Below are 109,274 nucleotides of genomic sequence, written 5' to 3'. Positions count from 1 at the left end.
CTGGCGAGATAGCGCGATGGCTTCGCGCTTGAATTCAGGGCTGTATTTTCTGCGTTTGGACATGAACACTCCTTTGGCACATTGTGCCTCTTTTCAAGAGTGTCCGCAGTAACGGGGTAGAACCCGATCCTTTTGCCTCAACTTAAGGCCCAGCCTCATTCGACAGAATAGAGATGCCCCGCTTGATCTGCGTTTAGGGAAGCGGTAGGTACAAACTTCAGCGCACACGCAACCCGAACGACAGGGGGACCCATGCAATCAGCGGTTAAATGTGGGGGGGAAACCTACCTTTGACGCCTGGCGCTATCCCACCGTCAAAGCATGTCGCTCGCCCATCAATGGCGATTTACTCAAAAAACAAAACCTTGTCGGAAATCAAGCGGAGAACAGCAGGGAGTAGAAACAACAAAGCCCCGATTTACGGGGCTTTGAGTACAGATAGTGGCGGAGGGACAGGGATTCGAACCCTGGGTAGGCTATTAACCTACGCCGGTTTTCAAGACCGGTGCATTCAACCGCTCTGCCATCCCTCCACGGCCGGCAATACTACCGGAAAATGCTGATGAGTCAATGGGGTACAGCATAAAAGAGACCAACTTATTGCATCTTTTGCTGTCCATTTAGTTGGTCCCGGCAGGCTTTGCACATGAATAGAAATAGTTCGATATCAGCCTTACCTTGATTTGACATCGATTACCCGTATTATCTGGAAGTAACTAATGGATCACTTGATTTACCTTCACAGGAGCTGTGCATGAACATGCAAGAACGCCATACGACGATGCAACACAGCGGTGTGAACGAAGCGGAAGTCAGCAAACTCTTCCGTAATACGTACACATTGCTGGCCATGACCTTGGCTTTCTCGGCCCTGGTCGCTTTCGTTTCCATGAGCCTCAACCTTCCCTATCCCGGCATCATTGTGACGCTGGTAGGTTTTTACGGCCTGCTGTTTTTGACCACCAAGCTGCGTAACTCTGGCTGGGGTCTGGTCAGCACCTTTGCTTTCACCGGCTTCCTTGGCTACACCCTTGGCCCTATCCTCAATGCCTACCTCAACATGCCTAACGGCGGCTCGGTAGTCACGCTGGCTCTGGGCATGACGGCTCTGGTCTTTTTCAGTCTTTCAGCCTACGCCATCATCTCGCGCAAGGACTTCAGTTTCCTGTCCGGCTTCATCATGGCGGGATTTGTCGTACTGCTGGTAGCCGTTGTTGCCAGTTTCTTCGTGCAGATCAGCGGTCTTCAGTTGGCCATTTCTGCCGGCTTCGTGCTGTTTTCTTCTGCCGTCATTCTCTATCAGACCAGCTCGATCATTCACGGTGGTGAAGACAACTACATCATGGCGACCATTACGTTGTTCGTCTCGATCTACAACCTGTTCCTCAGCCTGCTGAGCCTGATTGGCGCCTTCAACGACGACTGATATCAGCGAGTAGGATATAATCAATGGCTCGCCAGAATTGGCGAGCCATTTTTGTTTGAGAGTCGCTTAAACGTCATGAAATTTGCTATTGCCCTGCTTGCCGGGCCACAGGACCCAGCTGCCCGCAGCGCCCTGAGCTTTGCCCAGGCGGCGCTTGATGGCGGTCACCAGATAAGTCGATTGTTTTTCTATCGCGATGCAGTGCACCTTGCATCAGACTTGGCAGTGCAACCGCAGGACGAATCAGATATTGCCCGCGAGTGGCGTGAGTTCATCAGTAGCAACGAGCTGGACGCCGTAGTCTGTATTGCCGCAGCGCTGCGTCGCGGTGTGCTTAACGAGGCAGAGGCCTCTCGCTGGGAGCGCCCCGTGGCCAACAGTGGTCAGCCGTGGGTGCTATCGGGACTGGGCCAGTGGGTAGACGCCATGCAATCGGCTGATCGGGCGGTGACTTTTGGCAGCTGATTTGAAAAGCCTACTGGTGATAAGTCGACATCCGCCAGCAGCACAAGCAGCACGTGAGGCATTGGACCTTGCTCTCGCCGCGGCCGCTTTTGGTGTGCCGGTCAGTCTGCTGTTCCTTGATAGCGGTGTAATGCAACTGCTTAAAGGCCAGGAATCTGCCCTGATCAAACAAAAATCACTGACTGCCAACCTCAAAGCGCTGCCTATCTTTGGGGTTGAAGATCTTTTCGTTTGCCAGCATTCACTTAGCGAACGTGGCTTGCAGTCCAATCAACTGCTTCTCCCGGCAAAACCGGTTGAGGGGGCTGAAATTGCCGCACTGCTTGAACAATACGATCAGGTGGTCACGCTATGAATGTCCGGTTTGAGGGAGTTTGAGCATGTTGCATGTTCTACGCCATGCGCCCCAGGATAGCAGTCGTTTCGCTAGCACCTTGCGATCAATGGGACCTGAACAGGGGTTACTAATGATTGAGGATGGCGTTTATAGCCTACTGCCAGACACCAGTTCAAATAGCGCACTGCAACTACTGCCCGCCAGCGTGCGTCTATATGTCATGGAAGCCGACGTTAGCGCACGTGGCCTGGCAATTGATGATCTGCCCAAGCGAGTCAAATTGATTGATTATCCGACCTTTGTTCAACTGTGTACCCAGTACGACAAGGTGCTCAGCTGGTGAGCCATATACTGCTGGTTGATGGCGAGGCCATAAAAGTCGACAAGGAAGGCTTTTTGCTGGATTTGCAGGATTGGTCTGAGCCGGTTGCTGCCGCATTGGCTGAACAGGAAGGGATCATCCTGACACCAGCTCATCTTGAGATTATTCAAGTGCTGCGTGATTTCTATCACACCTATCAGCTGTCGCCCGCCATGCGCCCATTGGTCAAGTATGTTGGCCAGCAACTAGGTAAGGACAAAGGCAACAGCCTTTACTTACTAGGCCTGTTTCCGGGTAGCCCGGCCAAGTTTGCGGCCAAAGTAGCAGGGCTGCCCAAGCCTGACAATTGCCTCTAGCCGGTCGTCAACAACCAGACACTCAGCCTTCAGGCAGGGTCGTCAGCACCACTAGCTGATCGCCTTGCTGCAACCTCAAGGGTTGATCACGTGGCGGATTCAACTGCAGCCTGCGGCCCTGCTCGTCCGGTTTATTGCGATAAATCCCCAGGGCGGTTTCGCCCTGCAACGCGATCACGGCTTCCAGGTCAGCAAAGGTAGTAACACTTTGCATTGAGTAGTCGCTGCTTTTACAAAAGACAATCTGCGCGCCACCCGTGGTAAAGAGTTCTTCCAGCATCAGCCCCAGCTCTCGCCGCTGGGCTATCTGCGCCATTAAATGGCTGAGGATCATAGGACTTACAATACTTTCTCCGCGCTTACGCACGACTAATGCATCGTTAGCCGGGTCACTGAGTTCAAGTAGTATCTGCGGCTTGTGGCTGCTCTCGAGCAACAGCTCGTCGACCACCAAGTAACCCACCATGGCCCGCGCATCCGCCTCTTCACCCGAGTCCATGCGATCAGACGAGAGCAGCAAGACGCTGTCAAAGCGCTGCTGCAAGAGGCCCCGCAGCGCGCCCTCTACCATGTAGTCGGCTTGAGTATGTTGGCAGCTAACGCCCGCGGTGAGTTCGCTATAGGCGCTTATCTCTTTGGTTCGCTCGAGCGGATCGATCACCGCAACCACATGCACTTCAAAATGATACCCGGTATAACCGGCTAACTCGTGAATAAGCGCGGGTACCCGTCGGTTCCAGCCCAATATCAGCATACGTCGCAAACCGCCCGACTCGGCTTTCGGCTGGCGCTGCGGTCGCTGCAACGCACGCAGCGGCTGTTCCGTGTTGTTCTGTGGTTCGGCGTGGGTGTAATCACGCGCCAACATGACTATCTTGTCACCCTGACGTATGACCTCATCACTCGGTGCGTTCAGCCAGGTCCGCCAGCTGTCGCCGTGCGGTCGCATCAAACCACACAGAATAGCCTGCGGGGCATGTCTGCCGATCTCGCCAAGAGACTGGCCCACGCAGTTGTCAGTGGAGCGAATATAGAATTCATTACCCTCGTGGACGGTCATCACCTCGCCGAATAACTCTGACATACCGGGATGAACCAGAGATTGGGCGAATAGCCGGCTAACCATGGCGTCACTGGCAACCACTTCAAGCGGACCTGAATAAGCTCTGCGCAATACATTCAGTTTGCGCATATCGTCGATCTCGGCCACCACATAGGGCGGCGCGGTGCCCCGCAGATGCGCCTGCGCCTGTAACGTCAGCAAGGCCTTGATGGTTTCCACATCACCGGTCAGCAGCTCATTGGCACTCTGGTTACGCCCCGGTATCAGCACCACGGCGGCCTGCAGGCAGGCGACGCGATCCAGGTCTTCAGGTTGCAGTGACGTGCCCGAGCGCAAAATAATGTTACTCATGGAGCGCCGAATAAGAGGGATTTCTCTCAGCTCCTGCACGCGATCAGCATTGATCTCATCAGCCAGAATCACCAGCCGCAGGCGCTTGGTATCGCGTGCACGCAGGAGGCGTTGAATACCACCACTTACGTCCAGAATTTCCTGCACCAAAGGTATAGTACGGTTAGTCCAGCCCAGAATCACAATGTGATCAGTTACCGTGACCGGTGTCAGCCCCTGCTCCAGCTTGACCATGATATCAATCAACCAGCGGGTCATGATCGCAACCAGAGCGCCGAGAAACACCACATAGCCACTGACCGTCAGCGCGGTAGAGACAATACGCCGCCAGGTGCCCTCATCATCGCCCAGATATCCGGGGTCTGTCAGGCGCAAAAACGCCCACCAGACAGAGTCTGCCAAGTTGCTACCCTCAGGCGCAGAGGGCCAGGCCAGCCAGCCCCCGATCAATGAAATCAGAGCGATAAAAGCAGCAACGACCAACAGTTGATAATGCGCTCCCTTGATGAACTGCCGTTCCACCAGGTAACGCAAACGATCAACGAAGGAAAATGGCAGCATTCAGGGAGCCTCTTTGCTCTGGGGGTGTCTGATTCTTAACGGAGCAGGTAAATCCTGCTAGATTGATCGCACATCAACCGAGTACTCATCCAGCAAATACTATGGCAAACGTTGAACACATTATCGGCTTGGCGCTGGTCGTACTCTACTGGCTTTTTACTGCGGCCGTCACGCTGCGCGTCGTAGCCAAGCGTAACCCTGTCAGCGTTACGCTTTCCTGGCTATTGGTGATTTATATACTGCCGATTTTCGGCGCGGCACTCTATTTGATGCTTGGCGAGCTAAATCTGGGTAAGCAGCGAGCGCAGCGGGCCGAGTCGATGGTTGAGCCTTTTTTACAGAGCATCGCTACTGATTTCTCTGCCACCAAAGCGCCTATCAGTGGTGGCTCGCTAACCCAGGGCATTTATCAATTGCTATCAACCCGCATGGGCATAGGCGCACTCGGGTATCGGCAGATGCAGTTACTGGATACCCCCGAGCTGATTTTCTCGCAACTCTGTGCCGACATTCGCGCTGCGCGTAACCGAATTCATATCGAGACCTACATCTGGTTCCCTGGTGGTCGTGTTGACGAGCTCGCCGAGGAGCTGATCAGCGCCAGCGTGCGTGGCGTTAAAGTGTCGCTATTGATAGACCACGCCGGCAGCCGTCCGTTCTTTCGCTCCAGTTGGCGCAAGCGGCTGATTGATGCGGGCATTGAAGTGGTACCCGCCCTGCCCGTTCGTCTCTTGCGCGCACTGGTCCAGCGAATCGACCTAAGGCTGCACCGCAAGTTGATCGTCATCGACGGCGAGATTGCCTACAGCGGCTCAATGAATATTGCCGACCCGTTATATTTCAAGAAGGAAGCCAAGGTCGGCGCCTGGGTGGATATCATGTTGCGCCTGGATGGACCGGCTGCTCGCGGGCTGGATAAGGTTTTTGCCTGGGACTGGGAGGTGGAAACAGGACTTCGCCGCCTCGAACCCGCCCCGCCTAGCGCGCCTGCTTGCTACAAGTGGCTGTCCATATTGCCATCCGGACCGGGCGTGGGTGACGATCTGATCGGCCAAGCGGTGCTATCGAGCATCTATCGCGCCAATGACAGTATTACCATCAGCACACCCTACTTTGTTCCATCTGAAGCGATATTCAACGCTCTGTGCCAAGCGGCAGAACGCGGCGTTCGGGTAAAAGTATTGCTGCCGGCGCGCAATGATTCAAAACTGGTGGGTTGGGCCAGCCGCGCGTTTTACCAGCGTTTTCTGGAAGCGGGCGGCGAAATCTATCGATTCGCCGGCGGGCTGCTGCATACCAAGGCGATGCTGATGGATGATCAGCTGGCGCTTGTTGGCAGTGTTAATCTGGATATCCGAAGCTTGCAGCTGAACTTCGAGCTAACCGTCGCCCTCTTCTCGCCAGAAGGCTGTGCCAGTATTCGAACACTACTCGATGGATACGAAGCGGCCAGTGAGCGGCTGCTGCTGGCAGACTGGCAGCAGCGCTCTCGCGCCTCGCGCGTGGTTGAGCGAGGCGTATTCTTCCTTAGCCCGCTGCTGTAGAAAACCCGCAGAAAAATCATAAAGCGCATTAGCACGCAGCCTGAAATAAAACCTGAAAATCAGGTTGCTTTCCGGGCGGGGAAGATTACAATTCTTAATGAGTTTGATTATCATTATGGATAAGCCCATGAAAGTATACCTGCTGCCCGTTAGCTTCACTGTTGCCATGATGAGCCCAATCATGGCCACTGCAAGCCCAGCCAACAGTACATCAGCCAGTTCTCGTCACGCCGCCGTAAGCCAGCTTAGCGCCCATAACCAATCGCTGCAGCAGCTGGTAAGCGCACCGCTGGACGTTGCGGCCTTAGGCTTGATTGACGAGTTGAGTTACCAACTGGAAAGTGATTTGCTGCTATTGGGCACCCCTTCTGCGCCCATCGCAGCACCCCTGGAACAGCTGCACCAGGCGGTAGAACACCAGGACAGTAACGCCGTGCTTGTGCACGCTGCTGCCTATTTAAGCGCAGCACAGCATTGGCTGGGACACTCCACCGCGTAAGCGAATCCGGCGGTCCAGGTTTTAGAGCTGACCTTCTATCGGCAGCCACCCCAGCGTCCAGCTCATAAAACGCCTGAAGGCACCTGCCTCAGGCTCCTTGCTCCATGTCTTACCGTCCGCCTGCCACTGAAGATCATGGTTTTCATTCAAGGAGACTTGATACGCGAAGTCATCGGACGTCCAGCGGTTAAACAGATCAACCATTTCCTCGGCAATAGCCTGCTGCTCAATATAAACACCCGCCTCGGTATTGAGCTTTACTGAACGCGCGTCCAGATTAACCGAGCCAATAAAAACGGCTTTGCGGTCAAAGACAAAGGTCTTCGCGTGCAAGCTGGCCAAGGACTCACCAAGAAACGGACTGGCACGCTCCTGCTGGCCTGCGATCGGCCGCAACTCCCATATATTCAACCCGCCTTTGAGTAATGAAACGCGGGACTTAGCGTAGCCGCTATGTACAGCCAAGACGTCAGTAGTGGCCAACGAGTTGGTCAACACCGAGATACTCACTCCCTGCGAATGAATATCCAGCAGCATGTCTTCGCCCGTCTCAAGTGGAACAAAATAAGCCGATGTGAGCAGTAGCTCGCTGCGCGATGCCCGTAACTTTTCCAGCAACCTGCGCCCGAGAAAGGCCGTTTCGTTGCCGTCGCCATGCGGATCGGATTTGGATGGGTCGTCGTAAAACCATTCGGCATGCCCCCAGCGCCAGTTCAGAGTGCCGTTGCTCATATCGGTTATGAAGGGTGATCGGGCAGCGGCCTTGAGATAGGGATCATGCTGAAGCTGAAGGTTACGCGACCCTAATGTGGCACGCATCGATGCCAGCGCCTCGGCGTCTGACTGCTTGGCCAGGGTGGCGATCGGGATAGCAATACCGCTATTCCAGAAGTTATCGAAGCTGTCAGAGGCGGCGTCAGCTATCGAACCGATGCCCAAAACATCTACATCCTGAAAATCAACATCGCTGAGGGTAAAGTACTCATCACCGATATTGCGGCCGCCGGTAATCAGCGCACGATTATCCGCGACCATCAGTTTGTTATGCATGCGATAGTTGATACGACCAAATTCGCCCAGCGTGCTTAACGACTTGAGCCATTCATTACGCAGGCTCAGCGGATTATACAAACGCACTTCAACGTTCGGATGCTGGTCAACCACCGCCACCTTCATATCTTCCAGGCTACTGCCGATATCATCCAACAATATCCGCACTCTAACGCCACGATCGGCAGCTTTAAGCAGGTGTTCGGCTATCAACCCGCCGGTAATATCCGTGTTAAAAATGTAATACTGGATATCCAGACTTTGATCGGCCATGTCGATCAATTTGAGCCGCGCAGCCAGCGCATCATTACCCTTATACAACAAGGTAAATCCCGACAGCGATTCATCTGCTGGCTGCTCTTTGGCGACATACTGGCTGAGGCGCGTTTGGGGGTCGGCTGCCATGTAATACGAGGGCAATTCGGTGTGGCTGACGCCCTGTGTAGCGCAGCCCAGCAGAACACTGGAAAGTGCCATCAACCCCAGTACGCGCATATCAGCATCCTTTGTCGTTTGCCCGATCTTACTGACTGCGATCGGGCAATATTGGTTCCAATGGCTATCTAGGCTCCTCGTAGGTATCGGTTACCACCAATTGATAGTCAAAGCGGCGCCCGCCTCTATTATCGATGATGACATAACCGGCTCCGGTCGGCTTCAAGCCCTGAGTATAGGCTGCACTGTAAAGTGCGCGCCAAGCCCCCTCGGCTGTCTGGGACTGCGGCTGATAATGCAGGCTGAGCACTAATTGTTCCGGCTTCTGGTTGATACGATAACCAGCGATATTGGCGAGCGCACCTTCAACAGGAAAGCTAATCTGAGGCTTGAGCAACTCGGGCGTATTGTCGGCGAGATTATCGAATACCAGGTTCAGAGGTCCTGTTATTCTCCCGCCAGCTTTGCGCTGCGCCGCCATGGCGACACTGATAGCCAGTGGGCCCACTTCATCCTTCATATCTTCCGGCGCTATCTCCGCTGGCCGTCCAAACAAGGTCATGGGTGCCCGAGTCAACAAGCGTATTGCATACTCGGTACCATCATCGCGGATGGTAAGTTCATCGCCACCGCGAATATCCACTACACTCTGCGACCCCGCAGGCAACGGCGCATAAGTTGCCTTACACAGATCAGAGGCGCGATAGCGCTCCTGGTCACTTCGCGTCAGCAGCGCGTTCTTTTCCAACTGCTCACAAACCTGCTTGTCGTAGCCGCTCCAGGCCTGGCGCGCTGCGCCAGCATCCACCAGGAGATCGATCATTGCGCTGCCCGCCTCCCCAGCCGCAATCAGCAATGCGGTCTGCGGTGACGACTCAGCTGCGCGCCGATCAGGACCACCTACGCCCACGCCTGGCTTGCGCTGGGTTTGCGCATGAATATTGGCACCTGCGTCCAGCAACAATCGGGCACTCTGGGGCTGATCAACCTGTGCTGCAGACATCAATGCGGTCTTGCCCCAGGCATTACTCTCATTCACAGCAAATCCTCGCTGCAAGAGCAATGTCACAGCTTGCGGATCTGCTACAGCAGCCATCAAGGCGGTATCACCGTCTGCGCCAACACCCCGTTGTGCGCCCAACACGCGGGTTTCATAGTCGACAAAATCGCTGACTACTGGCAATGGTGCGCCGTTGAGTAGCACACTATGCAAAGTGGCAAACTGACGCCCCTGCTCCAGAGCTCCGGCCTCCGGTGCTATCGCATAGCGCGGGCGGTATTCGGCAAAGGGCGCAGCAGGCGCACTCGGCGGCGCTGACGGCGCGTAGAGATTCTCCATAGCGCGGGCAAAAGTTTCGTGGAATAACAAATCTGCGGCAGTCACTGCCTCCTGTGATTTCAAGCCCTGGTCGGTAAATATGGATACCAGCTCCTGATGCGCAGGCCGTAGCATCGGCATAACCCGGCGATACAATCGCTTGGTGGCTACATTGCGTTCTGACCACTCAAAGAACTGATCCATTGCCATATCGTGACGGGCGCGAATGGCGGCCTCGCGACCGTTACGTTCAAGCTGGTCAACGCCCAGTAACGGCAGATTGAGCAGTGTCCATTGACGTTCTTTCCAACGCTGTGAGAGGTCGCGTCGTTCTTGCTGCGAATAGCCGAGCAATGGATCGCCAGCGAGCAGGGTCAGCGCCTCATCCAGCGCGCTGTAGCTGGGTAAGCCCCGCAGCGTATTGGACCTGGGTGGTGTCAGGTAGGTTTGAAACAGGCACTGCGGGGTGACAGTCCCCTGCAAGCCGTAAAGACCAGCATAGGCTGACTCGCCTCGGGCCGCAGGCGAATAGAAGCCCCAGGTTTCATTGACCAGAGCCCAGTTTTCACCCTGGTAAGTGAATACGTCAATACTGCCGTAATCGCCCGTTTGCGATGAGGAAGCATAGGCCCGCCCGCCATAATTGGGTTGTTGGGCGACCCAGCGCGGTAACAAGCGATCATCCATCACCACCTGACCATTAATACGCAAGCCTCGCGCCCGTTGCTGATACCCGGCATACAAACCGGCATCATACAATTCAACACTGACCTGCTGCCCGTTCAGGTCGACAGCCGTCACAGCTGCGCTACTACCGGCCCTGAGCTGGGCACCCGGCAAGGCCGCAAGATCGATTCGGCCATCAGCCGCCAACGACTGGTTCAACGCATTTGCGACTGTTGTGCAAAGACCATTACTACGGTCCTCAGCAACCCTGAACTCGGCGTAGCTGGCCCAGGCATGACGTTCATGCTGCGGCTGAGGCTGCGGTATCGGCCATGCCTTGAGTTGGGCATCGCGCTGGCGGTACATCGCCTGCAGACACGCAATGGCATTGCTGTCAGCGCTCACATCGGTACGGGTCGCATTACCCAAACCGCACTGAGCGGCACGACTCAGCAGCCATTGACGCTGATTTGCCTCCAGCACCAGCGCACCCGGCAGGTCAAGCCGGTCGGTTAGCGTGTGCAAATAAACAGCAAGGTCTTTATCCTGCAGCGCCAAGGCATCACTGGCGCAGATCTGGCGATGAACATCTGGCAGCGCCCCTGCACACTCAAAACTGGCCTTGGTATCAGGGTTCAGCGGCGTCAGCTTAGGTGTGAGATCGGGTTTTGGCGGCGGTGGGGGCGCGCTGACGCAAGCACTCAGTGCCGCCAGCGTTGCAGCCAACATCAGGCGTTGATTGATCGACATACTTGTCTCCTGACTAATCTATAAAGATAGCGGTGCCATAAATAATGTATTGCCCAGAGCCATCACCCGGTGGTGCCGGGAAAGGTCCTGCGCTACGAATAGCCTGTTCGGCGGCCCGGTTCAGTACCTCGTCAACACAGCGATCAATCTCGTAGGACAGCATGCGGCCATTGCCATCGACGGTGATCTCGTAGGGTATAGAGCACTTGCGCTTCAAGTCGTTTGGGTCACCCTTATAGCCCGGCGGTGGCTCGTATAGAGCGCCCTCCGGACGTTTCAGGTTGGCAATGACTCGATTCTTTACCGTGAGTGCATACCCCGATGGCGCCATACGCCCACGGCTGCTTGTTGCCGCGCTAGTTGGCGGCGCTGGTGGCGCGGCCCACTGCTGATTGGCACCAAAACTGTGTACCGGCGGACCACTCGGCTTGGGTGGTGGCGCAGGTGCTGGCGTGGGGCGCTGAACGACTCGAGGCTTGGGTGGTGGCTCAGGTTGTGGTTGTGGCTCTGGTTCGGGCTCCGGTTCCGGCTCGGGTTCTGGTTCAGGCTCTGGCGGCGGAATCTCAACCAACTCAATCGCAACCACCTGTGGCGTCTGCGGCGCGGCGTGTCGAAACTGGCTGCCAAACAGCCACACCAGCAAAGCGGCATGTAAGCCAAGCGAGACCAGCACCACCAGCAGACGCATCGCCCACTGGCTGCTATCTGTCATACGGCTCATCAGGGCTCCAGCTCTTCCGAGGCGACCAGGCTGATACGGGTATAACCGGCCTTTTGCAGCGTGTTCATAACGCGCATCAAGGTGCCGTAGTCCACGGCTTGATCACCACGTAAAAACAATCGCGTAGCTTTGTCGCCCTTGGTTACTGCGATGATCTGCGTTGCCAATGCTGACAGGCTGATGGGCTGTTCCTGCACAAAGAGCTTGCCGTCGGCCTGCACACTTACATAGATCGGTTCGTCTGGCGGCGGGCTCGGTGTGGCCGCATTACTTGGCAGGTCAACCGGCACATCCACCGTGGCCAAAGGTGCAGCCACCATGAAAATAATGAGTAGCACCAACATCACGTCAACAAAGGGCGTGATATTCATCTCGGCGTTTTGTTGATAGTTATGGCGTTTTACCAGCGGCCCGGAGCCAAGTTGAATGCCCATATCAACGTCCTTCGTCAAGCTGGCGCGATGTACTGGCAATCATCTCCGCAGAGAAATTATCCAGCGCACCAACGAAGCCGTTGATATCACGCGCGAACTTATTGAAGATCATCACCGCTGGAATAGCGGCAAACAGGCCAAGAGCCGTGGCCAAAAGCGCTTCCGCGATACCCGGCGCCACCACAGCAAGGCTGGCCGATTTGAGTGTGGCAATGCTGGCAAAGCTATTGAGGATGCCCCATACCGTCCCGAACAAGCCAATGAAGGGAGCGGTAGCACCTATGGTTGCCAGCACCCCCATCATGCTACCCATACGAGCCAAGTCACGCTCCTGCACAATACCGGCGGTTAACGCCATGCGTTGCAGTAAGCGGTTAACCCGGTCGGTTTCGGTTGTTTGTGCCGGCAGGCTCTTGAAGTGCTTCAGTTCTGCCTGCCCCACTTGCCACATCCGGCCCATAGCGCTGTTGTCTGCAGTATCAGCGAGCACGTCCAGCTGTCCCGCGCGGAACGCCTTGAGGAACTGTTGATTGCCGCGGCGCGCACGAGTGAATACAAAGATCTTTTCAAACAGCACCGCCCAGGTCAGCAGCGAGCAAAAGACCAGCAGGAGCATGACCGCCTTAACCAAGGGATCAGCCTGCTCAAACATATCGCGCACACCAAAGGACACCGCATCGTCACTCGGTTGCACGGCGATCTCTTGCGCTATGGTCTGCACCCCGCTCTGAGTTCCCTGCACTTCCAACTCGGCTTGTGGTTGAGCCGTGCTGTCCTCTGTTTGCGCCCATACCCAGGACGCTGATAACCCGCCGGCCGCCAACAGCAAGCATAATGAAATCGCCCGCAAGCGGCCGTGCCAGCGACTGGCGAAGAGTGTAAAGGTATGAGTCTGCATGTTGCCCCCGATTGTGATTTTTATGTTGAGGTATTGAGTAAGGCTGTTTAGCTATCAATATTCTGCGGCGTGAGAATCGCGTGAAGGTTGGCCACGTAGTGGGCAAATGCTTCTCTGCCCTTGGCACTGAGGCTCACCCGTGTACGCGGCTTCTTGCCGACGAAATCCTTTTTGATTCGCACATATTCCGCACCTTCCAGCGTGCCCAAATGCGCACCCAGGTTGCCATCGGTGGTATCCACAATGGCGCGCAAAGAAACAAACTCAAGCCATTGGTTGCTCGCCAACGTATTCAGGGCGGCCATGATTTTCAGGCGAACCGGCTGGTGAATAAGGTCGTCTGGTGTCTCCATCAGGTGCGCCTCAACCAGAGACTGGACACGATAAAGGTGCCGCCCCAGGCGAGGGCCAGCCACCACCAATAGTGCACGGTGGCAAAAAGGAAACAGCAGAAACAAAGGATGGCCAGAGAGGTGCCAATAATCAGATAGCGCGGGCGTGACTGAGCACCGCGAATGGCATAAAGCGTGGCAACAAATAGCGGCACGACCATGCTGCCCTGCTGCGGCGTAAGTGGCCACATGACAACGTGTATCAATGCGGCGAACAGCAGCACGGACCCCACTAACACCAGGTAGCGCCAAACGATACCGGGCATGGATTCCTGCGCAACGCGCGCCAAGCGAACGCCAGCCAACAGACCAACGATCACCACTACCAGCCAGATTAGTAACAAAAGCGAAGGGAAAAGTGCGGTAAAAATACAGCCAAGCAGATTGACTACGCCCCACAGCATTAACTGTCGTGACTCGGCGCGGTAGTCCTGGAAACCGGCAGCGCGCGCCTGCACGCTATTGATCGCGCGCAAGGCTGCCGCTGCTTCTTCGGGGGATGGAGACATTGCTCATCTCTATTTTTGTTTTATGCAAAGTACTCTATTGAACAGAGTAGACAAAAACAAGATGTGTCTTGAAATTTTTATTTTTTGATTGTGATAGCTAGCGAGGCCTTGCTAGCGCTGAAGCAAAACAGGCGGAACATACCAAAAGCCAGCACTCAATAAAGAAGCGTTGGGGGCAACAAAGCAGGCGTAGTTTCCGCAGGGAGCTCTGCACCTGCCAGTTAATCCAGCATCATAAAAGCCTGTATTTCAGCCAATGATGTTGTACTCACCGCCACGCTCCAGCGCTTTTTTATAGGCAGGACGTGCGTGAATACGCTGCAAAAATTCGATAAGGTTTGGCCACTTCTGATCGAGCCCACCGCGGGCGGCAGCCGCTTCTAATGGAAAGCTCAGCTGCACATCTGCAGCACTGAAGTCATCTCCCACAAACCACCCGGTCGCAGCCAACTCCGAATTCATGTAGTTCAAGTGCTGGATAATTTGCGGCTCAATAAAGTTACCTTTTACTTTGCCGGCAATGCCCTTGGCGAAAGGTTTGGCAAAAAAGGGCATGGGCGCGGACTCGACCCGATTGAATACCAGCTTGAGCAGCAGTGGCGTCATCGCCGATCCCTCGGCATAGTGCAACCAGTAGTTGAAACGTAGTCGCTCAGCGGTGCCAGTAGCGGGTGCCAGGCGTCCTTGGCCGTATGTATCAACCAGATATTCAACGATCGCGCCAGACTCTGCCAGGGTCAATTCGCCATCAGTGATCACCGGCGATTTTCCCAACGGATGTATCGCCTTAAGCGCTGCCGGAGCCTGCATAGTCTCAGGGTCCCGCTCGTAGCGCTTCACTTCATACTCCAACCCCAACTCCTCAAGTAACCAGAGGATGCGTTGCGAGCGCGAATTATTCAGATGATGAACAACAATCATAGGTATACAACCTTGTCTGTATTGGAAGTTAGTTGCACGTGCTATCGCGATAGGATCTTTGCCGCTATGCCGACCTTACGAAGGAACTGGCGTCAGTATTGGCTCAGGCTGCCAGCATCTCACACAATTACGTCCGTCCTGCTTCGCCCGATAAAGCGCCTTATCAGCCCGATCGATCAGACTATACAGGCCCTGCCTCTCGACATCAGCGCTAGAAATATAGCCGATTGAAACGGTCGCGCTCAGCTCGCCTTGGGCAACTGTGAACGTCTGAGTTTGCCATAGTGTGCGTATACGCTCAGCCAATGCATCGATACTCTGACTATTACCCCCTGGTATCAATAAAACAAATTCCTCGCCACCAAAGCGGCACAGCAAATCCTGCGCCCGCACTTGTTGCGACAAATGCCTGGCAAATGCCTTCAGCACCTCGTCTCCGGCGCCGTGGCCATGCGTATCGTTGATACACTTAAACTTATCGAGATCCATCAATAGAAGCGCCACCTCCTCCCGTTCACGCTGGCTGATCGCAAGCTGACGCAAGGCAGACTCTTCAAAGGCACGGCGATTGAGCAAATTGGTGAGTGGATCGCGGGTTGCCTGTAGCTTGAGTTCATCCTGAAGGCTACGGGTAGCCAGAATGACACAGAGCAACGAAAAGCAGTAAACAAATACAATACCTTCAAGGTAGTTGAGCGCCTCTACTGATTCTGCGGCGTCGAGGGTGTCTGCAGCCATATAAACAGGATCAAATTGATACAGTAAAAAGCGGCGCAGATAGATCACAGAGTGAACGCCCCACAAACTACTCCATACCCAAATCAGCGCGCGTTGAGGTATGCGCATGCGCCACAGTTCGACGATATTGAGCAGGCTGACCAGCACCACAATCAAACTGTACAACACTACGCTGTAACGCCATGAGTCACGCAAAACAAAAAACAAACCACCTTGCACCAACAGCGTGAGGCACATTGTCAGCCAGAAGCCATTAATATGCCCGTTGAGGCGGTAGCAGCGCGTCCCCCACAGCCACACGAAGTAACCTTGTGTGATCACAGCGGCGCTAAGCCATAGCGGCACTTGATGTCTCATGCTTTGCAACACCACACCGACGATGATCACGCCAATGCCCAGCGCCCAGTAGCGAATGGCAACAACCTGACGATTCAAAAAGCTGGCTACCAGCAGCCCCAATGCAGAGGTAATCGTGGTTAACGCAAGAACGACCATCAAGGTAGTGATATCAAGCATGGGCAGTCTGTTACCAGGCGTCTATTTTGATTTACAGACTAGCCCCAAGCCTAGATAAACACCACGCGATATAATGGCAAATCGCCTTTTTCTGCTTTAATTTCAACTCTGCTCAGGGTTGTCACAGCCGTCCGCCGGGTGCTCTACCCAAATCAAATCGTCAGTCGCAAAACCTAGCTCCGAGGCTTGTTGCAAAAAGTCGCTCTTAACCGAGTCAGCAACCTCCGGCTCACGCGAGAGGAGCCACAAATAGTCAGTATCCGGACCCGCTACAAAGGAGTACTCGTAATCCTCATTGTCGAGACCGAAGACCGCGTAAGTGCCGTAGAAAGGACCAAAGAAAGAGACTTTCAGGAAACCCTCGTCTTTTTCCCGCACAAAATAGGCCTTGCCTTCAGCTTCAGACCACTCGCCTTTTTCCGCATCGCAACCACGGTTTACAACCTTGATACCGCCATCATCACGCAGGCTGTAGTTGGCGGTCACGCCAGTCAGGCCCCGCTCAAAGGAGTGATCCAGGCGCGCAACTTCGTACCATGTACCCAGATAGCGCTTAGCCTCAAACGGCTGCACAGGCTCTACACCCTCAGGTAACTGCACGCATGCACTCAGAGTGACTGCGCCAAATATAAGGCCAGCCTGACGATAGACATTCATACCTTTTTCTCCGTATTGGTGAGGTATTCGAGCAACGAGGTCAGCAGTTTATTACTGGCCTGCAATACCTGATCTTCAATATTCAAAATCGCGGTAGACGTCTGCACGAACTCTGTCTCAGGCAGCGCTCGCCCTTCCGCTTCGACAAAACCGGCAACCAAGGCGGGGGTAGCCTCCAGGTGGAACTGCAGCCCTATTACGGAACGACCCAGCTGAAATGCCTGGTTCTGACAGGCGACACTCGACGCCAGCGGCACAGCGCCATGGGGCAAGTCAAAGGTCTCCCCGTGCCAATGCAACACGGTGATGTGCTCGGGAATATGAAATGCCGCTCCGTTATAATGCGTATTTCCCTGAACCGGAAACCAGCCTATTTCCTGCTGCGCATTCGCGTATACCCGCTGCCCCAACGCACTGGCAATAAGCTGAGCACCAAGACAGATACCCAGTATCTGCTTGTCTCTGGTCAACGCCTCGCGAATAAAAGCCTTTTCCTCCCTCAACCAGGGCAACTGCTCTTCATCATTGACGCTCATCGGCCCGCCCATGACGACCAACAAGTCGATCTCCGCCAGGTCAGGCAGAGATTCATTACGGTAAAGGTGCGTCGAGGAAACTACGTAGTCGTGCGACTCTAGCCAATCCTCGATTTTACCCAACCCTTCAAAGGGCGCGTGTTGCAGATAATGAGCGCGCATGTGCGGCTGGTTCCTGATCATGACTGGTTAACGGCGACAGCTTGCCAGCTGAACTTGATTCTGTGAGTTGACTTTGCCCTTGAAGGTTCCCAGGCAACAGACAATCCAAGGCCGGCACTTTAAAGCAGTGACATACGAACAGCGAGGTGAACGCCATGCAAAGACACGGGTCCATGTATTACCAATACTGACTGCTCGCGCTTATGACAGCTCAGCGTGCCACAATAACGATTCATAGTATCGATTACAGAGGAGACGTCATGCTAATAGACCTGACAGACAAAACCGCCATCGTCACAGGCTCAACCGGCGGCATCGGCTTCGCCATCGCCCAGGGCCTGGCTGCGTCCGGTGCTACCGTCATCATCAACGGCCGCACGCAAACCAGTGTCGACAATGCGCTAAAGCAACTCAAAACCGCACTACCAGAGGCCAGCGTACGCGGCGTTGCGGCTGACCTGAGCACAGCAGAGGGCCTGGCAACACTGCAGGCAGCGGAACCAAAAGCTGACATCCTGGTTAATAATCTGGGTATCTACGGTCAACAAGACTTCTTCGAGACCTCAGACGAGGTATGGCAGCAGTTCTTCGATGTGAACGTCCTGTCCGGCGTGCGCGTCGCCAGAGCCTATACCCCGGCAATGGTTGAAAAAGGCTGGGGGCGAGTCGTGTTTATTTCGTCCGAGTCCGGTCTGAATATCCCGGCTGACATGATTCACTACGGCTTTACCAAATCAGCCAACCTGTCGATCGCTCGAGGCCTGGCCAAGCGTCTGGCTGGAACCGGCGTCACCGTCAACGCGGTATTGCCAGGGCCGACATTGTCTGCTGGTGTGGGCGAAATGCTCAAACCAATCGCCGACAAAAAGAATATCTCACTGCAGCAAGCCGGTGATGAATTTGTGCGCGCCAAGCGCCCTTCGTCCATCATCCAACGCATTGCCAGCAGCGAAGAAGTCGCCAATATGGTGGTCTACACCTGCTCCCATCAAGCTTCAGCGACTACCGGCGCAGCACTGCGTGTAGAAGGTGGAATAGTCGACAGCATTGGCTAACGGTCACTGCGTAACGCCAAAACCCCGTCATATTTTTTGCCTTTTGGCCTACAAAGACAAAGGCATGGCGGGGTTTGCCGCTCTCTAACGGCAGCAGCCCCCCTATACTCCTTGCACAAAAAAAGCCCAGACGACAAAAGCAAGGACTGCCCATGCGCTCTCGCTCGGGTCTGCTCGTCAGACTCCGCCGTACACTAATCATCTCAGCCTTGGCCGCTATGGCCTTGCCCGCTGTTGCCGAGCCTCGACCCAATATTCTGCTGATTGTTGCCGACGATATGGGGTTTAGTGATCCTGGCGCTTACGGTGGCGAGATAAGTACACCCAACATAGATACCCTGGCCGCTGCCGGCATGCAGTTTACCAACTTTCATGTATCGGCCACCTGCTCTCCTACCCGTGGAATGCTCATGACGGGCGTTACCAACCACCTTGTTGGTATGGGTAACATGAAGGAAATAATGGCCGACAATCAGAAAGGCCAACCGGGCTATGAGACCTGGCTGAACGATAGCGTCGTCACCCTTCCTACGCTGCTGCAGGACGCCGGCTACAACACTTATATGGCGGGCAAATGGCACCTTGGCATGCGCCCGGAAAGCCAACCTATTGCACGTGGTTTCAAGCATTCCTTTGCGCTGATGGAAAGCGGTGCTGACAACTGGGAAGAGAAGCACTACCTGCCTGGCGGCAGCGCAACCTGGATTGAAGACGGCGAGCAGGTATCGCTACCCGACGATTTCTACTCGTCGTTTACCTACGCCGACCAACTCATTAGCTATATCGATCAGGGCCAGCGCGAGGGCAAGCCGTTCTTTGGCTATCTCGCCTTCCAGGCAGTGCATGCGCCACATCAGGTTCCCGAGGAGTACATAGCGCACTATAACGACCAATATGATGCAGGCTGGGATGCGATCCGCGCGCAGCGCTATGCGCGACAACTAAAAACAGGGTTGCTGCCGGATAGCGCAGAACAGGCGGTAACGGATGACTGGGGCACTTTTTACACTACTGCCTATATCGACTGGGATGCGCTTAGCGCTGAAGAGAAAGCCTACCGTTCGCGACAGATGGCGGTGTTCGCTGGCATGGCCGAGGCCATGGATCAAAGCATCGGCAAGGTCATTCAATATCTCAAGGACAGCGGTCAGTACGACAACACGCTGATTGTCTTCATGAGTGATAACGGCGGCGAGTCCACCGTACTCCGTGACGTTGCACCGCTATTCTATCGCCTGAACTTCAACACCGAGCAAGACGTGCTCGGCGCAAAAGGCAGCTTTAGCGAATACGGCCCAGGCTGGGCTTACGCATCCAATACGCCCTTCTACTCCTACAAGGGCTCGCCTTTCAGCGGCGGTATGCGTGTCCCCTTCATCATCAGCCAGCCTGGTCACATCAAGCCGGGCTCGCGCAGCAATAGCTTTGGCTACGTGACCGATATCACCCCTACTCTGCTCGATGCAGCCGGCGTGGAAGCACCTGCTGGCGAATATCGCGGCCGCAAGGTGTATGAGATTATGGGCACCAGCATGTTGCCTTTATTGCATGGTGAGAGTGAGCAGATTCACGATCCGGACCACACTACCGTGTACGAACTGGCCGGCGGCATTGCCGTCTGGCAGGGCGATTTCAAGCTGGTCACGTCAAAAACGGGGGCGGTGCCGGCGCGCCAGGGCATGCAGCTTTTCAATACTCTGAACGACCCGCTCGAACGTCATAATCTGGCGCCGCAGATGCCAGAGAAAACAGCTCAGCTGTATGCCGCCTATGAGGATTACGTCGCACGCTACAACGTGATTGAGGTACCCGATGACTACCAGGCGTGGGAGCAGCTGAAGGCCAATGGTCGGTATAACTTTATCGCCCAGTACCGCAGTGCAATGTTAGCCATCGCTCTGATCATTCTGGTCATTTTAGGTCTGTTGGTGCGAGTATGGGTAAGACGTTACCAGAGCTGAACACTCTGGTAACCCCCGGCTCAGGAGCGACTGACGTACATGGTTATCGCGGCTCGAAATACCGCCTTCTCGCCAACATAGGCAGTGACCGGCACAACAATGTCGCCGGTATTCTGCCAATCAATTTCACTGCCGTCAGCAATGGCCACCACATCATCTTCGGCCTTAGCCAGATATTCGACGGTCATACCCTTGGGAATCCAGCGGCAACCCTCAGCAATGGAAACATCGGTCATGGTGCCAGCCGCTAACTCAGCCGCATTGCACAACGCAATAGCATGCACTGTGCCCAAGTGGTTCAACACCTCTCGGCGCTTGGCAAAGGTCACTTCAGCGTAACCTGGACGTAATTCGATAAAGCGCGGTGCGATACTGGCGAAATACGGTGCAGTCTGACCAATCAACTTACTGAACTGCTCGGGACCTGCCTGTGTGTACATCTGCAACATCTGACTCATAGGTGATTCCTCGTTAAACTGATTTGCTGTAACTGTGATCACCCCGTTAGTATATCCAGACTAGAATTATTTTCTAGAACATTATTCTAATTCGAGCCAGCATGACCAAACAAAGCCGTAAAGACACCATTCTTACCGCCGCTCTCGCCTGTATCACCGACGTGGGAGCCGACGCCACGACCATCGAAATGATCCGCGAGCGATCAGGTGCCAGTATCGGCAGCCTGTACCACCACTTTGGCAACAAGGAACGGATTCTGGCATCCCTCTATCTCGAGGGGCTATGCCGTTATGCCGAACGCTTGGATGGCAACCTCGTGGCCGCCGCAGACGCAGCGGCGTGCATCGGCGCTCTGGTCACCAGTTACATTGACTGGGTCGTCGAAAACCCTGACTGGGCGCGTTTCATCCTGCACAGCCGAGGGCGCATCGAGGCGGGTGAAATGGGTGAGCAATTAAAAAACAGTAATCGCGAGCATTACGTCCACCTGCAGGCGCGTCTTAACACATTCATCGATGAGGGCTGTTTTCGCGACCTGCCGCCTGAATGCTTCGCCTCCATTATCGTCGGCCCCGCGCATGACATGGCCCGGAACTGGCTGGCTGGCCGCCTCAACAAACACCTGGCGGATTACCGCGAGTTGCTCGCCGAAACGGCCTGGATTGCGGTTCGCGCAACACCTGATCAGTCACCGCAATAACCCATCATTCCGCGTTCGGCTGGCACTGTCAGCGGAGTGCCTCACCGGTTAAGGTGTGGTTTTCCTGCTAGCGGAGCCTCACATGCAACTGGCCAAACCCTTTTACGACGTCGGCGTATTCAGCAACCAGTCAGAGGCGCAGCTGCAGTTCTGGCAGCAACGGGTGGGGCTCGCTTTCGATCACAGCCTCAAGCTGGGTGGTGGCGTACTGCAACATCGCCACAACGCCGACGGCGCGGTGCTCAAACTGAATGATGCCCGCGACCCATTGCCCACAGCATTGCAAAGCCCGATCGACGAGCTGTTGATAGCGAGTACCAAGGTTACAGCGCCGCAACTGCTAAATGATCCCGATGGCAACCAGGTTCGCCTGGTGCCGCCCGGCTATCGTGGCATCCGTGGTCTAGCGGTGCAGCTGAAGGTGCAGGATGTCGCCCGCAGCGAGCAGTTCTATTCTCAGGTGCTGGGCCTACAAACAGAGCAGCCGGGGCTGCTAGCCTGCGGCGATACTCGGCTGCTGCTCAAGGCAGGCGCCACAAGCGCTGACCTTGAAGCGCCGTTGGCGGCCATCGGGCTGCGTTACATCACCCTGCAGGTATTTGATTGCGACGCGACCTACGCCAATGCCCTGGCGGCCGGCGCCACCTCGGGCCGCGAGCCGATAACCTTGGGCAGCACTGCACGCATCGCCTTTATTCGCGATCCCGACGGCACCTGGATCGAACTATCCGAGCGCGCATCGGTAACCGGCAAAGCGGTTTGAATCAACCGCAGAAATAGGTACCGGTACCGACGGCGATCAGGGTGCCGTCGTTGGCATGCAGCTCTGAGCGCACCACTCCCACCTTGTTGCCAGAACGCAGCAGCACTGAAGTACAAACAAAGTGCTCACCACGTCCCGGGCGCAGATAATCCACCCGCAGATCGATAGTCCCCAGCTTGGCCAGACGGATCATGCGCTCCTGCACGCTGAGGTGCGCATGTCTCTCGAATGCACCGATCAACGCCATGGCGCCGCCGCAGACGTCAAGTAACGACGAGATGGCGCCGCCGTGCAATATGCCCTGGGTAAAGTTACCAATCAGTTCAGGTCGCATCGCCAAGCTCATGGCGACGCAGTCGCTGCGCAGCGTATCGATCTCGATACCCAGCAAACGATTGAAAGGGATCCGGTTAAAAAAACCTTCTACCGCCTGTGTCAGCTCTTCAGGCAGTTCGGTAGATGTGGTCTCAGGCGCAATTGAAGCCATATTATTTTTATCTCGTCAGCGTTTACACAGACGACAAACGTTGCCTGATTTGTGCTTTCAGTACCAGCCTGGTTTGCACCGCGTCCGGGATTTGGCCGTTTAGCCCTATCCCGCTCAGAGTACGCCCTGTGCCACCACCTCGGCCTCCGGCGCAAACCACTTTAGCTTGTCATGCAGGTTAACTACTTCACCGACGATAACCAGGGTCGGCGGCTTGATTGGCGTACTGGCGACCAGCTCAGGCATGCTTGCCAGCGTTCCTATCAGCACCTTCTGATTACTGGTTGTGCCTTGTTGGACCAGGGCCACCGGCGTTGTCGCGGCACGGCCGTGTTCTATCAGGCCTTTGCAGATGTCTGGCAAGCCCACCAACCCCATGTAGAACACCAGCGTCTGCCCTGGGGTAACCAGGTCTGCCCAGGCCAGATTGCTTGAGCCGTCTTTCAAATGCCCGGTAACAAAGCGTACCGACTGCGCATAGTCCCGGTGGGTTAGCGGGATACCGGCGTACGCTGAACAGCCGTTGGCAGCCGTGATACCGGGTACCACCTGAAAGGGTATGCCGTGGGCCGCCAGCTCTTCAATTTCTTCACCACCACGACCAAAAATAAAGGGGTCACCGCCCTTCAAGCGCAGCACGCGCTTACCTTCCTTGGCCAGACGCACCAGTAGCTTGTTGATTTCTTCCTGCGGCACAGCATGATTCGCCCGCGCCTTGCCGACATAGATACGATCCGCATCGCGGCGGCACAGGTCGATAATCGCTGGCGCCACCAAACGGTCGTGCAACACCACATCAGCCTGCTGCATCAGGCGCAGGGCACGAAAGGTCAGCAGGTCTGGATCACCAGGGCCTGCGCCAACCAGGTAAACCTCACCCTGATAACGCTTGCCGCTTTGGTCAGCCAGGCGCTGCTGCAATAGCTGAGCGGCTTCTTCGTCACGCCCCGAGAACACGCTTTCCGCGACGTCACCCTGAAAGATATTCTCCCAGAACACCCGGCGTTGATTGATCGACGGGAAGGTACTTTTAACCTGTTGACGAAAGCGTTGGGCCAACTGTGCCAGCCGACCATAGGCACTGGGAAACAGGGTTTCAATGCGCGCCCGCGTCAACCTGGCCAGCACAGGGGCGTGACTGCCGCTGGAGATAGCTATTACCAAGGGGGAGCGATCGACAATAGCCGGAAAAATAACCGTACAGAGGTGAGGAGCATCCACCGCATTGATCGGAATATTGCGCGCCTGGGCATCGGCCGAAACCTGAGCATTCAGCGCCTCATCATCGGTCGCGGCAATAACCAGTACAACATCATTCACATCATCTGCATGATAGCCGCGCAACTCACAGCTGCCGCCGCCCTGCTCCACCAGCGTTTGCAACTCTGGCTCTATCTCCGGCGCCACCAACTTTAGCCGCGCGCCCGCCTCTGACAGCAGGCGTGACTTGCGCAGCGCTATTTCACCGCCGCCAACAACCAGCACCTGACGTTCACGCAGGTTGTGAAACAGGGGCAAATATTCCATACAGCAACCTCATAGGCAGAAAACAAGCGCAGTTACGCAGCTGATAACCGGGCGCATCTGAGTAGCGCCCGGACAGGAAGTACTATCAGGCGATGCGCTCGATACCGCCCATGTAGCCGCGCAGCGCGACCGGAATATCGATACTGCCGTCCGCCTGCTGGTAGTTCTCCAGGATAGCGACCAGCGTACGGCCGACAGCCAAACCTGAGCCATTGAGCGTATGCACCAGCTCGGGTTTGCCGGTTTCCGGGTTACGCCAGCGCGCCTGCATGCGACGCGCCTGGAAGTCCCCACAGTTGGAGCAGGATGATATTTCGCGGTACTTGCCCTGGCTCGGCACCCAGACCTCCAGGTCGTAGGTTTTAACCGCACTAAAGCCCATATCACCGGTACAGAGCGCCAAAGTACGATAAGGCAGCTCAAGCCGCTGCAGCACGTCCTCGGCGTGGCCGGTCAAGGCCTCCAGGGCTGCCTCGGACTCGTCGGGGCGAACCACCTGAACCATCTCGACCTTGTCGAACTGATGCTGACGAATCATGCCGCGGGTATCACGTCCGGCAGAGCCTGCTTCGCTGCGGAAACAAGGCGTGTGTGCGGTGAATTTGATGGGCAGTTGATCCGCCGCAATGATGCTCTGGCTGATGATGTTGGTCAGCGATACCTCGGCAGTCGGGATCAGATACAGGTCGCGCTGGTCTTCACCGCGCACGATCTTGAACAAGTCCTCTTCGAACTTGGGCAGCTGACCCGTGCCCTGCAGCGCATCAGCATGCACCAGATAAGGCGTATACACCTCTTCATAGCCGTGCTCATTGATGTGCAAGTCGAGCATGAACTGCGCCAGCGCACGGTGCAGCCGGGCGATCGGCCCACGCATGATGGCAAAACGCGCGCCTGAGAGTTTGGCCGCGGTCTCGAAATCGAGGTAACCGTGCTGCTCGCCCAGAGCAACGTGATCCTGCACGTCAAAATCGAACTCGCGCGGTGTGCCCCAACGGCGGACCTCAACATTGTCATCTTCACTCGCGCCGACCGGCACATCTTCTGCCGGCAAGTTGGGTATGCCCATCATCAGCGCATCGAGCTCAACCTGAATACTGTCGAGTTGCTGCTTGGCTTCACTCAGCTCAGTGCCCATGCGATCGACATCGGCCAGTAGTGGCTGAATATCTTCGCCACGCGCCTTGGCCTGGCCAATCGACTTGGAGCGACTGTTGCGCTCAGCCTGCAGAGTCTCGGTGCGTGTCTGTACTTCTTTACGACGCGACTCCAGAGCCTCCAGCTGCTGCAGATCAAGGGTATAGCCACGGGTTGCCAGACGTTCGGCAACCTGCTCGGATTGGGTACGAACCAGTTTTGAATCAAGCATGAATAATCATCTTCAACAGTAGTCAGTTAGCAGTCTGTGCTGCACGCTCAGCGCGTCAGCGACAGACCGGCCCAGGTGGCAAGCAGACCAATGCACACGCTGAGCAAAATATAGGTTATAGCCAGCAGCCCTTCGCCGTTTTCCAACAGCCTCAGGGTGTCCAGCGAGAAGGTTGAAAAGGTGGTAAAAGCACCCAAAAAACCGACCATGAGGGTTTGTCGTAGCAGCGGAGATAATTCCGGACGCTGCAACCACAGCCCGTACAGCATACCGATCAACAGGCAACCCAGCAGGTTTACGATCAACGTAGGTAGCGGAAAGGCTTTGGGCCAATGTTGCATGGACCACTGCGCCACGCCAAAGCGACTCAACGCACCCAGCGCGCCGCCAAAGGCTACCGCCAACATTACTTTAATCATCCACCGGCTTCCTTCGCTTCTTAACACTCGCCTCATCAAGCTGCTGCAAATGCTTCATTTTCTGGCCGATTTTTAATTCCAGGCCGCGCGGTACCGGCTGATAGTATGCTCGCGGTTCCAGCGCCTCAGGGAAGTAATCTTCACCCGCTGCATAGGCTTCAGGTTCAGTGTGCGCATAGCGATAACCTTCGCTATAGCCCAGCTCCTTCATCAACTTGGTGGGCGCATTGCGCAAATGCAATGGCACATCGTGCGAAGGTTGACTGGCCACGTCTCGCATAGCTGCATTGTAGGCATTGTACACAGCGTTGCTTTTCGGCGCACAGGCGAGATAGCTGATGGCCTGCGCTACCGCCAACTCACCCTCGGGACTACCCAGGCGTTCCTGCACATCCCAGGCATTGAGAGCCAGCGTAAGCGCACGCGGATCGGCATTACCAATATCTTCACTGGCCATGCGTACCACGCGGCGCGCGATATACAAAGGATCGCAACCACCATCAATCATGCGTGCAAACCAGTACAAAGAGGCATCCGGATTAGAGCCACGCACCGATTTGTGCAGCGCCGATATCTGATCGTAAAACGCTTCACCGCCTTTATCGAAACGGCGACGACTATCGTTCAATAAATCGCTGACCAGCTCGGCTTCGATAGTGCTGCCCGCCTCTGCCAGATCAGCAGCAATTTCCAGCAGGTTAAGCAGGCGCCTTGCGTCGCCGTCAGCAGCATCGAGCAAAATACGCCTAGCCTGCGGCTCAAGACTCAACTGGTGCTGCCCCAGACCCCGCTCAACATCGCTGAGCGCGCGATCCAGCAAGCCATCCAGCGCCTCATTATCCAGTGACTTGAGCACATATACCCGAGCGCGCGAGAGCAATGCATTATTCAGCTCGAACGAGGGGTTTTCCGTGGTAGCGCCAATAAACAGCAGCGTGCCATCTTCCACATAGGGCAAAAAGGCATCCTGCTGCGCTTTATTAAAACGATGGACTTCATCGACAAACAAAATGGTCTGGCGACCATTAAGGCTAAACTGCTGACGCGCCAGATCAACCGCATTGCGGATGTCTTTAACCCCAGCCAGCACCGCCGAGAGAGTTTCAAAATGCGCGTCGGCCAGATTGGCAATCAAGCGGGCCAGTGTGGTTTTACCGACGCCCGGCGGGCCCCAGAAAATCATCGAGTGCAACGCGCCCTGCTCCAACGCCACCCGCAACGGTCTGCCAGCGCCCAGTATGTGAGCCTGGCCGGAGTATTCATCCAGATTCTGGGGCCGCATGCGCGCAGCCAGGGGTTGCTGTGGCGCGGGAGCAGCGAACAGGCCGCCGTTACTCACTGATGACGTCAACCCCTTCCGGGATAGTGAAATTGAACTGGCCAGCGTCCACCGGCTCGTTCAGCTTGACGCCCTGAAACAGAATATTGGTGCGCTGACCGATAGGATCATTCAGCTGCATATCGTTGATGACGCCGTCGCGAAACGACAGACGCAGCGTCTCAAACATAGTGTCACTGGCTTTTGGCGAGAGCACAAAATCATCGACCGTGCTGCCCTCCTGCCAGCTGATACTAAAATTCTCGGATAAGGTGCTGACGTCGCCAGACAACAATAACGCGGGCGTATGCGTCAGGCGCTGATCCAGCGCCTGGATGGTGACCTGCTCCAGATCCGGATCGTACAACCAGATCTTTTTCCCGTTGGAGACCAGCACTTGCTCCAAGGGCGCATCGGTATGCCAGCGGAACATGCCTGGACGCTGCAGCGTCACCTGACCGGTGGTTTCCTGCAGGCTTGAACCATTGGAGCTGAGCGTCATCTGCGAGAAGGTAGCAGACATGGTGTTGGCGGCGGACAACAGCTCATTCAAGCGTTTGGCTGCGCTTTCCTGATCAGTTCCGGCGGCCATTGTTGGCATAGCCAGCACACAGGCGCACAGCAGCAAAACAGGGCCGCGCAGCAAGGATTTCAACATAGTGGATACAATCTCCGTTAATCACGGACCGGCGGAGGTGCAATCACCTCACGCGAGCCGTTGGTACTCATTGAGGTCACGACGCCCGCCATTTCCATGGCTTCAATCATACGGGCGGCGCGGTTATAACCGATCTTCAGCTTGCGCTGTACCGAAGAGATCGAGGCCCGACGACTTTCAGTTACGTAGCGTACAGCCTCGTCATAAAGCGCATCTTCCTCGGTATCACCGCTATCTGCACTGCCTTCATAGCCGCCACTGCCCGCGCCATCATCGGCACCATCAAGAATGTCCTGAATGTAGTTTGGAGCACCGCGTTTCTTCCATTCTTCAACCAGGCGATGCACCTCATCATCCGAGACAAAGGCGCCATGCACACGAACCGGCAAACTGGTCCCCGGCGGCATATACAGCATGTCACCATGGCCCAGCAGCTGCTCAGCGCCACCCTGATCAAGAATGGTGCGCGAGTCGATTTTACTGGATACCTGAAACGCCATACGGGTCGGGATATTAGCCTTGATCAAACCGGTGATGACGTCCACTGAAGGACGCTGCGTTGCCAGAATCAAATGAATGCCCGCCGCACGTGCCTTCTGTGCAATACGGGCAATCAGTTCTTCGACCTTTTTACCAACAATCATCATCATGTCGGCGAATTCGTCGATTACCACTACGATCACTGGCAGAGCTTCAAGTTCCGGAGCCTCATCTTCCATGCTCTCACGGCGATACAATGGATCGCGCAGCGGTGCACCCGCCTTCTCGGCATCCTTCACCTTGCGGTTATAGCCTGCGAGGTTACGCACACCCAGCGCCGCCATCATTTTGTAGCGCCGCTCCATCTCGGCCACACACCAGCGCAACGCGTTGGCGGCTTCTTTCATGTCGGTGACCACGGGCGCCAACAGGTGCGGAATGCCCTCGTAAATAGACAGCTCCAGCATCTTCGGATCGACCATGATCAGTCGTACTTCTTCCGGCGTAGACTTGAACAGAATACTGAGCAGCATAGCGTTAACGCCGACCGACTTGCCGGAGCCAGTGGTACCGGCTACCAGTAGATGCGGCATCTTGGCCAGGTCGGCCATCACCGGATGGCCACCAATGTCATGCCCCAAAGCCAGGGTGACCGGAGATTGCGCGTCATCAAACTCCCGCGTTTCCAGCACCTCAGACAAGCGAACGATTTCGCGATCCTCGTTGGGTATCTCGATACCCACGGTGGTTTTGCCCGGAATCACTTCCACTACCCGCACACTGATCACCGCCAGTGAGCGCGCCAGATCCTTGGCCAGATTGGAGATCTTGCTGACCTTGACGCCCGGTGCTGGCTGAATTTCAAAACGCGTAATAACTGGACCTGGCTGCACCTTCTCGACTTCGGCATCAACGCCGAAATCTTTCAACTTGATTTCCAGCAGGCGCGACATGCCTTCCAGCGACTCAGCTGAAAAGCCCTTGGTCCTTTTACTCGCAGGGTCCAACAGTGAAATCGGCGGCAACGAGCCCGGCTCCACACTGTCGGTAAAGAGCTTGGACTGTTTTTCTTTCTGCAGACGCACACTCGGCTCGGCTGGCTTGGTATCCAGCGGAACAATTTCCGGCGGCACGCGGCTTTCCCGCGCTGCGGTGTATTTGGCTTGAGCCTCCTGACGCTGAGCGCGTGAGGCATCTGCCTTGCGCTGCTCCTCGGCACTGAAGGCAGGCTCCTGGCGTGCCGACGAGGCCTTCACCGGCCTTGGCGCAGCGGTGTCATCGCGCAGGCGATCGTCGGCGCGACGTGAACGCCAGCGGACCCAGGCACGTTTAACCAGGTCGAACAAATCAAGGGTAATGCGCCCCGTCAGATCCATCACCCGGAACCAGGACAGATTGGTGAAGACGGTAATACCGAACAGGAACAGCGTCAGAAACAGCAAGGTACTACCCTGCATGTTGAGTACCGGGCGCGCCAAGTCGCTCAACAGCTGCCCTAGTACACCGCCTGCACCCGCGCCTTCAGGGAAGTGCTCGGGCGCCGTACCATGCAGCGCAGCCAATGCCGTGCCTGCCAGCAGGGTCAATACAAAGCCAATCAGACGCCAGGAAAACAGCCAGCCATTCCAAACGAAAGGCAGGTGGCGACGTTGAAACATCTGCCAGACCTTGACGCCGACAATCAGCGGAAACAAAAAAGCCAGGTAGCCCAGGGTCAGCAATAAAACATCGGCAATCCAGGCACCCATCCGCCCGCCCGCATTCTGCACCGTTACCGGCCCAGCGCTGCGGGTCCAGCCGGGATCAGCGGAACTGTAAGTAAAGAGCGCCATGCACAAGTACAGGCACAGCGCTATCATTGCCAACAGGGCGCCTTCGCGCAATCGCAGTGAGAGTTGCTCTCGCCACGCAATCGGGTTCTTCTGGGCTGCTGTATCCTTCAAAACGGAAGCTTCCATCGTGATTAAGGCGATTATTGTACGACCTCTGCCAGTGCTTTTCACAATCACAGTGCACAATAGCGTTAACCCTGACCATTTATAGGTCGACTGGTTCCCGCTGGCAGGTTGTCTTTCTGTATGAAGGACAATAACTTATAAGGCTATTTTGATAAACCATTTGAACGATGAAACGCACCTGAGGAGCCCATGAGTCAACTGACCTGGCTGGATGCACACAGCACAGACTTCCCGCCGGCGCGTCGCGCGATGCAGTCACCCAATGGCTTGCTGGCCGCCGGCGGTGACCTGTCACCAGAGCGACTACTCTCGGCCTACCGAAACGGCATATTCCCCTGGTACGCGACTGGACAGCCCATTCTCTGGTGGTGCCCCGATCCACGTACCGTGTTAGCCCCCGCCGAACTGCACATCTCACGCAGCATGCGCAAGTTCATGCGCCAAACCACCTTCAAGGTCACCATGGATCAGGACTTCCCTGCCGTGATGGCCGCCTGCGCTGCGCCCAGGCGGGACACCGATGACACCTGGATCACGCCAGCCATGCAGAGTGCCTATACAAAACTGCACACACTGGGCCACGCGCACTCGGTGGAAGTGTGGGACAACGGCGAACTGGTTGGTGGCCTCTATGGCCTGGCACTGGGCCGCGCCTTTTTTGGCGAGTCGATGTTCAGCTTCCGCACCAACGCATCTAAATTGGCCTTCATCAGCCTGGCGCAGCATTTATCAGCATGCGGCTTTATGCTGATTGACTGCCAGATGCCCACCGACCACCTGTTCAGCTTGGGCGCTCGCAGTCTACCCCGGGCAGGTTTTCTGCAGCAGCTAGCAACGCTATGCCCGCAGCAGGCGCCATCCAACTGGCGGCCGCTCAGCCCAGAGTAAACACAATCAGTCTTTGATGGCTCTGCTCGGCGGCCCTATACTGAATCACAAGCCGCCGGGAGCCAGACCATGACCGACTTGTCTCAACTCAAGTTTTACGCGACACATCCCCACCCCTGCAGCTACCTGCCGCGCGAGCAGGCCACCACCCTGTTTCTTGATCCACAGCAGCCGCTGGATGTCGAAACCTACAGCGAGCTCTCGGAAATGGGCTTTCGCCGCAGCGGTGACCATCTCTACCGCCCGCATTGCCGCGCCTGTAACGCCTGCATACCGGCGCGCATACCCGTTGCTGAATTTGAGCCCAACTCGCAGCAGAAACGTATCCTGAAGAAAAATCGCGACCTGCACGTAACGGAAGCCAGCCCGGAACCCAGCGACGAGATCTACGATCTCTATCAACGCTACATCTGTGCACGGCACGCTGACGGCGATATGTACCCGCCCAGCCGCGATCAGTTCCAATCATTTCTGGTCAAGGACTGGAATTTTTGTCGTTTTTTCACCTTTCGCGACCCGGACAACAAACTGTTGGCAGTGGCTGTTACCGACCAGATGGTCAACGGCATTTCGGCTGTCTATACCTTTTTTGATCCACAGGAACACAAGCGCAGCCTGGGACGCTTCGCGATTCTCTGGCAAATCCAGCACACCCGCGACCTGGAAATGGATTCGGTTTATCTGGGTTATTGGATCAAGGATTGCCGCAAGATGAATTACAAGACCGAGTACCGCCCCATCGAAATGCTGGTAAACCAACGCTGGGTACGCCTGACTTAATTGCCTTGCGCCGCACCTGAAGCACACCCCCTATTAAAAAAAGTCCGTCAAACTTGGCGCTTTGGCAGTTTTTCAGGCACAATTGCTCACCTTTTTTGCGGGTATTAATATTTAAACGCCCGCCTGTGAACAAACCCAAGAGGTCATTGCTTAATGGCGAAAGAAGACAGTATTGAAATGGAAGGCACCATCATCGACACCCTGCCGAACACCATGTTCCGAGTTGAACTGGAAAACGGCCACGTCGTGACTGCCCACATTTCAGGCAAGATGCGCAAAAACTACATCCGCATCCTAACAGGTGACAAGGTTCGCGTTGAACTGACGCCCTACGACCTGACTAAAGGTCGCATCACCTACCGCGCCCGCTAATCAGTCAGCCCGGCCGCGCACCCTCCTCCGCTCGGCTACAGCAACGTTAAACCCGCCGCTTCATCCGGATTGTTATTTCGGGTGAGCGTTGCTGCGTCTGCTTTTCGGGTATCGTATCCAACCAGATTTAACTTACTCGTAGACACAAAAAACCCGCTCACCAGGAGCGGGTTTTTGTTATCGCAGACTGCTTAACGGGACATGTACTTGCCCAGCTCATGCTTGCCGATGGCGGCACGGTGAACCTCATCCGGGCCGTCAGCCAAGCGCAGCGTGCGCTGCATGGCGTACATGTGCGCCAGCGGCGTATCTTCCGATACACCCGCACCACCGTGCATCTGAATCGCACGATCGATCACGCGCAGAGCCACGTTAGGCGCTACAACCTTGATCTGAGCGATTTCGCTCTTGGCAACCTTGTTACCTGCGGTATCCATCATGTAAGCCGCGTTCAGGGTCAACAGGCGAGCTTGGTTGATCTCGATACGTGATTCGGCGATCAGATCGATATTGCCGCCCAACTGTGCCAAGCGCTTACCGAAGGCTTCACGCTCAACCGAGCGACGGCACATCAGTTCCAGTGCACGTTCTGCAGCACCGATAGAGCGCATGCAGTGGTGAATACGACCTGGCCCAAGACGACCCTGAGCGATTTCAAAACCGCGACCTTCACCCAGCAATACGTTTTCATAAGGAACGCGTACGTTTTCCAGCAGCACTTCAGCGTGGCCGTGCGGCGCATCGTCGTAACCAAATACCGGCAACGGACGAATAACTTTCAAACCGGGCGCATCCATTGGCACCAGAATCATCGAGTGCTGTTGGTGGCGTGGCGCATCGGGATTAGTCAGACCCATAAAGATCATGACCTTGCAACGTGGGTCACAGGCACCGGAGGTCCACCACTTGCGACCATTGATCACCCACTCATCACCTTCACGACGAGCATTGGCCTGCATATTGGTTGCATCGGAAGAAGCAACACCTGGCTCGGTCATACCGAAGCAGGAGCGAATCTCACCCGCCAGCAGCGGCTTGACCCAGCGCTCTTTCTGCTCTTCGTTACCGTAGCGAACGATGGTTTCCATATTACCGGTATCAGGCGCGCTGCAGTTGAATGCCTCAGACGCCAGACCGGACCGGCCCATCAGCTCAGCCAGTGGCGCATATTCGAGGTTGGTCAAACCAGCACCCAGCTCGGATTCGGGCAGGAACAGGTTCCACAAGCCCGCGGCCCGCGCCTTGACTTTCAGTTCTTCCACGATGGCGGTAGGCTGCCAGCGATCGCCCTCGGCAACCTGCTCGTGAAAGATGGCCTCAGCCGGAAAAACATGCTCCTGCATGAAAGCGTCTACACGCTCGCGCAGATCTTTAACCTTGGGGGAATATCCGAAATCCATATTGGTTGCCTTTGCTTGTTGGGTATCGACGATGAAAATGCTAGATGACATAGCTCGATTTATCTAACCTATTTTTGTCGTGTATTAACATTCATAAGCAATATATACTTCACTCGTCCGCAGACCTGTTTGTATCGTCTTGAGCCATCTTAGTAAGGAAGTTGCGATGAACCTCAGTAAGGTCGACCTGAATCTGTTCATTGTGTTTGACGCAATCTATACAGAAGCCAACCTCACCCGCGCCGGGCAAATTGTCGGCATAACCCAGCCGGCAGTCAGCAACGCGCTCGCCCGCCTCCGCGAAACATTCAATGACCCGCTATTTGTTCGCACCGCACAGGGTATGGTGCCGACTCCAATGGCGCAGAACATCATCACCCAGGTTCGCAGTGCGCTGCAGTTGCTGCGTGTATCGGTGCAAGAAAGCCGAAGCTTCGTGCCTGAACAGGCCACCAAAACCTATCGCATCAGCATGACCGACCTCACTGAAGCCGTCATTCTGCCGCACTTGGCTGGCCGTATTCGCCGCATGGCACCCAATATCAATATAGACAGCTTCCTGATCAAGCGCAGGGAAACAACCAAGGAGTTGGCTGCCGGGCGCCTGGACTTTGCCATTGACGCACCCTTGAATACCGATACTCAGGTGCGCCACGTCAAGCTGTTTGAAGATCGCCACGTCTGCGTTATGCGCAAAGGGCACCCCTTGGCGAAAAAGGAGAAGATTACGCTTGATGACTATCTAGCGCAGTCACACATCCATATCTCCAGTCGTCGCAATGGTCTGGGCCACGTTGACCTGGCTCTTGGCAAAATGGGTATTCAGCGCCGCGTAGTCATGCGCTCGCAGCATTACCAGATGGCGCCGCCAGTACTGGAATCAACTGACATGGTGTTGACCGTGCACGAGCGCTTTGCCGAACGCCACGATCTGCACTGGACTGTTTTGCCGATTGATGACGTGCCAGCGATTGAAACCCACTTGTTCTGGCACGAGAGCACGGATCAGGACCCAGCCAACCGCTGGATGCGCGAACAGATCATTGAGCTGTCACAGCAACTGAAGCGCCAATACCTCAAGGCACGCGAGGCAGCTGCAGCGCAGCATTAAAGCATTGAGGGATAACGAAAAAGGCAGCCTTTTACCGGCTGCCTTTTTTATTTAATTACTTTAAATAAGCCTCATAAGCACCTGATATAAATCACGATACCTTTCTTATACCTTCCAGCTCAACGCCCCGCTCAACTGGCTCTAGCTCCTGCAGCAACTGCTTGGCTAACACGCCCAAGGTCATTACCGCCTGCTCTGCCGCCCGGTTCCAGGGAATGCCGCAATTCAAGCGCAAGCAATGATTGAACTGATCCGAATTACTGAATACGACCCCCGGACAGATACTGATATTGTGCTGCAAGGCACGATTGAATAGCGTCAGCGTATCAACCCCGCCCGGCAGACTGATCCAGAGAATAAACCCGCCCTTGGGCCGCGTAATCTGGGTACCCTCCGGGAAGAACTGCTGCACTGCCAGTTGAAACAGGCTCAGGTTCTTGCAGTACTCCTGACGGATGTGGCGAAGATGCCGATCATACCCCCCGTTCTCCAGGTAAGCCGCGACCGCCATTTGACTCACGCTGCAGGCTGACAATGTGGTGAAGGTCTGCAGCTTCTCGATCTGCTCCTGGTAGCGCTTGGTGATCAACCAGCCAGCGCGCAAGCCAGGCGAAATGGTTTTTGAAAAGCTCGAGCAATAGATCACCGTATCCGAGCAATCAAAGGCTTTGAGCGCCTTTGACTGGCCGTGATCAAACATCAACTCACCATAAATATCGTCTTCAATGACCGGCAAATTACGCCGCGCCATCATCGCAACCAGCTTGCGCTGCCGGTGCTCAGGCATGGTTGCTCCCATCGGGTTGCCCGCCCTGGAGGTCAATACCAGCGCCTTGATTGGCCACTGATCGAGCGCGGACTGCAGCGTTTCCAGGCTCAAGCCGGTGTCCGGATCAGATGGAATTTCTACCACCTTGAGGTCCAGCAGCTCACACAGCTGAACCAGCCCATAATAACTGGGCGATTCCGTCGCAATCAGATCACCCGGCTTGGTGACTGCGCGTAATGACAGCTGCAATGCCTCAACGCACCCGTTGGTAATGACGACGTTAGCGGGATCAATAACCGCCCCGGCATCGCGCATGCGGATGGCAACCTGACGGCGCAGCGGCTCGTAACCGGGGCTAAAGGTATAGCTGAAGGCTTTCTGGGCATGGAAACGGGTCACCTTGCTCATTTGCTGATGCAAGGCGCGCAGCGGTAAGAACTCACTGGATGGCACCGCAGCGCCCAAAGGAATAACGCCGTCTCGACGCGCCTGGAGCAGAATCTCGGTGATGATACTGCTGCGCGTTACTGCGTAGGGTGCTTCCACCCGCGCAATAGCCGGCGTGGGTGCGGTCAGTGCGGGAGTTTGGTGTACGTAATAGCCGGACTGTGGTCGAGCATGAATCAGCCCCTGATCTTCCAGCGTGGCGTAAGCTTGCAGCACGGTCGCATGGCTCACCCCTTTCTGTGTACTAAGCTTTCGCACCGAAGGCACCCGCTCACCCGGCTGATATACGCCGCTTTGGATGTCTTCAGCCAACTGGCTGGCGATTTTCTGGTACAGCAGACTGGTCATTGCGTTTGCCCTCCCGGCATAAACGCCCACGTTGAATATATGGACAACGTTGCAGCTTAACGACCCAGGCAGCACCGCAACAGTGACAGATACAACACAGATGACCAGTACAGATTAGCAGCAAACAGACTGTAAGGCTTTTTGTTACTCTTCCAGCGGAATTTCAGCTGCCGGTTCGACCGCAGGCATGAAGGGCGCAGCCCAGATGCCACGATACTTATCGAGCAAGCGACGACCTTCATTACGCTGAGCCTGCTCCTGCATACCCAATGCCAGCGCTGCACGCAGATCCGGCGAGTTACAGACCGAGTTATGCGATATGCCGAAGTACAGAGGCGCATTGATAAAAGAACCCTCCAGCGTATCCAATTGCTCATCCACGCCCATTTGCTGAGCCAGCGCCAGCCCCTGGTAGCGCTCCAGCACAACGTAGTCGAGCTTACCCGCCAACAGCTTACGCAACGCAGCTTCGCCCGTTGCCTCCCGTTCCAGCGCAAGGTTGTCCTTGGCATAGGTATCAAACGACAGACCAAAGCGACTGCCTTCCTGCGCAGCACCGCGCTTGCCGCGCAAATCCTGCCAGCCGGTGTAAGCAAAAGCGGCACCACGACGAACAAAGAAGACGCTAGGCACATCCATGATCGCGGGGTAGACATAGTCCATACTCGCTAAGCGTTCACGCGACATGAACAGCCCTGCCATAATATCAACCTGACCGCTTTCCACCGCCGCCAGCGCCTTGGCACGCGTCCCCATATTCAGCACTTCCACCTTGATGTCGCTCGCCGCCAGCGCCGACTGCAGCATCTCCACCGCCACGCCGGTTAACGCCTGCTCGCCCTGCTCCGGCGCCCAGATAATCGGCGGATAGTCTGGATTGCCGGTCACGACAACACGTTCACAGACATTCTCCGCGGCCATGCTGCCAGCAGCACCCAACAGTGCCCCAGCGGCAAACGCTGTGCGTATCATGCAAGCAATAGGGGTAAAGCGGCGGTTTCTGGCGTGGCGCTGATGCATTAAATCACTCCCGCAATTAAGAGAAAGCAGCCATGCCATAGGCGGCATGATCGCGATAATGTTGCAGCCTATCAGGCCGCCACACCACTGTGAAAACGAAACTCCTGGTCATCGGCCAGCACCGCCTGCGCCTCCTGCTCGGAAAAGAGCGCAATTCGGTCATCGATAGGGCCAGCGGCGTAGCTATGCGCCAGCTTCAGATAGTCCTGATAATGCCGCGCTTCGGACTTCAGTAGCGACCGATAGAAATCGCCAAGCTCCTCGTCCAGATGCGGGGCCAGCTTGGCAAAACGCTCACAGGAACGTGCCTCAATAAAGGCGCCAACAATAAGGGTATCAACCAGCCGCCCTGGTTCCACGGTCCGCACATGCTGACGCAAGCGCTGCGCGTAATGGCTGGCAGATAACCCACGGTACGTCACCCCGCGCTTGGTCATTAGCGCTATCACCTGCTCGAAATGGCGCAACTCTTCACGCGCCAGGCGCGACATTTTCTGCAGCAGATCCGGCTTATCTATATAGCGAAACATCAGATTAAGTGCAGTCGAGGCCGCTTTTTTCTCGCAGTTTGCATGATCAATCAGCAGCTCCTGCGGGTGGGCAAGCGCTTGCTCAACCCAGGCATCCGGGGTGGCACAGGGTAAAAAGGCAACAAGTTCATCGGGCAGCATGGCAATCTGTTCGTGGCAGTATTAATGCGGCACAGTATACCTGTTTGGGCAGTGTTATCAGCCGCCTGTATAGACTTGAATCAATGCTATCGCAGTGAAAACGGGCTACATTGAAGCCAGACACACAGTTACCGCCACAGGCTAAAACAAGGAGAACGCCATGCAAGCAGTCAAACGTATTCTGGTTGTCATTGATCCATCGCAGACCGAGCAGGTTGCTTTAAAGCGCGCATCATTGATTGCGAGTTTCATCGAATCCGAACTGCATCTGCTGGTTTGCGAGAATCGCGAAGACTATACGCCGCTGCTGCAGGAGCTAGCCGATCAGATGAAAGCGGCAGGGATCACCTGTGGCTTTAGCCAAAGCTGGCACAACGGACTTACCGAAACAATCAATCGCACCGTAGTGCGTGAAGGCTGCGGCTTGGTAGTCAAGCAACATCTGCCCGATAGCGCGCTGCGCAAGGCGCTACTTACCCCTGAAGACTGGAAGTTACTGCGCTACTGTCCCGCGCCGGTATTGATGGTGAAAAACAGCGAGAGCTGGATCAAGGGCAATGTACTGGCCGCCATCGACCTGGGCAACCACGACGATCAGCACCACGTGCTGCACGACACCATCGTTAGCCACGCTGCCGAGATAAGCGAGATGATCGACGGCGCACTGCATCTGATCAGTGCTCACCCGGCGCCCATGCTGTCCTCTGCCGACCCAACCTTTCAGCTGCGCGAAACTATCGCCTGCAGTTATCAGGATGCCTCCGCAGAGTACCTGAACAAGTATGCAATCACCCAGGACCGCCTGCACATTGATGAAGGACCAGCAGACACGCTGATCCCCTTCGTTGCCAACAAGATTGGCGCTAGCGTTACCGTGATCGGCACCGTCGGCCGCAAAGGCATTGCCGGCGCGCTGATTGGCAATACCGCCGAAGTCGTGCTTGATCAGCTCAATACCGATGTATTGGTGCTCAAGCCCGACGACACACTCGATCATCTGGAATCATTGCTGGAAAAGTAGACCTGAGCGTTCGCGCTTACCCTGCAGTGCCGATACGGCGCTCATGGTAAGCGCTGGACAGGTCGAAATAGGCCGAATCCAATTCATCGCGCAACTGCTTCAGGCTCAGGCCCGCACAATGCCGACGCAATCGCAAACCACTCGTTTCCAGGCCATCGTCCTGCAGGCGAGGAATCAATCGCAGCACCTGCAATGCCAAGGAAGCCTCTCGCGGTGCTTTTATCTGCAGTCGCTCCAGTGCGCCATGCAGCGCCACCACTGACACAACCTCAATACGTGACAGCACCACTTGCTCAAGCAATTGCTCCAGCCGCTGCCAGACCGCTGCCTTTTGCTGATGATCGTAGCGATTCCAGTCAATAATTTCGTGACTAAAACGTTTGCAACCACGGCACACCAGATCCCCGTAGACGGTAGAGCAAAGGCCTATACAAGGCGTAGTACGAGTGTAGTCAGGCAGATCGGACATCCGGTTTCTCTGAGTCAGCTAGGCGAATCGGGCGAGCGTCTATACTAAACCAGCCACGGCCTATTCCCAATGAGACTGTCCGGTCAGCATCGCAACGTGGCAAGAATGCATCCATAACTTAACTTACCCCCCTGCTTACTGTAGAATCACCCCGCCGTAAGGGCTGTGTCTCAGGCGTTTGCCCGCAACCCGTTCCGTATCTGCCAACCCAGTTACCCAGGTTGCCCCCCACTATATCGGGCGTTCGTTTGTACCAGTCTTATTGTCGGCATACAGGGAAGCACTGAATAACTCCCTTTACCCAAGATGCTTATTCAGTGCTTCCCGGGATCCGAGAGGATGACCGTTCTGTCATGTACGGAACAGACTGATGAGGGTAATAATTGTGCTTGAAGCCTATCGCAAACACGTTGAAGAGCGCGCGGCCCTGGGTATCGTGCCTCAGCCGCTGAACGCTGAACAAACCGCTGGTCTGGTAGATCTGCTGAAGAACCCGCCAGCTGGCGAAGAAGAGTTCCTGCTTGATCTGCTTACCAACCGCGTCCCACCGGGCGTTGACGAAGCCGCTTACGTCAAGGCCGGCTTTCTTTCCGCCGTCGCCAAAGGCGAAGCAACTTCCCCACTGCTGACCAAGCTGCGCGCTGTTGAACTGCTCGGCACCATGCAGGGCGGTTACAACATCGCCACTCTGGTTGAGCTGCTGGATGATGCTGATTTGTCCTCAGCTGCCGCAAAAGAACTGAAGCACACGCTGCTGATGTTTGATGCTTTCCACGACGTTGCTGACCGCGCCAAGAAAGGCAACGCCAACGCTGAAGCCGTCATGCAATCCTGGGCTGCCGGCGAGTGGTTCACCAATCGCCCAACGCTGGCTGACAAAATCAGCCTGAGCGTATTCAAGGTCACCGGCGAAACCAATACCGACGACCTGTCGCCAGCACCTGACGCCTGGTCACGCCCCGACATCCCGCTGCACGCACTGGCTATGCTGAAAATGGCCCGTGAAGGCATCGAGCCAATGGAGCAAGGCGTTACTGGTCCGCTGAAGCAAATCGAAGAACTGAAAGCCAATGGCTTCCCGGTTGCCTACGTTGGCGACGTTGTGGGTACCGGTTCTTCACGCAAGTCTGCTACCAACTCCGTACTGTGGTTCTTCGGTGACGACATCCCGTATGTGCCCAACAAGCGCGCTGGCGGCTTCTGCTTCGGTAACAAGATCGCACCTATCTTCTACAACACCATGGAAGATGCCGGCGCACTGCCGATCGAGTTCGATGTTTCCGAAATGAACACCGGCGACGTGATCGACGTTTATCCGTACGAAGGCAAAGTCTGCAAGCACGGTACTGACGAAGTCATCACCACATTCGAACTGAAAACCCAGGTACTGCTGGATGAAGTCCGCGCTGGCGGCCGTATTCCTCTGATCATTGGTCGTGGTCTGACCGAGAAAGCCCGTACCGAAATGGGCATGTCTCCTTCTGATCTGTTCCGCAAGCCGGTACCGCCCGCTGAAAGCACCAAGGGTTATACCCTGGCGCAGAAGATGGTCGGCAAGGCATGTGGCGTCGAAGGCATCCGCCCCGGCACCTATTGCGAGCCGAAGATGACCACCGTGGGTTCTCAGGACACCACTGGCCCGATGACCCGCGACGAGCTGAAAGACCTGGCTTGCCTTGGCTTCTCGGCTGATCTGGTTATGCAGTCTTTCTGTCACACTGCGGCTTACCCCAAGCCAATCGACGTGACCACTCACCACACCCTGCCCGACTTCATCCACAACCGTGGTGGCGTTGCGCTGCGTCCGGGTGACGGCATCATCCACAGCTGGTTGAACCGCATGCTGCTGCCCGACACCGTCGGCACCGGTGGTGATTCGCACACCCGCTTCCCGATGGGTATCTCCTTCCCTGCCGGTTCTGGCCTGGTTGCCTTCGCTGCAGCTACTGGCGTTATGCCGCTGGACATGCCGGAATCCGTTCTGGTTCGCTTCAAGGGCAAAATGCAGCCCGGCATCACCCTGCGTGATCTGGTACATGCGATCCCTTACTTTGCTATCCAGCAAGGTCACCTGACCGTCGAGAAGAAAGGCAAGAAGAACATCTTCTCTGGCCGCATCCTCGAGATCGAAGGTCTGGAGCATTTGACTGCCGAGCAAGCGTTCGAGCTGTCTGACGCCTCTGCCGAGCGCTCCGCTGCCGGTTGTACTATCAACCTGAGCGAAGAGTCGGTTGCCGAGTACCTGAAGTCCAACATCGTCCTGCTGCGCTGGATGATTGCCAACGGCTACCAGGACCCACGCACCCTTGAGCGTCGTGCTCAGGCCATGGAAGCATGGCTGGCCGATCCCAAGCTGATGAAAGCTGACGCTGACGCCGAGTACTCAACCGTGATCGAAATCGATCTGGCTGATATTAAAGAGCCGGTTCTGTGCGCACCTAACGATCCAGACGATGCTCGTCTGCTGTCTGACGTTGCTGGCCAGAAAATCGATGAAGTCTTTATCGGTTCGTGCATGACCAACATCGGTCACTTCCGCGCCGCGGGTAAGCTGCTCGAGAAGAACAAGGGCGCGCTGCCGACTCGTCTGTGGCTGGCACCGCCAACCAAGATGGATCAGTATCAGCTGACCGAAGAAGGCTACTACGGCATCTACGGCAAAGCTGGCGCACGCATGGAAATGCCCGGCTGCTCGCTGTGCATGGGTAACCAGGCGCGCGTTGCTGCCAAGTCGACTGTTGTCTCCACCTCCACACGGAACTTCCCGAACCGTTTGGGTGATGGCGCTGACGTCTTCCTGGCATCTGCCGAACTGGCATCGGTTGCCTCTATTCTGGGCAAGCTGCCGACCGTTGAGGAATACATGGGCTACGCCGCACAGATCGACAGCATGTCGGCTGACGTCTATCGCTACATGAACTTCAACGAAATCGAGTCTTACCAGAAAGCTGCAGCGTCCATTCCGGTCGCTCAGATCTGATAACAGGCCCGAAAAAAAGCCCCGCTTGATGCGGGGCTTTTTTATGCCTGACGTTCAGGCAGCCATGCTGGCGAAACAAAACAACACCGTTAATCCAGCAACGCCACACCCAGTTTGAGAGCGGTTTCAGTGACCTGCTCTAACGGCACGTCACACCCCCTGGCCATCCAGTGCAGCGCAATATGGATAACGCCGCCCAAAATACCCGCCTGCAACATTTCATCAAACTGTTGCCCGGGCTTGGCTAGCGCGCGCGTCATGTCATCACTGCTGGCACGCAATGCATCATCAATCGCACGATCCACCTGCGGGCTAATGCCCCGAATATCGGTCAGCAGCAGGCGTGCCAGATTGGGCTCATCTTTCATCTTTTGAAAGTAGTCAAACAACATGGCCCGGCTTCTGACCACCCGATCACTGCCCACCGCCTCTGCGGCAGCCATATTGCTTTCGCGCACGCTGCGCGCGGCCTGTTCATAGGCAGCAATCAATAGCTCATCGCTGTGACCGAACGATTCATAGAAATAGCGCTGGGTTAGCCCTGCCGCATCACATACCTGCTTGACGCCGGAATGACGGTAGCCGTTACTGCCGTATACCTCGATGGCGGCATCAATCAATTGCTGACGGCGTTGCGCGCGGCGCTCTTCAACGGCGGACCCGCGATAACGACGCTTGGCAGTAGTGGCTGTATTCATGAAGTGAATTCTGACAATAGGTATTGCCAAATCATATATGACAATCTAGATTGTCACCACAACCTATAGCAGGGATATGACCATGAGCGCATTACAACAACAATTTGCACCTGCCCCGCTGGACGTCTTGATTATTGGTGCCGGCTTGTCTGGCATAGGCGCCGCCCGCGCGTTGACCGACCAGTGCCCCGATAAACGTTACCGCATCCTTGAACGCCGCGACGCCATCGGCGGTACCTGGGATCTGTTTCGTTATCCGGGTATTCGTTCCGACTCCGACATGTACACCCTGAGCTACAGCTACAAGCCCTGGACCCATCGTAAGGCGATAGCCGACGGTGCTGACATCAAGGATTACATTGAAGATCTTGCCGACGAATCAGGCATCACCCACAACATCCGCTTCAAGCGCAAGGTTACCCATGCCAGCTGGTCCAGCGACGCGGCGCTGTGGACGGTAACCGCCATTGCCACGGATGCACAAGGCAATGAGCAGGAGGAGTCCTTTCAGGCCCGCCTGCTGTCGGTCTGCGCTGGTTACTACAGTTACGATGAGGGCTACCGACCGGAATTCCCCAATGAGCAGGCGTTTGCTGGCCAGATAGTACATCCGCAATTCTGGCCAACTGACCTGGACTACGCCGGCAAGCGCGTGGTTGTTATCGGCAGCGGCGCCACCGCAGTCACTCTGGTTCCGGCCATGGCCCAAACAGCCGCGCATGTCACCATGCTGCAGCGCTCACCCAGCTATGTAGTGAGTCGTCCGCTTAGTGATGGCATTGCCCAGTCGTTGCAAAAATGGCTACCTATGCCAACCGCGCACCGCCTCACGCGCTGGAAAAACGTACTCGTTGGCTCCTTCTTTTACCGCATCGCGCGCAACAAGCCTGACATGTTCAAGGATCGACTGCTGCAGATGGCCAAGGCACAGGTCGGTGCAGGCATTGATATGAAGCACTTCACGCCCTCCTACAAGCCCTGGGATCAACGCCTGTGCGCGGTACCCGATGGCGATCTATTTCATGACATTCGTGCTGGCCGCGCCTCGGTCGTGACCGACACCATCGAGTCTTTCACCGAGAAAGGTATACGTCTGACTTCAGGTGAAGAGCTGGAAGCCGACATCATTGTTACCGCTACCGGTTTGAAGCTGAACGCCATGGGCGACGTACAGATCAAGGTCGACGGCGAAGACGTCGTTTTTGGCGAGCGCATGTCCTACAAGGGCATGATGCTGAGCGACATTCCCAACCTGATACTCACCTTCGGTTACACCAATGCCTCCTGGACGCTCAAGGCCGAGCTGACGTCCAACTACACCTGTCGCCTGCTGCGTTACATGGACAGCAAGGGTTATCGCATGGCGGTGCCGCGTCGCGATCCAGCGGTTAACGTGCAGCCGTTCCTGGACTTCACCTCTGGCTATGTACAGCGCGCCGAAGGCATGCTGCCCAAGCAGGGTGATCGTAAGCCGTGGCAGGTCCATCAAAATTACCTGGCGGACAAAATGACCATCCAGTACGGCCGGGTGGATGACGGCGTGATGCAGTTTCAATAACAAGGATAATAAAACATGCAGATCAACGACTGTGTTGCCGTATTAACCGGTGCCGGGAGCGGCATTGGTCGCGCTCTGGCTTTAGCCCTGGCGCAAAAAAACTGCCATTTGGCACTGGCCGACCTGAACACCGATGCCCTCGCCGAAACAGCCGCACAAGCTCGTGCGCTGGGCGTCAGGGTCAGTGAGCACCGCCTGAATGTAGCAGATCGCGAGGCCGTCGCTGCGCTGCCCGAGGCAGTAATGGCCGAGCATGGCAAGGTAGATCTGCTGATCAATAATGCCGGTGTCGCGCTCGGCGGCAACTTTGACCAGGTCTCCACCGAGAATTTTGACTGGCTGATGTCGATCAACTTCGACGCTGTTGTCTGCATGTGTCGCGCTTTCCTGCCGCTACTCAAGCAACGCCCGGCGGCGCGCGTTATCAACATATCCAGCCTGTTTGGGCTGATCACACCAGCCGGCCAGACCGCTTACTGCGCTAGTAAGTTTGCAGTGCGCGGTTTTTCCAACGCCCTGCGTCTCGAGTTGAAAGACACCTCCGTTGGCGTGACCGTGGTGCATCCGGGTGGCGTAGCAACCGCCATCGCCAGCAGTGCACGCTCACCCGAAGGCGAAACTGAAGCCCAGTGGCAGGCCAAACTTGCCCGCGCACAGCGTCTGCTGCGGATGCCACCAAGCAAGGCTGCGCACATCATCCTGCGCGGTATCGAGCGGGACAAAGCGCGGGTTCTGGTCGGTAACGACGCGCGCATTGTTTCCTGGCTGGAACGGCTACTACCGGTCAATTACTGGCGCTTGCTGCCGGGCATTGCAACCAGCAACGACTAAGGTCGCACAAGGGTAAAAGGAATACATCGTGAGCTATCTATTCAACGCCATCGTTATCATTATCCTGCTGGTCCTGGTCGGGCTTTTCCTGTTCACCTGGTTCATCAGCAAACGCGTCGAGGCGGGCCTGCCGCCCGAAGGCAAGTTCATCAACATCCGCGGCAACCAGATACATTATCTGGAACAAGGCCAGGGCCCCTCGGTTGTCATGATTCACGGCCTCAGTGGGGTGGCGCAAAACTTTGGCTACCAGGTGCTGGGTGATATCGCCAAAGATCACCGGGTGATTGCTATCGATCGCCCTGGCAGCGGCTACTCGGTGCGCCACCCCAGATCCTCTGCCGACCTTGGCGTACAGGCCGATATCGTAGCCGAGCTGATCGACGCCCTCGCGCTGGATAAGCCTTTGGTGGTCGGACACTCGCTGGGGGGAGCCGTTGCACTGGCGACCGCGCTGCGTTACCCCGACAAGGTGTCTGGCCTGGCGCTGGTTGCGCCGCTCACGCACATGCCAAGCGAAACCTCGAAGGCCTTCGCCGCGCTGAACATTCCCTATATGTGGCTACGCAAACTGGTGGGTTGGACGCTGGCTATTCCGCTATCCATTCGCAACCGGGAAAAGGTCATGGACATTGTCTTTGGCCCCGAGGCAGTACCCAAGGACTTCCCTACTCGCGGCGGTGGTTATCTGGGCATGCGGCCGAGCCAGTTTTTATCCGCCTCGACCGATATGCACGCCGTGCCGGACTCGCTCCCTGCCATGCAGCAATCCTACGGCTCACTGTCCCTTCCGGTTGCCGTGCTCTATGGCCGCGAGGACCGGATTCTCAACCCACAGGAGCAAGGTCAGGCGCTGGTTGATGCGCTACCCGGCGCCGAGCTTGAGCTGATTGACGGGGGGCACATGTTGCCCATCACCCAACCAGACGTGACCAGCGCCTTTATCCGCCGCGTACTACAACGGGTCAAGGCTAGCTGAAACGCACAAGGATTGGTCCAGTGCGACCAGCAACAGTCCGATGAGCATAATCGTCGCGCCCGGTATTTTGGGGCGTGACGGCACTACTTTCAGCATCAGCACCCTCAACGCTGCGCCAATCAGAATTCTCACCAGCCCGAACGCTACCCCATAGCTCACCTCGGCCGCATAGCCATAGTGCTTATTCATATAGCGGCCTACCGCTGACACCCAGTAGCAACGGACCCAAACGCCCTCTTGCCACGGCAGAGCAACAACGCGGCTGATCGTGCTGGAACGCCTTCAGCCCGCTAACAAACTCAAGTAACAGCGACGGCAAATCGTATATTTTTTACACACAAGCAAGCGCCTTAATGTGACGCAGTCGACGAAATACCGCGCTATTCTCGCAACATTTGAACCTTTAATGACATAAGCCGGTCATCTGTGTGTACATTTTGCACAACCCACAGTGAGAGGACGTCATTATGAAACTATGGAAACTTACCGCGTTGGGTGCCATTGCCATGCTTGGTGTTGTCGGTTGCTCAAACGATCACATTATCCGCACCGAAGATGGACAGATGATCCAAAGTAACGAGAAGCCCGAGATCGATGAAGATACCGGAATGATCGAGTACGAAGACGAGCAAGGCTATGACAACCAGGTCAAGCAGTCAGACGTGAAAGAAATCATCGAGCGTTAATAGTGCCTCTTCTGGCCGACCTCAGGGTCGGCCAGAGTGCTAAAGCCCAACAGTCAGACCCGCTACCCCCCTCCCCTATATCAACACCCTTTCGTTCATTTATGCAGTGTTGCAGCCGGCTAGCCGAGTTGCGCCAACGTCTCGCCGTCAGTTTTTTTACAAAACCCAGCTATGCTCTAGCTGTAATGAACTGATTGCAGAACGCTTGATACGCATAGAGGGGCTACCATGAAACATGCAGCGCTTATCGCTCTCGTCTCCTTAACAGCTGTCCTCATGACCGCCTGTTCCAGCGAATACGTTATCAGTACCGGCAACGGTGACAGGATCACTACAACCAACAAACCCATGCTCAACCAACGTACCGGCATGGTCGAATACGAAGATAAAGAAGGCCGCTCAGCAGAGATCCGTCAGTCAGACGTCAACTCGATCATGCAACGCTAAAGCCAGGCACAGCGCCGCTAGCGGGATGCGATAATCCGCCAGCCACGCCTGATCTATCGCCGGTCTATGGCTGATCAGAATCTAATTGACGGCATACCATGCCGCCATATAACGATTCAGAAAAAAGTGAGAGACATTGTTAGAAAACAAATAGATGGCGCCTATCCATAAAGCAAGCGGGCAGGAGCAATTACGCAACACCCGCCAGAAGTGACTCAGTCGAGCAGGTGCCGATGCTCATACAGTGCCCGCCAGGCGGCGCCCGACTTGGTGCCAACCTCTGTTTCAACGTAATGCCGCACACGCCGCCGGTCCTGCGGGTTATCCTTTAACGCCGCGCCGATCAGGAAGTGCATCAAATCTTCCTCTGTCATCGCACCGTCACGATAATAAAAAGCATAAACCATCAATGCGTGGGCGACAGCCACCGCCTCAGCGGTGGACATGACCGCAGCGGCAAGCCTGTCCGTGCTGCGCCCCTTGAGCGTCTGCCCACTGCGCAACTCATGAAAGATGGTTACCAGCATTTCCAGAATGTCGGCTGAAGGCTCCAGGCTGACGCCCGACTGCCTCGCCAGGCTGACGGACTCACGACTGACGATATCGAGTTCGGCAGTCAGGTCGGAAATCGGCTCGATGGTTTCAAAATTAAGGCGACGCTTGAGCGCAGCACTCATGTCAAACAGCCCTCGATCCAGAGAGTTTGACGTAGCGATAATGTTGAAGCCCTCGCGTGCGTGCAGCACGCTCTCTTCGCCCTGCAGTTCGGGTATATGCAGCTCTCGCTCAGAGAGAATCGACAGCAGCGCATCCTGCACGTGCTGCGGGCAGCGAGCGAGTTCCTCAAACCGCACCAGCTTGCCCTGCTGCATGCCAAGAAAAAGCGGCCCGGGAATCAATGCTGCAAGAGAAGGCCCCTCTCGTTGCAGCAGACTGTTGTCCCAGTCGTAAAGCAGCTGCCGGGCGTGCGACAGCGTGCCACCCTGTATCGTTAGGTTCGAACTGCCCGACACACCGCAGGCAATAAGCTCGGAGAGCCAGGATTTTGCCGTGCCAGGTTCGCCAATCAACATCGCCCCGCGGTTGGTTGCCAGCGATACGATAACGCGTCTGACCATCTCCTTGGGAGCCACAAACTTGAGCGCTATACCCCGCTCGGCACTACCCAGTATGAAGTCTTCGAGCGCGCGGGGAGATAACAGCCAACCCGGCGGCACAGGCCCGGTATCTTCTTGCTGCAGCTTCGCCAACTCATCATGGAAACGGTCTTCCGCTGCTGGCCGCTGGATTGCCTCATTTACCATAGCTGTATGCCCTCCTTTCAAGCCTGCCATTGACCACGTTTCTCTGGTGCCATGCGCTCTTGCGGCAAAATGCGCGGTAGCTCGGCAAGTGCAATGTTCCCCTGAATGACGTGATCAAGCGCACTATCGCGCATGCTGAACAGCCCCGAGTCCAACGCCAGCCCGCGCAGCTCTCCCACCGGCGTGCGCCGGGAAATGGCATTGCGCAGCTCCGGGTTGAATTGCAGATACTCGATAACCCCGACACGCCCCCGCGTACCGCTGTCACGGCAGTGTTGACAGCCTTTGCCCCGGTAGCAGCGAAACCCCTGCGGCACGCCCTTCGGGAATAGCTCCTTGAGGATGCCGGGGTCAGGCGTATCTTCGATCTTGCAGTGCTCACAAATACGCTTGGCCAAACGCTGGGCGATCACCGCCAGCAGCTCGCTGGCCAAGGAGTTGGGATTAACGTTGAGGTCGAACAACCGCTGCACCGCATCCACGGCATCATTGCAGTGCAGGGTCGATAGCACCACGTGACCGGTCTGTGACGCTCGAATCGCCTCCAGCGCGGTTTCGTTGTCGCGAATTTCGCCAACCAGAATGACATCGGGATCTTGTCGCACAAAGGAGCGCATCGCATCGGAAAAGCCAAAGCCGATATCCGGACGCACGCGCGTCTGCTGCACGTTGTCTATCGAGTATTCAATAGGATCTTCTACGGTAATAATCTTGCGTGTAACGTCCTGCGCAAGCAGCTGCAACCCGGCATTGAGCGTCGTGGTCTTGCCCGACCCCGTAGGCCCGACAACCAGCACCAGGCCAGCCGGATTGCGCAACAAGCGCTTGTAGGCGGCAGCAATGTTGCTCTGCATGCCTAGCGCTTCAATACTGATCAGTGACGAATTCTGCGGCAGCAGCCGAATAACCACGTGCTCGCCATGCAGCGATGGCTGCACCTGAACGCGCAGGTCAAAACGCTGGTCGCCAACCCTAGCCTGCGAGCGCCCGCCCTGAGGCAGGCGCCGCTCGGCAATATTCAGCTCAGAGCGCAACTTAACTACGTTGACCAGGCCACGGTACTCTTCTTCGTTCATCTGATAGTGGTGCAGGTCACGCAGCTCACCATCGACGCGTAAGCGCACCCGCACACCACCGGGATACAGTTCCAGGTGAATATCACTGGCGCGGTCCGCCACTGCATCAAGCAGCAGGGATTCGTAAATCGCTACCAGGCGCGTCTCGGCATTGCCCTTTTTTTGCTCCAGTAAATCCTCTGCGCCATTGCCGTCAGCGGGCGCGGCGATTAGCTCGACTGAGCCCGCGTGGCGATCCAGTGACGACCAAAGACGTCGATAATCAACAGGGGTGATTAATATCCTGTGGATTTTCTGACCGGGGAAAATCCGCTGCAGCTCCTCCATCGAGCAGTTAGGGTCACGACAGGCCACTTTTAAATCATGGCCATCCGAGCTTATGGGTATGACATGCTCGTGATCGAGGTAGGCACGGGACAGCTGCGCGTAAAGGTGGCGGTCAAGCGCCGCGATCAGCTCATCCGCGCTGCCCAACGGTATACCGTAATGCTTCGAGAGAGCCTGGTAGAGCGCTACCGGATCAAGATTCTGTATATGAATGAGTTCGTCTATCAGCAGGGTATGCTCATGCGCTGCCCGCTGACGTGCGCGTTTCAGCACCTCCCGCGTACCAAAACCCAGCCCGACGTAGACTTCATCGGCACTTGAAACAAGATCCAGGTAGCCACACTCGTGGCGACCAATTTGATGGTGCCCACGATTCACATACTTCACCAACAGTGACTTGGATGCCTCCCCCGTCTCAATGCACAGGAACTCACCCCGATACACCAGTTGATCCCACAGCGGCTCGCGCGCGGTAATCTTGGGGGTGGAAACCAGAATCAAATCGAAGGGCGCAAGATCGGGAGCGCCAACGTCAGCATCGCCGCAGACTACCTTGACGTTTTCCAGCCCCTGATTGCGCAGCGTCTCGCGCGCAAAGGTGGCCAGAAACTCCTGCTGCTCAACCGCAACGACCTCTGCGGCCAGGCGAGCCAGCACCGCAGTGCCATAGCCAGTCCCCGCGCCAAGATGCAGCACGCGAGACTCGGGTTTGATATTGCACGCAGCCAAAACCTGACGCAGCGTACTTTCTGTCGGAATGCCGCGTCCGGAAACCTGTACTGCTCCCTTACGCTGAACAAATACATTACGGTCGGTTCGGGCCAGCGCGCTTTCATAGCGCGCCTTCTGCTCATCCTTCGCCAAACAGCTCCTCCTTAACTCCGCTGATCAAGGCAATGGCTGCCGCTGAAATCAACAGGCAGCCAACCACGCCACGCCCAATGCATCTTGCATGCAATCCCAGCACTGCGCCAGAGCCTATGTTCAGCGGTAGACCATACCGCCATCGATCAACGGCGCCTGCCCGGTCATGTAATCGGAATCAGGGCCAGACAGGTAGGAGACAAACGCGGCCACGTCTTCCGGTGTCTGCGCACGCCCCAGCGCAATGCCCTCAACAAACTTCTTGTAGGTAGCGCCTTCTGCCGCGCCGGTGAGCGCAGCAAAGCGCTTATCGATTTCAACCCACATTCCGGTACCCACCACGCCAGGGCAATAGGCATTAACCGTGATACCCGCACTGGCGTACTCCTGCGCCGCCGCCTGGGTCAACGCCCGCACAGCAAACTTGGTCGCAGAGTAAACCCCCAACATTGGAAAGCCGTTGTGGCCAGCGATAGAGGAAGCATTGATGATTTTGCCCTTCTGCTTACGCGCGATAAACTTTTTGGCCGCCGCCTGAATACCCCAAAGGGTTCCTTCAACGTTGATTCGGTGGATGCGTGCGATCTCATCTGGCGTCACCTCGGAAATCGGTTGCACCTGGGCGATACCCGCATTGTTAACCATGATATCGAAACCGCCCAAGGTAGCCTCAGCGTGGTCAATAGCTGCATACACCTGGTCACGATCACCCACGTCGGCCTTGAATATGGCCGCTTTGCAGCCCAGTGCTGCGATTTCGTCTGCGACTGACTGCATCGCGTCTTCATCCAGGTCAACCAGAGCAACGTCAGCCCCATCGCGGGCCAGACGCAACGCGATGCCGCGACCAATGCCATTACCTGCGCCAGTAACCAGCGCTACCTTGTTTTTCAGTGACATGAAGTTCTCCTTCCAGCTGGTGTACACATTTGTACTTGCCGTTTAAGTCAGTATAGGCAGCGCCTAACCTCGCCCGCATAGACCCAGGTCAATAGCAGCGCAAATGGGCACAGGAAGATAAGAGAGAGAGAGAGAGAGAGAGAGAGAGAGAAGACGGCACACAGACCAGCAGATCGCGATTATTGAACACAGCAGATGCAGTGCGGATCAAAGCTGACCAACCAGCAGTCAGCCTGACAGTTAAACCCGCTCGCTAAACGATATTCATGCTCTCCAGCGTAACCACCTGCTCTGCTATATCACCCAAGCCGTCTTTTATGCCGGCAAGCGCCACCAGTGGAAAGGACACCGCATCGACAATGTCTTTCGCCGTGGCGCCTTTTTTACGTGCAGACATCATCTGTTCGGCCATGCAAATAACGGCAGACAAAGGGCTGGGCTTGGCATGATCCAACGGCGCGCGTTGCTGCAACACGGCAATGCACAACTCGGTAGGCAGGTGCCATAGCTCGAGCAAGGCGGCTCCCGCCTGCGGGCTGGTAAATTGAAAGCGATCCAGCTCAGCGTCGTTGCGATTGCCCCCTTCATCAACCAGCGCCTGCACCGCTTTGGCGCGATTGGGGGTAGTCAGATGCAGCAGCAAACGCCCGATATTGCTGATAATACCGGCCGTGAAGGCAACATTGGCGTCAACTGCACTGGTTTTCTTGGCGATGATTTTACAAATCTCGCCCATTTCAAAGGACTCATTCCAAAACCGTTTAATGTCCAGCCCCTCTACCTCGCCCGTGACAGAGCCCGACAAACCAGATGATATGACCAGCACCTTCAAGCGCTCAAAGCCAATGCGCACGATAGCTTCATCGATAGAATCAACCTTGCGTGGCAGGCCGTAGTAAGAGGAGTTCACCATGCGCAAAATCTTGACCGACAAGGTCGGGTCCTTGGCTACCTTTTTCGCGATGGTATCCAGATTTGCCTTCTCGTCAGACAAAACCTGAATCAGCTCTTTCACCACATCAGGCACATTGGGCAGCTTATCTTTTTGCGCCAATAACTCGTTTATATCCATCCATCACACTCCTTGGCATCAGGACATTGCAGCTATTTTTTTAGTTTTATAAATCGTTTATCTACTGCTAAAACAACGAATACTGACTCCCCCCCCCATCTCACTCAACGGCAGCATGTTTAGCCAGTGCCGCGCAAAAACCATCCGCCTGAGTACTATCAAAAGTAGGTCTCGCACCGGGGTAAAGCAAGGCCGCAGTGCTAATTCCTTGCCTGTGGTTACGGCCAGCCAGCAGGACTTGATTATTAGCGCTACCCTATCAATCTCTACTCTTTTACCGCGTAGTCAACACGATAGATTAAATAGCATGCACACGGCTTACTGCGCGCCTAAAATGATCGGTAGAGAGCACACGTCCACTGAAGGACTCTGCGCGGAGTGCCGCGAAAGAGCCGCTGACATCGCAAGGAGCAAGATAATGGACAACCTGGTACTTCAGTGCGGTTGTGGACAGATCAAAGGTCGCGCTATCAAGATCAATCCAGCGGACCGCACCCGGGTTATCTGTTACTGCAAGGATTGCCAGGCCTTTGCCCATGCCCTCAAGGCGAGCGCGCAGGTGCTCGACGAACAAGGCGGTACCGACATTTACCAATTGCCGCCCGCGCGCTTGCAAATTAATCAGGGACTGGAGCAGATTCGTTGCCTGCGCTTGAGCGAAAAAGGGCTTTATCGTTGGTATGCCGGCTGCTGTAACACCCCGATTGGCAATACTCTGTCACCTCGGGTGCCAATGATCGGCTTGATTCACAGCTTTATCTTCGACCCTGAACGGGAGGCCAAGCTGGGCCCGGTGCGGGCCTGTGTCAATCTGCGTGGCGCGACGGGTCAAATCCCCAAAAGTCGGCTCGATGCGGCACCTGCAAGCGGCTATATCGGCAAGATCATGCTGAAAATCCTCGGCTGGAAACTCGGTGGTCTAGGGCGACCAAACCCGCTCTTCAGCGCCAAGGGTGAGCCGCTGGCTAGCCCGCGTATTTTGCGTCCTGGCGAGACGGTATAAGATGCGCAACTAACGGTCTAGCGCTGAAAAATCCGCTCCAGCGGAACCGGTAAACGCCACTTAAATGAACTAAGCTCAATAAAATCAGCGTGAATATCCGGTCACAGCAGCACTGTGCGCTGCGTTTATTTGGTAACGCAAGCCAGGCAGCGCCGAGCATGACTTGAATGCTTGGTCTGCTGAGGCAGTTTGGTTAACATGCAGCTGCTGGAGCCATGAAGGCGCCGCTGTAACTCCAACTCGGACGGTCACAGATGACGCTACCCCGTATCCTATTTTTGCTGACAGCACTTTTTTTTATCGGTGCCGTACACGCTGACCCACGGGTAGACATAAACTCACCCTCGGTTAACCTGACTGACTTTCGGATCGGCTATTTCATAGACGATTCACGCGAGCTTACCTACGCACAGGCACGCGAGCAGCAATACACAGAAACCACCAGTACCACCACCCTGGGCACCAACGCTCTGGTCACCTGGTTCAAGGTGACGCTCGACAACAGCACACAACAGAACCTGTCGCTCGATCTGCAGTTACCCCACGCCTATCACGTCAAATCAGTCCAGCTCTATGCAGAGCGCAGCGGTCAGCTGGTAAAAAGTGAAGAGCTGGACCTTGAGCACGTCGCAGAGAGCAACCTGATGTATCGCGGCGTCGCCATCTACCCACTCGACCTGCCCGCGGGCGAAACCACCACCGTATACGTGCGCAGCTTCGCTTATTCGCACCAGTGGTTTGCGCTCAACATCTTTGATGAAGAGCGCTCCAGAAAGGCCCTGGTGGGCGTCGCCAATGATATAGCCTTGCTGGTCGGCATGATGCTGGCGTTAGTGTTCTATAACTTTCTGTTGTACTTCGCCACCAGCAAAAAAGAGAACATCTTTTATTCGTTTTACCTGATCTCGGGCGTGGTCTGGATCGCTCTGTCCTACGGGCTGGTTGCCAGCTTGTTTGACGCTTACGGTCCCAGCATCTTCATGTTGAATCTCTCGCTGATTACCATGCCCATCTTCCTGCTGCTGTTTATGATGGCCATTTTCGAGACCAAACACGTTTACCCAACCGAACACCGCTTTCTGCAGGCCTTGTTACTGCCGCTGTGCGGCATGTTTGTATGGGGCTTGTTCGACATCACTGCAGCCCTCAAACCTGCGAGTAGCGCGGCAGCGATCATGATGCTGGTCACCCTGTCAGTCAGCATTTCACTCTGGCGCAAAGGCAACCCGCTGGCCAAATTCTTCCTGATCGGGCATGGCTTCTTTGTATTTTTTAATGTGTTGGCCGTACTGTTTTATAAAGGCCTGGTAACGCCCTCCTACCTGAGTAGCCACGGTACCGGTATAGGCATCATGCTGGAGGCCATCATGCTGGCCTTTATCATCTCCTATCGCATCAAGATCCTGGAAGATCTGCGCGAATCACAGGACGATCTGAAAAAGCAGGCCGCCACCGATCCGCTCACCCGCCTCTACAATCGCCGCCACTTCTTTGCCGAGGCCGGTTACCTGATGAAGGCCGCCGCCGCCCGGCACCAGCCCATGGCGATACTCGCCATCGACATAGACAACTTCAAACAGGTCAACGACGCGCACGGCCATGCGGTGGGCGATCAGGTGCTCACCACCCTCGCCCACGCACTGAAAACACAAAGCCGTGGCAACGATCTGCTCGCACGGTTTGGCGGTGAAGAGTTTGTGATGCTGCTACCCGAGGCGGATACCGAGAAGGCCCTGGCGTGTGCCGAGCGCGTACGCCATGCGGTGGCCACCCAGAGCATAGAAGCCAGCCCGGGCGAGTATCTAAAGCTCACTGTCAGCATTGGTGTGGCATCGGTAAACCTGGCCAGCGACAGCATAGAAAGCGCCCTGAACCGGGCAGACGATGCCCTGTACGAGGCGAAGAACAACGGCCGCGATCGGGTATGCTTGAGTGGCGATAACACCACGTCTTGAGCTGGATAGGCCCAAGCGTGAAGACCCGCAAAAGAGCACAGTCGCCCGTTATCGACGCCAAGCCTCTGCACCATCTGCCCTTGCTGCAGACAGTTGAGGACAATCAATAGCGCCGCGTCAAAAGGCGCTCAGCGCCCCCCTCCCAGCACCTTCTTCACCGTCAAACCTTGTACCAGAATGGAAAACACCACCACCACATAAGCCATCGGCAAAATAATGCTGCGCTCTTCGCCCAGCGGCAGTGACAGCGCCAAGGCAACCGAGATGCCGCCCTTCAGGCCGCCCCAGGTCAGCGCTTTTATCGGGTTGGGTTTGTACTGTTTAAAGGGTTTCAGCGCCAACACGGGTATGCCGACGGCCACGTATCGCGCCAACAGCGCTAGCGGAACAGCCGCCAGCCCGGCAACCAGAGCATGCCACTCAAAGGTAATAATGAGCAGCTCCAGCCCCACCAGCAAAAACAGCACGGCGTTCAGTACTTCATCGACCATTTCCCAAAAGGCATCAAGCTGCTGCTCAGTCTTCTTGGACATGGCGAACTCGCGCCCATGATTGCCCAACATCAAACCCGCGACCACCACCGCCAGCGGACCAGAGGTGTGTAACTTGCTCGCCAGCGCATAGCCGCCAGCCACCAGCGCCACGGTAACCAATACCTCTACCTGATAGTTATCCAGGTGCTTCAGCAAGTGATAGCCCAGCAGCCCCAGCAATAACCCCAGCACCACCCCGCCGACCGCCTCATGCACAAAGAGCATAGCGATACTATCGAAAGACGCCTCGCGCTGGCCCTGGGCAATGCCCAGAATCGCAATAAACATCACCACCGCAACGCCGTCATTAAACAAAGACTCGCCAGCAATCTTGGTGGTAAGGCTGGAGGGAGCGTCCAGCGATTTGAGAATCGCCATCACCGCTACCGGATCAGTGGGCGCCACCACGGCACCAAACAGCAGGCAGTAGATAAAGGGCAACGGAATACCCAGCCAGCCCAGCACGTACCACATGGCACCACCGACCAGGAAGGTCGTGAGCACAACGCCCAAGGTGGCCAACAACGCCACGAGCCACTTCTGGTCCGCCAGCTCATCCAGGTTCACATGAAAGGCCCCGGCAAACAGCAGAAAGCTGAGCAAACCATTAAGCAGCGTCGGCCCCAGATCGGCCTCGCCAACCAGATGCTCTGCCCAGTCGGCCACACTGCTCATACCCAGGTGGTTAAGCCCCAGCAATATGATCGAAAACACCAGTGAAAACGCCATGATGGCGATACTGCTGGGCAGGCCGATAAAGCGCGCGTTTATATAGCTGAACAGCGCCGAGAGGCTCAGCAGGATGGCGATAACGTCGAAGAGAGACATGCGTTCCCTATGTCCTGTAGCAAAATATCCATGGTAAGAGCCGCAGCACAGGTGCTACCTGACTCGCCAAAGGCTCACTGAGTAAAGCCACTACCGCGCAAAGGATAAATCTGGCGCCGGAACGGCTTTATATAACCAGCAGGTTACGCGCTGAAGAAGCGTGACAAACAAGGACAAACGCCGCAACGCAGGCCGGTAAGTGCTCAGCAAAACGACGCACACAGCTGCACTACAGCCCCAGATACTCCGCAATCAGAAACGCCTCACCGGGCCCCTCGTCCTTGCCAAAGTAACTGACCGGCTCGCGTACATCATCTGCGATGTAACCGACCTCACAATCGATGTTAAAGCGCGTAGCCAGACTGTTGAACAGATTCACCGGAAAGTTGAGGTGAAGATGCTTCTTGACCGGTTGGCTGATACCCAGCTGCCAATCTTCGCAGTCATCACTCTCGCAGTCGTTGATCAGCGTCACATTGGCCGCCTCGTTGGCCTCAACGTAAGCCTGCAAGACCGCCTGCAGCTCAGGCAGATTCTGCCGCAGTTTCTTTTCCTGCTTTTCATCAAGGCGGTCACAGGCAACAAGGAAGTAAGTAAGCATTTAAAGTACCGGAGGTCTGAGTTCGGCCGCTACTTTATCACAGCGCAGGGCCACACTTGCGGCGCTGATAGCAACCCGACCAGTACACACGCAAACGCCCGCACTGCCGACCCGCCACAGCAGCAGCGTCAACCAGGCAATCTGCACTGTCAGCGGGTTGGCATCATCAAAAAATTGTAGCACTATGCCAGTAACTGCAAGCCAGCAAATGCCCCTCCTCCCGGACGCAGCAAGGACGCTCGCTTACAGCTTGAATGCCGCACGCATTCGGTATAACACGCAACTAATGGTGTTTAGCCGCATGCGATATAACGTGCACAGATGAGCTGAGGTAGAACATGGAAAGTACTGATCGTTATTCGTTTTTTACTTCAAATTCACCGCGCTCTTGGCGTGTCATGTCGACGTGTTCGATCTAATCACTGTTAGACACCGGCGGATGCCTTATGTGGAACCTTAAAGAGCTGCGGGAAACCATCCACGCTGACAGGTCGGACAGTGAAGCTATTCTCGGCATCGTGCATTCCATAGATCGGTACATCGAAATATTTCTGTTTCACCTCTACGGTGCACGGGACGCTCTGGATGAAGTAATCGACCCGAACGCGGCAGACCAAATAGAGGCAATGGCAGTTGCTTTTGGAGCGTCAGACCGTCAAGAGGAGTATCACTACGCAAAAGTCGCCAGTGAAGCACATATTCTGGGTGCCGCACATTCAGCTCGGTCAATGTTTGACGTCTTTGCATTTCTAGTGAACAGCCTCGTGCTTAGCGGCGCAATTCCCGAAAGTCGGTGCAGTATTCAACGCGTCGTCGACAGACTACCGTCCTCGCCCCTCAAGCATGAACTGGAGGGGCTTCTTGACTCGTATTGGTTTGGATACGTGTCAGCATTCGTAAACGTCGCGAAACATCGAATGCTCGCCAGCCATTCCTTTCAAGTCGGGTTTGATGATCGCTACACTGGAATAAGAGTAGGGGCGTTCGAGTACAACGGCACAAAGTACCCGCCATACAAAGTGCGGGAGTTCTTGGAAGGCGTGCTTGAGGTCAAGAACAAGATCGTAAATTGTGGTGCTTTACTTAACAGTCAGGTGGTACGAGGCCGTGTCTAACAAGTCACCGCACGGGACCATTTCGCCGACGCTCCGCGGCTACAAAATGGCCCGTGGGTTCAGTCGTTATAACCCTCGGAGAGTATGAGGCATAGATGGAAAAGTTCAGAAAAGAGCTAGTTAATGCAACGCCTCAAAGCCTATATCGGTCCTATTTGCTCGGGCATGATATATGGTATTTTCGGGAATATCTTAAAAGAACAGATCACGCGTCACAGTACGATCGTATGAAGAACTTAATGTCTGATCGCCTGAATATTCACCCGAATAACATCGCAATTGTCGGAAGCGCTAAACTCGGATTTAGTATCACTCCCACAGAAGAAAAGTGTTTTTCACCGTTTTCCGATAAATCGGACCTGGACATAGCAATCGTGTCTTCAGAGATCTTCCGTAGCAGTTGGACAGCATTTCTTGACCTGTCAGAGAAAGGATATTTGCCGGGCTACAAAAGTGTTACGAGCAACATATTCAGAAGATTTGTTTCGCTAAAGAAACCAGATCATCGCAGTGTTTTTTTTTCGCGAGTGGAATGGATTAGTTGAGCCTTGCAAGAAAGATCTTCAGGTTTTGTTCTCGATCACCCACGATATAAATTACAGAATTTACGAATCATGGGAGGCTGTTCAGAACTATCACTGCCAAGGAATTAAAAAACTGCAAAGAATGATTGAGGATGGAAAAAATGACTAACCCTATAAACTATATCGACGTTGAATCTAGACCAGTTAAATGGCTTGTTGATGGTCTTCGAAATCAAACTATTATAGTCGACAACAGTTTTCAGCGACGCTACGTCTGGGTTCAAAAAGACCGTATCTCTTTGATTGAAACTATACTGCTTGGGTATCCCATACCGGAAATATACCTTTGGCAGAATGCAACTGACCCCGATACTGGAGATACGGTTTATTCAGTCGTTGACGGCCAACAAAGATTGACTACCGTGCAAAGCTATATCAATGACGAGTTCAAGTTACTTCGTTCGGGCCTTGATGATAAAAAATCCGATTATGTAGGACTGTCATTCTCTGGGTTGTCGCCGGAACAAAAAAGCATAATTTGGAAATATCCATTCTCGATACGATTTATTAAGGACACTGTTCAGTATTCGAGCATAGTAGATCTGTTCCTCAGATTAAACCGAACCAATACAACTCTCAATCCGCAGGAGCTCCGAAATGCAGAATTTCACGGGAAGTTTATAGAGCTGTCTGCCGAAATTTCTGAAAATAGGTTTTGGGAGTCAAGGAAAATATTTAATAAGTCTGATGTTCGACGAATGTTAGATGTTCAGTTTGTTAGCACCCTTCTATTGTTTATCCGTTCAGGGATTGAAGAAGAGACAACTCAAGCAGCTTTAAATCGCATCTATGATCAATATAACGAATCCTATCCAGAGGCTGATAGTGATCGCGATGTTCTATTAAAAACACTTAACGTAGTCGATCAGCTGATTGGCAACGAGGAGTATGTTTCTCAGATAGTTCGCAAGAAAACACATTTCTATACTTTATTCGTTTATGGGTACTACCTTTTACAGAAAAAAGTCGCTAGCACTGTGCTGGATGATGCGGCGAAGAAGCTCAATGTATGGTACGAAAACTATGAAAACGATGGAAAGTTCGGTGACAAACTAAAAGATGAACTTTTAACTGAATATAGAGTATTGAGCCAGGAAGGTGTTCAGAAGAAGGCTAATCGCCAAAGAAGATTCGAGATCATCAAAGATTATGTCGACTTATAACAAAGCATTGCAGCGGACGAGCCGCTGAATGCCGAAGTAACTGGAGTCAGATGAAGGTTTTTATATTAACTTTCACCTGACCCTAATTACTATGAAACTGCTGTTCTATTGAAGCTCCCCTTAAATTATAGAGAGCTATAAAGTGCTTCACTTTAATAAAAAGTATTTTTTCTGCAGCTTCGCTTTATTCTTAGTATTAGCTTACATAGCACTATTCGTGAATGACACATTCGTTCGCCCTTTTCTTGGCGACGTAATAGTTGTCGGATGGTTATATCTATCCCTAAAGTCATTCATTAAGATGAACAGTTACATGCTGGCTCATCTTGTACTGGCGCTTGCTTATGTAATTGAAATTGCACAATATTTCAATATAGTTTCCATTCTTGGCTTGCAACATATAGATCCTGTCCGAATCATATTTGGAGCCACATTTGACTGGCTAGATTTACTCGCCTACACAGTCGGCTGGGGATGCATTCTATTTATTGAGCGCTGTCGCACTAAGCTAGAAAACAAAAAAGCTTCAAGATAATGCACCTGGCAAGCCTTAAATCGGGCTTGGTACGCATAGCACTTTTAATTTGTATTGAGTTTATGCTTACGGTGCTATGCAGAACCCTATATATCGCGGGCCTCACGCTTAACAAGGCATTACACTTCGGTATAACTGGCCCAACTTTCGCGTAAGGAGGCTTTTTTGAAAAATAGAAAAAAACCAGTTTTTTTGAGTGCATTAGCAGTTGCGATGACAGGGGTAATCTTGCAAGCACAGGCAGGATTTTATGATTTGTATTCGGGCATGCTAACAAAAAAGGTGATCAACTTATACTCGCAAAATGCGGCATCGCCTCAGCTGACCTCATACTGGAATTTGAAAGCAAGCAATTAAAAGAACAGTTGCCAGACTTAACGTCCGGGCCAATGTTCAAGAAAAAGATGGACAGCACTATCTAATTGTTCATGATATAAACGGTTTTACAGTGGGGTTTTCGTGCAATTTTTTATAGACTGTGGGCAAAAGTTAAAATCACTATAAAACAGAGCGACAGGGGTGGTCAGATAAACGCTTTTCATTAACATTCACCTGGCCCTAATTGCTCGTTCTAAATAGTCTTTTCGTCGCTCGTTTTGCGCATAGTCGCGCCATTATTGCGCAAAAAAAATCAACAAAAGTCTGCCGTTGCTGGCGACGTTATGAACATTTATTTAACCATGAAAAATTTCAATAAAATAGCGCTCATAATAATCCTCATTACTCATCTATATGGATGCGTAGGCTTAGACTTCGTGCACAGCAAAACATCCACATCAGGAGATCCAGAAAAAATAAATGACACTGAAAAGATCACTAGCTATGGCAGCGGACTAAAGTGGGCGGGAATATACATCTCGCTGATAGTTCCTATACCACTTGTTATTCCGTACGGTAGAGAATCCGAAACAAAATGGATGAGAGGCCAAGAGTTAATTTATCAAGAAAGCATAAGAACAAAAACCACTGGTTACGGTTGTGCTATCTGGCTTGAATGCGGTGAATTGATCACTTGGGGGCATTTACTTTTAGAGCCGCACACATACCATTAATTCGCATAACAACTGGTTAAAACCGTTCGCTCCGCTCACTGGCACGGGATGAAGCCCGCCCCTTTACCAAACGTTAAAGCTACATCCAGGCTCCACCCCGGGATTAAAGTATTCATATGAGAACCATAATAGCTATATTTTTTGCATTGATGTGTTTCCATGCCTATGGCAAGAACCTCACAGCGGATGAAGTTGAATATGTTCGCAGCGACATTGATGAGATGCTCGCAGCCTTTGAAGAAGGCGATGCCACTGTCCTGATTGCAAAAACGCATTCCTCGCTCTACCCACTCGTGGGCGGGAAGGAGTCATTCAAACAGTTAACGATTGACGCCCTTGCACAATTGAAGGCCACGGGAATTAAGTTCTTGAGCTCCGAGCTAAAAAGCCCGACGGCTTTGTACACTGCGGGTGAAGAAGAAATATGCTTTGTTCCAAGAATTTCGGTGATGGAGATAGAGGGAACCAAGATGCAAAGCGTGGGCTTTATGATAGCGATACGGAAAATCGATTCAGGTTCATGGTCATACCTGGATGGTACCGGCTTGAGAAATAATCAAAGACTGCTTTGGCAACTTTTTCCGACACTCGAGCGGAATATCAGTTTACCGCCTAACTACATTTCTCAAATTCAGGAATGAGTAAAAGCTTTAAGGGTCAGCTTGGGGTCAGGTATTGCATTTTGCCTCTTTGCTCAAGAGCAAAACACAAAAGCTAAATCTTAAAATTGCTCCACATTGCATTCGGAGGTACAGATGAAAGTAGCGTCAATAGTGATCGGATCAGTACTTTGTCTTGCCGGTTGTGCACCGGTTTACCAGGCGCCCCCAGTAGAGTCACGAGCACTTCTGCGCTTGTCGCCAGCCATTCACATATTCCAGTACTTTGATAACGGAGAAGACTGCACTGAACCGCGGCGATTCACTGGCTCCAATCCTTATAATAGGGAGAACCGAACGTTACCTATTCCCAGCGGCCGTCGCATCGGGCTAAAACTCTTCGTGGTCGGCTCAGGTCCATCTTTATGCGATATCATTTTATCGTTTATTCCCCAGACAGGGCGTCTGTATGACGCACAAATGGAACTGCGCGGTGATCGATGCTATGCGAGTATTGTGGAGCCAAATCGAGATCCTGCAGATACCGCCATAGAAATCTCAATAAAGCAGATGAAGCAAGGCTTTGGAAGCTGCAGCTATCAGAATAAGTAATTGCGGTCAGATGAACATCCGTTGCTCGGCGTTAATCATTGGGTGATGCGCGATGGAGGGAGCGGGCGTTCACAAGCGCGGTATTATGGTTGATCGCGTGGAGTCGGTTCAGAAGACGCAAGCGATGCCAAAGAACAGTTTGAGTCTTTTTTGCGCAGTTCCGATCCATTATCCAGATCAAGGATCAGGGTCTGGCGGCACGCTATGACAGGCTGAACGACGAATACGACGACAGTAAAGCCGCAGCCTTCAGAACCAGGGTTGGGGCCAGAGTCAGTAGGCAGCGTTACGCTTTTTGCAGACGCTGGAGCCAACCTGACTCCAGCGTCCCAGCATGGCCTTGCGGCCAAAAATCAAACCTTGGACCTTAGCTCTGCGGCTTGATCAGGAACTTCTCTCCGGTAGCTTGCTTGCCGTATACCGCCATCGACTCCAGTTTCAATGCACCGGCCAGAGACACTTCGTGAGTGTAGCTACTGGCGAAGGTGGTTTTGATCTCGGCGGCGATGCGCTTGCGCATGGCGACGACAGTGTCCTTGTTCAGTTTGCCTAACGCGTTGAACAACAAAAAGCCGTTCACACCCCAGGCAAAACCAAAGCTGCGGTTGAGCGTGATGGGGCCGCGATCAAGGCCGCCATAGATATACACCTGTTTGAAGATGGTAGATCCATACACGCTGTATTCAGTGATGTCGCGCGATACGGCGGCTTCCATGCAGGTGAGAATATCACTGGCCAATTTACCGCCACCGATGGGATCAAACGCGATGGTCGCGCCGGTGTCGATCAGTGCCTGGGTCAGGTCGGCCATAAAGCTGTCTTTACTGGAGTTGACCACATACTTGGCACCCTGGTCGCGCAGCAAGGTTTCCTGCTCTTCCTTACGGACGATATTGACCAGATCGATGCCGTCGGCGATGCAGATGCGGTTGAGCATTTGCCCGAGGTTAGAGGCGGCGGCCGCGTGCACGATAGCCTTGTGACCTTCGGCGCGCATGGTTTCTACCATTGTCAATGCCGTCAGCGGATTAACAAAGCTGGAAGCGCCCTCTTCCGCAGTGGTACCTGGCTCCAGCTCCAGACAGCTTTGCGCATTGGCACGCAGGAATTTGCGATAGCTGCCACCGCCGATGAAGGCGACCGTTTTGCCCATCAGGGCTTGTGCAGCGGCGGATGAACCCGCTGCGACGACAGTACCGGCGCCTTCGTTGCCAACAGGTATTGCCTTGCCAATCCGCTTTTTAACCGCGCCCATAAACTTGGCCGGCACATCGGCATTGATGACTGGGCGCTCGTCGCTACCGGATTGCTTGGCAGTGGTCATATCGGCCGCACTGAACATCACGCCCAGGTCAGATGGGTTAATCGGGGCGGCTTCGATGCGGATGATTACGTCGTTTTCGCCGGGCTCGGGAATCTCGATCTCGCGCAGGGCAAGTTCTAGTTTGTTGTCTTCGCTAATGGTGGAAATCAGTTCGATGTTGGTATCTGACACTTTTATTCTCCTGAATAAGGTAGGTGCTTTGGCGCTGCGCTAACCGTTGTTAGCGCGCAGAACGAGCGGCATGCCCTAAGCGCCTGGGTGACCCGCGTCGCTGAACTGTCTGATCGTAGCGGAAAACGAGAGTTCAGATTCACATTTTCATCCGGCGTTAATGTTCACCTGCCCTTAGTCTAAGCCGCCTGTCATCTAGCGCAAAACCACGGCCAAAGAGCTAACTAAAATCCAGCCTAGCGCCGGGTAGCAAGCGTTGGGGGTTGATGGCGCATGCGTTGGTAGATGACCGAAACGAGCCTGATGACAGAAAATGGCATTGCTCCGACGCTCAGCTGATCGCTATTGTGAATGACGGAGCATGATTGCGCTTGTTGGCAACCAAGGTAGGTATCCAGCTGTTATGGCTTGTAGTGCCCTAACAACAGCTACTCAAGTGCATGACCGCGAGCGCGCCGCTTTTTTGGGTAAAACTGAGTTAATCTCAATAATAACAACGCATACGTAAAGGAACGCTGATGGAGTTCGATATCAACCCGCTAACGATTCTAAAAGATCAGCTGAATAGTGCTTTAACGTCCTTTATTGAAAGCGCCCCGCAACTCATCGCCGCGCTGGCTTTTTTGTTTTTTACCTGGTTGATCAAGGTCATCGTGGTGAAAGTGTTCATTAAAGCGACCACGAGATCGGGTTTGCGCCCGTCTTTGCAGGAAGCCTTGCGCAAAATCATCGTCATTGGCATCTGGGGCATCGGTATTTTGATTGCGGCAATGATTGCGATGCCTGGCTTAACGCCGACCAAATTATTGGCTGGCCTGGGGATTGGGTCTATCGCCATTGGCTTGGCGTTCAAGGATACCTTCGAAAACCTGCTGGCCGGGCTGCTGTTATTGATGCGCGAACCGATGCGCATTGATGACTATATTGAATGTGAAGACGTGGAAGGACAGATCAAGCACATCAGCATCCGCGATACCTATATCCGCCGCACTGATGGTGTACTGACGATAGTGCCTAACGGTTATCTCTACTCCAATCCGTTGCGTATTTTGACCGACCAGACATCAAGGCGCATTACCATTCAATGCGGTGTTGGTTACGGCGAAGACGTAGATGAAAGCCGCGAGGTTATTCGTGCAGCGGTAGAAGGTGTTGGTGCGGTCAATAAAGATAAGCCGGTACAGGTTTTTGCTCAGGGCTTTGGCGCCAGCTCAATTGATTTTGAAGTGACATGGTGGACCCAGAGTAAACCGGTCGATATTCGCGAATCGCGCGATCAGGTAGTCGCGGCCATTAAACGGGCTCTGGACGAGGCCGGTATTGAAATTCCATTCCCGCAAAGAACCCTTACATTCAGTGGCCCCGTGCCCTTTGCTGGAAAAGACCAGACAGACTCGTAACGCCCGAATGGCCATGGTCTGATGTCAGCTGCGCTTTAAGCTGGCGTTGACGACCACGTCGGACGACCGGCTTTCTGTTCTATGACAGGTGTTTAGGCGCGCCGCCCATGCCTATAATGGCCGCCTATCCGCGAGATTGGCTTCAAGACTAAGGTGTTTTGACGATGGTTTTCAGCTTTCACAGCAACGTGTCCCTATGATCATGTACTGGTTCAACATACTCCGTGCCGCGATCAAAAACTGGCTCGATAGCCAGGCCTTTATTTATGCGGCTGCACTGGCATTTTTCACTGTTTTTTCCATCGCGCCGGTGCTGGTCGTGGTGGTTGCGCTGGTCGGCCTGGTTATCGGCGAGAGCGCGGTTAAGGGTCAGCTTTTTGCGCAGCTGGAGGGGACGCTCGGTCCAGAAGCTGCAGAGACAATACAAACTGCAGTGGCTAATTCGCAAATCGACCAAAGCGGCATCTGGCCGGCGCTGATCGGGATTATTGCCACCATCGTGGGTGCCACCACGGTGTTCGCAAAGATGCAGCAGTCGCTGAATCAGATCTGGGGCGTCGCGCCCCGCCCTACTCGCAACAACCTGTGGCTATTTGTCAAAAGCCGGTTGTTGTCGCTTACTATTATCCTGGCAATCGGCTTTATTCTGCTGGTGTCGCTGATGTTGTCCGTCGTTTCTAGCGCCATTATGGCCTACGCCAAAGACTGGCTACCTATTCCCGGGGGAACTATGGTCGGGGTGGAGTTGGCCCTGTCGCTGTTAGTTACCACGCTGTTGTTCGCTGCGATGTTCAAGATCCTCCCCGATGTGCTGCTATCGTGGCGCGAGGTGTTGCTGGGCGCGTTCATTACCGCTTTATTGTTCATGGTGGGCCGCACCCTTATCTCCATTTACTTAGCCTATACCGCGACGGCATCAGCCTACGGCGCCGCAGGCTCCCTGGCACTACTGCTGCTGTGGGTTAATTACTCTTCGATGATCCTGCTGTTCGGCGCGGCCTTCACGCGAGCCCATCTGGAGGGCAGCGGTAAGCACGTGCGTCCCAAGAGCACGGCGGTACGGGTACAGCGGGAATTGATAGGTGACGCGCCGCTAAGCTGAGTATTGATCGCGGCGTCACCAAGGCCAGCCGGCAGCGTGCTCGCACCGGTTAGCTTTGATGTGTGAGCAGTCGTTGCTCACCTGTCGGGGGCCTGTGAAACGACCGGTGTATTCCAAAGCCGGATTACCGGCTAGCGGGCAGAAAGCATTCCCTTATCAACTATCCCAAAATCACCACTGGTTATACGCCTGATAACATCCCCTAAAAACCCCTCACTGCCCTACTATGACCCTACAAAAACAAGAAGGAGCATAAGCATGAAAAAAGGGATTATCTCGATCGTATTGCTGCTGGTAGTAGGATGCAGCGTGTTCTGGGCGACGGCCGACAAGGATATGCGGGGGCTGGTCTTGAGCTTCCCTACTGACGGTAATGTACTTTTCTGGTCTACAGCCCAGCGCGATGCTGGCTTTCGTGCGCTGGACCGCGTCCCCGCCTTGAGTGACTCGCGGGTTATTGCGGCTGGCGATAATGTGTACCCATTGCCTGAGGGCGCGCCGCTGGATGTTGGCCTGGATGTGGATGCCTATATGGATTCGCAGCGCGCCGCTGCCCTGGTGATCGTGCAGGACGGCAAGGTGCGGCTGGAAAAGTATGGGCTGGACTTTGGCCCTGAAGGGCGCTGGACCAGTTTCTCGGTGGCCAAGTCTTTTACCTCCACATTGGTCGGTGCCGCCATCAAGGATGGCTACATCAAGAGCATCGACGACATGGTGTCGGACTACATCCCCGACCTGAAGGGCTCCGCTTACGACAACGTTACCATCAAGCAGCTGCTGACCATGACCTCCGGCGTGGCCTGGAACGAGGACTACGCGGACCCGCAATCAGACGTAGCGCTGTTTAACTCGCACAAGGCCGAGCCGGGCGTGGATGTGACCGTGAGTTATATGCGCCAACTAAAGTCTGAAGCAGAGCCCGGTACCAAGTGGGTTTATAAAACCGGCGAGACCAATCTGATTGGCGTGCTGGCGAGTTCCGCCGCGAACAAAACCCTGTCTGAATACCTCTCCGAGAAAGTCTGGAAGCCCTTTGGCATGCAGCAGGACGCAACCTGGCTGCTGGGCTCCACCGGGCATGAAATCGGTGGCTGCTGCATGCAGGCTGCGACCCGCGACTTTGCCCGCTTTGGTCTGTTCATGATGGGTGGCGGTATCGCCCGTGGTGAGTCCGTATTGCCTGAGGGCTGGATTGCCGAGGCAACTACCAAACAGGCGGATATCGGTGTGCCCGGACACGGCTACGGCTATCAGTGGTGGACACTGGATGATGGTGCCTACATCGCCCAAGGGATTTTCGGCCAGGGCATCTTTATCGATCCCGCGCGGCAACTGGTAATTGCATCCAATGGCAACTGGCCGCAGGCGACAGACCGTCAAGGCGGCGACCAGGCTAAACAACGCCTGGCCTTTTACCGCCAAGTGCAAGCGGCCATCGACCGGGAAAAACAGCCCGAATAGCGATGTGAGAAGCGCGCGCTGTGGACTGAGTAGCATTTTCCGGAAGATCAGGTTGGCAGCGCGAACGCCCTATAGCACCATTCAACAAGCAGCAAACTACCCATTCACCAGGCAGTACTGACGCTCGCGCACTGATTTTTTCCCGAGCGATACGACTGCCACAATAGGGATATATAGGTTGCTGGAACACGGACAGTTTAACTTCAATAGAACTCATTCGGTGTCAGCGCGCAATGCGCCCTGGCGTAGGCATTGGTTGCCTTCCCTCCCGAAAGAACTCTTCACATAAGATTGCCAATGAAAAAAATACTATTCGCCGCAGCACTCACGACACTCAGCTCCGTTTCTTACGCCCAAAGCTCAGAAGAAAGCTCCGTAACCGAGGCTTCAAAATCAGTCGTATCGGGCATGGTCAGGTTCGGTAAAGACCTAATTGGTGGAGTGGACGATGGTATAGACGAGGGGCGCAAAACCGGGCTCAGTCAAGACGAAGCCATCATTATTGATAACGCTGACGACTTGCGTGCCCACATCGAGGGCACCGTCTTAAATGTCAATGCCGTTAGCGACGGCGCTTCATCTATTGAAGTAGGGTTCAAAAACAACAGCGACAAACCGGTCAGATTGATCAATCTGCTGGAGTCAGAGAATGTCATCGCGATTGACATGGACGGTTACGCGACAAACGTGACTATAGGCGCAAACCCATTGCAGGTTACGATTCCGAGCCGAACGGGCAGAAAACAAGCATTTCAATTTGCCATACCGGCAGAGTCAGTAAAAGAAATCAGAATCATGGGCGTAACATTCACCAGGCAAGACTGACCAGCCGCATGGAAGCAGCGCCTGCATCCCAGACCAGCTAGCGCTGCTAATCTGCCCTGCAAGAAAATCTGATCGCTCTTCTCGCGGGCAGGTGTTTTAACACATCGCTTACTGGAGGACTGCTTGGGACAGCGGCTAGCTGGAATCTCGGTCGCCCAATGTGATAGTTATTGCTTGGTCGTCTTCAGCCCGCAGCACACAATGCTCCGTGTATCACATCCTGTCGACTGCTACCCTGAGCGCTTCTACAAACCACTCGCTAGTGGACTCGCTCGTGCGCGACCCTAGCAACCAATACGAGGTAATCCCATGCACCTCAAAGGCTCTTGCCACTGTGGCAGTGTTCATTTCTCACTGGAATCGGCGCAGCCCTACCCGTTTAATCTCTGTTACTGCTCTATCTGCCGCAAGACGGCGGGCGGTGGCGGTTATGCAATCAACCTGGGCGGCGACTATCAGACGCTGAAGGTAGAGGGGCTGGAGCATGTGAAGGTGTATCAGGCGATGATGACCGATGACGACACCGGCGAGCGGCGGCAAAGCTCGGCCCAGCGCCATTTTTGCCGCGAGTGTGGCAGTGCCTTATGGCTGTGGGACCCGAACTGGCCAGAACTGGTACATCCGCTCGCGTCCGCTATCGATACACCCTTGCCGGTACCACCCGAGCGCACGCACCTGATGCTCGGCTCCAAAGCGCCGTGGGTTGAGGTGCAGGCCGGGGCAAATGACAAACTATGTGATCAGTACCCGCAGGAGTCGCTGGCCGAGTGGCATACCCGGCTGGGGCTTGGTAGCTAAGCCTATACACTTTAAAGTAGCCGCGTATTCGTGCCCGACTTGGGCGCCTGGCCAAACTCGATTGACCCTGATAACCATGCCAAAACTACTACTATGCCTGCTGTATATCCTTGCTCTGCCCCTGCAGGCCTCCAACCAAGAGCGTTCTGACTGGGCAACTGAATTTGCCGCGCAAAATGCCGTGGGCACCATCGTGGTGTTAGATGAGCGCGCACCCAACCAACCTGCCTGGGTACATAACCCGGAGCGCGCAGCGCAGCGCTTCTCCCCTGCCTCTACCTTCAAAATTCCCCACACGCTCATGGCGCTGGACGCCGGAGCAGTGCGCGACGAGTTTGAGGTATTCCCCTGGGACGGTGTTGAACACAGCTACGCAGGTCACAACCAGGACCAGACCCTGCGCACCGCCATGCGCAACTCAACCGTGTGGGTGTATCGCGGCTTTGCCAGCAACATTGGTGAGCCCAGGGCACGCGCCTACCTGCAGCTGCTGGATTATGGCAACGCCGATCCCTCGGTTACCCAGGGCGATTACTGGATTGACGGTAAGCTGGCGATCTCGGCGCAGGAGCAGATCCGCTTTCTGCAACAGCTGTATCGCAACAAGTTACCCTTCAAGATAGAGCATCAACGGCTGGTGAAAGATCTGATGATCGTCGAGGCGCAGCGCAACTGGATTCTGCGCGCCAAAACCGGCTGGGAAGGCCGTTACGGTTGGTGGGTTGGCTGGGTTGAGTGGCCCGAAGGCCCGGTGTTTTTTGCGCTGAACATCGATACACCCAACCGGATGGACGACCTGCACAAACGTGAAGATATTACCCGCGCTATTCTGCGCAACATTCAGGCGCTGCCGACACCAAGTCCGCAGCAGCCTTAAAGAGAATCCTGGCATCGTCATTCACCTTCCGGCCCTGCTCTAGCAGCACTAAGACGCGACCCTGCTTCAGTGACCTGACTTCAAGTCGCTTCGAGCTGAGCTGCGCCAAAAGGCTGAAAACCTCACCTGCGGCACGCAGGGCAAGACCGGCTCAGGCAACCTTGAAAAAGGCCATTTTTTGCGTCAGCCCATCGGCCAGGCGCGACAGCTCCTGGCTTGACGTATCCACCTGCTCAGAGCCAGCTGCCGACTCCACGGTAGAGCTATGAATGCGGTTGATATTTTGCGCAACCTCCTCAGTGACCGTGCTCTGCTGCAGCGCTGCACTGGCGATTTGCGCGTTCATTGAGTTTATTGCACCCACCTCTTCACTGATCTTGCTCAGGATGCCTTGGGCATTGCGCGTGGCTATCACGGTGCTGTTGGCCAGCTCGCAGCTGTTGCGCATGGTCCGGGCAGAGGCTTCGGTTCCGGTCTGCAACGCGCTGATCATGTCACGGATAGTCTGCGTGGATTGCTGTGTCCGGTTTGCCAAAGAGCGAACTTCATCGGCTACCACAGCAAATCCGCGACCGTGCTCCCCAGCCCTGGCCGCCTCTATCGCGGCATTCAATGCCAGCAAATTGGTTTGCGATGCGATTGGGTTAATTACCTCAATAACGCTTTCGATCTTCTCGCTGTCTGTCGACATTTGCTCAACGTTTACCGTGGTTTCTGCAATGGCTGCCGCAAGCTGCTCGATGGCCTTTGTGGTGTCGGCAACCACCTGGTTGGCGCTTTCTACTTCTGCGTCAGCCAGTCGGCTTGCGTCTGCGGCGTTGGCGGCGTAGCCAGACACCTCATTGACCGTTGCCGCCATCTGTGAAATGGCCGCTGCGACCTGCTGGGCCTCACGGGTTTGCAGGCTTATTTGCTCTTTGTTCATGGACGAGGTGGTCAACAGCTGTGTTGAAGACTGATTGACCTCGTGCGCTGCGCTGCGAACCTGGGTCACCGTTTCGGCCAAGCGGTCGAGGGCTGTCTTGAGCACATCCATTACGCTGTTGGGGTAGTCGGTGGTTATGCTCTGCTGCAGGTCTCCTGCTGCAAGGCGACGTATCGCCGTTGCCACTTCGGTAGGATCAGCGCCAAGGGTTGATTTAACGAAGCGAATAATCACGGTAGAAAGAATGATACTGAGCAGCAGCGCGATAGCCGTGGCCACCAGCATGACACTGACAAAGCCACTGGCAGTGGACTTAACGAGGGCCAGCTCCACCTCCATGGACTCCCCTTCGTAGTCAATCAAGGCGTTAACGCGCTTTAACCACTCGGTGTAATAGCCAGATGTCTCTTTGAGCAGCAGCGCCTGCGCGTCTGCAATATTGCCGGACTGACGCAGTTCAATCAGCGCCTTTGTGGAGCGTAGTGCTTGGGTTTCTATCGCCTGAATTGAGCGCAGCAAGGTCAACTCCTGCGCGCTGACGTTAGGGCTTTGGTATAGCTTGTCCATCAGCGCCGCCGCCTTACTGTAATCCCGTTCAAGGCGGGTAACCTCTGCCAAGTGCGCATTCATGTCACGGTTATTGCTTACCAGGACGGCGTCACGAATGGCGATAGCCCGGTTGTGCACACTGCCACGGAAGTCGATTGCGTAGCGCTGCACCTTGGCCGCGTTCTCGCTGACTTCTTCCAGGGTCGCGTCAATGAACCATACGCGCTGAATACCGATGGCGGTGATCAAGATAAGCAATGATACGATTGCGGCAAAGCCAAGACCTATGCGGGCCGCGAGTGAGAGATTCTTTTTCATCTAGGGTGCTCGGCTGGAATGATGGCAGTGATGACCGGCGGAAGGCTCCGAACCAGGAGGCAAACCGGGCTGGTAAGTACCTTATGTGTAAACCTGATAAAGACCCAATTGAAACTGCCATGAACGGCCATAGGCATTACCTATAGTGGCACCTAGCCATATTCACGCTATACCTCTGATTCAACGGTGAAATAGCGCTCTGTTCAGCTGCTGTTCAGCAAGCATTCAGCCTATGTTCAGCAGACGCCATGCAATATGACTCTCGAGCTTTGATACATCCACTGTGTTTCGAGAGGCATTCATGAAATCGACTATTTCCAAGCTGATTCTGGCAACTCCCCTGGTGTTCGGCATCGCAACCGCTGCGCATGCCGACGAAAACTTTGCTGGCCTGACCTGGGGCCAAACCAGCGATAACATTCAAAAGTCATCGGAGTTGAACGCCAACCTGGACAATCCGAAATTCGACAAGGTCATCAATAAAGAGAACACCTGGGGCGTGCGCGCCGGTCGACAGAACGAGACCGGCCGTTACTATGCGACCTACGAGTACATGTCGGGCAGCAACAACGGTTATAAGCTGCGCCAGCAGAACCTGCTCGGCAGCTACGATGCCATTTACTCGCTGAATGAAAATGGCACCAAGGTGTTTGGTGGCGGCACCTTGGGTCTGGTCAAGCTGGAGCAGAACAGCCCTGGCGTCTCCCGTGACAGCGATATAGGTTATGCTGCCGGCCTGCAGGCAGGCCTGATACAGGAAGTCAGCCAAACGACCTCGCTGGAAGGCGGTTATCGTTATCTGCGCACTAATGCCAGCACCGAGTTCGCCCCTCACGGCCAGGGCAAAATCGGCTCGGTTGACCTGCACAGCAGCGGCGAATGGTACCTGGGTGCCAACTACGCGTTCTGAGGTTACTGTTGCTATGCCGAGCCACCCCACGGGGTGGCTCGGTTGTGTTCATGATAAAGAGGGTATGCAACCATGAAATTGCTGGTCGTGGAGGATGAGGCGCTGCTACGTCACCATCTCTATACCCGACTCGGCGAACAGGGCCACGTGGTGGACGCAGTGGCCAACGCCGAAGAGGCGCTCTATCGCGTCGATGAGTACCATCATGATCTGGCGATTATCGACCTCGGTCTGCCCGATATCAGCGGTCTGGATCTCATCCGGCAGCTACGCAGCCAGGACAAGACCTTCCCTATTCTGATTCTGACCGCGCGCGGCAACTGGCAAGACAAAGTCGAGGGCCTGGCCTCGGGTGCCGACGATTACGTGGTTAAGCCCTTTCAGTTCGAAGAGCTGGAAGCCCGCCTTAATGCGCTGTTGCGCCGCTCGTCAGGCTTTATTCAATCGACTATAGCAGCCGGCCCACTGCTACTGGACCTGAACCGCAAACAAGCGCAGATTGATGGCGCCGGCATGAATCTAACCGCTTATGAATACCGCATTCTTGAGTACCTTATGCGTCACCAGCAACAAGTAGTACCCAAGGAGCGATTGATCGAGCAGCTCTACCCTGATGACGAAGAACGCGACCCCAATGTGATCGAAGTATTGGTCGGCCGCCTGCGCCGTAAGCTGGAAAGCGCCAACGGCTTCAAGCCCATAGAGACTGTGCGCGGTCAGGGTTATTTGTTTACCGAGCGCTGCCGATGACACTGCGCTTCAGGCGTGTAAAAGCGCGCTGGGGTTCGTCCCTGCGCCTGCGTCTGATGTTTGGCAGTGCGGTGCTGGCGGTGTTGTTTATGACCGCTCTGCTGCCGCTGTTGCGTAGTGCCTTTCTGATCGCTCTTGAGCAGACGGTGGAGCAACGACTGGCAGCGGATGCGGGCGCCCTGATTTCTGCTGCCCGCACCGACGACGGCAAGCTGACCATGCCCAGCAAACTGCCCGATGAAGAGTTTGATATTCCCGATGCCAAGCTGCTCGGCTTCATCTACGACCGCGAGGGCAATCTGCTCTGGCAATCGCGCTCGTCGCGGGGCATTGCTTTTGACTACCTGCCGCAATACGACGGCGGCGGTAACCGGCTGCTGCGTATCTACGACAGCAAAGGCAAGGATTTCTATCTGTACGACGTGGAGGTAGATCTGCTGCGCGGCGAAAGTGCCGCATTCAGCATTGTCACCTTGCAACCGGCCAGCGACACCAAGGCGCTGTATCGCGGCTTCACCACGCAGCTCTACCTGTGGCTGGGGCTTGCTCTGCTGCTATTGCTTGGCTTGCTATGGTTCGGTTTGACCTGGGGCTTTCGTAGTTTGCGCGGGCTGCGCAAAGAACTGGATGAAGTCGAGAGCGGCAACCGCGAGCGCCTCAGCGACAAGCATCCTAGCGAGCTGCTACGCCTGACCGGCTCGCTGAACCGGCTACTCGACAGTGAACGTCAGCAGCGCGAGCGCTATCGCCATTCCCTGGATGATCTGGCGCACAGTCTCAAGACACCTTTGTCCGTGCTGCAAGGGGTCAGCGAGGTCATCGCCGCCAAACCAGAGAACCGTGAACAGACACGAATACTACAGGGCCAGATAGAGCGCATGAGCCAGCAAATCGGCTATCAGCTGCAACGCGCCAGCTTGCGCAAGAGCGGCCTGATCAGGCATCGAGTGCCCTTGCAGCAAGTGGTAAACAACCTCTGCGATGCGCTGGACAAGGTCTACCGAGACAAGCAGGTAACCGTGCAACGGCAATTCGATCCTTGGCTGGAAATCCCCATGGAGCGTGCTGCCCTGCTTGAACTGCTGGGCAACCTGCTGGAGAACGCGTATCGCCTTTGCTTGGGCCAGGTGAGGATTCGCGCCAGCATTGCTCAGGGTATCTGTGAGCTCTGTGTAGAAGACGACGGTCCCGGCGTGCCGGTCGATCAACGCGAGCGCATTTTGCGCCGAGGCGAACGCCTGGACGCCCAGCATCCGGGCCAGGGTATTGGCACCGCCGTGGTCAAGGACATCCTCGAAAGCTATGAAGGCGAGTTGTTTGTTGAGGAGTCTGAGCTGGGCGGAGCTGCATTTAGAATCCGTATTTAGCCGCGGGCAAGCAGGTTAAAAGCTCACCTTGCTCTCGACTTCAAACCCACTACTTCAAGCCCATCCACTCGAGCCCAGTCCCTCAAACGCGCTGCTGCTTCCTCGCACTTTGCATGCCTCGCCAGGCTGACCAGGAGTAAAGCAACAGCGCCAGCCAGATAAGCGCAAAGCTGGCCAGTTGCACCGAGCTGATAGCCTCTTTGAAAGCAAACACCGCTATCAAAAACTGCATGCTTGGGTTGATATACATAAGAAAGCCCAGCGTCGCCAGGCGCAAGCGCCGCGCTGCACCGGCGAATGCCAGTAGCGGAACCGCGGTAAACACGCCACTGGCGAGTAGCAGCATCAGGGTGCGCGCATCCTGAGTAAAGTGAGACAGCTCCAGCTGCGCCATTGCTGCCAGCGCCAGCAATGCCAGCGGCAACAGCAAAAGCGTCTCGACAAACAACCCGGACAACCCGTCCAGCAGGACCTGTTTACGCAATAGACCATAGGTGCCAAAGCTGAGCGCCAGTATCACGGCAATCCAGGGAATAGTACCGAGCAGCACCAGTTGCACCAGTATGCCCACAACCGCCAGCGCTACTGCCACACCCTGCAGGCGCGCCATGCGCTCGCGCAGAATCAGCATCCCCAGGGCTACATTGATCAGCGGTGTTAGAAAATAGCCCAGGCTGGCTTGCAGTACGTGGTGCGTTTCTACCGAGTAGATGTAGACACCCCAGTTGAGCGCAATCAATACCGCACAGCCAGCGACCCGCCCCAACCGCCCGGGATGGGCCAAGGCGTTAACCACCGGAGCCCAGCGACGCATCAGCGTGATTAGCAGCGTCAGAAACACGCAAGACCAGATAATACGGTGTACCAGTATCTCGTAGGCAGGCACCCCATCAAACAAGGCAAAGAACAGCGGAAAACAGCCCCACAACATGTATGCGCTGACGCCATAAGCAATGCCCTGGCTGTTCTCGTCCAGTTTGATAGCCATTTAAAACGCGTTCCTGGTAAAGGTATGAAGTGCCGCCGATTCTACAGGCGCTGTAGCAACTGCCAACGATTCCTGACTTAAAACCCAACCGACCAGGTTGGTCGATACTGGTTCGCCGATTGTAAGCGCTTGCAACGGCGCATTGATGAAAATATGATTCGTATACGTTACATATATATATCGTATAGCAAGGACCATTATGGGTATTGTTAAAATAAGTGAAGACCTGCACGAAGACATTCGCAAGGCCAGCTCGGTGATGGTCCGCTCGATCAATGCACAAGCTGAGTATTGGATAAAAATCGGCATGCTGGCCGAGGCCAATCCGGACATGTCGTTTTCTCAGATCATCCGCGAGCAAATGCAGCAGGCGGATATCGGTATAAGAAAGATCGTCAATGTCTGAGGTCAAACTAAAGAGCGCGAAAGAACTGGAGCTGATGCGTGAGTCAGGTCGGCTGCTGGCCTCTGTTTTCGCTTACCTGGATGGCCAGGTGAAAACGGGCATGTCTACCATGGACATAAATGACCTGGTTGAACGCTACATTGTCGATGAGCTTGACGCGCGCCCAGCCAGCAAAGGCCAGTACGGATTTCCCTATAGCCTGAACACCTCCCTCAACCAGGTGGTGTGTCACGGCGTACCTGCCGACGATCAAACATTGCAAGAAGGCGACATCATCAACGTGGACATTACCCTGGAAAAAGGCGGTTTTATTGCCGACTCCAGCAAAATGTACCTGATAGGCGATGTGACACCGCTGGCGAAGCGCCTGGTCGATAAAACCTACGAGGCCATGTGGAAAGGGATCGAGGTGGTCAAACCCGGCGCGACACTGGGTGATGTGGGCTATGCCATAGCGCACCACGCCCATAAACACGGTTACTCCGTGGTACGTGATTTCTGCGGACACGGTATCGGCCGTGAAATGCATGAAGAACCTCAGGTGATGCATTTTGGTCAGCCGGGCAAGGGACTCGTTCTGCAAGAAGGCATGACCTTCACCATCGAGCCGATGATCAATCAGGGCAAAGCCAAGGTTAAGCAGAAAAAGGATGGCTGGACGGTAGTCACCGCAGACAAGAAGCTATCGGCGCAGTGGGAGCACACCATTGCCGTCACCGCAGACGGTTTTGAGGTACTCACACTGCGCGCCGAGGAAGGTGCCTAGCCACAAGGACTGAGCCAATGAATATGCGCACGTTTTCCGCCCAGACCGGGCTATCAGCCCATACCATCCGGTATTACGAAAAGCTGGGGCTGCTGCCGGGCATTCAGCGTAACGCCAGTGGCCATCGCGCGTTCACTACCCAGGATCTGGAGTGGGTCCGCTTTATTGTGCGGCTCAAGGATACCGGCATGTCGCTGGACGACATTCTCACCTACTCCAGGCTGCGCGCACTCGGCAGCACTACCCTGGCATCGCGGCAAAAGATGCTGGAGCAGCACCGCGATGCGCTGAGAGCACGAATCGAGAATGAACAGCTGCACTTGGTCGCTCTGGAAGCAAAGATCCAACACTACCAATCACTCAAACCTGCTTGACCTAGAGTTAACTCCAAGATGCATGCTGGCTCCACACATACCCTAGTGGAGCAAAATCATGAGTAAAACGAGATACCAGACAGGCCTGGAAAAACTGACTGAGATAGATGGCGAGGCGGGGCACCAGGTAATTGAAAGCCTGAAGGATGTCTGCCCGGATCTGGCCAAATACACTATCGAGTTCCCCTTCGGCGATATCTACTCACGTACCGGGCTGGATTTAAAATCGCGCGAGATCGCCACCGTCGCGGCCCTCACTGCCATGGGCCATTGCGCGCCGCAGTTAAAAGTCCACGTAAACGCCGCGTTGAATGTGGGATGCACCCCGGACGAAGTAAAAGAAACCGTATTACAAATGGCGGTGTATGCCGGGTTTCCCGCTGCATTAAACGGCATGTTTGTAGTGAAAGAAGTGCTGATTGAGCGTGGCTTGCTTTGAGTGCCGGCGATATCCGTCAGCGCTACCCTTTTCCGGCAAAGTGCTCTTGCTTGGACGGCTAGCGAACAGACCTTGGAGAGCAAAAACGGCTAGACTGAAGAGAGTCATTATCCTCCTTCACCTAGAGCGTTAAACCATGCATGCAGAGGGACACAAAACACACCGTATCGGCTGGCTTCGCGCAGCGGTACTAGGCGCCAATGACGGCATCGTATCTACCGCGAGCCTGGTGCTGGGTGTTGCGGCTGCCGGGGCAGACTCACGCAGCATTCTGGTAGCTGGCGTGGCGGGGCTAGTTGCCGGGGCAATGTCGATGGCGGCGGGCGAATACGTTTCCGTCAGTTCCCAGGCCGATACCGAACGTGCTGACCTGGCACGCGAAACAGAAGAGCTGACGACCAATCCCGCGTTCGAGCAAGCGGAGCTGACGGCTATTTACGTCAAGCGTGGCCTAGGACCTGCCCTCGCCTCCCAGGTAGCGACCGAGCTGATGCAGCATGACGCATTGGGCGCTCATGCACGTGATGAGCTGGGCATCACCGAGTCGGTCTCCGCACGCCCCATACAGGCTGCTTTTGCTTCCGCGGCAACCTTTACTGTCGGAGCAGCGCTTCCGTTACTGATGGTTCTTATCTTTCCAGCGGCGACACTCATGTGGGCAGTATCAGGTAGTTCACTGTTGTTTTTAGCACTGCTGGGGGCGGTATCCGCTAAGGCAGGCGGCGCTCCGGTCATCACTGCTGCCAGCCGCGTTACCTTCTGGGGTGCCTTGGCGATGGCGCTAACCGCAGGTGTCGGTGCGCTGTTCGGCGTGGCAGTTTGATCATCCGGGTGGTGTGGGCTGGTTAGCGTCAGCTTGAAGCGCAGAATAACAACACACGCGATTGCGCCCGCCAGCCTTGGCGGCATAAAGCGCTTTATCCGCCAGCCCCAGTAAGGCATCGAGACTGGTCGCTCTGTCTGGTTTAAGACAGGCCAACCCAACGCTGACCGTTAGCACCAGCTCCTCGGTGTCCAGTATCAGCGGAGTCGCTGCGATGCTGGCGCGCAAACGCTCGGCAACTTCGGCGGCCGACTGTTCAGTGGTGTTTTCCAGCACTACCGCAAATTCCTCACCACCCACCCGCGCCAGAATATCGGTATCCCGGAGTGCCTGCAGTGCCATCTGTGCCAGATGCACCAGAGCACGGTCACCGGCGGCATGACCATAGGTGTCATTGACTGTCTTGAAGTGGTCGGCATCAAACATGATCACCGCTAATGGGCTGTTCGACCGCACCGCTTTTTTCAAGGCAGTCTCACCCAGTTCAAAGTAATGGCCGCGATTATTCAGACCAGTGAGTGAATCGGTATGGGCAGTTGCTTCAAGCTTGAGATTGGCATGCTCAAGCTCTTGCGTGCGCTCAGCAACGCGCTGCTCCAGATGGGCGTTAAGCTCATTCTACTCTCGCGTTTTATTAGCCAGGCTACGAATCAGGTCACGCAGTACCGACGACAGCGTTTTGACCTCAGCGTAATCGTCGCGCAAGCGAATCAGGGTATCCGGTTTTTCAGGGTCCAGGTGACTGGCTTCTGCCGTCATCTTCAGCAAGGGGCGCGTAGTCCAGCGCGCCACTAGAGATACGAATAAAAGCAGGATCGGAGCGACCACCAAGCCCACCATAATCAAGGATGTGCGCAGGTCTCTGGCAGTATTAAAGGCCTCAGCTGTTGGCTTGCGAACCAGAACCCACCAGTTGAAGCTTTCATATTCCCCTCTGCCTTGCAGGCGAGTGAAGCCAACGAGATAGTCCTGCGTTTCGGTCGGGGTGTCGTTGAACGCAAGCGCTGTGGTCAGGTAACCCGACTCCACAGTTTTCATTCTGTTAATCAGTGCCTCAGGCAGCGCCTGACGCACGCTGCCAGGCGGACCAATCAGCACAGCGCCAGATTGATCAGCCACGATGAACTCTGCATTGAGCCGCTTGCGCATGGGCGTCATCAATGTGCGCCCCATGTTGGCAACCCAGTCCAGATACAAATGCGCGCCCAGCACGCCCAAAAGCGTTCCATCTTCAGATCGCAGCGGAACCGCCAAGTCGAGAAAGCGCAGTGGCGCGGAGGTGGGATTATAGAGTTTTTCGGCCAAGAGAATGGCGTCATGGGCATCGCCCATATAAGGCTGCTTTAGTGCTTGCTTGAACCAGGGCCGCTGACTTACGTCTGCGCCCCGCAGCAGCCCGCCGTTACTCTCTATGACCATACCGGCAGGAGAAACAAGGCCAACCCAGGCGTAACTGGAAAAGTTATGCTGCAGTGCGTCTATAACCGGGGCAATCTCGGCCTCGCGCCCCGACTCTAGTAACGGGCTAACAAAGGCGGAAACGACTTTAAAATCGTTATAGCGTTCATACAAATCGAGATCGATCTTATCTCTGAACTGAATCGCTATTTCTTCCAGGTTTTGACCGGTCGATTTTCGCAGCGCGTCAACCGCAAGATCGCTGACTACCCAGGTGCTTGCTGCCGTGGCAACAAAGGCCAGGCCGCCAAAGAGTAGGGTAAGCCGACTTTTAAGCGTATTCATAATGTTTACTGAGGCAACCCTGCATAACGTCTGATGTGCAGATCATGGTGCCACTATAGCCACCCTTGCCCCTTGTCGGCTAGCCAAAGCCCGTGCTTTCGACGTTTTAAACCAGTTCACGCTTCTCGCGCCGTGCCGCTTGAATGTCCTTGATCGTCGCCACACCGATGACAGCCAGTACGAGCAATGAGACCAACGGCCAAACCAGCACGTAGGCCGCCAAGATAAATGTTTGCATGTGTATCCCTGTTATCAGGCTGGTGCGCGTCTGCGCACCAGCGGATGGTTAGTATTGAGCTTAGGCTTGTGCTTCAGTCTTGGCCGGATCGTAATTGATTACGTTTTGATCAATCTGCGTAAAGTCGAACTTGCTGGAACCCAGCAAGCTCACAGCGATACAAACAAGCGTGCTGACGCCATACGCCATCAGCGATGCCAGCAGCACCGTGTAGTCGCGCAGGAAGCCAACGCAGAGGAAGGCCAACCCGATGGCGCTCAGCGCGCCAACGATCAAGCCAACACGGCGGCCGCAGAAGCCAAAGGTCATCAGGCCGAGCACTACACCACCACCAACGGCAGCCAGCAGCTCAAACAGCACCGCAATGAAACCTGCCATTGGCAGCAGCTCAAAGCGCGCGACGCAGAACATCAACAAGCCAGCAATGACCGCTGAAGTGAAGGCCAGATTAGTGACGCGATCCCAGAAACAGCTGGCAATCACCGGGAAGACAATGGCCCCCCAGAGGGCGCCGACAAACACCAGCATAATCAGGATGTCCATCGAGAAGCTGGCGAGGATTACCCCGATCAGGGTCGCGACAATCATGGTCAGACGGCCAATAAACAGCATTTTGGTGGGATCAGGTTTGTTCTTGGCGATGTTTTTACCGTACACATCAGCCATAACAATCGCCGACATGGCGGAGAGATCGGAATCAGCCGTCGAAGACAACGAACCGATCACCAGGATGAAGAAGAGCCCGATAAACACCGGAGACAGGTACATGGATACCATTTGCGGTATCAGGTTGTTCATGTCGCCATCGATAGGCTTCATACCGGTCATCAAGGCCATCAAACCAATCATGCCCAGGCCAATCACGATTGCCCCGTAGCCGATAGTGGCGGTGATAAAGGTCGGTTTGATGTGGTCTTCACGTACCGCAAACAAACGTTGTGAGATGGTCTGGTTACCAATCGCATAAGCCAGCACCGCAACAAAGAAAGGTGCGCCCTGCTTGAGAATCGCGTCCATGGAAAACAGGTCTGCCTGTTCTGGGGTTAACAGACTCATACCATCAGACAGCGTTTGCGGGCCGCCGAGCGCAAAGAGCACGGCGGGAATGATCAGAATGGCCACGGCCATCATTGCCATCAGCTGCGCAAAGTCGGTGAGGACGGAGGCGCGAAAGCCCGACCAGAGGGTGTAAGACAGCACCCCTACCCCGGCGATCACCACGCCAGCCTGGAACGATAAGGGCGAAAGCACGGAAACCAACGCACCCGAAGCGGTGAAGTTAACCATCAGGCTGATAATACTGCCAAGTATGTTGGAGGACGCCAGAATAAGCTGACTGGAAGAGCCATGCCGAGCATGGATCAGCTCGCCCAGCGTGTGTGCGTTCGGTGCCAATTCACGAAAGCGACGACCAAAGGGGTAGATGAACAAAATCATCAAGGCGCCCCACAGCCCGTAATGCAGTGGGCCAGAAATACCGTAGGTATAACCTGAGGTAGCGGCACCATAGAAGGATGCAGCCCAGATCCAGGTAGCGGTCATGCTAGCAGCGCCCAGACCAAAGCCGATCTGATGGTTGGACACCATGAAGGCGTCGGTATTTTCCTTTTTCTTCTTGATCAGCAAGGTGAGCAGATAGGTCCCACCGTAAAAGGCTGCCAGCAAGATAAGCACGGTCAGTGTCGAGAACTGATAAAAATTTTCTTCGTTCATTGAGTACCCATAGGCTTTGCAGCCTGATCGTCCTTTGTCGCAGCCAGAATCCCACGCAAGGAGCGGCCGCCACGGGGCGTAAACAAAAAACAGAACATCTTTCTAGTTATGTCTGCAGCGAGATGATGACCACGCTGGGTGGTCGGATAACGCAAAAGTCCGGCGTATTAAACGCAGTGATGGCGGGGGCCAAAAGCTACTCACATTGAGCCGAAAAAGATCACTGCCAAGGCCAACCCGGACGGCTACCCTACGTGCTCAAGGCGACCCCGTCCAGACATTGAGCCCAGCAAACAACGCAACAGCGACTGGCACCCGAACCAGCAAAGTCTTGAAAAACGCTGGTAAGCACCGCGTTGCAAGCGCTCGAAGCAAAAGACCAGGCTCGTGCAAACTTATTCTCGGAAGACGCCACCATAAACCGCAGCAATGAAGCTTGAGCAATTGCCAGTTTGCTGGTATCTCAAAAGCACGATGCGGCTTGCTGCCACTGCCTGTTTTACGGGCAACACCGTGAGCCAGCATCGTTTTCCTGCAAATTGGGAGGCGTCATCATGACACTACACGCAGCTGATTTTATTGCCCGCAAGGGTAAACACCCCATTACCATGCTGACCGCCTACACCTGCCCGGTTGCCCGCGGCATTGAGGCGGCCGGCGTTCCGGTAATTCTGGTCGGCGATACCGTGGGTATGGTGGAGATGGGGTTTGAGAGCACCCGTGATGTAACCCTCGAGCATATGGAGTATCACATTGGTGCCGTGCGCCGCGGCGCGCGTAATACCCACATCATCGGTGACCTGCCCTATCTCACCGATACAGATCCTGAAACGGCGCTGATCAGTGCGCAACGGCTGATCGCAGCAGGCGCCAGCAGCATTAAACTGGAAGGCCCCAAGGCTGAGGTCATTGCCCATCTGGTCGATAACGGTATACCGGTTGTTGGGCATACCGGATTGACGCCGCAGACCGCGACCTCATTCAAGAAAGTAGGCAATACCGATGCCGATGCGCAGCGCATTCTCGATGAAGCCAAACTGATCGAAAAAGCGGGCGCTTTTATGGTGGTACTAGAGCACATTCCCTACAGCCTGGGCGGCTTGATCAGCCAGTCAGTTGGCATCCCCACTATCGGTATTGGCGCAGGGCCGGATTGTGATGGCCAGGTGTTGGTGATCAACGATGCCTTGGGGCTGGGCGACTATTGGCCGCCGTTCTCCAAGCAGTACGCGCATGTCAGCGATACCATTCTCAAAGTAGCCCGGGCCTTTACCGCTGAGGTGGAGTCACTGGAGTTCCCCAACAACATCATCCAGCTCACCGGTAGCGGTAACCGCTAAAATCGGTTCACTCATGGCAGGCAGCGCGCAATGCGCTGCCTGCCATGAGTGGCCAAAAGCCCGAACATAGTTGGAAAACGTCTCACAATAAGCGACAATTTCACGCTCTGAACGGATATTGTTGAATGGATGCCTCCGAGTAGCCCCCTCTACGTTATGAAAGCTGCTTTCGCCCACTTGGCCGACTAGCGCCTTTGTGTATCCCAACCCGCTTTAGATGCCCCGTGCTGATGCTCTCAGCGCCCGACCATTTGATCAAGCAGGCGAACCAATGAAGTATCTTTCTCCGCTCTATCCCTTTCTGGCCGGCTGGGCCTTGCTGCTATCTACCGATGCGCTAGCCTATATCAGCCTCACCAACGGCTTACTACAATTGTTATTGTTTGCGTTGGTCGTCTGTTTACCCACGTGGCTAACCGGACGTATGTCATACGTTGATATAGGCTGGCCCTGGGGCCTTACGCTAATTGGTGTACTGACCTTTTTCCTGAGTGATGGCAACCCGATACGCGTCGCCATTGTCAGCGGCGCTTATGTGTTCGCAGGCAGTCGCATGGGCCTGGATGCCCTGCGCATGTGGCGATCCGGCGAGCTGAAAACCGAACTGCCGCGCTACGCGTTTCAGCAGCGCCGCTGGGAGCGCGCGGGTAAAACCAATATCAAACTGAGCATGCAGGTCGAAGGCATTCTTCAGGGGCTGGGGAACGCCTCATTTCTGGCGATGCCCGCGCTAATCATCGCCTCTAATCCGAGCAATAGCGTGTCAATCTTCGAGGTGATCGGGTTACTGCTATGGCTCATGGCTTTTGGTTTGGAAGCCCTCGCTGATCACCAGAAGCATGCGTTTTTACGCGCTATGAAAGCGGCTGGCGAAACAAATAAGGTATGTAATGCAGGCCTTTGGAAATACAGCCGGCACCCTAACTATTTTGCCGAATGGATGGTTTGGAATGCACTGGTAGTCGCCGCTATTCCATCCTGGCTTGCACTATACGAAGGCGAGCGTCTAATGATTTGGTTGCTGCTGGGCGGCGGTTTGTTGTTTGCCTCGCGGGTGATGTACACCACCTTGGTGTATTACACAGGTGCCGTACCAGCGGAGTATTACTCGGTAAAAAAACGGCCGGAGTACAAAGATTATCAGCAGCGTACCAACCGCTTTTTCCCCGGGCCGCGCAAGTAAACCCTGATTGCGCCGTGCTGCTAACCAAGGTTGTATGGCTATGTACTTGTCGCTGACGATGCCAATCAAATAAGCGCGATAGCATTGTCAGCAACATGCAGCTTTCGGGCAAAAAACAGCCCAGATGCTATTTTCTTTTTTTAGGTTACGCAGCAGAATCAGCAGTATCCCAAAGTGACATGCAGAGCCGTCATGGACGCCTACTTGCTATTTCTGATCGTTACCATTGCAACCGTGATGAGTCCCGGACCCGGAGTATTGCTGACACTAACCAACGCTATTCGTTTTGGCGTGTCCGGCGCGGTGGGCGGTATTATGGGACTCGCTATTGGTGCGTTCATTGTTGCCGGTGTGTCCGCTACCGGCCTGGGTATATTGCTGGCGACCTCTGCCCTCGCCTTCACCGTGCTCAAGTTTATCGGCGCTGCTTATTTGATTCACCTCGGAATCAAGCTCTGGCGTTCCCCGGCAACCCCGGTGGAAATAAGCGGAGGCACTCGCCGCAGTATCAGCAGACAGTTCATTCAGGGCCTTAGCCTGCAGCTGACCAACCCCAAAGCGGTATTTTTCTTCCTCTCGGTGTTGCCGCAGTTTGTCGATTACGATGCTGCCCACGTTCATCAGTTTGCGCTGCTGGTGGTGACCTATAGCCTGGTACTAGTGATTATTCATCTGATCTACGCTGGTCTGGCCAGGACCACCCGCCAGTGGCTGGCATCGCCTAAGGGAGGTCGTTTAGTCAATCGTTTGGGCGGCGGTACCTTTATGTGTTTTGGTGTTGGCCTGGCAGCGACCAGCCGCTGATCGGCCATACAAGCCCTGCTGTAAAAGACCGCACCACAGCAAACCGCTGACGAGCTCTCTACACTCACAAAAACATACTTGGGCCACCTAACCAGCAATGGCATCATTGCGCGCTGTTTTTGACTACCGAAGGTCGCCATGCTTGCACTCCTTTTTACCGCCGCCGCACTTGGTTTGATATTCAATGCAGCGCCGGGAGCCGTATTTGCCGAAACCGTTCGAGTTGGCGTGCATGGCGGCTTCCGTTCCGCTCTGGCGGTACAGGTAGGTTCGCTGGTGGGCGATGCCTCCTGGGCAATCCTCGGGTTGGCTGGCGTTGGCCTGTTGCTGCAGGCGCAAGCCCTGCAGCTTCCTATCGGGCTTGCCGGTACGGCCTATCTGCTATGGCTGTCCTGGGACTCCTGGACAGCAGCCAACCAGGAATTTCTGGTTGACCATAACAATGCCGCTGTCGATGCCCGCAAGGCCCTGCGCGCAGGCGTTTTGCTGTCGCTAACCAACCCACAGAACGTGGCCTATTGGGCCGCGCTCGGCAGCGCCATGGGCGCCGTCGGCGTCGCTGATCCGACCCTCACCGATTATGCCCTCTTCTTTGCCGGCTTCATGGCCTCCTCACTGCTGTGGTGTGTTGTCTGCGCTGGCATAGTCGATCGCATCTTTCGCAATGCCGGACAACGCTGGGCGCGCATGACCTATCGCCTGTGTGCGCTGGCCTTTCTGCTGCTGGCGCTATCATCAATCAAACACCTGCTTGGCTTGCCTGCCCCCACAGTAAACAGCCAGATCAGTCAGCAGCTCGATCAGCAAGACCAGTAAACCGCACTGTTTCAATCACAAAAAAAGAGCAATACCTGTACCGCTACGTCATCCCAGCAAGGCGCTAGACTCTGAATTCGTTAACACGTATACCGGGAGTGCAGATGAAGACCATCGGCATCATTGGCGGCATGAGCTGGGAATCAACCCAGACCTATTACGCGCAGATAAACCGCGGCATCAACCGGGCATTGGGCGGTCTGCACTCTGCTCGGCTGTTGCTCTACAGCGTTGACTTTGCCGAGATCGAGGCACTGCAACACAAAGGTGAATGGCAAGCCACCGCCGACATACTGATTCAGGCGGCGCGCACGCTGGAAATGGCTGGTGCCGATTTTCTATTGATCGCCACCAACACCATGCATAAGGTGGCCGCTGATGTCGGCGCACACGTCACTATCCCGTTGCTGCACATTGCTGACGCCACTGCCGCGGTGTTGCAGCAAGCTCAAGTCAGACGCATCGGGCTCCTGGGCACCGCGTTCACCATGGAGCAAGCCTTCTACCGTGAACGGCTGGAAGCCCAGGGCATTGAAGTGCTGATTCCGAACGCCGATGAGCGCGCTGATGTGCACCGTATTATCTATCAGCAACCTTGCCGCGGAGAGATTCGCGACGACTCCCGTCAACGCTACCTGAGCATCATCTATAATTTGGTCGCCGCAGGTGCCGAGGGCGTGATTCTCGGCTGCACCGAAATAGGCTTATTGATCAGCGCCGAACATACCTCAGTGCCGTTGTATGACACTACTTTGATTCACGTTGAGGCGGCTGTAAATCAAGCACTGCGCGACTGAACAGCAGCGTGATTAAAGCCATTCGCAATAGCATAGTCTGCGATAGCATCAGCATATAACTTCGCCTATTCTTGTAGCCCAGAAGCGGCAGGGCTAAAACACGGCTGACGTAGACAATCACCAGATATGGACAACCAGCTTGGACGACGGGACTCCCGCCGCCCGAGCCCCATGAGACGTTTATGCTTATTCCTTTGCTAGTCAATGTGCTGTTGCTCGGCGGCAGCATGGTGCTGTTTTTCGCCGCCTGCGGTATTGCCAATAATTGTGACGAGTTAAGCTCGTTGGAAAATCGTATTCTTGATAGTGCACTGTTCGTGCCTGGCAGCCTGCACCTGGTGACGCTGCTGCTGATGTTGCTCAGCGCGCTGGACTGGCTCCCGATTGAGGACCCCCGCTGGTTTTATCTGCCGGTATTGGTGAGCGCTTTTTATTGGCTCGCGCTGATTACCATGGATATGCGTAAGAACCGGTATCGCCAGCGCACCTGAACGCGCTGTCTTTGGGTGCCTGGAGTCAGTGCGGCATGCGATAATTTCCGGCTTCAAGCAAGGAGTCCATCATGTCTGACGTCGTTCAATACCCTGTTAACGGCAGTTGCCAATGCGGTGCCGTCACCTATCAATTGCATGCGGCTCCCAAGGCCGTAATGGCCTGCCACTGCCGCGAATGCCAGAAGCTCTCGACTAGCGCCTTCAGCATCACTGCCATCGTTGATGAAGCTGACCTCACCTTCAACGGCCCGCTATCTCACTGGAGCCGCGTCGCTGCCAGCGGCAACGTAAATGGTGCCGCCTTCTGTCCCGCCTGTGGCAACCGCCTTTATCACTACAGCCCAGCGCAGCCCGGGATTATCAAGCTAAAGCCCTCCAATCTGGACGATACAAGAATGATCAATCCGACCAGGCATGTCTGGGTGAGCGAAAAGCAGGACTGGGTTCAAATACCAGAAGGCGTCGAAGTCTTCGAGTATCAGCCCTGAGTAGCCTTTTTTAAGCGTTTGGCTAGCGCCGGCTAAACCGCGTGGTTTCTGAGCCCGCGGTACCAAGGAAAGTTAAGCGCATTGGCATCTGGCATGGTCAATTGGCGGAGTGATACAATAAACAAAACCGTATCACTTGAAATTAAAACCAGTTAAAGGCGCAGACAATAGTAACGCGCGACCAAATTTGCAGCGTTTGATAGCTTCCCCTTGCGCCCATGAGTACATTTGAGTAAACCAGATACGCACATCACAAAGACCTAAACGGAGAAAAATAATGAGTCGTCAGGCAAAAGCGGTTGTTTGTCGTGAATGGGGTCAACCACTTCACGTTGAAACCATCACGGTGGACCCACCCAAACGCGGTGAGGTAACTATCAAAGTCGCTGCCTGTGGTGTCTGCCACAGTGATCACTCCGCCGCTACCGGCAAGATTCCTTACGCTCCACCGCTGGTGTTGGGCCATGAAGCAGCCGGTATCGTGGTTGAAGTTGGCGAGGGTGTGACAACGCTGAAAGAAGGCGATTACGTCGTCAGTACCTTTATCACCATGTGCGGCAAATGCCGGAACTGCGTGCGCGGTCGCCCGGTGCTCTGTGAGAACGCCCGCAAGTCGATGACCACCCTACCCGATGGCACCGTGCGTACCCATGGCAAGGACGGAGAAGATCTCAATGTATTTGGCGCCTGCGGCGTGATGGCCGAATACGCCACGCTGCACGTGGACAACTGCGTCCAAATCGATGGCGACGTACCCATGTCCAGCGCAGCGCTGGTCGGCTGCGCAGTCATTACCGGCGTTGGCTCGGTGTTCAACACTGCTGAGCTGGAGCCAGGCTCCCGTGCTGCAGTGTTCGGCATTGGCGGCGTCGGCCTGAATGCTATCCAGGGCTGTGTTACCGCTGGGGCTGAAATGGTCATCGCGGTTGATACCAACGCCAGCAAGCTGGAGATGGCCAAGGAGTTCGGCGCGACTCACACCGTCAATATCTCTGAAGTGGAAGACGTCAGCAAAGCAATCAAGAAGCTCAGCGGCGGCGGCGTCGACTATGCATTTGAATGCGTGGGCAACGGTAAGGTAGTCGAGCAGGCTTTCAAATCACTCGGCCGAGCCGGCACGGTAGTGGTTGTGGGCGTGGCCGACAGCAAGGACAAAACGTCGATCACCACCCTCGCCCTGCCTGCTGATGAACGCACCATCAAGGGTAGCTGGTTAGGTTCAGCACGTCCGCAGTATGACTTCCCTCGCATTCTCAACCTGTACAAGGCCAACCGCCTAAAACTGGATGAGCTGGTAACCCAGACCTATAGCATCGACCAGGCGCAGCAAGCCTTTGACGATATGCTGGCAGGTAAAAATGCGCGCGGCGTCATCATCTTCGAATAAAGCTGACGTTTGATCGCACATCCTGCATTACCAACGACGCCGGTTAATTGATCAATTAACCGGCGTCGTTGTAAGCACAGCAAGCAAACGAATTTTCTTGGCCTCAGTCGCGCATATAAACCGGATCGCCTACGCGCAGCTCGCCTGCTGTCAGGGTATCGGCGTAAATCCCCAGGTTCTGATCTGCCTCACGTACGACCGTGCGTAGCAGGCTTTTATCTGCGGGCAGGTGCTGCTGAGCGCGGGTGATAGCGCCGCAACGTGGCGCAGTACTGGTGCACCTCAATTCGGCTTCGCCTATCTGCAACCGACCGTCAAGCCAGGCTTGCTCGATGAGTCCCGCTTCCGCGTCGAGCGTATCGACCACCAGATTGGGACGGAAGCGTTGCACATCCCAGTCGCTATCAGGATGCAGCTGCTGAAGATAATTAAGACTCGCGGTGGTCAGAAGATGAAAAGGCGATACCAAAAAGTAACTACCGGGCAGTGAGACAAAATCGATCATGTCCTGCGGTAAATCGGAGAAGTCCGGTAGCGGCTCGCCAGGCTCACGCTCGAAGGTTGCCTTGAGTTCGTCCAGCCAGCTGTCGTCGGCATCCGCTTTGTAGCGCCGCAGATTGGTGTCTGACTCAAGCGCTTCCAGTGTCGAGGTGCGCCCGAGTAACGCCGATAGGCGTTCATCGACATCCTTACTATTGCTGGCAAGGCGACTACCATCCGGAAACAGCAGCTCTAACTTGACTGGCTCAGCGCCCGAGGTGTCCCAGCTAGCCTTGACCTGCAGCAGTCGAGGACGAAATTTGCAGCTCTGCACCTCGTCACGCAGCGTGTCTCGCACGGCCCAGAGGCGATCCCCTAAAAGCCCCTGCGCAGTCAGCTGACAGCGATTCAGCGACTCACCAGCCATGCCCTTGACCGGGTACCGCCAGATTTCCTGCACTACACCCAGCTTACGCATAGCACTCTCCATTGGTGGGTAATATCTTGCCGCAACGGCAAGAAAGTGCCGCTGAAAACATAGGCTTTGCAGCACCATACCCCTATTCCAGAGCGGTTTTCCAGTGCCAAAACAGCGGCCTGATAATTGCTTATATGCTGTTCGAGATAGCACCTGGCTTTGACCAAACGATGGTAAAAGGAGCACACCATGAGCATTATTGACAGTATGAGCCAAGCGAACCAACCTAGCGGACTTGCCACCCCTAGCAAGAGCAGTCGCATCAGTACCGCTGCTGAATTCCGCGAAATAATGCAATCCGTCAATCAGACGAGTGAAGCCAAGCAGGCTCAAGCTGAAGCTAAAGCCAAAGAGCAAGAGGAAAATACCAGCACTGCTGCCGAAGAGTTCAGCCGCTACATGGCGATGTCGGTCGCCGAGAAGATAAAGCACACATTGCTGCAGGAGATGGGGTTAACCGAAGAAGAATATGATGCCTTACCCCCGGAAGAAAAAGAAAAGATCGATGAGCTGATTGCCGAACGCCTTGACGAGCTGAACGATCCCAATAAGCGCGCCAGCAGCGACGAACTTCAGCAACAGGCCGCAGAGCGCATGCGCGCCATGCTGGACGGAGTGAACGCAGAGAAGGAAAAATCGTCTATCTTTGACATCACCTGATAACGCGATATTGCTGCAGGCACTGTACTCGGGTAACGGAGTAAACCAGCCTAGCGCAACTGACTATCCTTGCTACCGCGTCGATTGAAGGTGCTGCCGGCAGCACTTTGGTCAGCCGCGCTTTGACAGGTAATGCACAGGCGTACACCGGGCAGAGCCTGACGCCTGGCCTCTGGAATAGGCTCATCGCATTCTTCACAGAACGCCAGGCTATCGCCCTGCGGCAGTTGACTGCGTGCGCGCTGCACTGCCTCGTCAACGGTATCGTCAATCTGTTCTTGTACTGCGCCCTCACGAGCCCAACCTGTCGCCATTGGAACCTCCAAGCGTTTAAATCTGTCAGAGCATCAGCGGTCTGGTGTCGAAGCGCTGCTGTGACAATCTGCATCTTGCCGTCCGACGTTACTTTCCCTCAGTATCAAATACTATGAACACACCTTCACCATTTAGTGCCTATCAAAACGCCGTGCAACATCTGGGGTTCACTTCAGATGCGGCGCAAATGCAAGCTGCGCAAATGCTCGAAGACTGCTACCAAGCCCTGGAATCCGGTCGCGAAACGCGCGGGGTTTATCTTTGGGGCCCCGTCGGGCGTGGCAAAACCTGGCTCATGGATCGCTTCTACGACAGCCTTTCTGTGCCCAGCAAACGTCTGCACTTCCATCATTTCATGGGCTGGGTGCACAAACGTCTTTTCCAGATTACCGGGACAGCAGAGCCCCTGCGAGCGCTCGCCCGCGAGATGGCGCAAAACGTTCGCGTGCTGTGTTTCGACGAGTTCTTTGTTACCGATATTGGCGATGCCATATTGCTCGGCGGCTTGATGCGCGAAATGTTTGAACAGGGCGTGGTTGTGGTTTGCACGTCCAATCTGCCTCCTGCCGAGCTTTACGCCGACGGTTTCAATCGTGAGCGTTTCACCCCTGCGATCGCCGCGATTGAGAAGCACATGTGGGTCGCGCGGCTCGATGGCGCGCAGGATCATCGCCTACATCCGGGCACCGCCTGCCAGCGTTACTGGCTGAGCAGTGACACGAGCGCTGAAAAGCCGCTGGACAAGGTGTTTGCGCAGCTCTGTGGCGATCGACCGCAGAGCAGTGACCCAATACTGCTGGGGCACCTGCAGGTGCCCTGTGTAAAACACTGTAATAAAGCCGCCTGGTTTACCTTTCGCGCCCTGTGCAGCAGCTCACTGTCTGCGCTCGACTTTATCAGCCTGTGTGACCGTTTCCCGGCCCTGCTGTTAAGCGAGGTGCCAAACCTCAGCAGCCCACAACGTGCCGGAATCATTGCTCGCGGCACCGAAGACGGCGCAGAGCGGGTTGAGGCTGGCGACCGCGAGCTACCCAGTCTGTCCGTACATGACGACAGCGTGCGACGTTTCATCGCCTTGGTTGACGAATGCTACGACCGCCGTATTCCGCTGTATATCGAGGCAGCAGTGCCGCTGGAAGACTTATATACCCAAGGTTATCTGTCTTTCGCGTTCGAGCGAGCCCGTAGCCGTTTGCAGGAAATGCAACTAGAGCGATTTGGTGCCACGGGTAATGTTGCCGAGGCAGACAAACTCGCAGAGCAAATAACTTGATACTGTATTTCCATCCAGTACAATGGCGACACTCGTGAAGCGCTGATCTCATCAGCAGCACAGCACGTATTTGAAAACCGCATTCAAGCCTGAGGTGTGTATGGCCGTTGAAATTGTGTATCGCAGCAGCAGAGACCCGGAGCAGTTGTTCATGGATAAAGCCGAAGCAGACCGTCACGACAAGATGCTGGAACTGGCAGAAACCCTGGGCGAGGTATTGCAACAGGCGGTACCGGATCTGAGTGAGAAGCTGGCGGAAGAAGTCAGTATCTACATGGCGCGGCATCGTGAGATATTTGCTAAAGCCTTCAAAAACAGCCCTGATGCACTCACCAGTTTGACTGAAGAGCCCGCAGAGGCCTGAGCCTCTGCGCAGACTATTCGCGCCCGCTCAGACCGGCCCCGAGCCGCTGCCTATTGATACATCCAGAAATTGGGATGGGCAATGGTTTCAGCCACTGCAGCAGTTGAATCGGTGCGTTTGAGAATGCGCATGAGTACGGCCATGATATTGCTCCCTTTGGTTGTCTTGTATACCGGGAGCATAATCAATCATCGTCATAAATTACTGAAATCGATTAACGCTATAAGGTCCGTTAGCTAAAAACTATCGGCGCTGGCTTCTCTACAACCTGCAGGCAGCGCGTTCAAGTTTAGCGGAAATCCCACGCAATCACTGATCTGCCGGGCTATCGACCTGCGCGTAAATCTCTGCACCACCATCGCGCTTCAACAACAGCACCTGATACGGCATAAAATCAGTGCCCATCTCCATACCCGGACTACCTACCGGCATACCCGGTACCGCCAAGCCGATGGCGTCAACGGGTGGCTCGGCTAAAAAGGCCTTTACGTAGCGCGCCGGCACATGACCTTCAAATAGATAGCCCTCATCTGATATCGCGGTGTGGCATGAACGATACTGCGGCGCTATACCGTAATCAGACTTCAGGCCGGCCAAATCATCAGGGTGCTGCGCCTGCGTGGTAAAGCCAGCGCTATCAGCATGCTCGATCCAGCCTTCGCAGCAGCCACAACTCGGACTTTTGAATACTTGCAACAGATCAGTTGCAGGTTGCGCGGCCAATAGCGACTGCTCCTGCTGCGACGCCAGGTTACTCTGCGCTTGCGGTTTCAGCGTTTCAGGTTGCGGCGACTCAGACTCTCCGCAGGCCATCAGTAGCGGCGTAGCAGCAAGTACCAACACCAGCCAGCGTGGAACAATCATCGGCATCCGAATCTCCAGTTGAATCAAGGGTAAAATAGTCTGACAGCAAGATTAGCACGCGCGAAAGCTAACCACTTGCACCAGCTTTACCACAACTGTAACTGTCGATTACTTCGTAGCTGTAAATAGCCGCTGACCCCATGCCCGACTACATTGAGGGCTGGTCGCTAATCAGAGCAGACCCAATACGGAGTAAATAGAGCAATGGCCGGCGATTACCCAGACAAGATTCGAACCCTACCGCTTTAAGACGGCCGCTTCGATGCCTACAAGCTCGCCGCCGACGGTGCAGATGTGCTATTTGCCTCCTACCCGCCAGGTACCCGCATACCGCCGCACACGCACGAAACAGACAACTACGGCGTGATTATCCGCGGCGAACTGATTCTGACTGTCGCGGGCGAAACCCGGCGCTATGGTGTGGGCGAGTGGTATCACGTTGCAGCCCGGGTAGAGCATGCAGCCGCCTTTGACCAGCCAACCGACGAGATTGAGTTCTGGTTCAGCGACACTAACCGCTGAACTGGCTTGCGCGCCACCAAGCCAAGGCTCCCCCTTCTTCAATAGAATCATGCAGAGACATTTATGCATGAACGTTCATTCTCTTTTGCTTGACAGTATACACTTGTGCACTGTTAACTCTTGCTTGGCTAAGGCACATCCGCTGGCAATACCGCGGTCCTTCGCAACGGCCCTCGGTATCCGCCTGCGCGGCGTTGCCGACAAAACAGACAAAGAACAATTCTAAAAAGAGAGATCCCCATGACTCGTCATCACGGCGTCACCCGCGTCTTACGTCGCACCGCATTACCCCTACTCGGCTTATCATCCGTCATGCTCAGTGGTTGCTTGTCGGGCGGTGGTGGTGGCGGCGATGATTCTGAGTCCGCTTCCAGCGGTGTATTCATCGATGCTCCGGTGGCGGGGTTGCAGTACGCCACCGACAGCCGCAGCGGTGAGACCGACAGTGCAGGCACTTTCCAATATTAAGGCAACGAGACCGTGCGCTTCTCCCTGGCGGGTATCGATCTGGGGTCCGCCGCAGGCGCAAGCCAACTAACCCCTATGGACATCGTCGATGGCGCTACTGCCTTCAGCGACCCCGCGGTACTCAACCTCTCCCGCTTTCTGCAATCACTGGATGCAGACGGCAACCTGGGCAACGGCATTGAAATCACCGCTGACATCAAAAACGCTATCAGTGACTATCTCCAAGCCAACCCTGGCGTCACCCTGGATTTTGCCGACTCAAGCGGCTTTGAACCCGCCATGAACGATCTGCTGGCGGCACTCAGCGCCGAAAATGTATTTGCCGAAAATCCCAATACCGCCAGTCGTGGCTTGACGGCTAAACTCGACGCCTTTAACCACCTGCTTGATTCAGTCGATAAGGCGAATGGCAAGAACATCGACTTCTCCCTGCGGCCGGTGCTTTTCATTCACGGCGGGGCTGGCTCAGCCTCGCAGTTTGAGTCTCAAGCCATGCGCTTTCGGGCCAATGGTTACCCGCGCAGTTATCTGGCGGTGTATGAATACGATACCAGCAGCAGTACCGGGCAAAATGCGTTGGACCCTATCCAGGCAGCGAAGCGTAACGAGGAGATCAACCTGATTGTCGAGCGCCTGCGGCAGATCTCCGGTGCGGATAAAGTGGACCTGATGGGACACTCGATGGGCACCGGTGTAAGCCTGATGTACCTGGGCGAGAGCGACAATGCAGCAAAGGTTGCGCATTACACCAGCATCGATGGCGCAGCGCTGGACGCACCGCCAGGCAACGTACCCACGTTGGCGCTCTGGGGTCAGTATGTTGAACGCGAAGTGAGCGGCGCCGAGAACGTTTACCCCTCCCCCGAGATGCCTATCGGCCACATTGAAGTAGCCACATCCGCTGACTCTTTTGCGCGCATCTATAACCACTTCAATGGCAGCCAGCCAGGCACTACGCAGATTAGTGACGCCGAAGGCGATAGCGTCTGGATCGCGGGCCGTGCCAGTCTGTTTCCGCAGAATACCGGCGCAGAGGGTACCGAGCTGCAGATCTTTGAGGTTGATCCGGCAACCGGCATTCGTTTAAAAGACACCCCTGACCACAGCATGCCAATCAGCAGTGATGGCAACTGGGGGCCATTCTCGATTACCAAGGGCGCAACCTACGAGTTTGGTCTGGACCGAGAAGCCGTCGGTGCCGACCATTATTTCTACCGTGAAGGTTATCTGCAGGACAGCCTGTTTGTTCGCTTGAATACCTCCCTGCCTGGCGCTGGCGTCGGTGCCTATTTACACCGCAGTGCCAACCACACCAACCTGATGATCGCCCGCGACCGCGAGCTATGGGGCGATCAGGGTGAGCTGAACGACAGTCTCACGGTGAATGACACACAGATCGTCACCAGTGCCACCGCCCCGCTACTCAAACGCACCAGTAGTATCTTCCTGCATGACCGCAATAGCGACGGTAACAGCACCCTTCCTGGACCGGATCCGTTCTTTAGTGCTCTGCCGTTTATCTCTGGACTGGATCTGTTCATCCCGGCCTCTCCGGGCGCCAATCAACCCATCAACATCCAGCTCAAGCCACGCGGCGGCAATGGTGCGGTACAGGTAATAAACGTACCTAACTGGCCATCAGACGAGATACGCTCAAATTCGGTGCAGTTCAGAGACTACATTCAATAACCTTTTTAACCTGCTGATATGCATAGGCACCACTCCTGGTGTCTATGCCCTGCCCCGGCAAAAAGTTGCCTCCCGCCTGACCCCGTCATACTTTGCTGAGCGCTGGAATAGTTCAAGCTGCGCCACCAATAGCATACGTAGAACATTAAATATCAAGGAGATTTAGCAAAAGACCTGCTAGGCTGATCAAAAGAAATCATAATGGCTCTGCGCTACTGTCTCGCTGGCTATCGCGCGTGTTAGAGCCCGCCTAGAGGATCTGCAATGAATGTGCTGCGTCGCTTCTCTATCTTTCAGCGCCTGATTGCTGTTACCGCTCTGGTACTCATCATAGTGCTGGGCCTGGTAACCGCCTTTGCTGTGGATTATCACCAAAGCCTACTCGATGGCCGTTCGCTCAAAACTCAGCATTTGGTTGAGTCTGGCATGGGCGTCATAGAGCACTTTTATGCCTTGCAGCAAAACGGGGAGCTGACTGAAGAGCAAGCGCAAGCCGCCGCTGCCAGCACCCTGCAAACGCTGCGCTACGGCGACAAAGACTACTTCTGGATACATTCCAATAACCTGATCATGGTCATGCATCCGTTTGCTACCCAGTTAGTGGGTAACAGCGTGGCTGACGTTAAAGATCCGACCGGCAAATATCTGTTCCGTGACATGGTGGCCCTGGTCAAGGCGCAGTCCGCTGGTGTGGTCAACTATATGTGGCCCAAACCCGGCGTAACCGACCCGGTTGCCAAAGTGTCTTACGTTTCAGGCTTCAAGCCATGGGGCTGGATTCTTGGCTCGGGCATCTATCTGGATGACGTTAACCAGGCGTTCTGGACCCATATGATTCCCAAGCTGACGATGGCCGCATTAGGCATCTTGTTGCTGGTTGGGGTCAATTTGATGATCGCACTGAGTATCAGCCGCCCTATCGCTCATGCAGTCAAAGCGATGAACGACATCGCTACCGGCGACGGCGACCTCTCGCGCCATCTGGATGCCCATGGTAACGATGAAATCAGCGGCTTGGCCCGCGGCTTTAATGCCTTCACCGATAAGGTCGCGCACGTCATCGACAATATACGCGACGTGGTCGAGCGCAATAGGCTTATTGCCACTGAAGTCGGTTCGGCCATGAACAAGGCTGAAGCGTCCTATAACCAGCAAAACAGCGAGCTTGATACCATTGCTTCGGCGGTAGAGGAAATGAGCGCCACCTCGGACGAGGTAGCGCAACGCATGTCCGATTCTGCCAATGCGGCCCGCGATGCTAACCAGCAAGCTCTCAACAGCCAGCAAACCGCTGATGAGACCTCACGCTCCATGGAAGCATTAGCTCGCAACATAGCTCAGGCAGGCGAAGCAGTAGCTGAATTGAGCGAACAATCCCATACCATTGATACCGTGCTCGGCGTGATTCGCGCCGTCGCGGAACAAACCAATCTGCTGGCCCTGAACGCCGCGATAGAAGCGGCCCGCGCTGGCGAACAGGGGCGCGGCTTTGCAGTGGTAGCCGATGAGGTGCGCACGCTGGCGAGCCGCACCCAGAAATCGACCGACGAAATACGCACCATTATCGACTCATTGCAGGCCGGCACAGCGAAGGCAGTCAGTTCGATGGAAGGCAGCCATCAGCAGTCAGCGGCCATGCAGCAACAGGTAGAGGGGTCCCGCGCCGCGTTGCAATCCATTGCCAGTTCGGTCGACACCATCACAGACATGACCAGTCAGGTTGCAGCGGCCGCAGAACAACAGTCACGCACCAGTACCGAAATATCGTCCAGTCTTAGCCAGCTCAGCACGCTGGGCGGTCGGGTCATGCGCGAGCTTCAGGATACCGCCAGCAACACCAAGGAGCTGACTGAGGCAGCTGCGCAACTAAATCAGCTGATCAATCAGTTCAAGACCAGCCGCAGCCTTGGCATGCAAAAACGTTAGGTTAACGCGATGACGCCAGCCTGCTGAAGGCTGGCAGTGAGATATAAAAAAACCGCTTGAGCAGTTGCTGCCAAGCGGTTTTTTCATTGCACGCTAACCGTTTAGTCGAGCACGACCAAGCGGTTAGGTAGTTCGTTACGCTCATGGGTAGCGGGTAGCTCTTTTGCCAGCTGCGTGCCGCAGGTCTCGATACAGTCAAGAAAGCCCTGCAACACCTCACCCTTGCCAACCTGCGCGGTAAAGGTCGCCACTATCGACTCCCAGGCCTTGTTGTCGATGCGGCTGGATATGCCGCGGTCGACCATGATCTCGACGTAGCGCTCGGCCTCTGAGACGAAGATCAGCATGCCGGTCTCGCCCTCAGTGTGGTGCAGGTTGAGTTCAATGAACTGCCGCCGTGCCAGGTTGGAGGCGCGCCAATGTCTCACCGCACGGGGTACCAGCTTGCTGGTAATGATCGGCAACCGAAACAACAGCGCTAACACTGCAAACGCACACCACTGGGCCAGCAGTAACTCGCTGACATCCAGCCAGCCGCTAAAATAGACCACCGCCCCCGGTAGCACCAGAGCCAGCAGACTGGCCCATAGCAAGGGTATGTAGCGATAGTCGTCGGCCTGGCGAGCCAACACGGTCACCACTTCGGCGTCGGTATGCTGCTCAATGCGGTCAATCGCATCCGCTACTTGTTGCTGCTCACTGCTTGATAGAAGCGTCATTGTGCATCCTTTATTGAAATCACCATCCGCCCGATGCTCCGCCGCCGCCAAAGCCGCCGCCACCGCCGAATCCGCCACCACCAAAACCGCCACCGCCGCCGCGCGAGCCACCACTTAGCCCGCCCAACAAGGCGCCAGCCAGCAGCGCGCGACCGGAACCGCCGCGACCACCACCGCCCAACATAGAGACGCCAATAATGATAAGGACCAACAGCAAGGCTCCCGCCGGCTTCTTGCCCTTTTTATCGCTCTCGGCACGTTCAGCGACCGCCAGAGGATTACCGCCCAGCACCTGAATAATCGCGCCGGTACCGTCGACAATGCCCTGCTCGAAACGTCCTTCACGGAAAGCGGGCGTAATGATGCCATTGATGATGACCGAAGACTGCGCATCGGTCAGGCGACCTTCCAGCCCGTAACCCACTTCGATGCGAACTTTGCGATCGTCGCGGGCCACGATCAGCAAGGCACCGTTGTCCTTGTCTTGCTGACCAATTCCCCAGGCACGGCCCAGCGCCACACCGAACTGCTCAATGCTCTGGCCTTGCAAGCTCGGCACAGTCACTACGACTACCTGCTCGCTGGTTGCCTGTTCATGCGCCGTCAGCATCTGCGTCAGTTGTTGCTCTGCGCCCTGCCCCAGCAGGCCAGCGTTATCGACCACGCGCCCGGTCAACTCGGGCAGAGCCGACTCCTGCGCCGTCGCTGCAGCGCTGAAACAGAAGGTCAGCGCGCACAACAGGGAGATCATCAACCTCATTCGAAACTCACCGCGGGAGCCTGCTCGGCATTTTCAGTGGTCGCTTCAAAGTTCTCGCGGATAGGCATATCGCTGTACATCAGGCTATGCCAGATACGACCGGGGAAAGTGCGAATCTCAGTGTTGTATTGCTGCACAGAGGCAATGAAATCACGACGAGCCACGGCAATACGGTTCTCTGTGCCCTCCAGCTGAGACTGCAACGCCAGGAAGTTCTGGTTTGACTTGAGGTCCGGGTAGCGCTCGGACACTGCCATCAGGCGACTTAGTGCCCCCGTCAACTGGCTCTGCGCCTGTTCGAACTGGCGCATTTTGGCCGGATCATTCAGATCCTCTGCGCTGATCTGTATCGATGTCGCCTTGGACCGTGCTTCCACTACGGCGGTCAGCGTTTCCTGCTCCTGACGGGCAAAGCCCTTCACGGTCTCGACTAGATTAGGAATCAGATCGGCGCGGCGCTGGTACTGGTTTTCAACCTGTGACCAGGCAGATTTCACCTGTTCGTCATAGGTCGGAATATTGTTGATTCCGCAGCCTGCTAACAGGCTGCTGAGCAACACCAGAATCGCCAATTGCCAGGTGGTCCGAATAGGCTGTGTATTCATGATAGGTCGTCCGTCAGGGTGATTATGTTGGGTACAGCAGATCGCATCTGCACATACACTAGCGACGCTAGCAGAACACGAATAGGACCGAGTTAAAACCCCAAGCAGGCAACGCAGCGCCGCAACGGGTAAACTGACGTTCTGTTCAACTTTGTGACCACATCATGACTTTCGCCCCCCTCGGTTTGATCGACCCGCTGCAGCGTACCCTTGAAGAGCTCGGCTATAGCACGCCAACCGCCATTCAGGAGCAGGCAATCCCCGCCATCCTCAAGGGCCGCGACCTGTTGGCCAGTGCGCAGACCGGCACCGGCAAGACCGCAGCCTTCGCCCTGCCGTTACTGCAAACACTGACCCAGCAAGGATCTGTAGTCGCCAGCAATTCAGTGCGCGCACTGGTACTGACACCCACCCGCGAACTGGCTGAGCAGGTACTGCAAAGCCTGCAGCGTTACAGCGAGCAACTGCCGCTGCGCAGCTATGCCGTGTATGGCGGTGTTTCAATCAACCCGCAGATGATGGCTTTGCGTAAAGGCGTCGATGTGCTGGTTGCCACGCCCGGACGTCTACTCGATCTCTATCGGCAAAATGCGATCAAATTCAATCAGCTGCAGGTTCTGGTGCTGGATGAGGCCGATCGCATGCTTGATCTCGGCTTTGCCGACGAGCTGGATCAACTGTTCTCTGCCCTGCCGCGCAAACGGCAGACCCTGCTGTTTTCCGCTACTTTCTCCGCCCTGATCAGGCAGATGGCGGACGGTTTGCTGCGCGATCCGCTGACGATCGATATCAGTCCACGCAACAGTGCAATCGATAGCGTCGAGCAGTGGATCATACCGGTCGACAAGAAGCGCAAAACCGAGCTGTTTATGCAACTGCTCAGCGAGCGGCAGTGGCCGCAAACGCTGGTATTTGCCAAAACACGCAAGGCTGTCGATCAGCTGCTCGAAGCACTGCAAGCGCAAGGTGTGCAGGCGGACTGTATCCACGGCGATCGTCCGCAGCCAGCCAGGCTGAGAGCGCTCACGCGCTTTAAAGATAATGAAGTCAGCATGCTGATCGCGACCGACGTCGCTGCGCGAGGGCTGGATATCGCCCAGCTACCGCTGGTGATCAATTTTGATCTGCCCATCAACGCGGAAGACTACGTCCATCGTATTGGGCGCAGCGGCCGCGCAGGTGCCAGCGGTGAGGCCATCTCGCTGGTTAGTGCCGACGAAGTAAGGCAACTGGCAGCAATTGAAACCCTCATCCAACAGTTGTTACAGCGGCGTGAACACAGCGACTTTAAACCCGAGCATCGCGTACCTGAAACCCGGCTTGGCGGCCAACTGGTCAAGAAACCCAAGAAGCCAAAGAAACCCAAGGTGCCGGGCGGCAAAAACAAGGTCCATCTTGGTAACTGGTTTGACGAGTCCTGATCAGCCCGGGGACAAAGCTCTCGCTCCGGTCGTGGGCCGGTTATAAAGAGTGCAGAGGTCCATTGGAGAGCTGCAGCCTTAACAGAATTCAAATGCTGCATAAGGACAACAATGTGTGACTGACCAGCGCAACCTGAACAGGCATACCCTGATCCTGCTTTTCGCAGGATCATCTCACCGGCCTACTCAATCGCTGCGGAATGCAAAGTTATCTGGCCAAAACTGGCCACAACATTAGAGCGCATAAGCTTGATCAGAGAGATATCAGGCTTTGTTTCATTTTGTACCTTGAGTGCCAGCAAGATCAGTTTGGCGCTACAATCACGCCACGCGCGCGCGCGAAGAAATATAAGTTACCGACACTCCCTATCAATTCCATACTACCGCCGCGCAGTCTTCCGGCGTGTTGCAAGGAGCTAAATCATGTACAGGACGTTCGCAGCTGTATTGCTGACTGTTGCCGCTGGTCAGTCATTCGCGAAAGTTGATCAGCAGCAAGCAGACCGCCTCGGTCGAGACTTGACCCCTTTAGGTGCTGAGCAGGCTGCCAATAGCGCGGGCACTATTCCATCGTGGAACGGTGGCGTAACTGCGCCCGCTAGCTACAGTCCCGGCATGCATCATCCAGATCCTTATGCGGCGGACGCTGAGCTATACCGGGTCAGCGCGCAGAATGTGGAGCAGTATCAAGCTCAACTACCAGCTGGTCTGGTCGACCTGATGCAGCGTCATCCTGACTACGCCATGCGCATCTTCCCCAGCCGACGCAGCGCTTCCGCCCCACAACGTATTTACGATGCCACCATAGCCAACGCTACCCGCGCAGAACTGATTGCCAACGGTAACGGTATTCGTGGCGCTGCTGCGGGCATTCCTTTCCCGATCCCACAAGACGGCATCGAGGCCATCTGGAACCACATCCTGCATTACAAAGGTGATCAAAACCATTTCATCAACAATCAGGCTGTGGTCATCAATGGCAAGAGCAACCTGATCAAACGTGATCGCCAGATCTATTACGTTTATAACCGCGAAGGCATGACCACTGCCGATCTGGACAACACATTGCTGCTGTACAAGTACGTTGTCACCGCACCTGCGAAATTGGCCAATACCGCACTGGTTGTTCAGGACCCACTGGATCAGGTATTGACCACTCGCAAAGCGTGGCGCTATAGCCCGGATAACCGCCGCGTTCGTCGTCTTCCCACACTGGCATATGATTCCGTGCAGCCAGATACCAGTGATCTGGCAACGGCCGACGTGCTGGACACCTATAACGGCGCACCTGATCGTTATGATTGGAGCATGGTAGGCAAGCAGGAAATGCTGGTGCCCTACAACAGCTACGCTGTTCACCAGAAAGGCATCCCGTACGATCAAATCGTGCAGCCCGACACACTAAACCCAGAGCTATTGCGCTATGAACTGCACCGAGTATGGGTCGTCGACGCTGCGCTGCGCACCGGGTATCGCCACCCCTATGCTGCTCGGCGCTTTTACATAGATGAAGATAGCTGGCAAATTCTTGCGGTTGATCTGCGAGATGCCGATGGTGAGTTGATTGGCCTGCAGGAAGCTCATCCGATCAACTACTACGAAGTGCCGATGGTTAGCAGCACCCTGGAAACGCTTTACCACCTCAAAGACGGCAACTACTTTGTGGACGGTCTCGATAACAACGAGCCCATGTACAACTTTGATGCCGTCATCAATCCACGGGATTTCTCACCACAGGCCCTACGCCGCGAAGGTAACTGATCCCTGACCGCATCCTGGTTGTAAGCACCAAAAACCGCCGTAAAACGCAGACCTGAGTTTAATACGCGTTAACCGTACAAACTCAGGCCTGCGTCATCTCCCTCGATTATTTGACGCTAACCAGGCCTGACGTTGTGCGACAAACGTTCTCTGCGCCCTGGTATATCTCCTCCATGATCGACGAAACCTGGTGCGTGCGCTGACTCCCCTCTTCTGCGGTAACGCTAACCGAATGCACCGTTTCGGTTACCTTGTCAGTGAGCTCGCGGTTCTTGTGCACTACTCCGGCAATTTCCGCCGTTGATTTGCTGGTACGCGCAGCTAACTGCCGCACTTCGTCAGCTACCACCGCAAAGCCACGGCCCTGCTCACCGGCGCGGGCAGCCTCGATAGCCGCATTAAGAGCGAGTAGATTGGTTTGATCTGCAATACCCGAGATAGTCGCCACTATCTCTTCAATATTCCTCGACTGCGCGTTTAGCTGCGTAATAAGGCTCGTCGCTTCGGACACCTGAGCGGCAATACGCGCAGAAGTATCGACCGCCGTCTGCAACGACTTCATGCCCTGCTGCGCAATCGCTGCGGTCTCCTCCGATGTACTGCTGGCAACCTCGGCAGCCTGACGCACCGCCGCCGCCTGCTCAATACGCTCGGTGATGTCGCTGGCAAACTTGACCACCTTGAATACCTTGCCAGTGTCATCAAATACCGGATTGTAGGTTGCCTCAAGCCAGACTATCTGGCCGCGGCTATTCAAGCGCTGGAATTGCCCGGACTTGAACTCGCCCTTGGCCAACGCCGACCAGAACTGCGGATTCTGCTGATAAAAGGCGTCAGTACAAAACGTTCTGTGATGCTTCCCACGCAATTGCTCGAGCGAATAGCCAATCACCTGCAGAAAATTGCGGTTAGCCGTAATTATTTCACCGCTGGGACTGAACTCGATAACCGCCATCGACCTGTCTAACGCTGCAGCAAGTGCTTCTTTACTCAGCAATTCCTTTTTTTCTGCGGTCACATCGGTGGCAACCTTCATCACCTTGAGGCTACGCCCTTGTGCATCCAGTACCGGGATGTAACTCGCTTCCAGCCACACTGCCTCACCACTCTTTTTGAGGCGTCTGAATGTGCCTGAAACGGCCTTGCCTCTTGCCAGCTCTGACCAGAACCCTTGGTACGCTGGCGAGGCCACATCATCTGCCGAACAAAATAAGCGATGATGCTGACCAACTATGCGATCCAGCGAATAACCCATTAGATTCAGAAATAGCGGACTGGCGTCGGTAATGACACCCTGCGGATTAAATTCAATGAAAGCCATATGCGCTTTCAAGGCTTCCAGCTGGCCCTTTTTGTCGGCCAGCTCTCGTCCTTGAGTGCTGTACATCTTCTTTAGCTTTGTATTGAACATTAGTAAAAGCTCTACTCCAGCGTTGGCAGAATGCCGTGGGCGCATCCTCTCAAAACAACACTAGTTGTACAATAAAAATATTTTGTCCAACTTTGGTACAGAAACGCGGCACGCATGACCACTTTGTTGGTGTGAAAGAAACACCAAAGAGATGTCGACTACTCGCTGAGCAGGATGCCCGGCAACGTAGACACTCAGTTCGGCGACGCTAACCTGCGCATCTGAAAACCTGTAACCCCCTTACCAGCTCTGTTTGGCTTTGAAATGTCGCCGCAGTACTACAGTTTTTGGATTTCTGGTCGATACTGACATCAGACGCGTGTGCTTTACCTCAGCGCGCCCGACCTGTCTTGGAGAAACTAATGCGTCTGACGTTAAAAACCAAAGTGGTGCTGCTGGCCCTTATTCCCATCGTTTTGTTTGCATTGGTCATCAGTGGAGCTGCAGTCAAGATCCTGCAGAATCTGGCGGAAAAAGAGGTAGCCGAGACACGTGAGCGCCTGATGCAAGAGAGCCGTACCTTGCTGGAGAACTACTCCCAGATAGCCATAGGCTCGGTTCAGACGCTTTACGAGGAGTCAGCTCAAGGTGACATGCAGAAGCGAGCACAAGCCATCGACATCCTGTCCAAGATTACATACGGCGAAGACGGCTACTTTTTTGGTCACGACTCCAATGTGGTACGACTCTTTCGCGGCACCAGTTCAAAGGACGTAGGCGTTAGTTTAAATGACCGCCAGGACCCCAATGGCGTATACACCAACCGAGAGCTGGTCAGGGTCGCAAAAGACAACACCTATTACGTTAACTACTCCTCACCCTTACCTGGCAACGAGGCCGTTACCGTACCCAAGCTGGCCTACAGCTTTTACCTGCCCAAGTGGGACATGGCGGTCGGCACCGCCGTCAACCTGAACGGGATCGAGACCCAGGTAGCAGAAGTGCAGGAAGCCATAGACCAGCGCATCGAGAACATCATCACCAGTATCCTGTTGGTTGCTACCGTGCTGCTGGTCATCTTTGGTGTTGTTGGTGTAACCATGGCGAACACCCTGCTGCGCCCGCTAATCCGTATCAAGCAAAATCTTGACGATATCGCACAAGGAGATGGCGACCTGACGCATCGCCTGCCGGTCACCAGCAATGATGAGCTAGGCGACCTGGCAACCGCGTTCAACCGTTTCGTCGAGAAAGTACACGGGCTGGTGAGCCAAACGGTAGAAATGACCGGCCAACTCACCCAGCTGGTTGCAGAAGTAACGGAGCAGGCACAACGTTCCGAGAAGGCCATGTCGCAGCAACGCCAGGAGACCGATCAGGTGGCGGCAGCGATCAATGAGATGTCCTCAGCAGCGCATGAAGTTGCGCATAGCGCCCAGGGAGCATCAGAGGCAGCCCAGCAGACCGATCGCGAGGGTCAGGATGCCAAGCGCGTGGTCGATGGCAGCATCACTCAGATTCACTCGCTGGTTATGGGTAAGCGCCAACAAATCAGCACCTGTTTCCCGTTCAATTTCCATCCCACACTGATTCCATCGTCACCTACGCGAGGAATCAAATATGGCCATGCAGCAGCGAACAGACTACTGGCAACAACAAATTG

The 109,274-nt window shown here is 55.1% G+C and carries 107 protein-coding genes, 1 tRNA gene and 5 pseudogenes; 63 read left to right on the top strand and 50 right to left on the bottom strand.

Translation table 11 applies throughout. From position 1 onward, the window contains the following. Positions 1 to 442 precede the first annotated feature (442 nt). Positions 443 to 533 (bottom strand) — tRNA-Ser (locus tag EF096_RS11700). Positions 534 to 760: 227 nt separating this feature from the next. Here EF096_RS11700 and EF096_RS11695 point away from each other — a divergent pair. From EF096_RS11695 to EF096_RS11675, 5 genes are all read left to right on the top strand, one after another. Then, entirely contained in the window at positions 761 to 1,426 is a 666-nt protein-coding gene (locus tag EF096_RS11695; protein WP_123889821.1) for a Bax inhibitor-1/YccA family protein, read from the top strand. A gap of 75 nt (positions 1,427 to 1,501) precedes the next feature. Next, positions 1,502 to 1,891 carry a sulfurtransferase complex subunit TusD gene (tusD, locus tag EF096_RS11690; RefSeq protein WP_123889816.1) on the top strand — a complete coding sequence of 130 codons (390 nt, stop codon included), beginning with the start codon at positions 1,502 to 1,504 and terminating at the stop codon, positions 1,889 to 1,891. Between the two features lies 1 nt (position 1,892). Further along, entirely contained in the window at positions 1,893 to 2,246 is a 354-nt protein-coding gene (gene tusC / locus EF096_RS11685; RefSeq protein WP_123889815.1) for a sulfurtransferase complex subunit TusC, read from the top strand. A gap of 25 nt (positions 2,247 to 2,271) precedes the next feature. Then, positions 2,272 to 2,571, top strand: coding sequence for a sulfurtransferase complex subunit TusB (tusB, locus tag EF096_RS11680; protein WP_235869725.1), 300 nt, complete (start codon positions 2,272 to 2,274; stop codon positions 2,569 to 2,571). Between the two features lie 5 nt (positions 2,572 to 2,576). Next, the gene (locus EF096_RS11675) at positions 2,577 to 2,906 is read left to right on the top strand and encodes a TusE/DsrC/DsvC family sulfur relay protein (protein ID WP_372237900.1); all 330 of its coding nucleotides are present in this window, start codon (positions 2,577 to 2,579) and stop codon (positions 2,904 to 2,906) included. A 22-nt stretch (positions 2,907 to 2,928) separates the two neighbouring features. Here EF096_RS11675 and EF096_RS11670 read toward each other — a convergent pair whose 3' ends face one another. Then, positions 2,929 to 4,881: a CASTOR/POLLUX-related putative ion channel gene (locus tag EF096_RS11670; protein WP_123889813.1), complete on the bottom strand. Its 1,953-nt coding sequence runs from the start codon at positions 4,879 to 4,881 to the stop codon at positions 2,929 to 2,931. A 101-nt stretch (positions 4,882 to 4,982) separates the two neighbouring features. Here EF096_RS11670 and cls point away from each other — a divergent pair, with 101 nt between their 5' ends. Both cls and EF096_RS11660 read left to right on the top strand, forming a co-directional pair. After that, entirely contained in the window at positions 4,983 to 6,425 is a 1,443-nt protein-coding gene (cls, locus tag EF096_RS11665) for a cardiolipin synthase (RefSeq protein ID WP_123889812.1), read from the top strand. 127 nt (positions 6,426 to 6,552) lie between these two features. Further along, on the top strand, positions 6,553 to 6,924 hold the full coding sequence (locus EF096_RS11660; RefSeq protein WP_123889811.1) for a DUF6746 family protein: 372 nt from the start codon (positions 6,553 to 6,555) through the stop codon (positions 6,922 to 6,924). Positions 6,925 to 6,945: 21 nt separating this feature from the next. Here EF096_RS11660 and EF096_RS11655 read toward each other — a convergent pair whose 3' ends face one another. The 11 genes from EF096_RS11655 to EF096_RS11605 all read right to left on the bottom strand — a co-directional run bounded on the left by EF096_RS11655 (position 6,946) and on the right by EF096_RS11605 (position 17,627). Then, positions 6,946 to 8,469 (bottom strand): phospholipase D family protein, encoded by a 1,524-nt coding sequence (locus EF096_RS11655; protein WP_123889810.1) that lies wholly within the window; start codon positions 8,467 to 8,469, stop codon positions 6,946 to 6,948. A gap of 64 nt (positions 8,470 to 8,533) precedes the next feature. Next, positions 8,534 to 11,143, bottom strand: coding sequence for an ankyrin repeat domain-containing protein (locus EF096_RS11650; RefSeq protein ID WP_123889809.1), 2,610 nt, complete (start codon positions 11,141 to 11,143; stop codon positions 8,534 to 8,536). Between the two features lie 13 nt (positions 11,144 to 11,156). Next, the gene (locus EF096_RS20390) at positions 11,157 to 11,864 is read right to left on the bottom strand and encodes a TonB C-terminal domain-containing protein (protein WP_123889808.1); all 708 of its coding nucleotides are present in this window, start codon (positions 11,862 to 11,864) and stop codon (positions 11,157 to 11,159) included. After that, on the bottom strand, positions 11,864 to 12,298 hold the full coding sequence (gene exbD / locus EF096_RS11640; RefSeq protein WP_123889807.1) for a TonB system transport protein ExbD: 435 nt from the start codon (positions 12,296 to 12,298) through the stop codon (positions 11,864 to 11,866). The genes EF096_RS20390 and exbD overlap by 1 nt, the downstream gene beginning before the upstream one ends. A 1-nt stretch (position 12,299) precedes the next feature. Continuing rightward, complete coding sequence (locus EF096_RS11635) at positions 12,300 to 13,196, bottom strand: MotA/TolQ/ExbB proton channel family protein (RefSeq protein WP_123889806.1); 897 nt, start codon at positions 13,194 to 13,196, stop codon at positions 12,300 to 12,302. A gap of 47 nt (positions 13,197 to 13,243) precedes the next feature. Further along, on the bottom strand, positions 13,244 to 13,549 hold the full coding sequence (locus EF096_RS11630; protein WP_123889805.1) for a winged helix-turn-helix domain-containing protein: 306 nt from the start codon (positions 13,547 to 13,549) through the stop codon (positions 13,244 to 13,246). Continuing rightward, a complete protein-coding gene (locus EF096_RS11625) occupies positions 13,549 to 14,097 on the bottom strand; it encodes a hypothetical protein (protein WP_123889804.1) in 549 nt (182 codons plus the stop codon). Before EF096_RS11625 ends, EF096_RS11630 begins: the two co-directional genes overlap by 1 nt. Before the next feature lie 249 nt (positions 14,098 to 14,346). Then, the gene (locus EF096_RS11620; RefSeq protein ID WP_123889803.1) at positions 14,347 to 15,018 is read right to left on the bottom strand and encodes a glutathione S-transferase; all 672 of its coding nucleotides are present in this window, start codon (positions 15,016 to 15,018) and stop codon (positions 14,347 to 14,349) included. A 75-nt stretch (positions 15,019 to 15,093) separates the two neighbouring features. Next, positions 15,094 to 16,272 (bottom strand): GGDEF domain-containing protein, encoded by a 1,179-nt coding sequence (locus tag EF096_RS11615; protein WP_123889802.1) that lies wholly within the window; start codon positions 16,270 to 16,272, stop codon positions 15,094 to 15,096. Between the two features lie 102 nt (positions 16,273 to 16,374). Continuing rightward, entirely contained in the window at positions 16,375 to 16,929 is a 555-nt protein-coding gene (locus EF096_RS11610; RefSeq protein ID WP_123889801.1) for a lipocalin family protein, read from the bottom strand. Further along, positions 16,926 to 17,627, bottom strand: a complete 702-nt coding sequence (locus EF096_RS11605; protein WP_123889800.1) for a type 1 glutamine amidotransferase — start codon at positions 17,625 to 17,627, stop codon at positions 16,926 to 16,928. Before EF096_RS11605 ends, EF096_RS11610 begins: the two co-directional genes overlap by 4 nt. Before the next feature lie 260 nt (positions 17,628 to 17,887). Here EF096_RS11605 and EF096_RS11600 point away from each other — a divergent pair, with 260 nt between their 5' ends. Beyond that, positions 17,888 to 18,682, top strand: coding sequence for an SDR family NAD(P)-dependent oxidoreductase (locus EF096_RS11600; RefSeq protein ID WP_123889799.1), 795 nt, complete (start codon positions 17,888 to 17,890; stop codon positions 18,680 to 18,682). A gap of 152 nt (positions 18,683 to 18,834) precedes the next feature. After that, positions 18,835 to 20,643, top strand: a complete 1,809-nt coding sequence (locus EF096_RS11595; RefSeq protein ID WP_123889798.1) for an arylsulfatase — start codon at positions 18,835 to 18,837, stop codon at positions 20,641 to 20,643. 20 nt (positions 20,644 to 20,663) lie between these two features. On the opposite strand, the gene EF096_RS11590 is transcribed toward EF096_RS11595, so the two are convergent. Continuing rightward, the gene (locus EF096_RS11590) at positions 20,664 to 21,101 is read right to left on the bottom strand and encodes a hotdog fold domain-containing protein (RefSeq protein WP_123889797.1); all 438 of its coding nucleotides are present in this window, start codon (positions 21,099 to 21,101) and stop codon (positions 20,664 to 20,666) included. Positions 21,102 to 21,202: 101 nt separating this feature from the next. On the opposite strand from EF096_RS11590, the gene EF096_RS11585 reads away from it, so the two are divergent. Further along, positions 21,203 to 21,802, top strand: a complete 600-nt coding sequence (locus EF096_RS11585) for a TetR/AcrR family transcriptional regulator (RefSeq protein ID WP_123889796.1) — start codon at positions 21,203 to 21,205, stop codon at positions 21,800 to 21,802. A gap of 82 nt (positions 21,803 to 21,884) precedes the next feature. Continuing rightward, positions 21,885 to 22,565, top strand: a complete 681-nt coding sequence (locus tag EF096_RS11580) for a VOC family protein (RefSeq protein WP_123889795.1) — start codon at positions 21,885 to 21,887, stop codon at positions 22,563 to 22,565. A 1-nt stretch (position 22,566) separates the two neighbouring features. On the opposite strand, the gene EF096_RS11575 is transcribed toward EF096_RS11580, so the two are convergent. From EF096_RS11575 to EF096_RS11545, 7 genes are all read right to left on the bottom strand, one after another. Continuing rightward, positions 22,567 to 23,052 (bottom strand): thioesterase family protein, encoded by a 486-nt coding sequence (locus tag EF096_RS11575; protein ID WP_123889794.1) that lies wholly within the window; start codon positions 23,050 to 23,052, stop codon positions 22,567 to 22,569. Between the two features lie 114 nt (positions 23,053 to 23,166). Beyond that, positions 23,167 to 24,579, bottom strand: a complete 1,413-nt coding sequence (gene cysG / locus EF096_RS11570) for a siroheme synthase CysG (protein ID WP_123889793.1) — start codon at positions 24,577 to 24,579, stop codon at positions 23,167 to 23,169. Between the two features lie 85 nt (positions 24,580 to 24,664). Further along, on the bottom strand, positions 24,665 to 25,948 hold the full coding sequence (gene serS / locus EF096_RS11565) for a serine--tRNA ligase (RefSeq protein WP_123889792.1): 1,284 nt from the start codon (positions 25,946 to 25,948) through the stop codon (positions 24,665 to 24,667). A gap of 47 nt (positions 25,949 to 25,995) precedes the next feature. After that, a complete protein-coding gene (crcB, locus tag EF096_RS11560) occupies positions 25,996 to 26,367 on the bottom strand; it encodes a fluoride efflux transporter CrcB (protein WP_123889791.1) in 372 nt (123 codons plus the stop codon). Further along, entirely contained in the window at positions 26,360 to 27,649 is a 1,290-nt protein-coding gene (locus EF096_RS11555) for a replication-associated recombination protein A (RefSeq protein WP_123889819.1), read from the bottom strand. The genes crcB and EF096_RS11555 overlap by 8 nt, the downstream gene beginning before the upstream one ends. A 49-nt stretch (positions 27,650 to 27,698) precedes the next feature. Next, positions 27,699 to 28,343 (bottom strand): outer membrane lipoprotein chaperone LolA, encoded by a 645-nt coding sequence (gene lolA / locus EF096_RS11550; protein WP_123889790.1) that lies wholly within the window; start codon positions 28,341 to 28,343, stop codon positions 27,699 to 27,701. A 17-nt stretch (positions 28,344 to 28,360) separates the two neighbouring features. Next, positions 28,361 to 30,766, bottom strand: a complete 2,406-nt coding sequence (locus EF096_RS11545) for a DNA translocase FtsK (RefSeq protein WP_305955060.1) — start codon at positions 30,764 to 30,766, stop codon at positions 28,361 to 28,363. Positions 30,767 to 30,970: 204 nt separating this feature from the next. On the opposite strand from EF096_RS11545, the gene aat reads away from it, so the two are divergent. The 3 genes from aat to infA all read left to right on the top strand — a co-directional run bounded on the left by aat (position 30,971) and on the right by infA (position 32,821). Further along, positions 30,971 to 31,669, top strand: a complete 699-nt coding sequence (gene aat / locus EF096_RS11540; RefSeq protein WP_123889788.1) for a leucyl/phenylalanyl-tRNA--protein transferase — start codon at positions 30,971 to 30,973, stop codon at positions 31,667 to 31,669. A 69-nt stretch (positions 31,670 to 31,738) separates the two neighbouring features. Next, on the top strand, positions 31,739 to 32,449 hold the full coding sequence (locus EF096_RS11535) for an arginyltransferase (protein ID WP_123889787.1): 711 nt from the start codon (positions 31,739 to 31,741) through the stop codon (positions 32,447 to 32,449). 153 nt (positions 32,450 to 32,602) lie between these two features. Next, positions 32,603 to 32,821 (top strand): translation initiation factor IF-1, encoded by a 219-nt coding sequence (gene infA, locus EF096_RS11530; protein WP_080050557.1) that lies wholly within the window; start codon positions 32,603 to 32,605, stop codon positions 32,819 to 32,821. Positions 32,822 to 33,012: 191 nt separating this feature from the next. Here infA and EF096_RS11525 read toward each other — a convergent pair whose 3' ends face one another. After that, positions 33,013 to 34,221, bottom strand: coding sequence for an acyl-CoA dehydrogenase (locus EF096_RS11525; protein ID WP_123889786.1), 1,209 nt, complete (start codon positions 34,219 to 34,221; stop codon positions 33,013 to 33,015). A gap of 166 nt (positions 34,222 to 34,387) precedes the next feature. Here EF096_RS11525 and EF096_RS11520 point away from each other — a divergent pair, with 166 nt between their 5' ends. Further along, positions 34,388 to 35,332, top strand: a complete 945-nt coding sequence (locus tag EF096_RS11520) for a LysR family transcriptional regulator (protein WP_123889785.1) — start codon at positions 34,388 to 34,390, stop codon at positions 35,330 to 35,332. A gap of 91 nt (positions 35,333 to 35,423) precedes the next feature. Here EF096_RS11520 and EF096_RS11515 read toward each other — a convergent pair whose 3' ends face one another. The 3 genes from EF096_RS11515 to miaE form a co-directional block, all read right to left on the bottom strand. Beyond that, complete coding sequence (locus EF096_RS11515) at positions 35,424 to 36,896, bottom strand: aminotransferase-like domain-containing protein (RefSeq protein ID WP_123889784.1); 1,473 nt, start codon at positions 36,894 to 36,896, stop codon at positions 35,424 to 35,426. A gap of 144 nt (positions 36,897 to 37,040) precedes the next feature. Further along, positions 37,041 to 37,916: a substrate-binding periplasmic protein gene (locus EF096_RS11510; RefSeq protein WP_158611271.1), complete on the bottom strand. Its 876-nt coding sequence runs from the start codon at positions 37,914 to 37,916 to the stop codon at positions 37,041 to 37,043. Between the two features lie 71 nt (positions 37,917 to 37,987). Next, positions 37,988 to 38,587: a tRNA-(ms[2]io[6]A)-hydroxylase gene (miaE, locus tag EF096_RS11505; RefSeq protein ID WP_123889782.1), complete on the bottom strand. Its 600-nt coding sequence runs from the start codon at positions 38,585 to 38,587 to the stop codon at positions 37,988 to 37,990. 160 nt (positions 38,588 to 38,747) lie between these two features. Here miaE and EF096_RS11500 point away from each other — a divergent pair, with 160 nt between their 5' ends. After that, the gene (locus EF096_RS11500; RefSeq protein ID WP_123889781.1) at positions 38,748 to 39,608 is read left to right on the top strand and encodes a universal stress protein; all 861 of its coding nucleotides are present in this window, start codon (positions 38,748 to 38,750) and stop codon (positions 39,606 to 39,608) included. Positions 39,609 to 39,624: 16 nt separating this feature from the next. Here the strand turns inward: EF096_RS11500 and EF096_RS11495 are convergent, their stop codons facing one another. Then, positions 39,625 to 40,077, bottom strand: coding sequence for a DUF1289 domain-containing protein (locus tag EF096_RS11495; RefSeq protein ID WP_123889780.1), 453 nt, complete (start codon positions 40,075 to 40,077; stop codon positions 39,625 to 39,627). Positions 40,078 to 40,462: 385 nt separating this feature from the next. On the opposite strand from EF096_RS11495, the gene acnB reads away from it, so the two are divergent. Continuing rightward, positions 40,463 to 43,057: a bifunctional aconitate hydratase 2/2-methylisocitrate dehydratase gene (acnB, locus tag EF096_RS11490; protein WP_123889818.1), complete on the top strand. Its 2,595-nt coding sequence runs from the start codon at positions 40,463 to 40,465 to the stop codon at positions 43,055 to 43,057. An 89-nt stretch (positions 43,058 to 43,146) separates the two neighbouring features. On the opposite strand, the gene EF096_RS11485 is transcribed toward acnB, so the two are convergent. Then, positions 43,147 to 43,755, bottom strand: a complete 609-nt coding sequence (locus EF096_RS11485) for a TetR/AcrR family transcriptional regulator (RefSeq protein ID WP_123889779.1) — start codon at positions 43,753 to 43,755, stop codon at positions 43,147 to 43,149. 76 nt (positions 43,756 to 43,831) lie between these two features. Between EF096_RS11485 and EF096_RS11480 the strand changes: the two genes are divergently transcribed. Genes EF096_RS11480 through EF096_RS11470 form a run of 3 tightly spaced genes read left to right on the top strand, consistent with a single transcriptional unit; the run spans position 43,832 to position 47,123 of the window. Next, entirely contained in the window at positions 43,832 to 45,313 is a 1,482-nt protein-coding gene (locus tag EF096_RS11480; protein WP_256671340.1) for a flavin-containing monooxygenase, read from the top strand. A 15-nt stretch (positions 45,314 to 45,328) separates the two neighbouring features. Further along, entirely contained in the window at positions 45,329 to 46,144 is an 816-nt protein-coding gene (locus tag EF096_RS11475; RefSeq protein WP_123889777.1) for an SDR family NAD(P)-dependent oxidoreductase, read from the top strand. Between the two features lie 28 nt (positions 46,145 to 46,172). Next, positions 46,173 to 47,123, top strand: a complete 951-nt coding sequence (locus EF096_RS11470; protein WP_123889776.1) for an alpha/beta fold hydrolase — start codon at positions 46,173 to 46,175, stop codon at positions 47,121 to 47,123. Here the strand turns inward: EF096_RS11470 and EF096_RS11465 are convergent. Then, positions 47,100 to 47,312, bottom strand: coding sequence for a hypothetical protein (locus EF096_RS11465; RefSeq protein WP_123889775.1), 213 nt, complete (start codon positions 47,310 to 47,312; stop codon positions 47,100 to 47,102). The two genes, EF096_RS11470 and EF096_RS11465, sit on opposite strands and share 24 nt — an antisense overlap. Before the next feature lie 278 nt (positions 47,313 to 47,590). Between EF096_RS11465 and EF096_RS11460 the strand changes: the two genes are divergently transcribed. Further along, on the top strand, positions 47,591 to 47,809 hold the full coding sequence (locus tag EF096_RS11460; RefSeq protein WP_123889774.1) for a YgdI/YgdR family lipoprotein: 219 nt from the start codon (positions 47,591 to 47,593) through the stop codon (positions 47,807 to 47,809). A gap of 228 nt (positions 47,810 to 48,037) precedes the next feature. Continuing rightward, entirely contained in the window at positions 48,038 to 48,256 is a 219-nt protein-coding gene (locus EF096_RS11455) for a YgdI/YgdR family lipoprotein (RefSeq protein ID WP_123889773.1), read from the top strand. Between the two features lie 215 nt (positions 48,257 to 48,471). Here EF096_RS11455 and EF096_RS11450 read toward each other — a convergent pair whose 3' ends face one another. From EF096_RS11450 to EF096_RS11435, 4 genes are all read right to left on the bottom strand, one after another. Then, a complete protein-coding gene (locus EF096_RS11450) occupies positions 48,472 to 49,560 on the bottom strand; it encodes an ATP-binding protein (RefSeq protein ID WP_218565759.1) in 1,089 nt (362 codons plus the stop codon). Positions 49,561 to 49,577: 17 nt separating this feature from the next. After that, positions 49,578 to 51,827: an ATPase, T2SS/T4P/T4SS family gene (locus EF096_RS11445; RefSeq protein WP_123889771.1), complete on the bottom strand. Its 2,250-nt coding sequence runs from the start codon at positions 51,825 to 51,827 to the stop codon at positions 49,578 to 49,580. Between the two features lie 120 nt (positions 51,828 to 51,947). Beyond that, positions 51,948 to 52,727, bottom strand: coding sequence for an acetoin reductase (locus tag EF096_RS11440; protein WP_123889770.1), 780 nt, complete (start codon positions 52,725 to 52,727; stop codon positions 51,948 to 51,950). Between the two features lie 253 nt (positions 52,728 to 52,980). After that, positions 52,981 to 53,799, bottom strand: a complete 819-nt coding sequence (locus tag EF096_RS11435) for an HDOD domain-containing protein (protein WP_123889769.1) — start codon at positions 53,797 to 53,799, stop codon at positions 52,981 to 52,983. 418 nt (positions 53,800 to 54,217) lie between these two features. Here EF096_RS11435 and EF096_RS11430 point away from each other — a divergent pair, with 418 nt between their 5' ends. Continuing rightward, positions 54,218 to 54,802: a DUF6151 family protein gene (locus tag EF096_RS11430; protein ID WP_123889768.1), complete on the top strand. Its 585-nt coding sequence runs from the start codon at positions 54,218 to 54,220 to the stop codon at positions 54,800 to 54,802. Between the two features lie 254 nt (positions 54,803 to 55,056). Continuing rightward, entirely contained in the window at positions 55,057 to 56,757 is a 1,701-nt protein-coding gene (locus EF096_RS11425; RefSeq protein WP_123889767.1) for a sensor domain-containing diguanylate cyclase, read from the top strand. A gap of 128 nt (positions 56,758 to 56,885) precedes the next feature. Here EF096_RS11425 and EF096_RS11420 read toward each other — a convergent pair whose 3' ends face one another. Then, entirely contained in the window at positions 56,886 to 58,118 is a 1,233-nt protein-coding gene (locus EF096_RS11420; RefSeq protein ID WP_123889766.1) for a cation:proton antiporter, read from the bottom strand. A 229-nt stretch (positions 58,119 to 58,347) separates the two neighbouring features. Continuing rightward, a complete protein-coding gene (locus EF096_RS11415) occupies positions 58,348 to 58,719 on the bottom strand; it encodes a hypothetical protein (RefSeq protein WP_123889765.1) in 372 nt (123 codons plus the stop codon). A gap of 446 nt (positions 58,720 to 59,165) precedes the next feature. Between EF096_RS11415 and EF096_RS11410 the strand changes: the two genes are divergently transcribed. The 6 genes from EF096_RS11410 (at position 59,166) to EF096_RS11385 (ending at position 63,809) form a co-directional block, all read left to right on the top strand. After that, a complete protein-coding gene (locus EF096_RS11410; RefSeq protein WP_123889764.1) occupies positions 59,166 to 59,834 on the top strand; it encodes a hypothetical protein in 669 nt (222 codons plus the stop codon). Between the two features lie 685 nt (positions 59,835 to 60,519). After that, positions 60,520 to 61,581 (top strand): DUF262 domain-containing protein, encoded by a 1,062-nt coding sequence (locus EF096_RS11405; RefSeq protein ID WP_158611270.1) that lies wholly within the window; start codon positions 60,520 to 60,522, stop codon positions 61,579 to 61,581. 142 nt (positions 61,582 to 61,723) lie between these two features. Further along, entirely contained in the window at positions 61,724 to 62,116 is a 393-nt protein-coding gene (locus EF096_RS11400) for a ribosomal maturation YjgA family protein (protein WP_123889762.1), read from the top strand. Between the two features lie 165 nt (positions 62,117 to 62,281). Continuing rightward, the gene (locus EF096_RS11395) at positions 62,282 to 62,473 is read left to right on the top strand and encodes a hypothetical protein (protein ID WP_123889761.1); all 192 of its coding nucleotides are present in this window, start codon (positions 62,282 to 62,284) and stop codon (positions 62,471 to 62,473) included. Between the two features lie 305 nt (positions 62,474 to 62,778). Next, positions 62,779 to 63,168, top strand: a complete 390-nt coding sequence (locus EF096_RS11390) for a hypothetical protein (RefSeq protein ID WP_123889760.1) — start codon at positions 62,779 to 62,781, stop codon at positions 63,166 to 63,168. 116 nt (positions 63,169 to 63,284) lie between these two features. After that, positions 63,285 to 63,809, top strand: coding sequence for a hypothetical protein (locus tag EF096_RS11385; protein WP_123889759.1), 525 nt, complete (start codon positions 63,285 to 63,287; stop codon positions 63,807 to 63,809). Positions 63,810 to 64,746: 937 nt separating this feature from the next. On the opposite strand, the gene EF096_RS11380 is transcribed toward EF096_RS11385, so the two are convergent. Then, a complete protein-coding gene (locus EF096_RS11380; protein WP_123889758.1) occupies positions 64,747 to 65,874 on the bottom strand; it encodes a zinc-binding dehydrogenase in 1,128 nt (375 codons plus the stop codon). Positions 65,875 to 66,392: 518 nt separating this feature from the next. On the opposite strand from EF096_RS11380, the gene EF096_RS11375 reads away from it, so the two are divergent. From EF096_RS11375 to blaOXA, 6 genes and pseudogenes are all read left to right on the top strand, one after another. Next, positions 66,393 to 67,274: a mechanosensitive ion channel family protein gene (locus EF096_RS11375; RefSeq protein WP_123889757.1), complete on the top strand. Its 882-nt coding sequence runs from the start codon at positions 66,393 to 66,395 to the stop codon at positions 67,272 to 67,274. Between the two features lie 196 nt (positions 67,275 to 67,470). Further along, positions 67,471 to 68,376, top strand: coding sequence for a YihY/virulence factor BrkB family protein (locus tag EF096_RS11370; protein WP_123889756.1), 906 nt, complete (start codon positions 67,471 to 67,473; stop codon positions 68,374 to 68,376). A 258-nt stretch (positions 68,377 to 68,634) separates the two neighbouring features. After that, complete coding sequence (locus EF096_RS11365) at positions 68,635 to 69,837, top strand: serine hydrolase domain-containing protein (RefSeq protein WP_123889755.1); 1,203 nt, start codon at positions 68,635 to 68,637, stop codon at positions 69,835 to 69,837. A gap of 297 nt (positions 69,838 to 70,134) precedes the next feature. After that, entirely contained in the window at positions 70,135 to 70,662 is a 528-nt protein-coding gene (locus EF096_RS11360) for a hypothetical protein (RefSeq protein WP_123889754.1), read from the top strand. A 309-nt stretch (positions 70,663 to 70,971) separates the two neighbouring features. Continuing rightward, positions 70,972 to 71,460, top strand: coding sequence for a GFA family protein (locus EF096_RS11355; protein ID WP_123889753.1), 489 nt, complete (start codon positions 70,972 to 70,974; stop codon positions 71,458 to 71,460). 124 nt (positions 71,461 to 71,584) lie between these two features. After that, positions 71,585 to 72,337 (top strand): annotated as a pseudogene (gene blaOXA / locus EF096_RS11350) (class D beta-lactamase); the annotation flags it as partial. 151 nt (positions 72,338 to 72,488) lie between these two features. On the opposite strand, the gene EF096_RS20990 reads toward blaOXA, so the two are convergent. Next, positions 72,489 to 73,196 carry a methyl-accepting chemotaxis protein gene (locus tag EF096_RS20990; protein WP_408003381.1) on the bottom strand — a complete coding sequence of 236 codons (708 nt, stop codon included), beginning with the start codon at positions 73,194 to 73,196 and terminating at the stop codon, positions 72,489 to 72,491. A gap of 426 nt (positions 73,197 to 73,622) precedes the next feature. Next, positions 73,623 to 74,129 (bottom strand): annotated as a pseudogene (locus tag EF096_RS20985) (MCP four helix bundle domain-containing protein); the annotation flags it as partial. A gap of 301 nt (positions 74,130 to 74,430) precedes the next feature. On the opposite strand from EF096_RS20985, the gene EF096_RS11340 reads away from it, so the two are divergent. From EF096_RS11340 to EF096_RS11330, 3 genes are all read left to right on the top strand, one after another. Then, positions 74,431 to 75,039, top strand: a complete 609-nt coding sequence (locus EF096_RS11340; RefSeq protein WP_123889750.1) for a hypothetical protein — start codon at positions 74,431 to 74,433, stop codon at positions 75,037 to 75,039. Between the two features lie 72 nt (positions 75,040 to 75,111). Then, on the top strand, positions 75,112 to 75,789 hold the full coding sequence (locus EF096_RS11335; RefSeq protein WP_123889749.1) for a response regulator: 678 nt from the start codon (positions 75,112 to 75,114) through the stop codon (positions 75,787 to 75,789). Next, on the top strand, positions 75,786 to 77,156 hold the full coding sequence (locus EF096_RS11330; RefSeq protein WP_123889748.1) for an ATP-binding protein: 1,371 nt from the start codon (positions 75,786 to 75,788) through the stop codon (positions 77,154 to 77,156). The genes EF096_RS11335 and EF096_RS11330 overlap by 4 nt, the downstream gene beginning before the upstream one ends. An 82-nt stretch (positions 77,157 to 77,238) precedes the next feature. On the opposite strand, the gene rarD is transcribed toward EF096_RS11330, so the two are convergent. Next, positions 77,239 to 78,144 carry an EamA family transporter RarD gene (gene rarD, locus EF096_RS11325; RefSeq protein WP_123889747.1) on the bottom strand — a complete coding sequence of 302 codons (906 nt, stop codon included), beginning with the start codon at positions 78,142 to 78,144 and terminating at the stop codon, positions 77,239 to 77,241. Positions 78,145 to 78,343: 199 nt separating this feature from the next. On the opposite strand from rarD, the gene EF096_RS11320 reads away from it, so the two are divergent. From EF096_RS11320 to EF096_RS11300, 5 genes are all read left to right on the top strand, one after another. After that, positions 78,344 to 78,550, top strand: a complete 207-nt coding sequence (locus EF096_RS11320) for a ParD-like family protein (protein ID WP_123889746.1) — start codon at positions 78,344 to 78,346, stop codon at positions 78,548 to 78,550. Further along, positions 78,543 to 79,316, top strand: coding sequence for a type I methionyl aminopeptidase (gene map, locus EF096_RS11315; protein WP_123889745.1), 774 nt, complete (start codon positions 78,543 to 78,545; stop codon positions 79,314 to 79,316). Before EF096_RS11320 ends, map begins: the two co-directional genes overlap by 8 nt. Before the next feature lie 17 nt (positions 79,317 to 79,333). Then, positions 79,334 to 79,690, top strand: a complete 357-nt coding sequence (locus EF096_RS11310) for a MerR family transcriptional regulator (RefSeq protein WP_123889744.1) — start codon at positions 79,334 to 79,336, stop codon at positions 79,688 to 79,690. Positions 79,691 to 79,745: 55 nt separating this feature from the next. After that, positions 79,746 to 80,129, top strand: a complete 384-nt coding sequence (locus EF096_RS11305) for a carboxymuconolactone decarboxylase family protein (protein ID WP_218565765.1) — start codon at positions 79,746 to 79,748, stop codon at positions 80,127 to 80,129. Between the two features lie 136 nt (positions 80,130 to 80,265). Beyond that, on the top strand, positions 80,266 to 80,952 hold the full coding sequence (locus tag EF096_RS11300; RefSeq protein WP_123889742.1) for a VIT1/CCC1 transporter family protein: 687 nt from the start codon (positions 80,266 to 80,268) through the stop codon (positions 80,950 to 80,952). On the opposite strand, the gene EF096_RS11295 is transcribed toward EF096_RS11300, so the two are convergent. The 4 genes from EF096_RS11295 to EF096_RS11285 form a co-directional block, all read right to left on the bottom strand. After that, entirely contained in the window at positions 80,953 to 81,552 is a 600-nt protein-coding gene (locus EF096_RS11295) for a GGDEF domain-containing protein (RefSeq protein WP_123889741.1), read from the bottom strand. A gap of 18 nt (positions 81,553 to 81,570) precedes the next feature. Further along, positions 81,571 to 82,695: a PDC sensor domain-containing protein gene (locus EF096_RS11290; RefSeq protein WP_123889740.1), complete on the bottom strand. Its 1,125-nt coding sequence runs from the start codon at positions 82,693 to 82,695 to the stop codon at positions 81,571 to 81,573. A gap of 106 nt (positions 82,696 to 82,801) precedes the next feature. After that, positions 82,802 to 82,933, bottom strand: a complete 132-nt coding sequence (locus EF096_RS20465; protein ID WP_218565761.1) for a putative transporter small subunit — start codon at positions 82,931 to 82,933, stop codon at positions 82,802 to 82,804. Between the two features lie 60 nt (positions 82,934 to 82,993). After that, the gene (locus EF096_RS11285; protein ID WP_123889739.1) at positions 82,994 to 84,646 is read right to left on the bottom strand and encodes a sodium:solute symporter family protein; all 1,653 of its coding nucleotides are present in this window, start codon (positions 84,644 to 84,646) and stop codon (positions 82,994 to 82,996) included. Positions 84,647 to 85,200: 554 nt separating this feature from the next. On the opposite strand from EF096_RS11285, the gene panB reads away from it, so the two are divergent. From panB to EF096_RS11245, 8 genes are all read left to right on the top strand, one after another. Continuing rightward, entirely contained in the window at positions 85,201 to 85,986 is a 786-nt protein-coding gene (gene panB / locus EF096_RS11280; protein ID WP_123889738.1) for a 3-methyl-2-oxobutanoate hydroxymethyltransferase, read from the top strand. Positions 85,987 to 86,257: 271 nt separating this feature from the next. After that, positions 86,258 to 87,169: a DUF1295 domain-containing protein gene (locus EF096_RS11275; RefSeq protein WP_123889737.1), complete on the top strand. Its 912-nt coding sequence runs from the start codon at positions 86,258 to 86,260 to the stop codon at positions 87,167 to 87,169. Positions 87,170 to 87,361: 192 nt separating this feature from the next. Beyond that, positions 87,362 to 87,973: a LysE family translocator gene (locus EF096_RS11270; RefSeq protein WP_123889736.1), complete on the top strand. Its 612-nt coding sequence runs from the start codon at positions 87,362 to 87,364 to the stop codon at positions 87,971 to 87,973. Positions 87,974 to 88,111: 138 nt separating this feature from the next. Further along, positions 88,112 to 88,789, top strand: coding sequence for a LysE family transporter (locus EF096_RS11265; protein WP_123889735.1), 678 nt, complete (start codon positions 88,112 to 88,114; stop codon positions 88,787 to 88,789). A gap of 104 nt (positions 88,790 to 88,893) precedes the next feature. After that, positions 88,894 to 89,586, top strand: a complete 693-nt coding sequence (locus EF096_RS11260) for an aspartate/glutamate racemase family protein (protein ID WP_123889734.1) — start codon at positions 88,894 to 88,896, stop codon at positions 89,584 to 89,586. Between the two features lie 182 nt (positions 89,587 to 89,768). Then, positions 89,769 to 90,077, top strand: coding sequence for a hypothetical protein (locus EF096_RS11255; protein ID WP_123889733.1), 309 nt, complete (start codon positions 89,769 to 89,771; stop codon positions 90,075 to 90,077). Between the two features lie 71 nt (positions 90,078 to 90,148). Beyond that, positions 90,149 to 90,568 (top strand): GFA family protein, encoded by a 420-nt coding sequence (locus EF096_RS11250; protein ID WP_123889732.1) that lies wholly within the window; start codon positions 90,149 to 90,151, stop codon positions 90,566 to 90,568. Between the two features lie 277 nt (positions 90,569 to 90,845). Next, positions 90,846 to 91,955 carry a zinc-binding dehydrogenase gene (locus tag EF096_RS11245; RefSeq protein WP_123889731.1) on the top strand — a complete coding sequence of 370 codons (1,110 nt, stop codon included), beginning with the start codon at positions 90,846 to 90,848 and terminating at the stop codon, positions 91,953 to 91,955. A gap of 103 nt (positions 91,956 to 92,058) precedes the next feature. Here EF096_RS11245 and EF096_RS11240 read toward each other — a convergent pair whose 3' ends face one another. Beyond that, the gene (locus EF096_RS11240) at positions 92,059 to 92,913 is read right to left on the bottom strand and encodes an MOSC domain-containing protein (protein ID WP_123889730.1); all 855 of its coding nucleotides are present in this window, start codon (positions 92,911 to 92,913) and stop codon (positions 92,059 to 92,061) included. Between the two features lie 189 nt (positions 92,914 to 93,102). Here EF096_RS11240 and EF096_RS11235 point away from each other — a divergent pair, with 189 nt between their 5' ends. Next, a complete protein-coding gene (locus EF096_RS11235; RefSeq protein ID WP_123889729.1) occupies positions 93,103 to 93,573 on the top strand; it encodes a hypothetical protein in 471 nt (156 codons plus the stop codon). A 50-nt stretch (positions 93,574 to 93,623) separates the two neighbouring features. On the opposite strand, the gene EF096_RS11230 is transcribed toward EF096_RS11235, so the two are convergent. Then, positions 93,624 to 93,887, bottom strand: coding sequence for a DksA/TraR family C4-type zinc finger protein (locus tag EF096_RS11230; protein ID WP_123889728.1), 264 nt, complete (start codon positions 93,885 to 93,887; stop codon positions 93,624 to 93,626). A gap of 113 nt (positions 93,888 to 94,000) precedes the next feature. Between EF096_RS11230 and zapE the strand changes: the two genes are divergently transcribed. Beyond that, the gene (gene zapE, locus EF096_RS11225) at positions 94,001 to 95,161 is read left to right on the top strand and encodes a cell division protein ZapE (RefSeq protein WP_123889727.1); all 1,161 of its coding nucleotides are present in this window, start codon (positions 94,001 to 94,003) and stop codon (positions 95,159 to 95,161) included. A 100-nt stretch (positions 95,162 to 95,261) separates the two neighbouring features. Next, positions 95,262 to 95,525, top strand: a complete 264-nt coding sequence (locus EF096_RS11220) for a YebG family protein (protein ID WP_123889726.1) — start codon at positions 95,262 to 95,264, stop codon at positions 95,523 to 95,525. 309 nt (positions 95,526 to 95,834) lie between these two features. Here the strand turns inward: EF096_RS11220 and EF096_RS11215 are convergent, their stop codons facing one another. Further along, the gene (locus EF096_RS11215) at positions 95,835 to 96,395 is read right to left on the bottom strand and encodes a DUF411 domain-containing protein (protein ID WP_235869720.1); all 561 of its coding nucleotides are present in this window, start codon (positions 96,393 to 96,395) and stop codon (positions 95,835 to 95,837) included. 288 nt (positions 96,396 to 96,683) lie between these two features. On the opposite strand from EF096_RS11215, the gene EF096_RS11210 reads away from it, so the two are divergent. From EF096_RS11210 to EF096_RS20975, 5 genes and pseudogenes are all read left to right on the top strand, one after another. Further along, entirely contained in the window at positions 96,684 to 96,911 is a 228-nt protein-coding gene (locus tag EF096_RS11210) for a cupin domain-containing protein (protein ID WP_218565762.1), read from the top strand. A 240-nt stretch (positions 96,912 to 97,151) separates the two neighbouring features. Next, entirely contained in the window at positions 97,152 to 97,379 is a 228-nt protein-coding gene (locus EF096_RS11205; RefSeq protein ID WP_123889725.1) for a hypothetical protein, read from the top strand. A 12-nt stretch (positions 97,380 to 97,391) separates the two neighbouring features. Beyond that, positions 97,392 to 99,068 (top strand): alpha/beta fold hydrolase, encoded by a 1,677-nt coding sequence (locus EF096_RS11200; RefSeq protein ID WP_123889724.1) that lies wholly within the window; start codon positions 97,392 to 97,394, stop codon positions 99,066 to 99,068. 264 nt (positions 99,069 to 99,332) lie between these two features. Beyond that, positions 99,333 to 100,103 (top strand): annotated as a pseudogene (locus tag EF096_RS20980) (cache domain-containing protein); the annotation flags it as partial. A gap of 87 nt (positions 100,104 to 100,190) precedes the next feature. Further along, positions 100,191 to 100,994, top strand: coding sequence for a methyl-accepting chemotaxis protein (locus EF096_RS20975; protein WP_404940766.1), 804 nt, complete (start codon positions 100,191 to 100,193; stop codon positions 100,992 to 100,994). A gap of 101 nt (positions 100,995 to 101,095) precedes the next feature. On the opposite strand, the gene EF096_RS11190 is transcribed toward EF096_RS20975, so the two are convergent. From EF096_RS11190 to EF096_RS11180, 3 genes are read right to left on the bottom strand one after another with little or no spacing between them, the layout of a single operon-like run. After that, positions 101,096 to 101,713: a TPM domain-containing protein gene (locus tag EF096_RS11190; protein ID WP_123889722.1), complete on the bottom strand. Its 618-nt coding sequence runs from the start codon at positions 101,711 to 101,713 to the stop codon at positions 101,096 to 101,098. A 19-nt stretch (positions 101,714 to 101,732) separates the two neighbouring features. Further along, positions 101,733 to 102,464, bottom strand: coding sequence for a TPM domain-containing protein (locus tag EF096_RS11185; protein ID WP_372237899.1), 732 nt, complete (start codon positions 102,462 to 102,464; stop codon positions 101,733 to 101,735). A 5-nt stretch (positions 102,465 to 102,469) separates the two neighbouring features. Next, positions 102,470 to 103,078 (bottom strand): LemA family protein, encoded by a 609-nt coding sequence (locus EF096_RS11180; protein ID WP_123889720.1) that lies wholly within the window; start codon positions 103,076 to 103,078, stop codon positions 102,470 to 102,472. A 164-nt stretch (positions 103,079 to 103,242) separates the two neighbouring features. Between EF096_RS11180 and EF096_RS11175 the strand changes: the two are divergent. Then, positions 103,243 to 104,496: pseudogene (locus EF096_RS11175) on the top strand (DEAD/DEAH box helicase); the annotation flags it as partial. Between the two features lie 426 nt (positions 104,497 to 104,922). Beyond that, on the top strand, positions 104,923 to 106,260 hold the full coding sequence (locus EF096_RS11170; protein ID WP_123889718.1) for a DUF1329 domain-containing protein: 1,338 nt from the start codon (positions 104,923 to 104,925) through the stop codon (positions 106,258 to 106,260). Positions 106,261 to 106,366: 106 nt separating this feature from the next. On the opposite strand, the gene EF096_RS20970 is transcribed toward EF096_RS11170, so the two are convergent. Both EF096_RS20970 and EF096_RS20965 read right to left on the bottom strand, forming a co-directional pair. After that, a complete protein-coding gene (locus EF096_RS20970; RefSeq protein WP_372237902.1) occupies positions 106,367 to 106,822 on the bottom strand; it encodes a methyl-accepting chemotaxis protein in 456 nt (151 codons plus the stop codon). A gap of 81 nt (positions 106,823 to 106,903) precedes the next feature. Next, positions 106,904 to 107,581: pseudogene (locus EF096_RS20965) on the bottom strand (PAS domain-containing protein); the annotation flags it as partial. Between the two features lie 452 nt (positions 107,582 to 108,033). Between EF096_RS20965 and EF096_RS11160 the strand changes: the two are divergent. Next, positions 108,034 to 109,274 (top strand): methyl-accepting chemotaxis protein (locus tag EF096_RS11160; protein WP_123889716.1); only part of this gene is annotated, 1,241 nt, incomplete at its 3' end.

This window comes from Pseudomonas neustonica (assembly GCF_003797945.1).
GTDB lineage: Bacteria > Pseudomonadota > Gammaproteobacteria > Pseudomonadales > Pseudomonadaceae > Halopseudomonas > Halopseudomonas neustonica.
This window is presented reverse-complemented; position numbering and strand designations above follow the sequence as displayed.

Excerpts from the sequence above, each read along its gene's own strand:
- EF096_RS11180 (WP_123889720.1), bottom strand. The coding sequence starts at position 103,078 with ATGAATACACAGCCTATTCGGACCACCTGGCAATTGGCGATTCTGGTG.
- EF096_RS11620 (WP_123889803.1), bottom strand. The coding sequence starts at position 15,018 with ATGATTGTTGTTCATCATCTGAATAATTCGCGCTCGCAACGCATCCTC.
- EF096_RS11450 (WP_218565759.1), bottom strand. The coding sequence starts at position 49,560 with ATGGTAAATGAGGCAATCCAGCGGCCAGCAGCGGAAGACCGTTTCCAT.
- EF096_RS11510 (WP_158611271.1), bottom strand. The coding sequence starts at position 37,916 with ATGCATCAGCGCCACGCCAGAAACCGCCGCTTTACCCCTATTGCTTGC.
- rarD (WP_123889747.1), bottom strand. The coding sequence starts at position 78,144 with ATGGCTATCAAACTGGACGAGAACAGCCAGGGCATTGCTTATGGCGTC.
- EF096_RS11355 (WP_123889753.1), top strand. The coding sequence starts at position 70,972 with ATGCACCTCAAAGGCTCTTGCCACTGTGGCAGTGTTCATTTCTCACTG.
- EF096_RS11575 (WP_123889794.1), bottom strand. The coding sequence starts at position 23,052 with ATGGCTTCAATTGCGCCTGAGACCACATCTACCGAACTGCCTGAAGAG.
- EF096_RS11485 (WP_123889779.1), bottom strand. The coding sequence starts at position 43,755 with ATGAATACAGCCACTACTGCCAAGCGTCGTTATCGCGGGTCCGCCGTT.
- miaE (WP_123889782.1), bottom strand. The coding sequence starts at position 38,587 with ATGCTGCCCGATGAACTTGTTGCCTTTTTACCCTGTGCCACCCCGGAT.
- EF096_RS11500 (WP_123889781.1), top strand. The coding sequence starts at position 38,748 with ATGCAAGCAGTCAAACGTATTCTGGTTGTCATTGATCCATCGCAGACC.
- EF096_RS11335 (WP_123889749.1), top strand. The coding sequence starts at position 75,112 with ATGAAATTGCTGGTCGTGGAGGATGAGGCGCTGCTACGTCACCATCTC.
- EF096_RS11185 (WP_372237899.1), bottom strand. The coding sequence starts at position 102,464 with ATGATCTCCCTGTTGTGCGCGCTGACCTTCTGTTTCAGCGCTGCAGCG.
- EF096_RS11320 (WP_123889746.1), top strand. The coding sequence starts at position 78,344 with ATGGGTATTGTTAAAATAAGTGAAGACCTGCACGAAGACATTCGCAAG.
- EF096_RS11615 (WP_123889802.1), bottom strand. The coding sequence starts at position 16,272 with ATGCTTGATATCACTACCTTGATGGTCGTTCTTGCGTTAACCACGATT.
- EF096_RS20465 (WP_218565761.1), bottom strand. The coding sequence starts at position 82,933 with ATGCAAACATTTATCTTGGCGGCCTACGTGCTGGTTTGGCCGTTGGTC.
- EF096_RS11275 (WP_123889737.1), top strand. The coding sequence starts at position 86,258 with ATGAAGTATCTTTCTCCGCTCTATCCCTTTCTGGCCGGCTGGGCCTTG.
- EF096_RS11695 (WP_123889821.1), top strand. The coding sequence starts at position 761 with ATGCAAGAACGCCATACGACGATGCAACACAGCGGTGTGAACGAAGCG.
- EF096_RS11430 (WP_123889768.1), top strand. The coding sequence starts at position 54,218 with ATGGACAACCTGGTACTTCAGTGCGGTTGTGGACAGATCAAAGGTCGC.
- EF096_RS11360 (WP_123889754.1), top strand. The coding sequence starts at position 70,135 with ATGAAAAAAATACTATTCGCCGCAGCACTCACGACACTCAGCTCCGTT.
- EF096_RS11630 (WP_123889805.1), bottom strand. The coding sequence starts at position 13,549 with ATGGAGACACCAGACGACCTTATTCACCAGCCGGTTCGCCTGAAAATC.
- EF096_RS11285 (WP_123889739.1), bottom strand. The coding sequence starts at position 84,646 with ATGAACGAAGAAAATTTTTATCAGTTCTCGACACTGACCGTGCTTATC.
- EF096_RS11595 (WP_123889798.1), top strand. The coding sequence starts at position 18,835 with ATGCGCTCTCGCTCGGGTCTGCTCGTCAGACTCCGCCGTACACTAATC.
- EF096_RS11655 (WP_123889810.1), bottom strand. The coding sequence starts at position 8,469 with ATGCGCGTACTGGGGTTGATGGCACTTTCCAGTGTTCTGCTGGGCTGC.
- EF096_RS11625 (WP_123889804.1), bottom strand. The coding sequence starts at position 14,097 with ATGTCTCCATCCCCCGAAGAAGCAGCGGCAGCCTTGCGCGCGATCAAT.
- EF096_RS11330 (WP_123889748.1), top strand. The coding sequence starts at position 75,786 with ATGACACTGCGCTTCAGGCGTGTAAAAGCGCGCTGGGGTTCGTCCCTG.
- serS (WP_123889792.1), bottom strand. The coding sequence starts at position 25,948 with ATGCTTGATTCAAAACTGGTTCGTACCCAATCCGAGCAGGTTGCCGAA.
- EF096_RS11585 (WP_123889796.1), top strand. The coding sequence starts at position 21,203 with ATGACCAAACAAAGCCGTAAAGACACCATTCTTACCGCCGCTCTCGCC.
- EF096_RS11670 (WP_123889813.1), bottom strand. The coding sequence starts at position 4,881 with ATGCTGCCATTTTCCTTCGTTGATCGTTTGCGTTACCTGGTGGAACGG.
- EF096_RS11310 (WP_123889744.1), top strand. The coding sequence starts at position 79,334 with ATGAATATGCGCACGTTTTCCGCCCAGACCGGGCTATCAGCCCATACC.
- EF096_RS11235 (WP_123889729.1), top strand. The coding sequence starts at position 93,103 with ATGAGCATTATTGACAGTATGAGCCAAGCGAACCAACCTAGCGGACTT.
- EF096_RS11415 (WP_123889765.1), bottom strand. The coding sequence starts at position 58,719 with ATGCTTACTTACTTCCTTGTTGCCTGTGACCGCCTTGATGAAAAGCAG.
- EF096_RS11405 (WP_158611270.1), top strand. The coding sequence starts at position 60,520 with ATGACTAACCCTATAAACTATATCGACGTTGAATCTAGACCAGTTAAA.
- EF096_RS11300 (WP_123889742.1), top strand. The coding sequence starts at position 80,266 with ATGCATGCAGAGGGACACAAAACACACCGTATCGGCTGGCTTCGCGCA.
- EF096_RS11190 (WP_123889722.1), bottom strand. The coding sequence starts at position 101,713 with ATGACGCTTCTATCAAGCAGTGAGCAGCAACAAGTAGCGGATGCGATT.
- EF096_RS11515 (WP_123889784.1), bottom strand. The coding sequence starts at position 36,896 with ATGACCAGTCTGCTGTACCAGAAAATCGCCAGCCAGTTGGCTGAAGAC.
- tusD (WP_123889816.1), top strand. The coding sequence starts at position 1,502 with ATGAAATTTGCTATTGCCCTGCTTGCCGGGCCACAGGACCCAGCTGCC.
- EF096_RS11475 (WP_123889777.1), top strand. The coding sequence starts at position 45,329 with ATGCAGATCAACGACTGTGTTGCCGTATTAACCGGTGCCGGGAGCGGC.
- EF096_RS11520 (WP_123889785.1), top strand. The coding sequence starts at position 34,388 with ATGAACCTCAGTAAGGTCGACCTGAATCTGTTCATTGTGTTTGACGCA.
- EF096_RS11290 (WP_123889740.1), bottom strand. The coding sequence starts at position 82,695 with ATGAATACGCTTAAAAGTCGGCTTACCCTACTCTTTGGCGGCCTGGCC.
- EF096_RS11375 (WP_123889757.1), top strand. The coding sequence starts at position 66,393 with ATGGAGTTCGATATCAACCCGCTAACGATTCTAAAAGATCAGCTGAAT.
- EF096_RS11635 (WP_123889806.1), bottom strand. The coding sequence starts at position 13,196 with ATGCAGACTCATACCTTTACACTCTTCGCCAGTCGCTGGCACGGCCGC.
- EF096_RS11480 (WP_256671340.1), top strand. The coding sequence starts at position 43,832 with ATGACCATGAGCGCATTACAACAACAATTTGCACCTGCCCCGCTGGAC.
- EF096_RS20970 (WP_372237902.1), bottom strand. The coding sequence starts at position 106,822 with ATGAAGTCGTTGCAGACGGCGGTCGATACTTCTGCGCGTATTGCCGCT.
- EF096_RS11580 (WP_123889795.1), top strand. The coding sequence starts at position 21,885 with ATGCAACTGGCCAAACCCTTTTACGACGTCGGCGTATTCAGCAACCAG.
- EF096_RS11525 (WP_123889786.1), bottom strand. The coding sequence starts at position 34,221 with ATGGATTTCGGATATTCCCCCAAGGTTAAAGATCTGCGCGAGCGTGTA.
- EF096_RS11610 (WP_123889801.1), bottom strand. The coding sequence starts at position 16,929 with ATGAATGTCTATCGTCAGGCTGGCCTTATATTTGGCGCAGTCACTCTG.
- EF096_RS11390 (WP_123889760.1), top strand. The coding sequence starts at position 62,779 with ATGAACATTTATTTAACCATGAAAAATTTCAATAAAATAGCGCTCATA.
- cls (WP_123889812.1), top strand. The coding sequence starts at position 4,983 with ATGGCAAACGTTGAACACATTATCGGCTTGGCGCTGGTCGTACTCTAC.
- EF096_RS11590 (WP_123889797.1), bottom strand. The coding sequence starts at position 21,101 with ATGAGTCAGATGTTGCAGATGTACACACAGGCAGGTCCCGAGCAGTTC.
- EF096_RS11495 (WP_123889780.1), bottom strand. The coding sequence starts at position 40,077 with ATGTCCGATCTGCCTGACTACACTCGTACTACGCCTTGTATAGGCCTT.
- EF096_RS20990 (WP_408003381.1), bottom strand. The coding sequence starts at position 73,196 with ATGGCGGCAACGGTCAATGAGGTGTCTGGCTACGCCGCCAACGCCGCA.
- EF096_RS11555 (WP_123889819.1), bottom strand. The coding sequence starts at position 27,649 with ATGCGGCCCCAGAATCTGGATGAATACTCCGGCCAGGCTCACATACTG.
- cysG (WP_123889793.1), bottom strand. The coding sequence starts at position 24,579 with ATGGAATATTTGCCCCTGTTTCACAACCTGCGTGAACGTCAGGTGCTG.
- EF096_RS11435 (WP_123889769.1), bottom strand. The coding sequence starts at position 53,799 with ATGGATATAAACGAGTTATTGGCGCAAAAAGATAAGCTGCCCAATGTG.
- EF096_RS11440 (WP_123889770.1), bottom strand. The coding sequence starts at position 52,727 with ATGTCACTGAAAAACAAGGTAGCGCTGGTTACTGGCGCAGGTAATGGC.
- aat (WP_123889788.1), top strand. The coding sequence starts at position 30,971 with ATGAGTCAACTGACCTGGCTGGATGCACACAGCACAGACTTCCCGCCG.
- EF096_RS11605 (WP_123889800.1), bottom strand. The coding sequence starts at position 17,627 with ATGCGCGCTCATTATCTGCAACACGCGCCCTTTGAAGGGTTGGGTAAA.
- EF096_RS11600 (WP_123889799.1), top strand. The coding sequence starts at position 17,888 with ATGCTAATAGACCTGACAGACAAAACCGCCATCGTCACAGGCTCAACC.
- crcB (WP_123889791.1), bottom strand. The coding sequence starts at position 26,367 with ATGATTAAAGTAATGTTGGCGGTAGCCTTTGGCGGCGCGCTGGGTGCG.
- EF096_RS11420 (WP_123889766.1), bottom strand. The coding sequence starts at position 58,118 with ATGTCTCTCTTCGACGTTATCGCCATCCTGCTGAGCCTCTCGGCGCTG.
- EF096_RS11270 (WP_123889736.1), top strand. The coding sequence starts at position 87,362 with ATGGACGCCTACTTGCTATTTCTGATCGTTACCATTGCAACCGTGATG.
- EF096_RS11465 (WP_123889775.1), bottom strand. The coding sequence starts at position 47,312 with ATGAATAAGCACTATGGCTATGCGGCCGAGGTGAGCTATGGGGTAGCG.
- panB (WP_123889738.1), top strand. The coding sequence starts at position 85,201 with ATGACACTACACGCAGCTGATTTTATTGCCCGCAAGGGTAAACACCCC.
- lolA (WP_123889790.1), bottom strand. The coding sequence starts at position 28,343 with ATGTTGAAATCCTTGCTGCGCGGCCCTGTTTTGCTGCTGTGCGCCTGT.
- EF096_RS11215 (WP_235869720.1), bottom strand. The coding sequence starts at position 96,395 with ATGCCGATGATTGTTCCACGCTGGCTGGTGTTGGTACTTGCTGCTACG.
- EF096_RS11340 (WP_123889750.1), top strand. The coding sequence starts at position 74,431 with ATGAAATCGACTATTTCCAAGCTGATTCTGGCAACTCCCCTGGTGTTC.
- EF096_RS11205 (WP_123889725.1), top strand. The coding sequence starts at position 97,152 with ATGACTCGTCATCACGGCGTCACCCGCGTCTTACGTCGCACCGCATTA.
- EF096_RS11255 (WP_123889733.1), top strand. The coding sequence starts at position 89,769 with ATGCTTATTCCTTTGCTAGTCAATGTGCTGTTGCTCGGCGGCAGCATG.
- EF096_RS11410 (WP_123889764.1), top strand. The coding sequence starts at position 59,166 with ATGTGGAACCTTAAAGAGCTGCGGGAAACCATCCACGCTGACAGGTCG.
- EF096_RS11260 (WP_123889734.1), top strand. The coding sequence starts at position 88,894 with ATGAAGACCATCGGCATCATTGGCGGCATGAGCTGGGAATCAACCCAG.
- EF096_RS11220 (WP_123889726.1), top strand. The coding sequence starts at position 95,262 with ATGGCCGTTGAAATTGTGTATCGCAGCAGCAGAGACCCGGAGCAGTTG.
- EF096_RS11240 (WP_123889730.1), bottom strand. The coding sequence starts at position 92,913 with ATGCGTAAGCTGGGTGTAGTGCAGGAAATCTGGCGGTACCCGGTCAAG.
- EF096_RS11460 (WP_123889774.1), top strand. The coding sequence starts at position 47,591 with ATGAAACTATGGAAACTTACCGCGTTGGGTGCCATTGCCATGCTTGGT.
- EF096_RS11535 (WP_123889787.1), top strand. The coding sequence starts at position 31,739 with ATGACCGACTTGTCTCAACTCAAGTTTTACGCGACACATCCCCACCCC.
- exbD (WP_123889807.1), bottom strand. The coding sequence starts at position 12,298 with ATGGGCATTCAACTTGGCTCCGGGCCGCTGGTAAAACGCCATAACTAT.
- EF096_RS20390 (WP_123889808.1), bottom strand. The coding sequence starts at position 11,864 with ATGAGCCGTATGACAGATAGCAGCCAGTGGGCGATGCGTCTGCTGGTG.
- infA (WP_080050557.1), top strand. The coding sequence starts at position 32,603 with ATGGCGAAAGAAGACAGTATTGAAATGGAAGGCACCATCATCGACACC.
- EF096_RS11365 (WP_123889755.1), top strand. The coding sequence starts at position 68,635 with ATGAAAAAAGGGATTATCTCGATCGTATTGCTGCTGGTAGTAGGATGC.
- EF096_RS11250 (WP_123889732.1), top strand. The coding sequence starts at position 90,149 with ATGTCTGACGTCGTTCAATACCCTGTTAACGGCAGTTGCCAATGCGGT.
- EF096_RS11660 (WP_123889811.1), top strand. The coding sequence starts at position 6,553 with ATGAAAGTATACCTGCTGCCCGTTAGCTTCACTGTTGCCATGATGAGC.
- zapE (WP_123889727.1), top strand. The coding sequence starts at position 94,001 with ATGAACACACCTTCACCATTTAGTGCCTATCAAAACGCCGTGCAACAT.
- EF096_RS11170 (WP_123889718.1), top strand. The coding sequence starts at position 104,923 with ATGTACAGGACGTTCGCAGCTGTATTGCTGACTGTTGCCGCTGGTCAG.
- EF096_RS11455 (WP_123889773.1), top strand. The coding sequence starts at position 48,038 with ATGAAACATGCAGCGCTTATCGCTCTCGTCTCCTTAACAGCTGTCCTC.
- EF096_RS20975 (WP_404940766.1), top strand. The coding sequence starts at position 100,191 with ATGAACAAGGCTGAAGCGTCCTATAACCAGCAAAACAGCGAGCTTGAT.
- EF096_RS11230 (WP_123889728.1), bottom strand. The coding sequence starts at position 93,887 with ATGGCGACAGGTTGGGCTCGTGAGGGCGCAGTACAAGAACAGATTGAC.
- tusB (WP_235869725.1), top strand. The coding sequence starts at position 2,272 with ATGTTGCATGTTCTACGCCATGCGCCCCAGGATAGCAGTCGTTTCGCT.
- EF096_RS11245 (WP_123889731.1), top strand. The coding sequence starts at position 90,846 with ATGAGTCGTCAGGCAAAAGCGGTTGTTTGTCGTGAATGGGGTCAACCA.
- EF096_RS11370 (WP_123889756.1), top strand. The coding sequence starts at position 67,471 with ATGATCATGTACTGGTTCAACATACTCCGTGCCGCGATCAAAAACTGG.
- EF096_RS11650 (WP_123889809.1), bottom strand. The coding sequence starts at position 11,143 with ATGTCGATCAATCAACGCCTGATGTTGGCTGCAACGCTGGCGGCACTG.
- EF096_RS11265 (WP_123889735.1), top strand. The coding sequence starts at position 88,112 with ATGCTTGCACTCCTTTTTACCGCCGCCGCACTTGGTTTGATATTCAAT.
- EF096_RS11385 (WP_123889759.1), top strand. The coding sequence starts at position 63,285 with ATGAGAACCATAATAGCTATATTTTTTGCATTGATGTGTTTCCATGCC.
- EF096_RS11425 (WP_123889767.1), top strand. The coding sequence starts at position 55,057 with ATGACGCTACCCCGTATCCTATTTTTGCTGACAGCACTTTTTTTTATC.
- map (WP_123889745.1), top strand. The coding sequence starts at position 78,543 with ATGTCTGAGGTCAAACTAAAGAGCGCGAAAGAACTGGAGCTGATGCGT.